The organism is Cryobacterium sp. N22 (assembly GCF_002929555.1).
Taxonomy (GTDB): Bacteria; Actinomycetota; Actinomycetes; order Actinomycetales; family Microbacteriaceae; genus Cryobacterium.
This window is the reverse complement of record NZ_PJJP01000024.1, coordinates 1-83,614: the sequence shown is the minus strand read 5'-3', so window position 1 is coordinate 83,614 and position 83,614 is coordinate 1. Positions and strand designations below refer to the sequence as shown.

The window sequence follows — 83,614 nt, the reverse complement described above, 5'->3', positions numbered from 1 at the left end:
GAGAGTAGGACACCGCCGGACTTAACTTAGAAAAAACAGGAAAGCCACCCCACGGGGTGGCTTTTCTGCGTTTAACCCCCAACCTCGGAACGCGCCCATCCCGTCGGTCGAGCCTGTCGAGACCCCGCACGACCGCCCACCCACCGCGGGGCCGGGGGAGTACCTCACCAGGTCTCGACAGGCTCGACCACCGAGGCGGACGCGTCCACGGGACCGGGTCACGAGTGTCGATCTCAAGAACGCCACCATCCCGTCGGTCGAGCTTGTCGAAATCTCGCACGACCGCCCACGCAACGCAGGGCCGGGGGAGTACCTCACCAGGTCTCGACAGGCTCGACCAGCGAGGCGGGCGCGTCCCCGGGACCGGGTCACCAGGTCTCGACAGGCTCGACCAGCGAGGCGGGCGCGTCCCCGGGACGGGGTCACCAGGTCTCGACAGGCTCGACCAACGAGCGAAGAGGGCGGGCGCGCCGGCAGGCATCCGCGAACCGTGAGAAAAGCACCAGGACGCGCGACTTTTCGGGGCTTAACTCACAGTTCGCGGGGGGAGGAGTCAGCGCTCGGGGAAGTCGTGGGGGCGGCCGGTGAGGACCGGGGAGAGCTTCTCGAGCCGGCCGCGCTCGAGCAGGTGGCCGGCGTACTCGCGGTTGCGCCGCACCTCGGCCACGCCGATGAGCAGGTACTCCGCCGGCACCGCCGGAAGCGGGGACACGAACGGCGCCACCTCGGCGGCGAGGCCCTCCGCCAGCCGCACCCGGGTGTCGGGGGAGAGCTGGTGCGCCTGCCGCAGGAACTGCGCCACCCGGCGGGACAGCCGATCGGGCAGGCGGGCGACATCCACCGTCGCGGCCCAGGATTCCAGGACCGGCGGCAGAACGAACGTCGGCTCGCTGAACCGCGGTACCCGCTCGTGCTGGCTGTACGTTCCGGCCAGGAGGTCACCGAGTCGTTTGGAGCGGGAATTGAGCAGCGCGCAGGTGACCGCGAGGCCGCCGAAGGTGAGGAAGATCTCGATCACGCCCATCAGCGCCCGGATGAAAGAGTGCCGGAGCCCCGTGGCGCCGCCGTCATCGCGCACGATGCGCGCGCCGACGGCCCAGCGGCCCAACGACCGTCCGCGCGAGAGGGTCTCGACCAGCATCGGCACGATCAGCAGCGAGAAGACCAGGCCCGAAATGGCCAGCGCCTGGGCCAGGGCCTCGTCGATGCCGTCGCCGAACAGAACCGACACCACCAGCGCCATGAGCAGGAAGAAGCCGACGTAGGCCACCCAGTCGATCATCGTTCCCGCGCCGCGCAGGATCACGCTCGCCGGGCGAACATCGAGGGCCACGGCCTCACCGGTCACCAGCTCGTGCTCGATCAGGGAATCTTCACCGTGATCGGCTGCTTTCCAGGGCTCCGCCATGTCTACTATTGAACCAGATGGATCTTGACGCGTATTCAGCGGCGCACCGCGCCGAATGGGACCGCCTGGCCGAACTCGGCCACCGGCGGCAGCTCAGCGGTGCCCAGTCGGACGAACTCATCCAGGCCTACCAGGCCGGGGCCACGCAGCTCTCGGTCATCAAGACGGCGGCCGGCTCGACGATGCAGGGCGACAGGCTCTCGGTGCTGCTATCCAGGGCCCGGCTGCGGTTCACCGGCGCGGGCACCAATGTGCTCTCGCAGCTGCCGCGGTTCTTCCTCATCCAACTGCCGGCGGCGCTGTACAGGCTGCGCTGGCTCACCCTGGCGGTGGGCGTGGTGACTTTCGTCGTCGCCGCTCTCTACGCTGTCTGGGCCACGAACAATCCGGACGTTCTGGCCAACTTCGGATCTCCCGCCGAGCTCGAGCAGCTGGCCAACCAGAGCTTTGTGTCGTACTACTCGGAGAACCCCGCGGCGTCGTTCGCCGGGCGGGTGTGGACCAATAACGCGTGGATCGCGGCCCAGTGTGTCGCCTTCGGCATCCTGGGTGTCTACGTGCCGTACATCGTTCTGCAGAACGCCCAGAACCTCGGCGTCACCGCGGCGGTGATGTTCGCCTACGACGAGGGCGACACGTTCTTCCTCTACATCGCCCCGCACGGCCTGCTGGAACTGACCGCGATCTTCGTGGCGGCGGCGGCGGGCCTGCGCATCTTCTGGGCCTGGATCGCGCCGGGTGCCCGCACCCGCGGTCAGGCCCTGGCCGAGGACGCCCGCGCCCTGTTCACCGTGGCGATCGGTCTGGTCTTCGTGCTGCTGGTGTCCGGCATTCTCGAGGGCTTCGTGACGCCCGCACCGTGGCCCTGGCCGGTGAAGATCGGCATCGGGGCCGCGGCGCTGCTCGCCTTTCTTGCCTACATGCTGGTTCTCGGCGGGCGGGCCGTGCGCGCCGGGGAGACCGGTGACCTGGCCGAGTTCGAGGCCGGCAGCGCCCGGGTCTTCGCCGGCTGACCGACGCCCGCGGTGCTGCTCGCTAGAGCCGGCCCGCCGCCTTGAGGGCGATGTAGCGGTCGGCCAGGGCCGGCGGCAACTGGTCGGGGGCACCGGTGACCACGTCGGCGCCGAGCTGCCGAACCGCGGCGGCCACCCGGGTGGCGTCGAGCATCGTACGTTCGGCCGACGCGGCCCTGTACACATCCTCGCGGGTCCCCCGGGTGCGGGTCAGGCCGACGACCGTCGGGTCCGTCACCGACGCCACCAGCACGGTGTGCCGCGCGGTGAGCTGACCGAGTACCGACAGCAGGCCCGTCGACGCCCCGGGGGCATCCATCGGGGTGAGCAGCACCACCAGGGCGTGCTGGCCGGTGATGCCACGGATCTGCCCGGGCAGTGCCGTCCAGTCCATCTCGATGAGCTCGGGTTCGATCAGCGCCATCCCGTCCACCATGCGGCTGAGCAGCTCGGCTCCGGACGCGCCCTGCACCCGGGCCCGCACCCGGCGGTCCCAGGCCAGGAAGTCCACCCTGTCGCCGGCCCTGGACGCCAGTGCGGCCAGAAGCAACGCCGCTTCGAAGGCGGTGTCGAGCCGGGGTTCGTCGGCGACCCGGGCGGCGGAGGTGCGGCCGGTGTCGATGACGATCACGATGCGTCTGTCGCGTTCGGGCCGCCAGGTGCGCACCACGACGTCATTGCGGCGGGCGGTGGCGCGCCAGTCGATGGACCGCACATCGTCGCCGCGCACATACTCGCGCAGGGAGTCGAACTCGGTGCCCTGACCGCGCACGAGCACGCTGGTGCGACCGTCGAGCTCCTTGAGCCGGCTGATCCGCGACGGCAGGTGCTTGCGGGAGTGGAACGGCGGCAGCACCCTGATCTTCGCCGGTGCGATGAGAGTGGCCTGCCGCGCCCAGAGACCCAGGGGACCCATCGAGCGCACCGTCACGTGGGACGCCGTGCGCTCTCCGCGCCGAGTGGGCCGAAGCGTCAGCGCGACCAGGCGTCGTTCCCCCGGCGGCAGCGTCACCGCCGTGCGGTTGTTGCCCGCGCCGGCCGACGGCTGCCAGCCATCGCGGACGATGCCGCGAAGCCGGCGGGGACCATCGTTCTGAAGGTAGAGCTCGCTGGTCACCTCCTCGCCCAGACGCACTCTGGACGGCAGCACGCGGGCAAGGGTCAGCCGACGCGGCGACGCGGCGAGGGCCAGGTCGATGCTCCCCAGCGTCAGGGCGAGCAGCAGCCAGCCGGCCAGGACGGCCAGTGCCCGCGCGGAGGTGTCGCCGAGCAGCACAATGGGCACGACGCCGAGGGCGACGAGGAGGACGAAGCGGCCGGTCAGGGTCATCGGATGGGTGTCATCGGTTAGATCGGAACCTGGACCTGCTGCAGCACGCCGTGCAGGATCGTGTCGACCGTGATGCCTTCGAGCTCCGCCTCTGGGCGCAGCTGGATGCGGTGTCGCCAGACCGGCAGCACCATGGCCTGAACGTGGTCGGGGGTGATCGACTCGTAGCCGCTCAGCCACGCCCAGGCCTTGGCCGCGGCCAGCAGGGCGGTGGTGCCGCGGGGGCTCACGCCCAGCTTGGCCGATGGGCTGTTGCGGGTGGCCCTGGCCAGGTCGACGATGTACGCCAGGACGTCGGGGCTCGCGCCGACCGCGGCGACGGAGGCCTGGGCCGCGGCGAGTTCGGCGGCACCGAGCACCGGGGTGACCCCCGCGGCGGTGAGGTCGCGCGGGCTGAACCCGTTCGCGTGCCGACGCAGCACCTCGAGCTCGACGTCCCGCTCGGGGATGTCGAGCACGAGCTTGAGCAGGAACCTGTCCAGCTGGGCTTCCGGGAGCGTGTAGGTGCCCTCGTATTCGATCGGGTTCATGGTCGCGGCCACGATGAACGGTTCCGGCAGCGGGAGCGAGAGCCCGTCCACGCTGACCTGGCGTTCCTCCATCGCCTCCAGCAGGGCGGACTGGGTCTTCGGCGGTGTGCGGTTGATCTCGTCGGCGAGCAGGATGTTCGTGAAGACGGGACCGTTGCGGAACTCGAACTCGCCGGCCTTCGCGTCGTAGATGAGCGATCCGGTCACGTCGCCCGGCATCAGGTCGGGGGTGAACTGCACCCGCTTGGTCTCCAGACTGAGCGCGTGGCTCAGCGACCTCACGAGCAGGGTCTTGGCCACACCGGGTACGCCCTCCAACAGCACGTGACCGCGGGAGAGCAGCGCGATGATCAGTCCGGTGACGGCGCCGTCCTGCCCGACGACGGCCTTGCCGACCTCGGTGCGCACCTGGGCGAGGGCCCGGCGCAGGCTGTCGGTCGAGGCGTCGGCGGGGCTGGTCTCGGCGGATGTCGAGGCGTGACTGGTCATGGTTCCATTCTTCCGGTTGACGGGGGAGCGGTGGGGGAGGGGCCGGCGCCTGGCGGGCGGGCGGCGAGGGCGGTGGCGCGTTCCAGCTCGTCGATGGCGTCGGACAGCGCCATCATGGCGGCGTCGCCGTCCGGCACCTCGCCGACGAGTACGGCGTACACGCGCTCCGGCGGCCGGCCGGTGAGCGCCGCGACGGTGCGGATCACGTGGTCGAGCGGGGCGGTGCGGGGCAATCCCGCGGTCTGGGCCATCCTCGCCACCGCACCGATGCGGATCGCGTCGACCGCCCGCAGCCGCGCACTGCCGCGGGCGTACAACCGGGCGCGCCCTTCCATGGTCTCGCTGGCCCGCACGACGACAGGCAGGTTCTCGGCGACCAGGGGGCCGAACCGGCGTCCGCGCCACACCATGGCGGTGATGGTGACGCCCACCAGCAGGAGCAGCACCGGGGTCACCCAGCCGGGCGTGAGCGCTCCGAGCGACGGCGGGCCGGTGACGGGCACATCGGCCAGGGTCGGCAGGTACCAGACCAGGGTGTCGGTGGCGCCGAGGAGGTTGAGGGCCAGCGCGGCATTGCCGTACGTGGCGATCTCGTCGTTGGCGAAGACCGCGGTGTCGGCGACCAGGGTGACGGTGCGGTCATCCGTGACCCGTTCGATCACCGAGAAGGTGTCGTTCTCGCCGGGGAAGCAGCCCGTGTAGCCGGCGGTGCCCGCGGGCAGGCCGAGGGTCTTGCCGCCGGTCGAGATCGTCGCGGCGCGCTCGGCGGCCGGAACCGTGCATTCGGCATTGAGGGAGTCCGCCGTCGAGACACCACCGAACCCGACCTCGGGGGCCAGGGTCTGTAGGGCACGGAAGTCGGGGTCCACGACAACGATCCGGGAGGCCAGGTCACCGAGGCGGCCGAGCTGGTCCGTGCTGAGGTATCCGGACTCGTCGGAGACGAACAGGGTGGCGTCCCCGGCCGCGGCCGTCGCGTCGCCGGCCTCATCGAGAGTGTCGACGGGCACGACGGTCACCCCCTGCTGACGGAGCACCTCCACGACGGCCATACCGCCGGCCGGGGCGGGGTTGCCCGCCCCGAGCCGGGGGCCGGCGGCACCCCCGGACCCGGTGACGAGGACGGCGATGACGGCGACGAGCAGAGCGCCGACCCCCGCGACGACCCAGAACACGGACCTCCGCAGCGCGAGGCGAAGCGTGGGGGTGCTCGACACCGGGCTCGCAGTGGTCACGGCGCTCACGGGGCCACCGGCGTGATCGGTGCTGTCGAGCGCGGGCGGGCGGCCCGCAGATCGGCGTCGAGGTCGACGAGGGCGGAGTAGCCCTGCTCGGTTCCCGTGCCGCCGAGGTAGCGCACACTCTCGAACACGCTCGCGCCGCTTCGGAGCCGGGCCCGGTCGTCGGGGAATGCGTCGGCGGCCAGCTCGGCGACGCTGTGCGCCGTCGTTCCCGGTGTCGGCCGCAGGATGGTGCGTTCCGCAAGGCCCTGGGCGATGGCCCGGAACGCCTCCTCGCTGGCGAGGGTCCAGTCGCCGGCCGACGCGGCGGCGGCGGCGGATTTGCGCAGTTGATCCGCGGTGCGGCGATCGTCGGCGGCGAACAGCCCCGTGGCGCTTCGGCGGCGGCGGGCCCGCCGGGGCACCCCGAAGACGAGTATCGCGGCGACCAGCAGGGCGATGCCGATCAGCGTCGCGACGAGCGGGATCCAGCCGTTGCTGCCCTCTCCGATGAAGGACAGGGAGGAGAACCAGTCCAGGATCGCCTGGGAGAGCCTGTCGAACCAGGTGGGCCGGGCCGCCTGGTAGGGAGCCTTGGCGAGCTCATCGCGCAGCCATTGCTGCGCGTCGGGCGCGCTCGGATCCACCGGGATCCCCATCCACGGCAGAACCGGCCCCCACCCCGTGATCATGCCCAGGGCGCCCCCGGGTCGGGGCGGGGAGCGGCGTCAGCGGGGGCGGGCGCGGTGCGGGTGAGGTAAGGATCGATCGCCTTCGTGCCGGGGGCCGATTCGACGAACCGCTGCAGCTCCAGGTCGAGGCCCTCCTTGCGCATCCGCAGGTCGATGTAGATCAGGGCGACGGCGGCCGACTGCACGACGGCGGCCACGGCGCCCAGAACCAGGGCGATCAGGAGCGTGAGGACGTAGAGCACGATGGCGGGGATGTAGGCGTCGAAGGCGGCGTTCGGGTCGATGAGGCTGAGGACCACGCTGAACAACAGCGACAGCGGGGTGGTCACGATCTGGGCGACGACGTTGACGATCACCGAGATCAGCAGCAGCACGCCCAGGGTGCGCCAGAAGAAGCCGCCCGTCAACGACCAGGAACGCCGGATCGCCTGCCGGATGCCCAACCGTTCCAGCACGATCAGGCTCGGCACGACGGCGGTCTTGGTGGTCACCCAGGCTCCGAGCGCGACGAGCCCCAGCCCGCCGAAGACACCGACGATCACGGCCAGCGCGATCCACGCGCCGCCCAGGAGGACGCACACGAAAACCAGGCCGCCGATGAGCAGCACACCGACCAACAGCGCCGCGCTGAGCAGCAGGGTCCAGCCGACCAGGGGCCACACCCGCCGGCCCACCTGGCGCCACAGCGCGCCCAGGCGCAGCTTTTCGCCCAGCGTCGCCCGGGAGACCTCGAGCACGATCACGCCCTGCAGAAGCGCCGACGCGACGATGGCCAGGGCGACAGGAACCAGGGCGGACAGCACGATGGTGAGCATCGCCCCGGCCTCGACGGCATCCTGCTCGTCGACCGGCGCCGACGCGACCCGGCTGAGGGCGAAGAAGCTGACCAGGCCGACGACGGCCAGGGTGACCAGGAGCGTGACGCCCTGCACGATCAGCGCGCTGCCGAAGGTGGCCTTGGGGTTGCGCCGCAGAACCTGGAAGGGAGCGCCCAACAGGGTGCCGAAGCCCAGCGGGCGCAGCGGAATCAGGCCGGGCTTGGGCGGGGGTGTCCAGGCCGGCGGTGCGCTGGGCCCATAGCCGGGCGGGGCCGCCGGAGGGGTACCGGGCACGCCAGCCTGGGCGTATTCGCCGTAGCGGGGTACGTCTGAGGGGGTGGTCGGGGGATGCCAGTCTGGGTCCGTCACGCCTCCATGCTGGCATACCCGGACTCCACTGTGTGGCCTGCACCATATCTCGGAGCCGTGTCGACTATTCTTGTGCCAGAGATTGCCCGCGTCGTGCGCGTTATTGCCCGGTGACCGGGCGGAAAACGGATCAATGAACTCACGCATTTTGGTTGTCGACGATGACCCCGCACTCGCTGAGATGATCGGCATCGTTCTGCAGGGCGAGGGCTTCGAGCCGCACTTCTGCGCGGACGGGGCGCAGGCCCTTGACGCTTTCCACAGCGTCGTGCCCGACCTGGTGCTCCTCGACCTCATGCTGCCCGGCCTGGACGGCATCGAGGTCTGCAGCCTGATCCGGGCCGAGTCCGGCACCCCCATCATCATGCTGACGGCGAAGTCAGATACCACCGATGTGGTCAAGGGGCTGGAGTCCGGCGCGGACGACTACATGGTCAAGCCGTTCAACCCCAAGGAACTCGTCGCCCGGATTCGCACCCGGCTGCGGCCGGTTCCCGTGGAGACGCCCGCCAGCCTGCAGATCGGCGACCTCGTCGTCGATGCCGCCGGCCACGAGGTCAAGCGCGGCGACCAGAGCATCAACCTGACTCCGCTGGAATTCGACCTGCTCCTGGCGCTGGCCTCCAAACCAGCCCAGGTTTTCACCCGCGAGATGCTCCTCGAGCAGGTCTGGGGCTATCACTACAAGGCCGACACCCGGCTGGTCAACGTGCACGTTCAGCGCCTGCGCGCCAAGGTCGAAGACGACCCTGACAACCCGCGCATCGTGATGACAGTGCGCGGAGTCGGCTACCGCGCCGGCGCGGCCAGCTAGGGGCCCGGTGGCTGCGCGGTTGGACATGCTCAGGCTGGACTGGCGATCATGGGGATCGTGGCGTCGCCTGACCCGGCAGCTGCGGCGCAGCTGGCGATCCTCCCTGCAGTTCCGCACCGTCGCCATCACTGTGGTGGCCTCCGGCGCCGCCATCGGACTGGTCGGCGTGTACATGTCGGTCAGTGTGGGCAACGACCTGTTCCAGTCGCGGCTGACCCAGGTCCTGGTGGACTCCAACCGGGCCACCAGCGCCGCCCAGGGCATCCTGGACTCCTCGGATGCCGCCGACAGGGTGCAGGTGCAGACGCTGCTGGAGTCTGCCCGCACGTCGATCTCCGCCGCGTCGTCGAGCCGGCTGGTCGCCGTCTTCAGGGTGCCTGGGCAGGAATCGTCGACCGTCGCCCCCCAGGACTCCTCCACGTTCGGAACATCCACCGCGGTCATCTCGCCCGAGCTTCGGCAGGCCGTGCAGGACGACGCCGACGGGCAGTTCTGGCAATCGGTGACCCTGGCCTCCGACGACGGCTCGTCGGTGCCTGGAATCGTCGTCGGCTCCCAGATCACGGTCCCGGTCGCCGGGCGCTACGAGCTGTACATCGGGTACAGCCTCGCCGACGCCGAATCGACGCTGCTCTTCGTGCAGCGGACCCTGGGCGGCGCCGGCCTGGCCCTGATGGTGCTGATCGGAGCGGTCACCTGGATCGTGGTCCGCTTCGTGGTCGCCCCGATCCAGGTCGCGGCCCAAACCAGCCAGAAACTCGCCTCAGGCGACCTGGGCGTGCGCATCCCGGAAAAGGGCGAGGACGTGATCGCGACGCTGGCCCGTTCGTTCAACGGCATGGCCGACAGCCTGCAGAGCCAGATCAAGGAACTGGCCGATCTGTCCGAGGTGCAACAACGTTTCGTCTCCGACGTCTCGCACGAGCTCCGCACCCCCCTCACCACCATCCGCCTTGCCGGTGACCTCCTCTACGACCAGCGGGCCAGCTTCCCGCCGGCCACCGAACGCACCGCGGAGCTGCTGCACACCCAGGTGGAACGGTTCGAGCTGCTCCTGGCGGACCTGCTCGAGATCAGCCGCTACGACGCCGGGTCCGTCGAGCTCGAGTCCGAGCCCACCAATCTCGTGCATCTGGCGGAGGACGCCATCGACGGCATGCGCTCGCTCGGTGATTCCAAAGGGAGCGAGATCAGGCTGGCCGCGCCCGGCGGGCACCTCGCCGCCGAAATGGACCCACGACGGGTGCGCCGCATCGTCAACAACCTCATCGGAAACGCCATCGAGCACGGCGAAGGCAAACCGATCGTCGTGTCGGTGGACAGCAACGAATCCGCGGTGGCGCTGTCGGTGCGGGACTACGGAATGGGCATGACCCAGGCCGAGATCACCCACGTGTTCGACAGGTTCTGGCGGGCGGACCCATCGCGCAAACGCACGATCGGCGGCACCGGGCTCGGCCTGGCGATCTCCCTCGAGGATGCCGCCGCCCACCGCGGCTGGCTGCAGGTGTGGTCCAGCCCGGGCGCCGGTTCCTGTTTCCGGCTGACCCTGCCCCGCAGAGCCGGCGACACGCTGACGGTGTCGCCCAACCCGTTGCCACCGGCGGATGCCGACACCGCGGGATTCGTGTCGTCCCACGCCGAGCCGAGAAGAGACCACCATGCGTAGCCCGGCCAGACTCGTCGCCGTCGTCACCGTGCTGGCCCTCCTGCTCGGCGGCTGCTCGAGCATTCCGCGCACCGGGGCCGTGCAGACCGGCCAGGACGTGGTGGCCGGGGAGAACCCGGCCCCGGTCTTCCTGCCGGACCGGCCACGGGACGGGGCCTCGATGGAGGAGATCCTGACCGGATTCATCGGCGCCGCCACGAGCCCGGACAACAATTACGAGATCGCCAGGGAGTTCCTGACGGCTGAGTTCAGCGACACCTGGAAGTCCGACACCGGCGTCACCGTCGAGGACGGATCCGGGCGCATCGTCGTGCCTGTCGACGACACCACGATGCTCGTGTCCGTGCGACCGGTGGCCGAGGTCAACTCGATCGGCGAGTACCACGGGGACGGCGCATCGGCGAACGTGCAGCTCCGCTACCAGTTCGCGCAGGTCGACGGCGAGTGGCGGATCAGCGCGGCGCCCAACGGCACCGTGCTCGACCAGAACACCTTCGAGGACGTCTTCAGCGCGCAGTCGCTGTACTTCTTCGACCCGGACTTCCAATTTCTGGTACCTGACGTGCGGTGGTACCCGCGCGGGGCATCCATGCCGACCAAGATCGTCAACGGTGTGCTGAGCGGACCCAGCGAGTGGCTCGCCGGCGCGGTGACGTCGGCGTTCCCCGAGGGCACCGCCCTCACCGCCGACGCCGTCACCGTGGTGGCCAGGGACGCGAAGGTGGACCTGAACCTTGAGGCGTTGAACGCCGACAGGCTGACCCTGCAGCGCATGAAGAGCCAACTGGAGAACAGCCTGCCCAGCGGGCTCACGGTCACGGTCACGATCAACCGGAATTCCCAGGACATCGCCGCTCTCGGCGCCAACGAACCCGAGGTGAACCCCCGGGTGGATGCGCGGGCCCTCGTGCTGCGCGATGGCGAATTCGGGTTCCTCGCCGCGACCGGCAAGACAATCAACCCGCTGCCAGGGCTGTCGGAGTCCGTCGCCGCCCTCGCGCCCAGTGCGGTCACCCTGTCGCCATCACAGACGGCGGCTGCCGCCCTGACCGACACCGGGGTCTACGGGGTCAGGGTGGGCGAGGACGCCAGGCTGCTCGATCCGCGGGAGAACCTCATCGCCCCGTCCATCGACGGCTCCGGCTATGTCTGGTCGGTGCCGGGGGACCGGCCCAACGAGCTCTTCGTGTACAACACACAGGGCGCCGCCCAGGCCATCCCGACGCCCTGGCTGGACTCATCGGCGATCACCGCACTCAAGGTCTCCCGGGACGGCACCCGGGTGATCGCGCTGCTGAGCGCAGCCGGCGAGCTGCGCCTCGTGGTGGCCGGCGTGCTGCGCGAGAACGGCGCGCCGGTCGGCCTGGGCGAGCCCGTGCAGCTGGCCACCGACGCCGGAACCCCGGTGGATGCCACCTGGGTCGACCAGGCCACGGTGGCGTACCTGAGCCGCCAGGCTGACGGCGAAGATCGCATCATCTCCCACGAGATCGGCGGCACGACCGAACATCTCGAGTCGTCGACGGGAATCCGCTCGATCACGGGCAGCAACCTGCTGCGCGACCTGCGGGCGCTGTCCGCGGAGGGGGCACTCCTGGTGCAGCGCGGCATCGGCTGGCAGGAACGCATCGACGCTGTCACGCTCGTGGCCACCCAGCAGGGCACCGGCGGCTGAGCCGGCTCTCCTCCCCAGCCGCCGGAGCTCTCGGCACAGCACAGGTCAGGGCGCCGGGCCGCCGGCGCCCAGCCGCTGCGCGAGTCTGGCGTGATGACCAGCGACCAACGGATGCTGGGCGCGGTGCGCGCGGCGGCCCGCACCGCCGTCCTCGACGCCTGGGCCGTGCTCATGCCCACGCAGTGCAGTGGCTGCGGCACACCGGACCGGGCGCTCTGCGCCGCCTGCGTGAGCGCCCTGCGTGCCGAGCCGAGAGCGGTCTACCGCGAGGACCTCACGATCTGGTCGGCCGTGGAATACTCCGGGGTGGTGAGCCGGGTGCTGGTGGCGTACAAGGACGGCGGTCGAACGGATGCCGCGCCGGCGCTCGCCGCGGCACTTCGCCAGGCCGTGGGGGCAGCGCTGGTCGCCGCCGACCCCGCCCAGACCCCCGGTGGCGTCGTGCTGGTCACCGTGCCGTCCTCCCGCCGGGCCTGGCGGGCGCGGGGGTTCCATCCCGTCGACCTGCTCCTCGGCCGGGCCGGCCTCCGCGGGAGCGCGCTCTTGCGCCCGTGCGCCGGTGTCGCGGACCAGGTCGGCCTGGGCCGGCAGCAGCGCCTGGACAATCGCAGCGGCACACTGGCGGCGACCCGGCCGCTCGCCGGCAGCCGGATCGTGCTCGTCGACGACATCGTGACCACCGGCGCCACCCTGTTGGAAGCCCGGCGCGCCCTCCGGCAGGCCGGCGGTGAGGTCATCGGAGCGGCGACCGTCGCCGAAACCCGGCGGCTCCATCCCGACATTCATCGTTCACGGGAAACTGATTGACAAAAGCTGTGACTTATCCAGCTGGCACGACTACGGTTGTGCCAAAGGCGCGTACCAATCGCCCGGATCAGGGGCGGTTCGCCAGATCTGGAGGTCGTCATGGAAACTAACATCGTTGGACGCAACCTGGGGATCACTGATCGCTTCCGGGAATATGCGACGGAGAAGGCCGAGAAGATCGCCGGCCTCGCCGACAAGGCCCTCGCCCTGGAAGTCAAGGTCAGTCGTCACACCGAGAAGAGCGGCGCCGCCGGTAACGACCGCGTTGAACTCACGCTCATCGGCAAGGGGCCCATTGTCCGGGCCGAAGCCGAGGGCAGCGACAAGTACGCGGCCTTCGATATCGCCCTCGGCCGGCTCCTGGAACGGGTACGCCGGGCCAAGGACCGCAAGAAGGTGCACCGTGGAGGCGCGCACCGGCCCACGTCGCTGCACGACGCGTCGTCGTCAGGCTTCGCGGTCATAGACATCGTCCCTGCCGACGGTGACACCCTGGAGCGCGTGCGCACCGGGGCGATCCAGGTCGTCTCCGACGAGGCCGAAGAGGCCGAAGAAGCCGAGGAGGTCTACAGCCCAGTCGTCATCCGTCGCAAGGTCTTCTCCGCCGCGCCCATGACCGTAGACGACGCCCTGTACTTCATGGAACTGGTCGGACACGACTTCTACCTGTTCCAGGATGCCGAATCCCACCGGCCCAGCGTGGTCTACCGGCGCAAGGGCTGGGACTACGGCGTCATCGAACTGGACCCGAACTCCGACGAAGCAAGGGAGCTGGCGTCAGTGTCCAGCGGGTCCAGCTCCTGACCAACTAGCATTGCTATAGTTGCCGGCTAGGTCGGCGCTACGTGCGTCCGACCGGACGACAGGCGTGTTCGCACGCCGTGACGACTAGTGGAGTGCATTCGTGGCCGGAATACTGGAAAAAGTTCTTCGTGTTGGCGAGGGGCGCATTCTGCGTCGGCTCGAGAGCTATGCAAAGGCCATCAATGCGCTGGAAGACGACTTCAGCACCCTCAGTGATGAGGAACTGAAGAACGAGACCGTGCAGTTGCGTGAGCGTTACTCGGGCGGTGAGTCGCTGGACGACTTGCTGCCCGAGGCGTTCGCCGCCGTGCGTGAGGCCTCGACACGCACCCTGGGCCTGCGGCACTTCGACGTGCAGCTCATGGGCGGCGCGGCCCTGCACCTGGGCAACATCGCCGAGATGAAGACCGGTGAGGGCAAGACCCTGGTCGCCACGACGGCGGCCTACCTCAACGCCATCACCAGCCGTGGCGTGCACGTGATCACGGTCAACGACTACCTGGCCAGCTACCAGAGCGAACTGATGGGCCGGGTCTTCCGCGCCCTGGGCATGACCACCGGCTGCATCGTCTCCGGTCAGACCCCCGCGCAGCGTCGCGAGATGTACGCCTGCGACATCACCTACGGCACGAACAACGAGTTCGGCTTCGACTACCTGCGCGACAACATGGCCTGGCAGGCCAGCGACATGGTGCAGCGCGGCCACTACTTCGCCATCGTCGACGAAGTGGACTCGATCCTCATCGACGAGGCCCGCACCCCGCTGATCATCTCCGGACCCGCGTCGGGGGAGGCGAACCGCTGGTTCACCGAGTTCGCCAGCCTCGCCAAGCGCCTCGTCGTCGACGAGGACTTCGAGGTCGACGAGAAGAAGCGCACCGTCGGTGTGCTCGAACCCGGCATCGAAAAGGTCGAGGACTACCTCGGCATCGACAACCTCTACGAATCCGCGAACACCCCGCTGATCTCGTTCCTGAACAACGCCATCAAGGCCAACGCCCTGTTCAAGAAGGACAAGGACTACGTCGTGATGAACGGCGAGGTGCTCATCGTCGACGAGCACACCGGCCGCATCCTGATGGGCCGCCGCTACAACGAGGGCATCCACCAGGCGATCGAGGCCAAGGAGGGCGTCGCGGTCAAGGCCGAGAACCAGACCCTGGCCACCGTGACCCTGCAGAACTACTTCCGCCTGTACTCGAAGATCTCCGGCATGACCGGAACCGCCGAGACCGAGGCGGCCGAGTTCATGAGCACCTACAAGCTCGGCGTCGTCGCGATCCCCACCAACAAGCCGATGCAGCGCATCGACCAGTCCGACCTGATCTACAAGAACGAAGAGGCCAAGTTCGGCCAGGTCGTCGAGGACATCGTCGAGCGCCACGCCAACGGGCAGCCGGTCCTGGTCGGCACCACGAGCGTCGAGAAGAGCGAATACCTCTCCCGCCTGCTGGCGAAGAAGGGCGTGCGCCACGAGGTCCTCAACGCCAAGAACCACGCCCGAGAGGCCGCGATCGTCGCCCAGGCCGGCCGCCTGGGCTCGGTCACCGTCGCCACCAACATGGCCGGCCGTGGCACCGACGTGATGCTCGGCGGCAACGCCGAATTCCTCGCCGTCGCCGCGATGAACGCCAAGGGCCTGAGCCCGGTCGAGACGCCGGACGAATACGAAACAGCGTGGGACGACGTCTTCGCCGCCGTCAAGGCCGAGGTCTCCGAGGAGGCCGACAAGGTCATCGCCGCCGGCGGACTCTACGTCCTCGGCACCGAACGCCACGAGTCCCGCCGCATCGACAACCAGCTGCGCGGCCGCAGCGGCCGCCAGGGCGACCCCGGCGAGAGCCGGTTCTACCTCTCGCTGACCGACGACCTGATGCGCCTGTTCAACGCGGGCGCCGCCGAAAGCCTGATGGGCCGCCAGGGTGTTCCCGACGACATGGCCATCGAGTCCAAGGTCGTCAGCCGTGCCATCCGCAGCGCCCAGTCGCAGGTCGAGGGCCGTAACGCCGAGATCCGCAAGAACGTCCTCAAGTACGACGACGTGCTCAACCGTCAGCGCGAAGCGATCTACGGCGACCGCCGGCACATCCTCGAGGGTGACGACCTGCACGAACGCACCCAACGGTTCCTCGAAGACGTCATCGACGAGGTGCTCGAGGTTCACACCGGCGAGGGCAACGGCGACGACTGGGACTTCGACGCCCTGTGGACCGAGCTGAAGACTCTCTACCCCGTCGGCCTCACCATCGACGAGGTCATCTCCGAAGCCGGCAACAAGGGCAAGATCAACCGCGACTTCATGCGCCGGGAGATCATCTCCGACGCCAAGGTCGCCTACGCCCGCCGTGAGGAATCGCTCGGCTCGCCCGCGATGCGCGAACTCGAACGCCGCGTGGTGCTCTCGGTCATCGACCGGCGCTGGCGCGAGCACCTCTACGAGATGGACTACCTCAAGGACGGCATCGGCCTGCGCGCGATGGCGCAGCGCGACCCGCTGGTCGAGTACCAGCGTGAGGGCTTCGCCATGTTCCAGCAGATGATGGGCCAGATCCGCGAAGAGACTGTGGGATTCCTGTTCAACCTCGAGGTCGAGGTGTCCCAGCCGACCGGTGCCGTCGACGCGCCGATCGTCGCCGCCAAGGGCCTGACCCCGCCGGCCGAGTCCGGCCAGGAGAAGCTGAGCTTCACCGCCCCGAGCGACTCCGGCGGAGTCGAGGTGCGCAACCAGCGGGGCCAGATCCAGCAGGCCGCGACGGATCGTGCCCGTCGCGCCGCCGCGCCCGCCGTCGCCGACGGGGAACCGGCCGCGCCGGCCGGCCCGCCGCAGCGCGGTGCCTTCGGCCAGCGCGCCGAGTCCGACACCCCGGCGGCCAACAACCGCGCCGAGCGTCGCACCCAGGGCAAGAAGAAGTAGGCAGGACCGCACCAGCAGCACCGGCGGGCCGGCGTCGTTGACCTGCTCTGGACATCCGTTCAGAGCACGTTGATGGCGCTGGCCCGCCATCGGTTGTCCAGCCCTTCCAGGCGCACCGCGACGGCGCGCACGCGCACCTTGCTGTGCACAATCACGACGGCCTCGATGATGCCGTCCCTGGGCTCGTTGATGCTCACCCGGCCGATCGTGATGGCGGGGCGTTGGGCGCGTTGTCCCTTGACCGCGCGGGCCCTGGCCGAGAGCACTACCCGCTTGAGCAGGTGCCTGTAGACATCGTCGCTCACCCAGCGCGCGAGTTGGTCGAGCTCCCTGGCTCCGGCGAGGACCTCGATGACACACCGGGTGAGGTTGATCAGCAGGGGCTCCGGATCGGGCAGTGCGGCGCGGGAACTCGGTTGGTGGTCGAAGAAGTCGTCGGACTGGAATCCCTCGGCGGGCTCCCGCGTCGCGCCGGGGGGAGTGACCTGCGGATTGGGCCCGTTCGCGGACGGCGAAAGGCGGTGGCCGGGCTCGGCAAGTGGATCGCTCATGGGTTGCTCCAGATGCATGGATCCGTGGTGTCGACGAGGAGAGCGGGCTGGTGTGGCTGTCGAACGGGTGGAACACCGGATCGACCCCGAAGGAGGCTGAGGCCTTGGGCGACACTCAACCACCCGAAAACAAGTCTGTCTAGGCTTGTCCGGGCGGCTGTGGATAACGTCAGCGTCGGATTCGGCGGCCGACTACCGTCGGGGTGTGCGCTGGGACAATCTGTTCGACGACCTCGAAGGTCAGCTCGAGAACGAGTTGAACGCCGAGGACCTCGAGCTGCGCGCCGAGGAGGAGCGGTTGCGCCTGGGCCGGCTGGCGTTACGTCAAAGGCTGACCGGCGTGGTCAACGGTCCGGCCCCGTCACGGGTGCTCAGGGTGGTGCTTGTCGACGGCCAGGTGCTCACGGTGCGGCCGACCACATTCGGCAGGGACTGGCTGGCCGCCGACCTCCTCGAGGCCGGTGCCGGCAGCCCGCAGTGCATCCTCCCGTTCGCGGCCATCGGCGCGGTGATCCTGCAGCCGGATCAGGTGCCGGAGTCGCTGGCGGCCGAAACCGGGGCGCCCGCCAGGCTCGTCGACCGTATCGGCCTGCCGTTCGTTCTGCGTGATCTGTGCCGGCGCCGCAAGAGCCTACAGATCCAGACCGGGGTGGGGCCGGTGACCGGGACGATCGACAGGGTGGGACGCGATCATGTCGACCTGGCGGTGCACGCGCCAGGAACCCTCAGACGGGCCGGTGAGGTGCGGCAGTACCGGATCGTGCCGCTGAGCCAGATCCGCCTGGTGCGCCTGGACTGAGCAGGATCAGGACGTGGTGTCGTCGGCCGCCGGGGGATCGGTCAGCTCGTCGGGGCGCAGGATTCGGCCCCCGGACAGCTCGGGGATGTTCGCGAAGTCGGATTGTTCCCAGAGTGACAGCCGGCGGGCCTCCTCGTACTTCGCCTCGATGTAAGACTCCAGAACGACCCGCTCCACCCGCCAGGCGCCGGTGCTGCCGATGCGGATGGCGGGCAGCTCGCCGGTTCGGACCAGATCGCGGGCGGCGGCGAGCGAGAGGTTCAGTATCTGGGCGGTGTCGGCGAGGGTCAGGAATCGGCCCACGGATGCGGAGGAGACTGGATCGCTCATGGACACGATTATCCGTCGTGTTCGACGATCCCGCGGGGCGACCGGACGACCTGTGGATAACTTCAGCGCGCAGGTCCCGGTCCCGTCACGATGGTAGCCAGCCTGAACCCGGGCGAAAGAGGGGACGAGACTGTGGACGAGGTGCGCGGATGAGGACAGGACAGCCAGCCGGTTCCGGCCGACCGACGACGTCGACGAAAACCCGATTCTGGTTCGACCCGCGGTTCGCGCTCGGCCTGGTTCTCGTCGTGGCCTCCATCGTCGGGGTCAGCGTCGTCGTGGCCGGCAGCGACCGCACCGTCGCGGTGTACGCGGCCCGGGTGCCGCTGGCCGTCGGTGATCGTCTCGACGCTGCCGACCTCGTTGAAACCGACGTGCGGATCGGGGCGGCGGTGGAGCTGTACCTCACCCCGGCTCTCGTCCCCGCTGACGGATTGGTCGTGACGCGCACCGTCACCGCCGGTGAACTCGTTCCGGCAGCCGCCGTGGGAACCCGTGCGGGCGAGGCCGTGACGAGCTTGGTCCTCGACCTGCGCGGGAGGCTGTCGACGAGCCTGGCGGCCGGCTCGGTCGTGGACGTGTGGTCAGCCGGCGAAGTCGAGAGCGGTCTGTTCGGCCCTCCGGCCGTTCTCGTCGGTCGTGCGGCCATCGTGCGGATCCTCGAGCCGTCCGGCCTCATCCAGTCCGGCGAGGGCCGAGCGGTGGAGGTACTGGTGCCCAAGGACAAAGTCGCGGCCGTGCTGGAGGCGATTGCCAACGAAGAGGCGCTGTCCCTCGTGGCCGTGAACGCCCCGATCGGAGGGTGACGATGACGCTGCTTGCCCTGGCCCTGGACCGGGAGACCGAGGACCGGCTGCTCGCCGACATCATCGAGCACGGGCACGTGATCGTCGCCCGCCCGGCGAACGTGCGGGAGCTTCTCGCCGCGATCGACAAGCACGACCCCGAGGCACTGATCGTGGGAGCCACGGCCGGCACCCTGAGCGCCGAACTGCTCGCGTCCAGTGACGCGAACGGCATCCGCGTCGTCGCCCTCGCCGCGACGGATGCGGAGCGCCGCTACGCGGCCGAGCTGGGTCTGCACGAGGTCGTCGCCGCCGAGGCCGCCTGGGTCGACATCGAACGTGTGCTGACGCTGGGCGGCGATATTCCGTTGCGCATCGACGACGACCCTCCGCCCGACGCCGGGCCTCCACCCGCGCCCCGTCGGTCCGGTTCTGGACGACGGGCGAAAGAAGACCAGCGAGCCGGTCGGCCAGCGGCGAGCCGGGCCCGCCGCCGGCCCAGGGCCGAGGCGCCCGCCGTCGGCTCGTCGGCCGGCGACGCGTACGCGTCCGCCCCTGACCCGTCCGACCCGTTCCCATCCGATCCGTTCGGGTCCGACCCGTTCGCCTCCGACGACGAGGTCACGGCGGGACTGACCGGATCCGGCACCGTGATCGCGGTCTGGGGTCCGGCCGGGGCTCCCGGCCGCACCACCCTGGCCATCAACATCGCCGCCGAGATCGCGGCGGCCGGGCACACGGTGGTGCTGGCGGACGTCGACACCTACAGCGGCTCGATCGCGCCCAGCCTGGGCCTGCTCGACGAGGCGCCCGGCTTCGCCGCGGCCTGCCGGCTGTCCGGCTCCGACACCCTCACGCCGGTCGAACTGGAACGCATCGCCCACCGCTACAACTCGCCGCGGGGCGCCTTCTGGGTGCTGACCGGGATCGGACGTCCGTCCAGGTGGCCGGAGTTGTCGGCAGAACGGGTCAGCGGCACGATCACGGCGTTGCGACGGTGGGCCGACTACGTGGTGCTCGACACGGGGTTCAGCCTGGAGAGCGACGAGGAGATCTCCAGCGACCTGTTCGCGCCCCGCCGCAACGCGGCGACCCTGGCCGCCCTGGGAATCGCCGACCGAGTGGTGGCCTGTGGCCTGGCCGACCCCGTGGGGATGGCCAGGTTCCTGCGCGCGTGGAGCGATCTCACCGAGGTGATCACCACCCATCGGGTGCATGTCGTGATGAACAGGGTGCGCTCCAGCGCCGTCGGTCCGGCGCCCGCCGCCCAGGTGGGCAGCGCGCTGCGCCGGTTCGGCGGCATCGATGCGGCCGTCCTGGTGCCGCACGACCAGGCCGGGGTGGATGCCGCAGTGTTGTCTGGACGCACCCTGCGCGACGCGGCACCGCGGTCACCGGCCCGGTTGGGCATCCTCGGCCTCGTGCGCAACGAGCTGCTGCCGGTCCCGGACGCCCACGCCGCCCGGCGGCCGTGGCGCCGGGTCTTCGCCTGGCGGCGAACGGCTCAGGCGACCTGAGTCGCCGCCAGCGGGATCACGGTGGGAGCGCCGTCGACGCCGACTATGAGCAGGACCCTGTCGCCGCTGATGCCGTGCAGGGCCTGCTCGACCTGCGCGGGATCCGGCAGCACCGTGGCGGCGCCGGCCCGCTGCCAGTAGGTCACGGGTGCACCGGTGAGCCGGCGCAGATGCTCCACGACGGGCTCCGCGCCGGGGCCCATGACCAGAACCAGCTCGCCGACCACCCGTGCCGGCGGGGCGGCCGGGTCACGGGCAGGCGGAGCCGTGGCTGCGGCTGCGGCGACCGCGGCCCGGTCCTGGCGCCAGACCGTGAAGTGATATCCCGCCACCAGAGCGGTGGCCACGAGCAACCCGAGGGGTGCCCGGATGCGGTCCAGGAGTCCGGGGTCGCCGGCCAGGACCGTGTCGAAGAGCCGGAAGCCGATGACCAGGAGCGTGATCAGGGCGACGATGGCGCTGATGCCGAACACCACCACGAGATAGACGCTGCGGCCGGCGGACCGGCGCGGGTCGGCCGCCGGTTCGGTGGCCGGTCGCCAGGTGACCCACCACAGCGGCCCGCCGACCAGCAGCGAGCTGATGCCGCCGAGCAGCAGGGTGCGGGGGTCCGAGCCGGCCAGCGGCGTGGTCAGGGTGGCCAGGAGGGCGTTCACGATGACCCCGATCCCGGTGGCGGCGGCGATCAGTGAGATTCCGCTGGTCACGAGGGTGCTCGCCTGGCGCACCGCGGGTGTTCGCCGGCGCACCACCCCGCGGTGATAGATCCAGATCAGGCCGCCCACGAGTGCGGCGGCGATCGCCGGGCCCAGCGGCTCCAACAGCACCGGCACCGTGTCGGCGCGGTCGACGGCCAGCCGCAGCAGCACGAACACGACGGTGCCGGTGCCGGCCAGGGCCAACAGGGCGCCGCCCAGGATGCCGACGCCGACCAGGGCCACCCCCGCCAGGGCGGTGCCCGCCGTGCGGCCGCCATCGCGGCGCCAGTGCCACCACCAGACCAGAGCGCCGCCGGCCGCCCAGACGAGGGCCCGCACGGCGCCGGACCACCAGGGCGACCCCACCGACCCTGCAGCACCATCCGTGCCCAGCCCGACCGTGAGGGCCTCGTCGAGGAGGATCGTGAGCGCGGTCATCGCGCCGCCGGCCCCGATCAGCAGCCCGAAGGTGCCGCCGAGCACCGCGGCGGTGCCCGGCAGCCGGGTGGGCCGCCGGTCGGTCCGGCGCAGCACGAACCCGTGCCCGGCCCAGACTCCCGCCCAGACCACACCCGTCGACGCCTCGGCGGTGAATGCCTCAGCGGTCACGGCGGCGGCGCCGGCGCTCAGCAGGGCCGTGGCCGACACAACCAGGGCGAGCGTGCTGATGCCCACCAGGTACAACGCCCAGGCCAGAGAGGCCCGCTCCGGCGGGTCGGCCAGGCGGCGCCAGGCGAACCAGCCCAGAACCGCCGCCAACGGTCCCGCGATCAGGGTGAACGTCAGCGATACCGCGAGACCGACGGTGTCGGTGCCGGCGAGCAGCTCACCGGTGACCACGTCGAACAGCCGGCTGAGCAGGTCGCTGACACCGCTCGCCGTGAGCACCACCAGAACGAAGAGGATCGTGTAGACCACGACCCTGCGCACGATCGGTGCGGCGCCAGGGCGCGGCGGGGTCGTCGCAGGCATCGCCGTCACGGGGTGTCTCCGCGGGGCGGGCACGCGATGAGCCGCCACGGCGCCTCGTCGATGAGCCAGTCACCGTCGACCCGCACCAGCTCGAAGGCCTCCTCGGATTCGTACTCCGACGACCCGAACGGGCCGCTGCCGTACGACGTGACGATCAGCACCTGTACATCGGCGATCGAGCCGCGTTCGGTCGTGTCGACGAGGGTGACCCGGATGTCGTCGGTGGTCGACGAGGCGGCCGATGTCGTGCCGCTGTTGCAGTCCGCCAGGACCGCCGCGCTCAGGTATCGGGCCGCCGTCGTCTCATCGCCGTCCAGCACCGCCGTCGAATAGCGCTGCACCACCCCGCCGGGTGTGTCGGCGTCGAGGAGGGCGGGCGCGCTGCGCGTGAACACCACGACGAGAGCCACCACGACGAGCAGGATGATCAGGCCCAGGACGACCAGCAGCGCCGGGTCGCGCCGGGCGGGTGACGCCGGGGCCGGGCCGGAATCGGGAGGAGGAACAGCAGAGGTCATATCGCGAGCATGGCGTATCCGGCGCCGCGGCACCACATAGGCTTGTCACGTGTCGACGCTCAGTGATCTCGTACTTGCCCAAGGCCGCAACAGCGCGGAGGACGTCGACTGGCTGCACATGCTGGTCTCCGACGGCCAGCTGCTGGCCGACCTCGCCTTCGCCGACATCGTCGTGTGGGTGCCCACCCTCGGCGGCAGCTTCGTCGCCGTCGCCCACGCCAGGCCGTCCAGCGCCGCCACCCTGTTCTACCGGGACTTCGTGGGCCAGGAGATCAAGGCCGAATGGCGCAAGCAGGTGACGGAGGCATTCGACACCGCGAAGATCATCGACACCACAGCGCCGGACTGGTACGAGGAAACCCCCACCAGGGTGCGGGCCATCCCGGTGCGCCGCCGCATCAGCTCGAGCGGCGCCGAGATCACCCCGGAGCCCATCGCCGTACTCACCCGGCACACCAACCTCAGCGAGACGCGCACACCCGGCCGTCAGGAACTGACCTTCAACGATTGCGCGAACGACCTGTTCGCCATGATCGCCTCCGGCGATTTCCCCGACCTGGGTGCCCCGACCGGCCCCCGCCGCGGCGCACCCCGGGCATCGGATGGCCTGATCCGGCTGGATCTGGACGGCGTCACCACCTTCGCGAGCCCCAACGCGCTCTCCGCGTTCAACCGGATGGGGTTCGCCGACGAACTCGAGGGGGAGTCGCTCGCCGAGGTGACGACGAGCCTGCTGTCCGGCAAGGCCGTCGTCGACGAGTCGCTGCCCCTCGTCGTGACCGGCCGGGCGCCCTGGCGCACCGACATCGAGGCCCGCGGGGTGACGGTGTCGTTGCGCGCCATCCCCATTCGCAACCGGGGCGAACGGATCGGCGCCATCGTGCTCTCCCGCGATGTCACCGAACTGCGGCACCAGGAGCGCGAGCTGATCACCAAGGATGCCACCATCCGGGAGATCCACCACCGGGTGAAGAACAACCTGCAGACCGTGGCGTCGCTGCTGCGCATCCAGGCGCGCCGTACCCATTCCGACACCGCCCGCGAGGCCCTCAACCAGGCCATGCGCCGGGTGGCGGCCATCGCCGTGGTGCACGACACCCTGTCCTCGGGCCTGAGCCAGAACGTGGACTTCGATGCCGTGTTCGACAGGGTGCTGCTGCTGATCGCCGAAGTGGCCTCGGCGCACAACACCACGGCGCACCCGAAGTCGTCCGGAAGCTTCGGCATCCTGCCCAGCGCCTACGCCACCCCGCTGGCCCTGGCGTTGACGGAGCTCGTCACGAACGCCGTCGAGCACGGGCTCGCCGGCCGGGAGGGCGAGGTGGCCATCGAGGCCGAGCGCAACGAGGAGACCCTCACCGTGCGCGTCCGCGACAACGGTTCGGGCATGCCGGAGGGCAAGGTCGGGTCTGGGCTCGGCACCCAGATCGTCCGCACGCTCATCCAGGGTGAACTCAGCGGCACCATCGACTGGCACACCATGATGGACAGCGGTACGGAGGTCACCATCGAGATCCCCCTGCGCTTCATGGAATTCGACTGATCGAATCGCCCGGCGGCACGCCGCGGGACACCAAAACGGGCGAGCAGCCGAAGCTGCTCGCCCGTTTCGAAAGCTCGAAGAGGTCTCTAGGAGGCGCGGCGTGCGCGAGCGGCGCGGCGCTTGAGGGCGCGGCGCTCGTCTTCGCTGAGGCCGCCCCAGACTCCGGAGTCCTGCCCGGTCTCGAGAGCGTACTGAAGGCAAACCTCAGTGACGTTGCAGCGGGCACAAACGGATTTGGCCTTCTCGATCTGGTCGACTGCGGGACCAGTGTTACCAACCGGGAAGAAAAGTTCCGGGTCAGCGGTAAGGCAGGCTGCTTTATCGCGCCAATCCATAGGGGTGCTCCTTTATTGCGGGGGGATGCCTGGCCGATCGGCCGAAGATGCGGGGACGCCCAGGTTGCAGGAAGGTCAGATCTGCGAAGAGATCTGCTCACCACCCTGTGAGCGTCAACCGGGCCTTAAATATGGTCCCATAATAGGGATGTCAAATCAATAGTTTTGTATGGGATATCGCTGTGAGACAACCGTTCGACCCCAGCCAGGATGGCCTGGACGAGCCCAAGCCGGCCCGTCGGTCCCGTGCGCTCATCACCCTGGCGCTGCTCCTGGCCGCCGAAGCCGCCCTGCTGTGGACGGCCGTCGTGTGGCTGATCCTTGAGCTGCTCACCGACCAGCCCGCCTCACTGGCCAGCGCCCTGGCGATCCTGGCGCTCACCGTCGTCGCCGCGCTCTGGGTGTCGGCCATCGTCGTCGGCACGCTCCGCGGGCGCAGCTGGATCCGGGCGGCGGCCGTGACCTGGCAGCTGGTGCAGGTCTTCGTCGCCATCGGCTGTTTCCAGGGCCTCTACGCCAGGCCGGACCTCGGCTGGGCGTTGCTCATCCCGTCGGTGCTCGTGATCGTGCTGCTCTTCACCCGCAGTGTGCTCGAGGCCACGAGCCGCCGCGAGCCCTAGCTAGATCCCGAGCTTCTTGCGCAGGCTGGCCACGTGGCCGGTGGCCTTGACGTTGTACAGGGCCAGGGTCACCAGGCCGGCCTCATCGATCACGAAGGTCGAGCGCAGCACACCCGTGACGATCTTGCCGTAGAGGTTCTTCTCCCCCCAGGCGCCGTAGGCGCGGTGCACGGCGAGGTCCTCGTCGCTGAGCAGCGGGAAGGTGAGGTGGTCGTTCTCGGCGAATTCCGTCAGCTTCGCCTGGTTGTCCTTGGACACGCCCAGCACCTGGTAGCCGGCCGCGGCGAGCGAGCCCAGGCTGTCGCGGAAGTCGCAGGCCTGCGTGGTGCAGCCCGGGGTCATGGCGGCCGGGTAGAAGTACACCACGACCTTCCGGCCGCGATAGGAGGCCAGGCTGACCGAGCTGCCGTCCTGGTCGGTGAGGGTGAAGTCTGGGGCCGTGTCGCCGGCTGCGAGCCGCGTGGAATCCGTCATGGCACCCACGCTACCGGTCAGTTCTCACCCGGGCGGTGCGCCGGAGCGGCCGCGAACGTCGCCAGGAGGCGCTGGAGCGAGTCCAGGCGGGCCTTCCCGGTGTCGCCCAGGGTTCCGGCCGCCACGGCCTCGTTGATGGCGCAGTCCGGCGAGCTGGGCAGGTGCGTGCACCCGCGCGGGCACTTCTCGGCGATGGTGGCCAGGTCGGTGAAGGCGCGCAGGATGTTGTCGGTGTTGATGTGGCCCAGGCCGAAGGAGCGCACGCCGGGGGTGTCGATAACCCAGCCTCGGCCGGCATCCGTTTCGAGGCGCAGCGAGATCGTCGACGAGGAGGTGTGCCGGCCGCGGCCGGTGACGGTGTTGACCACGCCGACGGCGCGGTGCGCGTCGGGCACGAGCGCGTTCACCAGGGTGGACTTGCCCACACCGGAGTGGCCCACGAAGACGGTGTCGTGGCCGACCAGCGCCGCGGAGATGGCCTCGAGCGGCATGGCGTCGTCGCGGCTCTGGAAAACGGGCAGGTCCAGGCCGGCGAAGTTGTTCAGGAACTCGGCGGGGTCGGCGAGGTCGGTCTTGGTGATGCAGAGGATGGGGGAGACGCCGGCGTCGTACGCGGCGACGAGGTAACGGTCGACAAGACGGATGCGCGGTTCCGGGTTGGCCGCGGCCACCACGATGAGCATCTGGTCGGCGTTGGCGACGATCACCCGCTCCACGGCGTCGGTGTCGTCGGCGCTGCGGCGCAGCAGGGTTTCGCGCGCCACGATGCGCACAATACGGGACAGGCTGCCCTCGGCGCCGGTGGTGTCGCCGACGATGTCGACGCGGTCGCCGGTGACGACGGCGTGCTTGCGCAGCTCGCTGGCGCGCGCGGCGGTGACCCGGCGTTCGGTGGGTTCGTTCTCGTCGAGCATCACCGTGTACCGGCCCCGGTCCACCGAGAGGATCCGCCCGGTCAGGGCATCGCCGTGCTCCGGCCGGGTCTTGGTGCGCGGTTTGGTGCCCTTACGGCCCGGGCGAATCCGCACGCTGGATTCGTCGAACTCCGGCTCATCGTCATCCGGGCTCGACCACCAGGTCATTCTGTGCCCGTCACGAAGCGACCGGCCCGGAGACCAGGCCGTGCCACAGCTCGGCGAACTGGGGGAGGGTCTTCGCCGTGGTGCCGATGTTCTCCACCTCGACGCCCGCGACGACCAGCCCGAGCAGCGCTCCGGTGGTGGCCATCCGGTGGTCGTCGTAGCTGTGCCAGGTGCCGCCGTGCAGCGGCCGTGGCTCGATGGCCAGCCCGTCCGGCAGCTCCGTGACCTGGCCGCCGAGGTTGTTGATCTCCGTCGCCAGGGCGGCGAGCCTGTCGGTCTCGTGGTGGCGGATGTGGCCGATGCCGGTGATGGTGCTCGGGGAGTCGGCCAGGGCCGCCAGGCCCACCAGGGTGGGGGCCAGTTCGCCGCCGGTGGACAGGTCGAGGTCCACTCCGGTGATCCGGCCGGTGCCGGTGACCGTGAGCCTGTCGCCGTCGATGGTGACGGTGGCGCCGAACAACGGCAGCAGCTCGGCCAGATGGGCGCCCACCTGGGTGGTCGTAGCCGGCCAGCCCGTGATGGTGACGCTGCCGCCGGCGACCAGCGCCGCGGCGAGGAACGGTGCGGCGTTGGAGAGGTCCGGTTCGATGTCGACCTCGGCGCCGCGGATCGGACCCGGTTCGACACACCAGACGCCGACCTCGGGGCTGGTGACGGTGACGCCGCGCTGAGCAAGAGTGTGAATGGTCATCTCGATGTGCGGCAGGCTCGGCAGGCGCTCGCCGGAGTGACGCAGCCGCAGGCCGTTGGTGAAGCGGGGGGCCGCGAGCAGGAGGCCGGACACGAACTGGCTGGAGGAGGACGCGTCGATGGTCACCTCGCCGCCATCCAGGCCGCCGGTGCCGTGCACGGTGAACGGCAGGGCTCCGCGGCCGTCGTCGTTGATGTCGGCGCCCAGCGCCCGCAGCGAACTGATCGTGGTTTTCATGGGCCGGCGTTTGGCGCCGGCGTCACCGTCGAAGGTGGTCGGGCCCAGCGCGAGCGCGGCGACCGGCGGCAGGAACCGCATCACGGTGCCGGCCAGGCCGCAGTCGATGGTGGTGGAACCGAACAGTTCGCCGGGCGTGATGCGCAGGTCGGAGCCGTATTCGCCGTCACCTTCGACGGACTCGATGGTCGTGCCGAGCTGGCGGAGCGCGGCAACCATGAGGTCGCTGTCGCGCGAGTGCAGGGGCGCGCGCAGCACCGACGGGGTGTCGGCGAGGGCGGACAGCACGAGTTCACGGTTGGTCAGTGACTTGGAGCCGGGCAGCGACAGGGTGGCCGTCAGCGCGCGCGGCGCGACGGGGGCCGCCCACAGGGCATCCGTCTCTTCGGGCGAACTGTCGCCGTATGGATCGAACTCCGGCTTGGAATATCTCGAGATCAACATCGGTTATCAGAATAGTCGGGAATACCGATACACAGTGAGGCACAGGAGGTCATGTGAGCGCATCCACGCTTTTGGAACGCACGGCCGCGACGCCCAGCGGCGTCGACGGCTTAGAATTGCCCGTGATGACAACAGATACAACTGCCACGCGGGACCTGTTCGAAGCACAGGCCATGCCGTTCATCGACCAGCTCTACGCAGCGGCGATGCGCATGACACGGAACCCCTCTGACGCCCAGGACCTGGTTCAGGAAACCTTCGTCAAGGCGTTCGCGTCGTTCGCGCAGTTCGAGCAGGGCACCAACCTCAAGGCGTGGCTGTACAGGATCCTCACCAACACCTTCATCAACACCTATCGCAAGAAGCAGCGCGAGCCCTACCAGGGCACCATCGACGACCTCGAGGACTGGCAGCTGGGCGGCGCGGAATCCACGACGGCGACGTCGAGCCGCTCCGCGGAAGCCGAAGCCATCGACCACCTGCCGGACAGCGCCGTCAAGGACGCCCTCCAGTCGATCCCGGAGGACTTCCGCCTGGCGGTGTACTTCGCCGACGTCGAAGGCTTCTCCTATCAGGAGATCGCCGAAATCATGAAGACACCCATCGGAACGGTGATGAGCCGCCTGCACCGTGGCCGCCGCCTGCTGCGCGAGCTCCTGGCCGGCTACGCCCTCGAGCGCGGACTCGGCACCGGCCAGGGCGCACCGATCAAGAAGACATCCGGGAGTACAAAAAAATGACCGATTGCGGTTGCGAGAAGGCCAAGGCCGAACTCGAAGAGTATTTGCACAACGAACTCCGCAAGGAGGACGCCATCGACATTCGTGAGCACCTCGAGCACTGCCCGGACTGCCGGGGCGAACACCACGTGGGGCGCACCCTCACCGAGGTGATGCAGCGCGCCTGCAAGGAGACCGCCCCCGAAGACCTGCGCGACCAGGTTCTGCTTCGGCTGCGCGCCATCCAGTCAGCGCACTGACTGCCGGCGTCCTAGCCGATCCGCGCCACTTTCACTTCGATCGCCGTCACGGCAGGGTCGCCTGACTCGACGAAGTACTCCTCGATGGTGTCGTAGACCCTGCGGCAGACCTCGGTCGCCGCGTCAGCGTCCGCGACGCCGATGGCGACGGATGCGGTGACGCCCTCGTCGGTCTCGGTCAGCGTGACGAGTTGCGGAGCCGTCGGCTTCGCCGTGAGCGCCCCGACGACCTGGTGCACGACCGTGGTCAGGACGGGCGCTGCCGGATAGAGTTCGTCGACGCCCGGAACCTGGCCGACGGCTGCGGCGAGCTCCTCGGCGGGCTTCGGGGATGTGCTCAAGACGTCTCCAGTCTCGGGGAACGGGTGGGACCAGATCAGTGTAGATCTTCGGAGCCCAAAAAACTTTCCTGCGAATCCGTGACGAATCGACAGTGGGCTGCGTCGTAACTTAGACGATGCAGTTTCTGCCCTCGGCACGGTTTACCAAGGAGACCCCCAGATGTTCAGCAGCACCCCCGACCAGCCGACCTCGGCGACCACCCTGCCGGCCAACGCCGGCGAGGTGACCGACGGCGCTGTCGACAGGGTGGGGGAGGGCGTCACCACCATCAAGGACAGCGTCATCGCCAAGGTGGCGGGACTCGCCGTGCGTGAGGTGGCGGGCGTGCATTCCGTGGGCAGCGTGCCGACCAGGGCGCTCGGGGCGATCCTCGACGCCATCGTCAGCGCTGACGTCAACCCCGGCATCTCCGTGAAGCTCGGCGACGACGATGTCGCCGTCGAGATCACGATCGTCGCCGGTTATCCGGTGCCCCTGACGGCCCTCGCCGATCAGGTCCGCGCCGCGACGACCCGCGCCATCGAAGGCTTGGTGGGAATCACGGTGTCAACCGTGAACGTGACCATCACAGACATTTACGTGGCCAAGGAACCTGACGACAACGACGTCGCCTAGGTTCCAGGCCACGTAATCAAGCCGGCTCGTCAGAGCCCGGTCGGACGTGCACAGCGCGTTCGAAACACCAGCAGTACACACCAAACAGAAATGAGACACTCCATGGGGTTTTTCGGATTCCTTCTTCTCGGCCTCCTCGCGGGCGCCATCGCCAAGCTGATCCTCCCGGGCAACCAGGGCGGCGGATGGTTCATCACGCTTCTGCTCGGCGTTGTCGGCGCACTGCTCGGCGGATTCCTCGGTAGCGCCCTCTTCGGCGCACCGCTCGAAGACTTCTTCTCCATCCAGACGTGGCTCCTCGCCATCGGTGGATCCATCATCGTTCTGCTCATCTACGGCTTCGCCGTGGGCCGTCGCAAGGCGTAGCAGCAGCCGGGTTTCCCCGGAGTGAAGGCGGCACTCGCACCCACAGGGTGCGAGTGCCGCCTTTTTCGTTTCCCGGACGCGATCTTCCAACTTTCGAACGACGCACCCGGTCGCCCGCCCGAATACGCTCAGGACTGTGATGAAGACGACTGACCCCGCACCGCACTCAGACCAGGAGCGCCGGACCCGACGGACCGGCTCCGGCAGCCGCGTGCCGCTCTGGCTGCGCATCCTGATCCCCACCATCCTGATCTTGGTCTGGTTCGTGATGTTCGGTGCCGGAGGGGCGTCGTTCGGCCGGATCAGCGACGTGTCGACCAACGACCAGGTGCAGCAGCTGCCGGCCAGCGCCGACGCCACCAAGGTGCAGGCGCTGCAGGCCGAATTCCGCGGCGACGACGTGCTGCCCGGTGTTCTCGTTTACGAGCGCACCGGCGGGCTCACCGAGGCCGACCAGGCCGCGATCAGCGCGCAGATCACCGAGCTGGCGCAACTGGACGGGGTCGTCACCGACAGCGTGTCGCCGGCCATCTTCTCCGAGGACGGCGAGGCCGCCGAGGCCATCCTCACCCTGGACACCCAGATCAAACCCGCGGACACCGTCGAGTCGATCCGCGCGTATCTCGCGGACAACCCCATCGACGGCGTCGACACCTACGTGACCGGCCCGGCCGGGCTGATCGCCGACCTGACGGGCGCGTTCGCCGGCATCGACGGCATCCTGCTGCTCACGGCTCTCGCGGCCGTCCTGGTGATCCTGGTGATCGTCTACCGGTCGCCGCTGCTGCCCCTCATCGTGCTGTTCACCAGCCTGTCCGCCCTCTGCGCCTCCGTGCTCGTGGTGGTCGCCCTGGCCAGCGCCGACGTGCTGATCCTGACCGGGCAAACCCAGGGCATCCTGTTCATCCTGGTGATCGGGGCGGCGACGGACTACTCGCTGCTCTACGTCGCCAGGTTCCGCGAGGCGCTGCGCGACACCGAGAAGAAATGGGATGCGACCCTGGTCGCCCTACGCGGTTCGTTCGAGCCGATCCTCGCCGCCGGCGGCACCGTGATCGTGGGGCTGCTGTGCCTGCTGTTCAGCGACCTCAACTCGAACAAGGCGCTCGGACCCGTGGCGGCCATCGGGATCGGCTTCGCGCTCCTGGCCGCGCTGACCCTGCTGCCGGCGCTGATGCTCTGGGCCGGCCGTGCCGCGTTCTGGCCGGTGCGTCCGAAACTCGGTTCCGCCCACCCCGGCCTGGACGGTGCGAACGCCAAGGGCGTCTGGCCGTGGCTGGCGCGGCTGGTGAGCCGGCGGGCCAGGCTCATCTGGATCACCTGCACGGTGTTGCTGGCGATCGCCTCGATCGGGGCGTTCCAGTTCAAGGCGGATGGCGTCTCGCAGAGCGAATTCGTGCTCGGCACCTCGGAGGCCAGGGACGGCCAGGCCGTGGTCGGCGAGCACTTCCCCGGCGGCTCCGGCACCCCGGCCGTCGTGATCGGGCCGGAGTCCGAGCTGCAGGCGATGACCGACGTGCTGCTGGCCAATGACGGGGTCGACTCGGTCACCGTGCTCTCCGAGGACTCCGTCAGCGGCTCGCTTCCGGTGACGGCGGACGGCGTGCAGGCGTTCGGCCCTCCCGGAACGCCGGCGGGCGCGCCGACCGTGATCGACGGTGACGTCATGCTGCAGGCGACGCTGACCGACGTGGGCGATTCCGCGCCGGCCGAGGCGACGGTGCGCGAGCTCCGGGTCTCCCTCGAGGATGTGGCGGGGACCGTGCTGGTCGGCGGTACAACGGCGATCGCCGTGGACACCACCGATACCGCGATCCACGACCGCAACCTGATCATCCCGATCATCCTCGGGGTGATCCTGGTGATCCTGATGTTGCTGCTGCGGTCGATCCTGGCCCCGGTGCTGCTGGTGGCCACCGTCGTGCTGTCCTTCGCCGCCGCCCTGGGAGTGTCCTCCTGGGTCTTCGACGGGGTGCTGGGCTTCCCGGGCGCCGACCCGGTGGTCCCGCTCTACGGGTTCGTCTTCCTGGTGGCGCTGGGCATCGACTACAACATCTTCCTGATGACCCGGGTGCGGGAGGAGTCCATCCGGTTCGGCACCCGCACCGGGATCCTGCGCGGGCTCGTCGCCACGGGTGGCGTGATCACCTCGGCCGGTCTGGTGCTCGCCGCGACGTTCGCCGCGTTGGGTGTGCTGCCGATCCTGTTCCTCGCGCAGCTGGCGTTCATCGTGGCCTTCGGTGTGCTGCTGGACACCTTCGTGGTGCGCTCGCTGCTGGTGCCCGCCCTGGCCCATGACATCGGCCCGAAGATCTGGTGGCCGAGCAAGCTCGGCAAGCTCTGACACCCTCGCGAACTGTGAGAAAAGCACCAGGATGCGCGACTTCTTGGGGCTTTGCTCACGGTTCGCGAGGCCGGTAGCACGAAGAAGGGCCGCACCCCCAGGGGTGCGGCCCTTCTTCGTGTCGCTTTACAGGGTGAGCGCGTTTTTGAGCAACTCGGTCTGCTCCGCGGCGTGACGCTTGGCGGAACCGGCGGCAGGTGACGCCGACGCGGCCCGCGAGAACAGGCGGATCGGCCGGGTGCCGAGCTTGTTGGTCTGCAGGTAGAAGAACGGCCAGGCGCCCTGGTTCTCCGGCTCGTCCTGCACCCAGGCCAGCTCGGCATTCGGGTACTGCTCGGCGACCTGCTTCAATTCGGCGCCGGGCAGCGGATAGAACTGCTCCAGCCGCACCAGGGCGATCTCGGGGTTCGGGTTCTTCTCGAGGTCGGCTAACAGGTCGTAGTAGAGCTTGCCGGCCATGAACAGCACCCGCTTGACGGCGGCCTTGTCCTGGATCCGCGCATCGTCAATCACCGGTTCGAACTTGCCGCTGGTGAAGTCGGCGACCGGGCTGGTCGCTCCGCGCAGGCGCAGCATCGACTTCGGTGTGAAGACGATCAGCGGGCGACGCGGACGCATGTACGCCTGGCGGCGCAGCAGGTGGAAGTACGACGCCGGCGTCGACGGGCGCGCGACGGTCATGTTGTTCTCCGCGCACATCTGCAGGTACCGCTCGATCCGGGCGGACGAGTGGTCGGGGCCCTGGCCCTCGTAGCCGTGCGGCAGCAGGAGCACGACGCTGGAACGCTGGCCCCACTTCTGCTCGGCCGAGGAGATGAACTCATCGATGATGGTCTGGGCGCCGTTGGCGAAGTCACCGAACTGGGCCTCCCAGAGCACGAGGGCGTCGGCCCGCTCCACGGAGTAGCCGTACTCGAAGCCCATGGCCGCGTATTCGCTGAGCAGGGTGTCGTAGATCCAGAACCGGGCCTGGTTCTCGCTGAGGTTCGCCAGCGGCAGCCACTCCTGGCCGTTGACCCTGTCGTGCAGCACGGCATGGCGCTGCACGAAGGTGCCGCGGCGGGCATCCTGGCCGGCGAAGCGCACCGGGGTGCCCTCGAGCAGCACGGAGCCGAGCGCGAGCAGCTCGCCGAAGCTCCAGTCGATGTTGCCGTTGCGGCTCATGTCGAGGCGTTTCTGCAGCAGCTGCTGCAGCTTGTTGTGCACGGTGAACCCGGCCGGCTTGTTGTTGAACGTGTCGCCGATGAGGTGCACGACGCTTTCGGGCACCCCGGTGGTCTCGGGTTCGCCGACGGCGTCGTCGGGCGCGCCGTTGCCGGAGAGCCCCCGCGCCGCCGCGGCCGCTTCGCCGGGCGTGATGATCGGGATCGACGAGGTCTGGGCGGCGTGCGTTTCCAGGAACGCTCGTTCCAGGCGGTCCTGGAAGTCGGCGTGGGCCGCTTCGAACTCCGCCTGGGTGATGTCGCCGCGTCCGACCAGCGCCTCGGTGTAGAGCTTCCGTACGGAGCGCTTGGCCTCGATCAGGTTGTACATCAGCGGCTGCGTCATCGAGGGGTCGTCGCCCTCGTTGTGGCCGCGTCGGCGGTAGCAGACGAGGTCGATGACGACATCGCGCTTGAATTCCTGTCGGTACGCGAATGCCAGTTCGGCGACCCGTACGACGGCCTCGGGGTCGTCACCGTTCACGTGGAAGATCGGCGCCTGGATGGTCTTGGCCACGTCGGTGGAGTACACCGAGGTGCGGCCCTCGCCGGGAGGCGTCGTGAAGCCGACCTGGTTGTTGACGACGAGGTGGATGGTGCCGCCGGTGCGGTAGCCGCGCAGCTGGGACATCTGCAGGGTCTCCAGCACCACGCCCTGGCCGGCCATGGCCGCGTCGCCGTGCACCAGCACGGGCAGGGTGGAGAAGGTGCCGATGGGCTTGCGGTCCTGCTTGGCGCGCACGATGCCCTCGAGCACACCGTCGACGGCCTCGAGGTGGGAGGGGTTGGCGGCCAGGTACACGGCCACCTCCTCGCCGTTGGTGCCGCGGAAGGTGCCCTCGGTGCCGAGGTGGTACTTCACGTCGCCGGAGCCCTGCACGCTGCGGGGGTCCTGGGTGCCCTCGAACTCGCGGAAGATCTGGCCGTAGGTCTTGCCGGCGATGTTGGTGAGCACGTTCAACCGGCCGCGGTGGGCCATGCCGATGCAGACCTCGTCGAGGCCGGCATCCGCGGAGCCCTGCAGGATCGCGTCGAGCAGCGCGATGGTGGACTCGCCGCCCTCGAGGCTGAAGCGCTTCTGGCCGACGTACTTGGTCTGCAGGAACGTCTCGAACGCCTCGGCCTCGTTGAGCTTGCCGAGAATGCGCATCTGCTCGTCGTGGGTGGGCTTGACGTAGGTCTTCTCCATCTTCTCCTGCACCCACTTGCGCTGGGCCGGGTCCTGGATGTGCATGTACTCGATGCCCGTGGTGCGGCAGTACGAGTCCCGCAGCACACCGAGGATGTCGCGCAGCAGCATCGAGCGCTTGGTGCCGAAACCGCCGGTGATGAACTCGCGGTCCAGGTCCCAGAAGGTGAGGCCGTGGCTGGCGATGTCCAGGTCCGGGTGGGTGCGCTGCTGGTACTCGAGAGGGTCGATGTCGGCCATCAGGTGGCCGCGCACGCGGTAGGCGTTGATCAGCTCCTGCACCCGGGCGGTCTTGTCGACGGCGCTGGCCAGGTCGACGCTGATGTCGGGGGCCCAGTGGATCGGGTCGTACGGGATGCGGATCGCGGCGAAGATGTCTTCGTAGAAGTTGTGCTGGCCGATGAGCAGCTCGTGCACGATCTTGAGGAACTCACCCGACCCGGCACCCTGGATGACCCGGTGGTCGTAGGTGCTGGTGAGAGTGATGGTCTTGGAGATGGCCAGGCTGGTGAGCGTCTTGACGCTCGCGCCCATGAACTCGGCCGGGTAGTCCAGCGCGCCGGCGCCGATGATGCAGCCCTGGCCCTTCATGAGCCGAGGCACCGAGTGCACGGTGCCGATGCCGCCGGGGTTGGTCAGTGACACCGTGGCGCCGGAGAAGTCGTCGGCGGTGAGCTTGCCCTTGCGGGCGCGGCCGACGAGGTCTTCGTAGCTGGTCAGGTACTCGCCGAAGGTCATGGTGTCGGCCCGCTTGATGGCCGGAACCATCAGGGAGCGGGTGCCGTCGGGCTTGGGCAGGTCGATCGCGATGCCCAGGCCCACGTGGGCGGGGGCGATCACGGAGGGCTTGCCGCCCTGCTCGTCGTAGTAGACGTTCTGGCTGGGGAACATCTTGAGCGCGCGGATCAGCGCCCAGCCGATCAGGTGGGTGAACGAGACCTTGCCGCCGCGGGCCCGCTTCATATGGTTGTTGATCACGATGCGGTTGTCGATGAGCAGCTTCGCCGGGATGGTGCGCACGCTCGTGGCCGTGGGCACGGTGAGACTGGTGGCCATGTTGGCGGCGAGGCTCTTGGCCATGCCGCGGAGCGGGGTGACGACATCCTGCGGGGGAGTGGGCGCCACGGCGGAGACCACGGGCTGCGGGGTGGTGATCGGGGCGTCGGCGGGAACCGGCTCCGGCTTGGGGGCGATCGACGTGGTGCGGGCCGTGCGCGGTCCGCCGAGAACGGGGATCGGCGCGGTGACCGGGTGCGCTTCGGCCGTCGGCGTCGCGGGTTCCTCGGCCAGCGGAGGCACCTCTGCGGCGGCGGGGGCGATGCTCGACGCGGCGCCCTCGGACGCCGGGGCGTCGTCTTCAGCCTGCTTCTCGGCCGTCGCACTCTGGTGGTAGCTGTCCAGAATCGGCCACCACGACTGATCCACCGAGTTCTTGTCGATGAGGTAACGTTCGTAAAATTCGTCTACGAGCCATTCGTTGGCTCCGAATTCAGCAGAGGCCGTTTCTTCGGACCCACCGCCGGTCAACTGGTTCGACACAGCTGATCGCCCACTCTCTTCGTTGATTCTGATTGTCCATGGCGATCACAACCGCCGGGTCAGTGTGTTGATATCAAGACTAATCCCATCGAGGTGCTGCACCGGCACGGCTCGGGAGGACTAGCGTTAAAAACATGCAGTTCTATGGAGCGGTACCTCGCCACGATTTGACCTATTCCGACGTCTTCCTGGTGCCCAGCCAGTCGGCGATCAACAGTCGGCTCGACGTGTCACTCGCGCCGGGGGACGGCACCGCGGCCACGATCCCGATCGTCTCGGCGAACATGAACTCGGTGACCGGACCCCGCCTGGCGGCGTCTCTCGCCCGGCGTGGCGGCCTCGGCGTGTTGCCGCAGGATATGCACCTGCAGGACCTGGACGCGGCCATCCGCTGGGTGAAGTCCCAGCCCGTGCAGTACGACACCCCGTTCGTTTTCGCCCCCGACGCCACCGTGGCCGACGCGCTGCGCCAAGTGCCGCCGGTCACCGGCCAGGGCCTGGTCATCCACAACGGTGACGACACCTACCTGGGCTGCATCGACGCGGCCAGGCTCGCCTCGGCGCTGCCGGACGCCCGCCTGGGCGACCTGCTGCACGGCCCGCTCACGTCACTCGACGCCGAGGACATCGACACACCGCGCAACGCGTTCGACGTGATGAGCGCCGCCGACCTCGACTTCGCCCCCGTGCTGCTGCGCGGCAAGCTGATCGGCACGCTCAGCCGCAAGAGCGCCCTGCGCTCCACCCTGTATCAGCCCGCCGTCGACAGCTCCGGCCGGCTGCTCGTGGCCGCCGCCGTCGGGATCAACGGCGACGTCGCCGCCAAGGCCCGCGCGCTCGCCGCCGCCGGCGTCGACGTGCTCGTGCTCGACACCGCGCACGGCCACCAGGCCGGCATGATCCGCGCGCTGCGCACCGTCTCTGAGCTCAAGCTCGGCATCCCCATCGTCGCCGGCAACGTGGTCACCGCCGACGCCGTCGAGCACCTCGTCGGCGCCGGAGCGAACATCATCAAGGTGGGCGTCGGGCCCGGCGCCATGTGCACCACCCGGATGATGACGGCCGTCGGCCGCCCGCAGTTCTCCGCCGTGATCGAGACCGCCGAGGCCGCCGGCAAGCTCGGCGCGCATGTCTGGGCGGATGGCGGGGTGCGCTACCCGCGCGACGTGGCGCTCGCACTCGCCGCCGGGGCCGCCTCCGTGATGATCGGTTCCTGGTTCGCGGGCACCATCGAAGCGCCGGGCACCCTGGACACCGACGCATCCGGCGCCCTCTACAAGGAGAGCTGGGGCATGGCCTCGACCAAGGCCGTGCAGCAGCGTTTCGACAGGCTCGACGCGTACGAACTGGCCCGCAAGACCCTGTTCGCCGAGGGCATCTCCTCGTCGAAGATCTACCTGGACCCGCTGCGTCCTTCGCTCGAAGACCTGCTCGACATGATCACCTCCGGCGTGCGCAGCTCGTTCACCTACGCGGGGGCGGCCAGCGTGGCCGAATTCCACGATCGGGCGAAGGTCGGAATCCAGTCGGCAGCGGGCTACGAGGAGGGCAAGGCGCTCGTGGTTTCCTGGTAGCTCGCACGTGGAACCGTGCAGGCAGTCCCGGTATAGTTGGCCCTCTAATGGACGACCCCCCTTCTGCGAATTCACCCGACCATAAACCCTCGCCTGTGACCCGCGGCGGTGCTGCCCGTGTATGAGTGGATCATGCTCGGGATCGGCCTGATCCTGACCCTGGGCACGGGCCTGTTCGTGGCCAGCGAATTCGCGCTGGTCAACCTCGACCGCTCCGACCTCGAGGCGCGCCGCGACCGCGGCGAGACCCGCCTGGCGCTGACCATCGCCGCGCTCAAGATCACCTCAACGCACCTCTCCAGCGCCCAGCTGGGCATCACCCTGACGACGCTGCTCACCGGGTACGCGATGGAGCCCGCAATCAGTTCCTTGCTCGCGGCGCCGCTGAGCCTCGTGGGCATCCCCGAGGCCGTTGTGCCCGTCGTGGGATCGGCTGTCGCCATCGTGCTCGCGACCCTGGTCTCGATGATCGTCGGCGAGCTGGTGCCCAAGAACTTCGCCCTGGCGCTGCCGATCCAGACCGCCAAGGTCGTCATCCCGTTCCAGACGGTGTTCACCACGGTGTTCAAGCCCGCGGTGACGGTCCTGAACGAGAGCGCCAACGGCCTCCTGCGGATGGTCGGCATCGAGCCCAAGGAGGAGATATCCGGGGCCCGCACCGCCGAGGAACTCTCCTCCCTGGTGCGCCGGTCGGCCAGCGCCGGCCTGCTCGAGGCGGACACGGCGACACTGCTGCACCGCACCCTGCTGTTCTCCGGACACACGGCATCCGACGTGATGACCCCCCGCCCCCGGCTGGCCAGCATCCAGCGCAACGCCAGCGCGCAGGCGGTCATCGACCTCACCAGGCAGACCGGCTACTCCCGCTTCCCCGTCATCGACGAGAGCGCCGACGACGTGGTGGGCATCGTCCACGTCAAGCAGGCCGTGGCCGTGCCGCGCAGCCGACGCTCGGATGTGCCGGTGTCTGCCCTGCAGTCCGAGGCGCTGCGGGTGCCGGAGACCATGAAGCTCGACGGGCTGCTCGGCGAGCTGCGCGGCCGCGGCTTCCAAATGGCCGTCGTTGTCGACGAATACGGCGGAACCGCCGGCGTCGTCACCCTCGAGGACCTCGTGGAGGAACTCGTCGGCGAGGTCGCCGACGAGCACGACCGCACCAGGGCCGGCATTGTGCGTTCGCAGGGCTCCCTGACCTTCCCCGGCATGCTGCGGCCGGACGAACTGCACGAGCGGGCCGGCCTGACCGTGCCCGAGGACGGTCCATACGAGACCGTCGCCGGCTACGTGATGAGCGAACTCGGCCGGCTGCCCGTCGTCGGCGACATCGTGCGCATCCCCACCGGCGAACTGCGGGTGGAACGGCTCGACGGCCGTCGCATCGACCGGCTGCGCTACACCCCCGACCCCGTCGAACCCGGCCCTCCCGCGACCGGCGCCGTGCGCACCATCCAGAAGGAACCCGTGACCACTTCATCGCAGACCAAGCGGGTGAGCGGCCGATGAACGACTGGGCCGGACTCGGCTGGCTGTTCGTGCTGCTGCTCGGCAACGCGTTCTTCGTCGCCGCCGAATTCGCCGTGATCTCCGCACGCCGCTCCCAGATCGAACCTCTCGCGGAGGCCGGCAAGCGCAGCGCCAAGACCGCGCTGTGGGCCATGGAGCACGCCACCCTGATGCTCGCGACCTCCCAGCTGGGCATCACCGTGTGCTCGCTGCTGATCCTGAACGTGTCGGAACCCGCGATCCACCACCTGCTCGAGATCCCGCTGAACCTCACCGGGCTGCCCGAGGAGGCCATCGGCACCATCGCGTTCATCATGGCGCTGCTCATCGTGTCCTACCTGCACGTCGTCTTCGGCGAGATGGTACCCAAGAACCTCTCGTTCTCGATCCCCGACCAGGCCGTGCTGATCCTGGCCCCGCCGCTGGTCTTCTTCGGCCGTCTGGTCAAGCCCGTCATCGTGGCCCTGAACGCCACGGCCAACGGCGTGCTGCGCCTGTTCGGCGTGGCACCCAAGAACGAGGCGACGAGCACCTACACCCTCGACGAGGTGGCGACCATCGTCACCCAGTCCACCAAGGAGGGCGTGCTCAGCGACGACTCCGGCGCCCTGTCGGCGGCGTTCGAATTCACGGCCAAGAAGGCCAAGGACATCGCCGTGCCGCTGGACCAGCTGGTCACTCTGCCCGAATCGGCCACCCCCGCCGACGTGGAGAAGGCCGTCACCCGGCACGGCTTCTCGCGCTACGTGCTCGACTACGAATCCGGCGAACCCAGCGGCTACATCCACCTCAAGGACGTGCTCGGCCTGGACGTCGACCCCATCGACCCCGTCGACACCGGCCGGACCGGCTACACCGACCCGATCCCGGCCAAGCTGATCCGCCAGCTGGTGTCGATCTTCGAGGACACCGACCTCGAGGATGCCCTGGCCACCATGCGCCGCTCCGGCGCACACCTGGCCCGCACCTTCACCGTCACGGGCGACGCCACCGGGGTGCTGTTCCTGGAGGACATCATCGAGGAACTCGTCGGCGAAGTGCAGGACGCCACCCGGCGGCTCTAGACGCCCACCCACCGGCGTCCTCGCGCGCTCTCACGCACGTGCGGCTGCACAACTCCTGCACGGGGCGCGGGCGACCCGGCGTGAGTTCGGCCGGCGGCCGTCGCCACAACAGGCTCGGCGGGAAGATCGCCTAGGCCGGTGCCAGCGCCGGCAGCGCCGCGAGAATGCTCGTGATGACGCCTTCATCCAGGTTCGACGGGGCCTGGTGCCTGGCGCGTGCACGGATGCTCGGGTGGGCGTTGGCGACGGCGTATGAATGCCCGGCGGCGTCGAGCATTTCGGCGTCGTTCAGGAAGTCGCCGAAGGCCATGGTCTGCTCCCGGCTGATGCCCAGGTGCTGCTGCAGACGGATGAGCGCCGTGCCCTTGTTCACCCCGGGGCGCATGACATCCACCCAGTTCTCGCCGGAGATGACGACGTCGGCGGGGAGGCCGAGCGCGAGGATCGCCGGCCCTGTGCGGGTTTCCGCCTGGCCGGAATCGAAGATGGCGAGCTTGAGCACGTCGTCCCCGCCCGCGGCCGCCGTGACATCCTCGACGACCTCGAGGGCGGCGTAGTACGGGCGCACGCTGTTGATGAACGCCTCGTCTGCGCGTTCGATGTACGCGCTCCTGGCCCCGCACACGACGATGCCCAGGTCGGCTCCGGAGTCCGACATCATCCGCACCCAGTCGACGATGGGAGCGATGATGTCCGGTTCGACGGGTTCGAGAGCGATGGTCTCGCCGCCGCGAACGATATTGGTGCCGTTCTCCGCGATGTAGACCAGCCCGTCCCGGTCACCGAAGGTCGCGAGCAGCGTTTGGTACTGCCGGCCGCTCGCCGGAGAGAACAGCACGCCGGCGGCGAGGAGGCCCTCGAGCAGCGGCCAGAACCTGTCGGGAACCCGCCCATCGGCGTCGAGCAGCGTTCCATCCATGTCAGAGGCAATGAGGCGGATGTCGACGGGTTCGTTCTGAGCGGAGGTCATCCATTCAGAGTAGCTGCCGCGGTTCTGGGTGGCCTCGCCGTGCGGTACCGCCCGGCGTACCCTGTTCGGCAGAAAGGAAACGAGGTGTCTTATGTTGAGTCAATTGGAAGCCGCCGCGGTGCTACCGGCTAAGGATCTGCGCCGGGCCAAGTCGTTCTATAAGGACAAGCTGGGGATGGAACCGGCCGAGGAACGTGAGGGCGAGTTGCGCTACCGCACCCCCGCGGGCGCCGCGGTGCTGATGTACGAGACCGAGAACGCCGGAACGGCCAAGAACACCGCACTGCTCTGGGTGACCCCAGACGTGCAGGCCGAGGTCGCCAAGCTGAGGGAGGCCGGCGTCGTGTTCGAGGAGTACGACATGCCCGGTTTGAAGACCGAGAACGGCATCGCCACGACCGGCGGGGAAAAGGCGGCGTGGTTCAAGGACTCAGAGGGCAACATCCTCTGCGTCGCGCAGGACGGCTGAGGCCGCGGGCGCCGGCCGGAGGCGACTCAGGCTTCCGGCCAGGTGGCCCGCAGGTACGGGCCGGGCCAGTAGTCCAGCTGCACGCCCAGTTCGGCGGCGGCGCGGAGGGCGAAGTGCGGGTCGCGCAGGAACTCGCGGCCGAGCATGACGGCATCCGCCGCGCCGGAGGCCACGATCTCGTTCGCGTGTGCGGCGGTCGTGATCAGCCCGACGGCGTTGACAGGCACGGCGGCGGTGTCCTTGACGTGTCGCGCCAATGGGACCTGATACCCGGGGGAGAGGGGAATCTGCACCCCGGTGACGTTGCCGCCCGAGGACACGTCGAAGAAGTCGGCCCCGGCCTGTGCGGCCCAACCGGCGACGACGGCGGTCTCGTCCACGGTCCAGCCGTCGACGGCGTAGTCGGTGGCGGAGAACCGCACCAGCAGCGGAACACCCTCGCCGACCTCGGCCCGCACCGCTTCGACGACGCGTAGGAGCAGGCGGGCGCGGTTCTCCAGTGAGCCGCCGAACTCATCGGTGCGCTGGTTGCTCAGCGGGGAGAGGAACTGATGCAACAGGTAGCCGTGGGCGGCGTGCAGTTCCAGGACGTCGAAGCCGGCGCCGATGGCGCGTCGAGCGGCCGCAACGAAGTCGGCCACGACGGTGTCGATACCGGCGCGGTCCAGCGCCACCGGCGCCGTGTAGCCGGGGAAGGCGATGGCGGACGGCCCGAGCGTCGGCCAGCCGCCCCGGTCGGCGGGCACGCTGCCGTGCAGGCTGGTGCCCCAGGCCGGCCAGGTGGACGCCTTCCGGCCGGCGTGGGCGAGCTGGATGCCGACGGTGGCGCCGTGCCCGTGCAGGTAGTCGACGATGCGCGCCCAGGCGGACGCCTGGGTGTCGTTCCAGATCCCGGTGTCCAGGTCGCTGATGCGGCCCTCCGGGCTCACGGCGGTGGCCTCGGTGACGATCAGCCCGGCGCCGCCCGCGGCCATCGAGCCCAGGTGCACCAGATGCCAGTCGGTCGGCACGCCGTTCTGCTCGCTGACGGCGTACTGGCACATCGGCGCGACCCAGAGCCGGTTGCGGATGACAACCTCGCGCAGGCTGATCGGGTCGAACAGAGCGACCGTCGTGGTGGAATCGGCGGTTGCGGGGGCGAGGGCGGTGCTGATATCGGACACCGAAACAACCTATCGTGAGTGCATGGCGAAACCTCGACGATGGCTGGAATGGGAGGCCGCCCAGGCCCGTGACTGGATCGCGGTGCCGCAGGCGACCGATGACAAGTACAGCCGCGGTGTGCTGGGTGTGCGCACGGGTTCCACCGAGTATCCGGGAGCGGCGGTGCTCGGCGTTGAGGCCGCGAGCCGCACCGGGGTGGGCATGCTGCGCTACCTCGGTCCGCGTCGGGTCGAGACCCTGGTGATGCAGCGCCGCCCCGAGGTGGTGACGGTCGACGGCCGGGTTCAGGCCTGGCTGCTCGGCTCAGGCATGGATGCCGGCAGTCGCAGCCCGGAGACGACGAAACAGCTGCAGAAGGCGCTCCGGCAGGGCCTGCCCACGGTGCTCGACGCGGGCGCACTCGACCTGGTCGGCGTCGGCGCCGGCCCCCGGCTGATCACCCCGCACTACCGGGAACTGGCCGCTCTGCTGGGCCGGTCCGGCGAGAGCGTCACCGTCGATGATATCGCCGCTGAGCCCGGGGAGTGGGCGATCCGGGCCGCCGTGCTGCTCGATGTCACGGTGCTGGTGAAGGGCAGCGTGACCCACCTGGCGTCACCGTCGGGTATCCGCCTGACGGTGTCCGGCGCCCCCGCCTGGCTGGCGACGGCCGGATCCGGCGATGTCCTGGCCGGCATCCTCGGTGCGCTGCTGGCCACGAACAGCGCCCGGATCGAGGCGGATGCCGACGCGCTCGCCGCGCTCGCCGCCACGGCCGCGTTCGTGCACGGGGCAGCGGCGCACCGGGCGTCCGGCGGCGGCCCGATCGTCGCGCTTGACGTGGCCCAGGCCGTTCCGGCTTCGATCGCGGCGCTACTGGCCTGAGCCGTCGCCGCCGGGGGAGTGTGCCACAGTGGAGCGTGCCCGAATTCCTGCGCCGCCCCGCCCTGCTGTGGTGCGGCTTCGCGATCGTGCACGCGGTGCTCATCACCCTGAACCTCAGCGGAATCGGCTGGCCGCTCGGCGACGTGGAGCGGGTCTACCTGGGCTGGGCCGAGGCCACGGCATCCGGCGCCGTCAGACTGGGCATCGACACCGACTTCGTCTACCCGATCCTGGCACTCGCCCCGATCCTCGCGTCGCTGGTCTTCGGCGCCGGGCTGTACGCGCTCAGCTGGCTGGGCCTGGTCACCGTGCTCAACGCGGTCGCCTTCGCCGCGCTGATCGGCCGTCGGCCGGGCCAGGCGGCGGCCCTGGCCGCCTGGTGGTGGCTGCTGTTCCTGCTGCTGCTGGGCCCCATCGCGCTGGCCAGGATCGACTCCGTGACGGTGCCGCTGACGATTCTGGGGCTGCTCTGGCTGCGTAGCCGCCCGTTCTGGGGAGCGGTGCTCCTCACTGTCGCCACCTGGGTCAAGGTGTGGCCGGTCGCGGCGATCATCGCGCTGGTGGTGGCCTCGAAGCGGCGCTGGCAGGTGCTGGCCGCCTTCGCCGGCACCTCCGGTCTGATCATCGGAGCGGCCCTGCTCGCCGGCAGCGGGGCCACCATCCTCAGCTTCGTGACCGAGCAGACCAACCGGGGAATCCAGATCGAGGCGCCAGTGGCGTCCTGGTGGTTGTGGCAATCGGCCCTGGGCATCCCCGGCTCCCTCGTCTACTACGACCAGCAGATCCTGACCTACCAGGTGATCGGTGCGGGCACCGGCATCGCGAGCGCGGTGCTGACCCCGCTGCTGGCGCTCTGCGTCGGCGCGGTGCTGCTGCTCGGCTGGCGCGCCCAACGCGCCGGCGCGGCGGCTGACCTGCTGTTCCCGCCGCTGCTGCTCGCCCTGGTGCTCACCCTGATCGCGGTCAACAAGGTGGGCTCGCCGCAGTTCATGACCTGGCTGGCCGCCCCGCTGATCCTCGGACTGGTCTCCTCCTGGCGAGCCTGGCGGGGCCCGGCGCTCATGGCCCTGTCGATGGCGGCGCTCACCCAGATCGTCTACCCGTACTTTTACAACGACCTGCTGGCCACCACCCGGCTCATGGTGCTGATCCTGTCGGTGCGCAACCTCCTGGAGCTGGTGCTGCTGGGGTGGATGCTCGTTCGCATCTGGCGGCTCGGCGGTTCCTCCGCAACACTGTCAGGTAGTAGCGCCGCCAGTCCCGGTGCCGCCTCGTCCCGCCCGATCCTCAAGGAGTAATCATGCTTGTCGCGTTCTCGGTCGCCCCCTCCGGCGGCCCATCCGATTCGGTGCACGACGCCGTCGCCGCCGCCGTGCGCGTGGTGCGGGAGTCCGGACTGCCCAACCACACCGACTCGATGTTCACCACCATCGAGGGCGACTGGGATGAGGTCTTCGCCGTCGTCAAGGCGGCGACGGATGCCGTCGGCGCCTTCGGCTCCAGGGTGTCGCTGGTGCTCAAGGCCGACATTCGGCCCGGCTATTCCGGCGAACTCACCGCCAAACTGGACCGCCTCGAGGCGGCCATGGACGAGTCAGGCGGAGCGCATCCGACACCCCGGCCGGCCGCCGGCGCGTAACACTGCTGACACGACCGCCCCGTAGTCTGGATTGATGCCCTCACTTTCCGACGGATCGACGCGCCTGTCGCCGACCCGTGTTCGCCTCGCCCTGCTGGCGCTCGCCCTCGGCGGCTTCGCGATCGGTGCCACCGAATTCGTGGCCATGGGGCTGCTACCCAACCTGGCCGCCGACCTGTTGCCCGGCCTCTACGCGTCGTCGCCGGATGCCGCCAACGCCCAGGTCGGCTGGCTCATCTCCGCTTACGCCCTCGGTGTCGTCGTCGGGGCGCCCACGATCGCCGCGGCCGCGGCCCGGTGGCCGCGCAAGCAGCTGCTTCTCGTGCTGCTGGCCTGCTTCACCCTGGCCACCATCGCCTCCGCGCTGCTGCCGACCTTCGGGCTGGTGCTCGTGGCCAGGTTCGTCGCTGCCCTGCCGCACGGGGCCTATTTCGGTATCGCGTCGCTGGTCGCCGCTGAGCTGATGGGCCCCGGCAAGCGGGCCCGTGGTGTCGCGATCGTGCTGTCGGGCCTCACCATCGCCAACGTCATCGGTGTGCCGTCGATCACCTGGCTCGGCCAGGTCGCGGGCTGGCGGGTCGCCTACATCGCCGTGGCCGCCCTCTTCGCGGTGACCTTCGTCGCCGTCATCGTGGCCGTGCCGTTCCAGGCCGGGGACCCCGGCGCCACCATGCGCAACGAACTGCGCGCCTTCGGGCGCCTGCAGGTCTGGTTCGCGCTCCTGATCGGCGCCGTCGGGTTCGGCGGGTTGTTCGCCGTGTACACCTACGTGGCCCCGCTGGTGATCGAGGTCACCGGGCTGCCCGCTCTCGCCGTGCCGCTCGTGCTCGTCGTGGTGGGCCTGGGTATGACCGTGGGTAACTTCGCCGGCGGCGTGTTCGCCGACCGCAGTGTGCGGCGCAGCATGTACACGTTCTTCGCCATCATGCTCGCGGCCCTGCTGTTGCTGGCCTTCTCCGCGCAGCACCTGGCCGGGCTGCTGACCGGGGTGTTCCTGGTCGGCGCGTCGGCGGCGGCGCTGTCACCGACCATCCAGACCCGGCTGATGGATGTCGCGCACGACAGCCAGTCGATCGCCGCGGCCCTCAATCACTCGGCGCTCAACCTCGGCAACGCGCTCGGCGCGTTCCTGGGCGGCATCGTCATCGCGGGCGGCCTGGGGTACCTCGCCCCGATCTGGGTCGGTTTCGGCCTGAGCGTGGTGGGGCTGGCGTTGGCCGTACTCACCTTCGCGATCGACGGTGCACGCCGGAAGCGGGGTCAGCACGTGCCGTACGGCACAGCACTGATCACGGTGGTCGGCACGGACTGAGACCCGCGCCGACCCGGCCGGTGGTGTTTTAGTCGGACTGCAGCAGGATGCCGTCGTGGATGGCACGCTTGCGCAGTGCGACCTTGGTTCCCACGTCGAAACCCGCGAGACGGTACTTTTCGCGGATCCGCTTGAGGTACGACTTCGCCGTCTCCTCGGAGATGCCGAGCTGGTGGGCGACGGCCTTGACCGGCTCACCGGCCCCGTACAGCGCCATCACCCGGCGTTCCTGGGCGCTCAGCCGCGGCGAGCTGCCGGCGGACCCGGCGTGCAGGGCGAGGTCGAGCTCGGCGGAGATGTAGGACTCTCCCACGTTCGCGGCGTGGATGGCTTCGACGATGGTGCTGGCCTCCTCGGTCTTGACGAGGTAACCGAGAGCACCGGCCGCGAGGGCCTCCCGCACCAGGGCCGGCTCGGAGTAGGTGCTCATCAGCACGGTCTTGACCCCAGCTGTCTTGAGGGTGGAGATCTTGAGCGAGACCGGGATGTTGTCCTTGAGGTCCAGGTCGAGCAACACCACGTCGACCGGGAACTCCGGGTGGGTGAGAAGCTCGGGCCAGGTGGTCACGGCGGCCACCATGTTGATGTCGTCCGCGGCGCCTCTGATCCACTCGGTCAGCGCTCCCAGGAGCATCCGGTGGTCGTCGACCAGGGCCAACCGGATGGGATTGTCGATGAGCGTCACTGCTGTGTTCGTCACTACTGCCTCCTGTTGCATTTTCCCTGTCGGGGCGCCCCCGGGCCGACTGGCCCGCTCACGCGTCCGCAGGATTGTCAATACTGCATTCGATGTCGACGTGGAGATGCCCACTTCGCACCGAATCGATGTGAGGGCCCACTACTCGGATAGCTTGCCATGTCTCCGGGTCCACCCGACGACGAGGCACCCCTTCCACGATCATTTTGATCGGAAACCGCAGCATTTCACCGATGATGTGCCCATTGGTACGCCCGAACGGCCCGAACACCAGCGAAATCGTCGGTTCGGCACCATCGGTGTCACTGATCAGGAGCCAGATGGCCAGCAGCAGCGCATCACGCTGGGCCGGCGAGAGCTGGCCGGCCAGTCCGGCCGGGTCTTCGAGGTTGACGGCGGGGCCGAGGAATTCGGACTCGGTGAGGGCATGGTGCAGCCAGGTCTCCCGGCGGCCCTCGATGAGGTGCAGGCGCAACTGGGTGGCGAGCGTCGCCGCCGCCGCCGATTTCGCCGTACTGAGCGGCAGGGCGGTACGTCCGGTGGCGACGTCGTCAAGCAGGGTTTCGGCGTCCAGGTCGATCCGGGCCAACTCCTCGGATGCGAGCATGCCCACGGCGGATGACGGTTGGCTGATGGTGCTCTGCACGAGCACCAGGTCCAGCTCACGCTGCACGATGCGACGGAAGCCGCGCACGACCGACGCCCCGATCAGCGGGGGGCACACGCACAGGCCGATGGTCAGGATGGCCGGGGCCACGAGTTCGGGATCGTAGCGTGCCGCGGTGACCGAGCCCGCCGCGATCACGGCGCCCAGGACCAGGGTGGCGGCGACGATCTCGCGGCCGCGCCGCACCGAGACGAGCACGGCGAAGAGGGCGCCGACGGCGGCGGCGGCGGTGGGGTAGGTGCCCGCGGCGGTGCCGTGACCGTATCCGGCCAGGTCGAGCCCGACGACGACCTCGCCCATGGCGAGCACGGCGAGGAACAGCCAGGTCGGCATCCGGTCGGGCAGCCTGTTGACCAGGACCAGGGTCGCGACGGCGGCGAGTATCAGGACGATCCAGGCCGCCAGGGTCGGCAACGGGTTCGGGTACCGGTCCCACTGGCTCGCGAACCGCCAGAGCAGGAACAGGGCGAAGAACCCGCCGCTCAGGGAGATCCCGAAGCCGAGGTGACGGCTGCCGAGCCCGGTGCGGTTGGCCAGGGTGGTTTGCACGGTGCGCTGCGGCCGGCGAAAGGTGCGGCGACGTTCGTCGCGTTGGTCGTCGAGTAGTTGCTTGTGCCCTCTGGCCGACGAACTGCCGGTGTGCGGCGGGGCCGGGGTCGCCGCCCCCGACGTCACTTGGGTACCTCGAGGACGACGGTGGTGCCGGAGCCGGGGGAGGAGAACAGGCGCGCGCTGCCGCCGACGTCGCGAAGCCGGGCCACGACGGACTCGGCGAACCCGAGACTTTCGGTGTCGACGGCGCTGAGGTCGAACCCCCGGCCGGCATCCGTCACCATGGCGCGCACCGTCGTGTCGTCGTCAGAGATCGTGACGTCGGCCCGGGTGACGCCGGAGTGCCTGCGCACGTTTTCGAGGCACTCGCCGAGGGCGAGGAGAAACGAGTCGAGAACATCGCTGGGCAGAAGCACCTGGCCGCTGCCATGCCAGTCGACCTCGAGTCCCATCCTGCCGAAACGCTGCTTCACCGACTCGAGGGTGCTGCCGAGCATCGACGTGTTGGACGGTTCCAGGGTGTACACCCCGGAACGGCTGGGGGTGGGCAGCGCACCCAGGCGCAATTGGCGCAGCAGGCGGGCGTCATCGCCGGATTGCAGCCGCAGGGCGGCGGGGCTGACACCCACGCCCGAATGCGCGAGGAGGGTGAGGGTGGCCAGCACGGTGTCGTGCAGCAGCCTGGCACCCTGCCGGCGTTGCGCCTCGAGCTCGCTGGCATGACGTTCGGCCTGGTGCGCCCGCCCGATCGCGGCGACCCGTTGCAGCACCCGGGGCACGCTCTGCGCAATCCACCAGCCGCCCAGGGACAATGCTGCCCAGCCGCACACGGTCAGGGCCAGGGGCAACGCAGACCCGCCCGCCGAGATGGTGACGAACGCCACACCGGCCACGGTCACACCGAAGGACCCGAACAGGATGAGCTGGCGACCGGCTCCGACGACAAGCACCGGGGCGACGCTGCTGGCCGCGCCGGCAGCCAGGGTGCCGATCAGGGCCTCCTCGACGGGGTTGAGACCGACATCACCACTGGTGGCCAACCCGACGGCGAGGATAACGGCGTTGCTCAGCAGCACTGTGCACAACACCCACCGGAGGGCGCCGCTCTGGCCGAGGACGTACTGGCAGCCGACCATCAACAGGATCAGGGACCCGGAGAACAGGGTCACGGGCGCATCGATCCCGCCCGGCACGGCCAGGTAGACCAGCGACGTCACCGAAGCGGTCAGCCCGGTTACCCGTGCGGTCCGGCGAAGGACCCGATCGCGCTCTCTGGCAATACGTGGCATGGATGCAGTACTCCTCATGAGTGCTCTACCCGTCACCTTATCGGCCCGGGTGACGGATTTACGGCTGTTGAGGAGGTCTTTCCCTTTGACGCAGAAGCAGGTGCAGAACCACGCCGCTCACCAGGGCCATGGACACCGCCATGAACACCCCGGCGAGGACCCCGATGAGCAGGATGAGGGCGACGGACTGGCCCGGCGCCCACAGCGGTGTGGCGACGGCGAAGAACACGGCCAGGCCGGCGCCCCAGGCGGCGGCGCTGCCGAGGATCCACCAGCCGGCGCCCCGGAGGTGCCGACGGAGCTCGAACCACTGGGCGAACCCCAGGGCGCACAGCAGGACCGTGGCGAGGAGGATTCCGGCGGCGAATTGGGCTGACGCCGGCCAGCGCTGCCAGACCTCGGCCCACTCGGCGGGCAACAACCCGATGAACCAGGCCCCGGCGCCGGCGATGGCTGTGGCGCCGACCCAGCGGCGGCGGTTCAGCGCCGTCACTCGGCTGCGGAGCACCGTCGCCTGGGTCCAGCCGAGAACGGTTCCTTCGACGGCGCCGGCGAGGATCAACGCCGGCGCCACCACGGGTGAGCCGGCGAAGGTCAGTTGGGCCAGGACCGGAACGAGGAACCCCACGCTTTCGCCGAGACTGACCCAGAGCAGCCAGTTGCGCAGGAACCTGTCGGCACGGTCGGGGCCGTTGTCGGGCCGGGGGCCGGGGAGCGGCCGATCAACCGTCATGGGGAGCGACGGTGGCGCCCGGAGCGGGTGTTGCCAGAGCGACGGAGCCCGGATCGATCGGACCCTGGTCGAGCCGGAACGGCGGGTACTCGTCGCGCATCAGCGCGACGTAGACGATCACCCTGTACAGCCAGCGGTTGAGGCCGAGGACCAGGTCGAAGATGCCGCGCCGGTACCGTCCGCTGAAGAGCAGGATCACGGCGCCGATGAGCACCAGGATGCCCAAGAGCGAGAACCCGGTGCTGGTGGCGGTGGTCCAGCCGTTGGTGCCGGCGGACCAGCCCCAGCTGCCGCCGGCGATGATCGCCACGATGAACAGGTGCGGGATCACCAGCAGCCACCACTTGACCAGGACCAGGCCGTGCGACAGGCGCTCGGGATAGTCCACCTCGAGGTCGGCCGGATAGTCGGTGGCCGCGAGGGTGAAGGGCGGATACCTGTCGGTGCCGAGCGCCGAGTACGAGTAGAAACTCACCCGCCAGTTCCAGCGCAGCACGCCGACGCTGTAGTTGAAGATCGACCGCGGGTAGCGCCCGGTGAACAGGATGGCGAAGCCCGCCACGATGGTGCCGAGCCAGAGCCCGAACCACAGGAAGAACAGCACGATGACGTGCGGGACGATCAGGATCCACTTGACCAGCCAGAGCGCCCGCGAGACTCCGGGGTCGAGCCAGCCGTTCAGCCGGGCCGGATAGTCGGCGCCGGGCCGGTCGGGATCGGCGCCGGGCTGGCCGGGTGCTCCCGCCCCTGCGGGTGTGGGACCGCTGCGGCTGGACGGTGCCGGTCCGTTGCGGCCGAGGCCGATCACGCCGAGGATCACCAGGACCAGGCCGATCACCAGGGTCACGATGCCGATCAGCAGCAGGGTGATCGCCGCGGGCACCAGGAGCCCAGAGCGCACGCCGGCACTGACCTGCACGGCGACCGGTCTGCTGCCGTCCGCGTTCATCACCACGACGGCCCAGGAACCCGGTTGCACCGGCCAGGTGATCTCCTGGCTGCCGGGCCCGGCTGCGCTGACGGTCCAGAAGTCCTGGTCGGCGGGCGGTTCGGGGCGGTCGGTGCCGGCGATGTCTGCGTACCGCGCCCGGAACGGCATCGATTCGATGCCGCGCACCTCGCTGTGCGCCACGTTCGCCAGGTAGCTGTCGACGTCGGCCTGCGGCGCGATCCCGACAAACACGGGGTCGTCGTTGACTGCCGTCGCCACCAACCGGATCCTCGCCACATCCATGTTGAGGGGCGGGGTCGTTCCCGTGGTCGTGACGGGACCGAGCGGGGGACTGGTCAGGGCGTAGGAGTTTGTGACGAGGGGCACGGTGCGGGAGGAGAAGTAGCCGTTCTCACCCTGTACGCCGGCGGCGACGGCGGCGACAATGCCCGTGGCCGTGAGCCCGAAGCCGATCAGGGCCACGATAGTGCCGATCAGCAGCATGATGAGCGGGCCGGGTTTCATGGCAGTCAGAGTTCTCCCGAACGCTCCGCCTGTCAACCCTTCCCGCGTTCAGCCGATTCAGCCCGTTCAGCCGAGCAGCCACCGCAGTCGGTCGCCGATGGCCTGATCCTCGATGAGGAATGCGTCGTGGCCGTAGCCGGACTCGATCACGGCGGGTTCGCCGCTGCCGAGGCCCGCCGCGATGACGCGCTGGCCGTCCAGCGGGAACAGCCTGTCGCTGTCGATGCCGACGACGAGGGTGCGGGCCGTGATGCGGGCCAGTGCGGCGTCGATGCCGCCCCGGCCCCGGCCGATGTCGTGGGAGTTCATGGCCTCGACCAGGGTGATGTAGCTGTTCGCGTCGAACCGCCGGGTGAATTTGTTGCCGTGGAAGTCGAGATAGGACTCCACGGCGAACCGGCCGTGCGCGCCCAGCGGGGTGATGTCGCTCTGCCAGCTGCGCTCGAACCGGGAGTTGAGTTCCGACGGGCTGCGGTAGTTGAGCAGCGCCATCCGCCTGGCCAGGGCGAGGCCCCGGCTCGGACCGTCGCCGGCCTCGGCGTCGTAGTAGTCGCCCGCACGAAAGAGGGGGTCGGTACGGATCGCCTCGATCTGCACCGAATTGAGTGCGATCTGGTCGGCGGTGGTGACCGGCGGGGCGGCCAGGATGCCCAGCCGGGCCACCCGGCCGGGGTGGTCGATGCCCCACTCCAGCACGTGCATGCCGCCCATGGAACCGCCGACGATCCCGGCCCAGCGTTCGACGCCGATCCGGTCGCTGAGGAGCACCTGCGCCGCAACCTGGTCGCGGATGGTCAAATAGGGGAACCGGGGCCCCCATTCGGAGCCGTCCGGCGCGAGGGACGCCGGACCGGTGCTGCCCTGGCAGCCGCCGAGCATGTTCGGCGCCACCACGAACCACCGGTCGGTGTCGATCGCCAGGCCGGGGCCGACAATGCCGCTCCACCAACCGGCGGTCGGATGCCCGGGCGCCGGCGGGCCGACGACATGGCTGTCCCCGGTGAGCGCGTGCAGCACCAGCACGGCGTTGTCGCCGGCCGGGTTCAGTTCGCCCCAGCTCTCGTAGGCGATCCGCACCGCGGCCAGGTGCCCGCCGGCCTCGAGGTCCAGGGCGCCGATGTCGACGAACCGGCGGCCGCCCACCGGGTCGCCGTCACGCCAGGCACCCGTGACGGGCGGCTTGCCCAGCAGCGAGCGCGCCTGTGCGTCGGTGACGAGGCTGGTGGGGACGGTGTCCGCGGAGTATTGCCATTCCATACGGCTCCATTGTGGCCATGTTCGGCCGTGGCCGCCGATTGTTACGTCGTGCGGGCGGGTAAACGGCCGCGAGCCGTTAGAAAAGCCCCATCCCGGGCTCCGGGATGGGGCTTAGCTCACGGCTCGCGAGGTGTGGACGGGTTCTAGGCGTTCGCGCGGGACGCCGCGACCACGGCTCGGGCGGCGGCCAGGCCGGCCTCGAGGTCGGCCTGCAGGTCGACGACGTTCTCGATGCCCAGGGACAGGCGCACCAGGCCGGGCGTGACGCCCGCGGTGAGCTGCTGCTCCGGGGTGAGCTGGGCGTGCGTGGTCGACGCGGGGTGGATGACGAGCGAGCGCACGTCGCCGATGTTGGCCAGGTGGCTGAACAGGCTCAGGTTGTCCACCAGCGCGCGGCCGGCATCCACCCCGCCCTTGAGCTCGAACGAGAGCACGGCGCCGACACCCAGCGGGGCGTACTTGTTGGCGGCTGCGTACCAGGGGCTGGACGGCAGGCCGGCGTAGTTGACCGAGGCGATGTCGGGGTGGTTCTCGAGGAACTCCGCGATGGTCTGCGCGTTGGACACGTGCCGCTCGATGCGGAGGCTCAGCGTCTCGATGCCCTGGATGAGCTGCCAGGCGCTCGCCGGGGCGATGGCGCTGCCGAGGTCGCGCAGCAACTGCACGCGGGCCTTGATGATGAACGCGAGGGCGTCGCCGACCGCGGCGGTGTAGCTGGCGCCGTGGTACGACGGGTCGGGCTCGGTGAGGCCGGGGAACTTCTCGACGTTGGCCGACCACTCGAACAGGCCGCCGTCGACGACGACGCCGCCGATGATGGTGCCGTGGCCGCCGAGGAACTTGGTGGCCGAGTGCACGATGATGTCGGCACCGTGTTCGAACGGACGGATCAGGTACGGCGTCGCGATGGTGTTGTCGACGATGAGCGGCACCCCGTTGGTGTGCGCCACCTCGGCGACCAGAGCGATGTCGAGCACGTTGATCTTGGGGTTGCCGATGGTCTCGGCGAAGAACAGCTTGGTGTTCGGCCGCACCGCCCGGGCCCACTCGGCGGCGTCATCCTGGTCTTCGACGAAGGTGGTCTCGATGCCGAGCTTGGCGAGGGTGTACTTGAAGAGGTTGTAGGTACCCCCGTAGATGGAGCTGGACGACACGATGTGGTCGCCGGCCTGGGCGATGTTGAGCACCGCGAAGGTCGACGCGGCCTGGCCCGAGGCCACCAGTAGGGCGCCGGTGCCGCCTTCGAGCGCGGCGACGCGCTCCTCGACCACGGCCTGGGTCGGGTTCTGGATGCGCGTGTAGATGTTGCCGAATTCGGCCAGCGCGAACAGGTTCTGGGCGTGTTCGGCGTTGTTGAAGACGTACGAGGTGGTCTGGTAGATCGGCGTGGCACGCGCGTTGGTCACGGGGTCGGGGCGGGCCCCGGAGTGGACCTGCTTGGTTTCGAACTTCCAGTCTGCGGAATCGCTCATGGGTCGGTCTCCCTGTTCGTGGTCGGGGCGTCTCCCCGAGGTGTCTACGGCAGCGGAACCTGCGGGCTCCGCTTCTCTGCTGCAACCATAGGCAGAGGTGTACCGGGCGACAACGGACCGCGAAACACTACGTCATCTGCCGAGCCTGCTGCCGCGGGGCTACCGGCCGGGCCCGTGCGGCAGCACGATGGTGCCCGTGTGGGTGGACGGCTCCTGCCTGAACAGCCAGCGCAGTCTCGGTTCCACCAGGGGCCGGAAGATGCGCTTCACGACGGGCAGCGAGAGCACCACGGAGATCAGGATGGCCAGCAGGATCACGGCCGGCAGCACCCACGGCGGCTGCGGCCCGTCGAGGACCCCGGTCTCCCGCAACGGGTAGAGCAGGAAGCTGTGCAGCAGGTAGATGTACATGGTGGCGGCGCCCAACGGCGTGAACCAGGTGGCCCGGCGCGGCATCAGCATCAGGAAAGCCAGGATGAACCCGAATGACGCCATCATCAGGCCCAGCCTGATGACACCGGCCCAGAACTGGTCGTAGCCGAACTGCCAGTACGCCTCGTCGTACAGGGTGAAGCTGCGCAGCCGCAGGTCCCGCACCCCGACGATGTTGATGCTGACGGCGAGGGCGAGGGCGCCGAAGAGAGCGATCGCGCCGGACCGCCAGCGCCAGACCGCGGCCGGGTGCAGGTGCATCCACCTGGCCGTGAGCGGCCACTGGCGTAGTTTCCAGCCGAACACGAAGAACGGCAGCAGCCCCAGCGTGCGCGACAACGAGAAGGTGCTGTCGATGTCGCCGACGTAGCCGGCGCCCACCGAGATGGCGATGCTGATCAGCAGCGGGTACCGCATCAGCACCAGGTAGGGCAGCGCCACCCGCCAGATGGCGAGGGCGATCAGGAACCAGAGCGTCCAGGACGGGGTCGAGTAGTCCACCGTGAGGGTGCCGCTGAGCGCCCAGTCCACCAGCGTCCAGATGGTCTCGAAGATCAGGTACGGGAAGACGACGTCGGTGATCAGCCGGTGCATCTGACGGGGACCCGGCGGCCCCGACTTGGCGAAGTAGCCGCTGACCGCGACGAACACCGGCACGTGGAACGCGTAGATGAACAGGTAGACACCGTAGGCGGTGTCGGATTCGCCGATCAATTTGAGGATCGCGTGACCGATCACCATCAGGGTGATGGCGATCCAGCGGGCGTTGTCCCACAGAGGTACGCGGCGCTTCGGCTTGTGCGGGCCGGCGTGGTGGTGCGGGGTCTCTGTCGGCGAACTCATTGGGTCTATTCTCCGGGCAGAATGGGGCAATGGGCAAAAAAAGAGTCGTGGTCACTGGTGCGAGTTCGGGAATCGGAGCGGCGACGGTTCGCCTGTTCCGGGAACACGGCTGGGATGTGGTGGGCGTGGCCCGCCGGGCCGACAGACTCGAGACGCTGGCCAGGGAGACCGGCGCGGCGGTGTTCGCCGCCGACCTCACCGTGCAGGCCGACGTGGACGCGTTGCGGGAGTACCTCGCCGCCTCCGGCCCGGTGAACGCCCTGGTCAACAACGCCGGCGGCGCCAAAGGGCTCGACTCCGTCGAGGCCGGTTCGATCGACGACTGGGCCTGGATGTACGAGATCAACGTGCTCGCGCTCAAGCGGGTCACGAGCGCCCTGCTGCCGCTGCTGCGCGCCTCGATCGCCGCCGAACCGGATGCCACGGCCGCTGCTAGAAACGTGGCTGCCGTATCCGCCGACATCGTCAACATCACCTCCATCGCCGGGCACACGGCGTACGCCGGCGGCGGCGGGTACAACGCCGCGAAGTTCGCCGCGCACGCGCTGACCGAGGTGCTGCGCCTCGAGCTCAGCGGCGAACCGATCCGGGTGATCGAGATCGCCCCCGGCATGGTGCAGACCGACGAATTCGGTCTGGTCCGCTTCGGCGGCGACGCCGAGAAGGCGAAGGCCGCCTATACGAACGTGCCGCATCCGCTGGTGGCCGAGGACATCGCCGCCACCATCGTGGCCGCCGTGGAAATGCCTGCCCACGTGAACGTTGACCTGCTTGTGGTCAAGCCGGTCGCGCAGGCCGCCCCGCACCTGGTCGCCCGCGGCCCGCTCACCCCACGCGCCTGACCCAACCGCGCAACTGTTCCCCGCACGGACAAATGGTCCCGGCACACCGGGTGCACTTGTCCGTTCGGGGAACAGTTGGTGGTGGTTAGTGCTCGCTCGCCTTCTCGGCGCCGAAGCCGGTGAGGGAGCGCACCGCCATCTCGGCGGCCAGCTTCGGGTCCTCCCGGCGGGTGCTGGTGACCGAGCCGAGCCAGCCGAGGAAGAAGCCCAGCGGGATCGAGATGATGCCCGGGTTGTTCAGCGGGTAGATCGCGAAGTCCACGCCCTCACCGAACATCGAGGTGGGCGTGCCGGAGAACACCGGCGAGAACACGATCAGCAGAATCGCCGAACCCAGCCCGCCGTACATGCTCCACAGCGCACCCCGGGTCGTGAAACCGCGCCAGAACAGCGAGTACAGGATGGTGGGCAGGTTGGCGCTCGCCGCGACGGCGAAGGCCAGCGCCACCAGGAACGCGATGTTCTGCCCCTGCACGCCGATGCCGCCGGCGATGGCGAGGATGCCGATCACCACGACGGTGCGCCGGGCGATCTTGACCTCGCCGTCGGGGTTGCCCTTGCCCTTCTTGATCACGCTCGCGTAGATGTCGTGCGCGAAGGAGGTGGCCGCGGTGATGGTGAGGCCGGCCACGACGGCGAGGATCGTGGCGAACGCGATCGCCGAGATGAAGCCCAGCAGCAGCGGGCCGCCGAGCGCCAGCGACAGGAGCGGCGCCGCCGAGTTCACCCCGCCGGGGGAGGCGAGGATGGCGTCTGCACCCACGAGGGCCGCGGCGCCGAATCCGAGCACCAGGGTGAACAGGTAGAACGCCCCGATCAGGAAGATCGCCCAGACCACCGAGCGTCGGGCCTCCTTGGCGCTGGGCACCGTGTAGAAGCGCATCAGCACGTGCGGCAGCCCGGCGGTGCCGAGCACCAGGGCGATGGCCAGGGAAATGAAGTCCAGCGGGTTGCCGCCGTACTGCAGGCCGGGCGCCAGGATCGACTCCCCGGGGGTGACCGTGGCGTTCGCGACGGCGGAATCCAGCAGGGTGGACAGGTTGAACCCGTTGATCACCAGCACCCACACCGTCATGGCTCCCGCGCCGATGATGAGCAGGAACGCCTTGACGATCTGCACCCAGGTGGTGCCCTTCATGCCGCCGATCAGCACGTAGAGGATCATCAGGCCGCCGACCACCGTGACGACGACGGACTGGCCGAGCTTGTCGTTGATGCCCAGCAGCAGCGACACCAGGCCGCCGGCGCCGGCCATCTGGGCGAGCAGGTAGAAGAAACACACCGCCAGGGTGGTGGTGGCCGCCGCGACGCGCACCGGCCGTTGGGCCAGACGGAAGGAGAGCACATCCGCCATGGTGAACTTGCCGGTGTTGCGCATCAGCTCGGCCACCAGCAGCAGGGCAACGAGCCAGGCCACCAGGAAACCGATCGAGTAGAGGAACCCGTCGTAGCCGTTCACGGCGATGGCGCCGACGATGCCGAGGAATGACGCCGCCGAGAGGTAGTCGCCGGCGATCGCGAAGCCGTTCTGCGGCCCGGTGAAGGAACGGCCGCCGGTGTAGTAATCGGCCGCGGTGCGGTTGTTGCGCCCGGCCCGGATCACGATCACCAGGGTGACGGCCACGAAGGCCAGGAAGATCGAGATGTTCAGGACCGGGTTGGTCTCTGCCTGTTCGACCGCGGCCGCGATGCCGGCCACTGTCATGCCCAGGGCGCTCATGCGGCGGCCTTCTGCTCAAGCTCGGCGCGCAGCTCGGCGCCGAGCGGGTCGAGCACCCGGTTGGAGAATGCGACGTACCAGATGGTGATGGCGAACGTCGTGACGAACTGGCCCAGGCCCAGCACCAGGCCCAGGTTGACGCTGCCGAAGACCTTGATCGCCATCACGTCGGGCAGGTAGGCGGCCACCAGCACGAACGCGAAGTACCAGACCAGGAAGAACACGGCCAGCGGCACCACGAACCGGCGGCGCCGGCGTTGCAGGTTGACGAAGCGGTCGGTGGTCTCGAAGGCGACATAGTCGATCGCACCTCCCGGTCTGGTGTCTTTCAGTGATTCCTTCATGGGGCTCCTTTGCTCCGGTGAAATGGGATAGCTGATGAAACGACGGCAAATGTTAGACGGTGAACCTCGTCAGTGAGGACCTCATGTATACACAGGGTGCGGTTGGGGTGCGGGTAGTCTGGCACAAACGGTGCCATAGGGGAATAGAATGCGCTTGTGTATACAGAGACCGTGAAGTCCGCACCGGAGCGGGCGAGCGACCGGGCCTACAGGGTGCTGCGCGACGAGATCCTCGACGGAGTCCTGCCGGCCGGGACGGTGCTGCTTGAGGTGGAACAGGCCGCGCGGCTCGGCGTCTCCCGCACCCCGCTGCGCTCCGCCGTGGCGCGGCTCGTGGCCGACGGCCTCGTCGCCGGCCGCAGCGGCCGGGGCTTTTCGGTCACCGAGATGTCGGTCGAGTCGATCAACGACCTCTACGAGCTGCGCGAGGCCCTCGAGGAGCGGGCCGCGACCCTGGCCGCGCGCCGCGACGACCGCACGGCGTTCGGGATGCTGCGCGAGCGATTCGTCGTCGCCCCGACCCTGCTCGAGACGGGCGAGGACGGCATCCACGAGTACTACGCGCTCATCGACGAGTTCGACGCCGCCATCGACGCCGCCGTCGACAACTCCTTCCTGGTGGGCGCCCTCGACACCGTGCGCACTCACCTGGCCCGCATCCGCCGGGTGGCCAGGGGCAACCCAGTGCGGCTGCGGGCCGCCGCGGCCGAACACCTGCTGATCCTGGACGCGATCATCGACGGTGACGCGGCGCTCGCCGCGCACGCCACCCACGTGCACCTGCACCTGAGCCTCGCGAGCGTGCTCGCGGTGCTCGGGGCGACCCAGCCGACCTCCTGACCTCCCCGATTCGAAAGGATTACCTTCGTGCAGACAACCCACGTGCGCGTGCACCCCAGCGAGACCAGCCCCGCCCGCACCGAGCAGCTGGCCTGGAAGATCGCCGCCTGCGCGGCAGACCCGGTCCCGGTCGACGAGGACGTCACCGAGATGATCATCAACCGGGTGATCGACAATGCCGCCGTCGCCGCCGCCTCGCTCACCCGCGACGCCGTGGTAGCCGCCCGGCAGCAAGCGCTGGCCCATCCGCGGTCCGCGAACGGCGCCGGCGCCACGGTCTTCGGCCACGACGCACAGACGCGGGTCTCACCCGAGTGGGCGGCCTGGGCCAACGGCGTGGCCGTGCGGGAACTGGACTACCACGACACCTTCCTCGCCGCCGAGTACTCACACCCCGGCGACAACATCCCGCCGCTCGTCGCCGTCGCCCAGCACCTCGCCGCGGCCCGGGGCCTCACCGGCCGGGACCTGGTGCGCGGCATCGCGACGGGCTACGAGGTGCAGATCGACCTGGCCCGCTCGATCAGCCTGCACAAGCACAAGATCGACCACGTCGCCCACCTGGGCCCGTCGGCCGCGGCCGGCATCGGTACCCTGCTGGGCCTGGACGCCGACACGATCTTCCAGGCCGTCGGCCAGGCGCTGCACACGACCACGGCCACCCGGCAGTCCCGCAAGGGCGAAATCTCCTCCTGGAAGGCCTACGCGCCCGCGTTCGCCGGCAAGATGGCCGTCGAGGCCGTCGACCGGGCCATGCGCGGCCAGACCAGCCCCACCCCGATCTACGAGGGCGAAGACGGCGTGATCGCCTGGCTGCTCGACGGCCCGGATGCCGCCTACGACGTGTCGCTGCCGGCCGCGGGCGAACCCAAACGCGCGATCCTGGACAGCTTCACCAAGGAGCACTCCGCGGAGTACCAGGCCCAGGCTCTCATCGACCTGGCCCGGAAACTGCACCGTGAGCACCCCGAGATCCTGCAGCCGGGTGCCATCGCGAGCGTCGTCATCCACACCTCGCACCACACCCACAACGTGATCGGCTCCGGTGCCAACGACCCGCAGAAGTACGACCCGCGGGCCAGCCGGGAGACCCTGGACCACTCGGTGCCGTACATCTTCACCGTCGCGCTGCAGGACGGCTCCTGGCACCACGAGGACTCCTACCTGCCGGAGCGGGCCGGCCGGGCCGACACCGTGGCCCTGTGGAACACCGTCAGCACGAGCGAGGACGCCGAGTGGACCCGCCGGTACCACTCCAGCGACCCCGCCGAGAAGGCGTTCGGCGGTCGGGTGGAGATCCTCCTGGCCGACGGAAGCCGACTGGTCGACGAGCTGGCCGTCGCGGATGCGCATCCGCTCGGCGCCCGCCCGTTCGTGCGGGCCGACTACGTGGCCAAGTTCCGGCTGCTCGCCGCGGACGCCCTGGACCCGGCCGAGATCGAGCGGTTCCTGGACCTCGCCCAGCGACTGCCCGAGCTGACTGCCGCGGAACTCGGCAGCCTCACCCTGGTGGCCCGACCCGGCTTCTTTGACCCGCTGCCCAGCCTGAACGGAATCTTCTGATGCTCTACTCCGGACTCACCCCCGCCGCCAAGCGCGCGCAACTCCGCACCGACCTGGCCGGCGGCGGCCTGCTGCGGTTCCCCGGCGCGTTCAACCCACTGAGCGCCAAGCTGATCCAGGCCAAGGGGTTCGAGGGGGTCTACATCTCCGGCGCCGTGCTCGCCGCCGACCTCGGCCTGCCCGACATCGGCCTGACCACCCTCACCGAGGTCGCCGGCCGCAGCCAGCAGATCTCCCGGATGACCGACCTGCCCACCCTCGTCGACGCCGACACCGGCTTCGGCGAGCCGATGAACGTGGCCCGCACCGTGCAGACCCTCGAGGACGCCGGCGTGGCCGGCCTGCACATCGAGGATCAGGTCAACCCCAAGCGGTGCGGGCACCTCGACGGCAAACAGGTCGTCGACACCGACACCGCGCTCAAACGCATCCGCGCGGCGGTCGACGCCCGGCGGGATCCGAACCTGCTCGTGATGGCGCGCACCGACATCCGCGCCGGCGACGGGCTGGCCGCCGCGATCGACCGGGCCAAGGCGCTGGTGGATGCCGGCGCCGACGCGATCTTCCCCGAGGCCATGGGCACCCTGGCCGAATTCGAGGCGATCCGGGCTGCGGTCGACGTGCCGATCCTGGCCAACATGACGGAGTTCGGCAAGAGTGAACTCTTCCGGGTCGACCAGCTGGCCGACGTGGGCATCAACCTGGTCATCTTCCCGGTGTCGCTCTTGCGGCTGGCGATGGGCGCGGCCGAGCAGGGCCTGGACACCATCCTCGCCGAGGGCTCGCTGACAAGCCGGCTGCCGGCGATGCAAACCCGCGCCGAGCTCTACCGGTTGCTGGACTACGAGGCTTACAATCGCTTCGATTCGGGGATTTTCAATTTCACTCTGAGCGGTCACGACGGCTAGCCCAGCACCACAACAGCGGTACCAGCACGGCTAAGTACATCAGGACGCAAAGGAGCGAAATGACCATCAACCAGCCCATCCACACGCCCCCGGTGCAGCCGCCGGTCGCGCCGGAGATCCACCGCGGCCTGGCCGGGGTCGTGGCCGATACGACGGCGGTGTCCAGGGTCAACCCCGACTCCAACTCGCTGCTCTACCGCGGCTACCCGGTGCAGGAACTGGCCGCGCAGAAGAGCTTCGAAGAGGTCGCCTACCTGCTCTGGAACGGCGAGCTGCCCGACGACGTGCAGCTGGCCGCATTCGAGGTCGCCGAGCGGTCGTTCCGGCGCCTGGACCACTCGGTGCGCCGGGTGATCGACGAGATCCCCACCTCCGCCGATCCGATGGACGTGGTGCGCACCGCCGTGAGCGTGATCGGCGCCAACGACCTGAGCACCCCGGACTCGTCGGTGGAGGCCAACCTGGCCAAGTCGCTGCGCCTGTTCGCGCAGCTGCCCGCGATCGTGTCGTACGACCAGCGCCGCCGGCACGGCCTCGAGCTCGTCGAACCGCGCGACGACCTCGGCTACTCGGCGAACTTCCTCTACATGACCTTCGGCGAGGTGCAGGAGGTCGAGGTCGTCGAGGCCTTCGACGTGTCGATGATCATGTACGCCGAACACTCCTTCAACGCGTCCACATTCACGGCCCGGGTGATCACCTCCACCCTCTCCGACCTCTACTCGGCCGTGACCGGGGCGATCGGGGCGCTCAAGGGCCCGCTGCACGGCGGCGCGAACGAGGCCGTGATGCATATCTTCAGTGAGATCGGCCTGGGCGACGGGTCGGCCGAGCGCGCCGAACTCTGGCTCGACGACACCCTCGCGCACAAGCGCAAGGTGATGGGCTTCGGCCACCGGGTGTACAAACACGGCGACTCCAGGGTGCCCACCATGCACGCGGCGTTGCTCACCCTGATCGACCACTTCGACCGGCCCGACCTGCTCGACCTCTACGAATCGCTCGCGGCCGGCATGAACACGCGCACCGGCATCCTGCCCAACCTGGATTACCCGGCCGGCCCGGCGTACCACCTGATGGGTTTCGACACCGGCACCTTCACGCCGATCTTCGTCGCGGCCCGGGTGACCGGCTGGACCGCGCACATCATGGAGCAACTGGCCGCGAACGCGCTGATCCGGCCGCTGTCGTTCTACAACGGCACGCCGGAGCGCCACGTTCCGCCGGCGGCCGCCGGCGACGTGCTCTGACACGGCCGGGGCGCTCCATACTGGGAGGCATGACTGTACTGATAGCCGGATGCGGCGACCTCGGCACCGAGGTGGGCCTGCGCCTGGCGGCGCTCGGCCAGCACGTGGTGGGCCTCCGCCGCCAGGCCGGGGTGCTCCCGGCCGCCCTGAACGGGCAGTCCGTCGACCTGAGCCGGCAGCAGCCCGAGGTGCCGCCGGACACCGAGATCGTCATCGTGGCCATCGCCGCGGGCAACCCCGACCCCGACGTCTACCGGGCCGCCTATGTGACCGGCCTGGCCAACCTGCTCGACGCGCTCGACGCCGCCAGGGTCACCCCGCGCCGGTTCCTGATGGTCTCCTCCACCGCGGTCTATGACGTGAACGACGGCAGCACCGTGGACGAGACCACCCCCGCGTCCCCGGGACCGGGCACCGACTCGATCCTGCTCGAGGCGGAGCAGCTGCTGCAGAGCCGGATTCCGTCCGCCGTCGTGCTGCGCCTGGGCGGTATCTACGGCCCCGGCCGGGACCGCCTGATCAGGCAGGTGCGCGAGGGGCGGGCGACCGTTGCCGCGCGGGGCCGCCTGAGCAACCGGATCCACCGCGACGACGCCGCGGCCATGATCGTGCACCTGGTGCTTCGGGCCACGGCGCCCGACCCGCTCTACCTCGGCGTCGACTCGACGCCGGTGCCCGCCACCGAGGTGCTGGACTTCCTCGCCGGCGAGCTCGGCCTGCCCGACCCTGAGATCGTCGAGACCGGCGGCCGACGCGGCGGCGACAAACGTCTGAGCAACCAGCGCATCCTCGAGACCGGGTTCACCTTCAGCTACCCGAGCTACCGGGAGGGCTACCGGGCCGTGCTGGCCGGCCGGGCGGTTCGGCACCCGTAACCACGACCGGGATGCTGCTGAGCAGCCGGGCGGGCCCGAGCCGCAGCAACCCGTCGGTCAGCGGTTCGCAGCGCATGCCTCCGCGACCCCGCAGGGCCCGGTGGGCGCCCGGAGCCAGCACCACGTCCATCCAGGCGCACGGGTTGGCGGGCCGGTTCGCCAGGAATTCCACGGGGCCGTCGCCGCTGTCCAGCGAGAATGCGGCGCCGCGCATGGAGTCGATGTCCACCCCGCGCAGCAGGATGTTGCGCCGGGTGGCGGACGGGTCCAGGGTGCCCGGCAGCCCGAGCTCAGCCGCGACCCTGTCGAGAACGTCGGCGTTCATCACGGTGACCGACGCGTGAACGTGCGCGGGTTTGGCGAAGTGACGGTCGCCCACGATGCCCAGGCCCGCCCGCAGCCGAATGCTGGGGTGGCTCTCCGTGCCGACCACTGGCCGGGGACCGTCGGCCGGACGCCCCTCGTACCGGTGCACCGGGGAGGCCAGGAGCAACACGATCTCGACGTCGGCGCTGTACGGCAGGCGGCTCACGACAGCGGGAGGGCTAGGGGGCCATCCCGGACTCGACGGGCACGAATTCCACGTTGTTGGTGGGGTGCACGGTCTTCGCCGGCGCGCGGGAGAAGCCCTTGGCGTCCAGGCGGTTCTCGGCACGGAAGGTGGCCAGGGCCGCGTCGTACAGGTCGTTCAGCCGGGCGCCGGTGTACTCGCCGGTCGTGCCGTCGGTGAAGCGAATCGCGATGGCGGTCTTGCTGGGAAAGTGCCGGTTCATGCGGACGAAACCGTGGGCATCCTGGTGCAGTGTGATCATGTAGCCAGTCTTCCGTATCCGCTCCGGTCACAACACCGGGTCCTTCGTCCGCGCGCTGCGGGCGCCCGAGGTTCTACCATTGACAAATGCAACCCGACCAGCAGCAAACCGCGCCCCCCGCCACCATCGACCCGCCGCGCGAGGTGCTGGAGTGGACCGACTTCGCCGACGCCTCCAGGTCGCTGGCCTCGACGGTTCTGGCCAGCGGCTTCCAGCCCGATGTCGTGATCGCCATCGCCCGCGGCGGACTGCTGCTCGCCGGAGCCATCTCCTACGCCCTCGGCACCAAGAACTGCGGCTCCATCAACGTGGAGTTCTACACCGGCATCGACGAGCGCCTGCCCGAGCCCGTGCTGTCCGGCCCGATGCTCGACGCCCCGGCCCTCGCCGGCCTGCGGGTGCTGCTGGTCGACGACGTCTCGGACTCCGGCCACACCCTCGCCCTCGTTGTCGGCATCCTCAAGGAATCGGCCGGTGAGGTGCGCTCCGCCACCCTGTACACCAAGCCGCGCACCGTGCACGTGCCCGACTTCACCTGGCGGGAGACCGACGGCTGGATCGTCTTCCCCTGGTCGGCGCTGCCGCCCGTCACGGCCACCCCGCTGACCCAGGCGGTCGACGCATGAGCATCCACCTCGTCGGCGGCGGTTGGGCCCCCGAAAACGACACCGAGAACGACTCCGCGGTCTTCGGGCCGTTCCTGGCCGAGGCCGCCCTGCGCGCCGGCGCCGCCGGCCGCACCGAACCCCGCATCGCGATCATCGTGGTGCGGGACGGGGACGGCGACGACCACGCCGCCAAGCTCGTCGCCGCGCTCGAAGCCGCCGGCCCGCTGGAACCCGTCATCACGTCGCTGGCCCTCGACGGCCTCGCGACCCTGCTCGCGGTAGCGGATGCCGACGGCATCGTCATCGGCGGCGGCCTCACCCCCGCCTACCTCACGGCCGTGGCGCCCATCGCCGGCGAGATCCGCCGCCAGGTGGCCGCCGGCATCCCGTACCTGGGCTACTCGGCCGGCGCGATGATCGCGGCCGAACGGGCGCTGCTCGGCGGCTGGCGCATCGGCGGCGTGCCAGTGAGCCCGCAGGAGGCCTCGGAGGAGCTCGACGAGATCACCATCGAGAACGGCATCGGCCTGCTCGACGTGACCGTGGACGTACACGTCGCCCAGTGGGGCACCCTGAGCCGCATGGTCGCCGCCACCGAAGCCGGACTCATCCGCGGCGGCCTCGCCGTGGACGAGGGCACCGTGCTGATCGTGGGCCAGGGCACCCTCGGCGTGGCCGGCGCCGGCAGCGTCTGGACCGTCAGCGAATCCGAGGGCGGGGTGCTGGTCAGCACCTTCGGCGCCTGAGCGGATGGCCGGACCCGCGCCGATCGCGGCGCCGATCGAAGCCGGCTGGGCGCGAGCGTTCGGCCTCCCCGGCGCTGACGGGGCCACAGTCGACGTCAGCACCCTCGCCCCGTTCGCGGCCCCGCTGGCCTTCGCGCGGGCGGAGGCCGCGGCCGGCGAGCAGGTGCTGCCCGCGCCGGAGCAAATCTTGCGCGCCTTCCGGCAGCCGTTCGACGACGTGCGGGTGCTCATCGTGGGCCAGGACCCGTACCCGACCCCCGGGCATCCGGTTGGCCTGGCCTTCTCCGCCGGCCCGGAGGTGCGCCCGGTGCCGCGCAGCCTCGGCAACATCTTCACCGAGCTGCGCGACGACTTACGGCTGCCGACCCCGGCCACCGGCGACCTCACCCCCTGGACCCGGCACGGCGTGCTGCTGCTCAACCGGGTGCTCACGGTACGGGCCGGCGCCGCGGGCTCGCACCGGCGGCACGGCTGGGAGGCCGTGACCGAGCAGGCCATCCGGGCGCTGGCCGCCCGGGGCACGCCGCTGGTTGCGATCCTCTGGGGCAAGGACGCCGAGAGCCTCGTCCCGCTGCTGGGGGACACCCCCACGATAGTTTCGGCGCATCCGAGCCCGCTGTCGGCCCGGCGCGGATTCACCGGATCGCGCCCGTTCAGCCGGGCGAACACGCTGCTGGGCGCGCAGGGTGCGGCACCCATTGACTGGTCGCTGACGGTAATCTGAAGACCATGTGGAGAGGACCCGTCCGGTGTTAGAAGAGGAATACCAGCCGCGCCGACGGCTGCCGCGTCACCTGTCGCCGGCACCGGCGCCCGAGGCGCCGTTCGAGTACGCGCTGCGCGACGCCGTGGAGACCGACCTGCCCGACATCCAGGAGATCTACAACTACTACGTCGCGAACAGCACCGTCACCTTCGACGAGGATGCGATGACGCTCGTCGAGTGGCGCGACAAGTTCCACTACCTCGCCAAGCTCGGCATGCCGTTCATCGTCGCCGAGTCCCCGGCCGGCCAACTGCTCGGCTACGCGCTGGTGAGCCCGTGGAAGCAGAAGAAGGCCTACCGGTTCACCGTCGAGAACTCGATCTACCTGGGCGCCGCGTCCACCGGCAAGGGCCTGGGCCGGGTGCTGCTGGCCGAACTCATCGAGCGGTCCAGGGCCGCCGGCCTCAAGGAGATCATCGCCGTCATCGCCGATCAGGGTGCCGACGCCTCGATCAAGCTGCACCAGGACTTCGGTTTCGAGGAGATCGGCCGGATGGGCAAGGTCGGCTTCAAGTTCGAGCGCTGGCTGGGCACCGTGTTGCTGCAGAAGAGCCTGAAGTAACAGCCCAGCCGTTCAGCAACTCAGCAGTTCAGCAACTCAGCGGCGCGACAACCGCCCGGTCACCGTCACCACGGCGCGCCGGGGCGCCGTGCCCGCCAGCCAGGCGACGACCCGGTTCTGCGTGCCGACGACGGTGTGCGGGGGCGTTGTGGTCGCGTCGAGCGCGGCGAAGGCCGTGTGCATCACCTCGTCGACGCTCATCAGGCGTCGCGGACCGTCCGGTGACCGCCGGGCGACGGCGTAGAACTCGGTCTCGGCGGGGCCGGGGCACACCGCGGTGACCTTGAGGCCGGTGGCCCGGGTCTCGTACCAGAGCGCCTCGGTGAGGCTGAGCACATAGGCTTTGGCGGCCGCGTAGACGGCCAGCCGCGGCACCGGCTGGAACGCCGCTGTGCTGGCCAGGTTCACCAGGGCCGCCCCGTGCGGATGGGCGAGGGCCGCGGCCTGCAGTCCGGGCAGCAGGGCGTGGGTGAGATCGGTCAGCGCCGCCACGTTCACGGCGACCTGGTCGTGCACCCGGTCGGCCGGCGCATCCACCAGGGCGCCGAAAAGGCCGAAGCCGGCGTTGTTGACCAGGGTGGCCACCCGGATGTCGCGCTCGGCCAGGTTCCGCACCAGCTCGGGAACGGCGCCGGGCTCGGCGAGGTCGAGCGGGATCACCGTCGACACGGTGCCGTACTTCTCGGCCAGGTCAACCGCGAGGGCCTCGAGCCTGTCGAGCCGCCGGGCCGTGAGCACCAGGTCGGCTCCGCGGCGGGCGAGTTCGTGTGCGAAGCCCACACCGAGGCCGCTCGAGGCACCGGTGACCAGGGCGGTCGTGCCCATCGGGTTGTACAGCGCGGCAGCTCGGGTGCGGGTCATTCTTCGAGGCTACCCGCGCCGGGGTTTTCACCGCCAGCGATCACATCACCAGCGACAGGTCGACCCTGCCGAGGCTGAGCACCAGCAGCGTCGACCCGGCCCCGCCCACCAACAGCAGCCCGGGATGCGCGAGCCCGATCGCCACGGCGCGGAGCTCCGGCCGGTCGCGCAGGAATTCAGCCGGCACGGCCCGCTGGTCCGGTGTTCGGGCAGGCAGCTGCCGCCAGCCGCGCAACCGGCGCAGGAACCACGCGCAGCGCACAATCAGGGCCAGCCAGAGCACGCCGATCACCACCGGCACCAGCGCGAGGAGAATCGTGAAGCCCAACCCCGTGACGGTTGCCTCGTCGTGGTCGCCGGCCTCCTGGATCCCGGCCTCGATCGAGGCGCTGATCGCCAGCGTCGCGCCCCACACGATGAAGGCCGCGATCAGCGCCAGGAACCGTACGAAGAAATGCGCCAGCACGCTTTCCCGCACCGGCTGCAGGTGACTGCGCGGCGTGGCGGCCAACACGAACAGGGTGGCGGTGAGGGTGGGCAGGGCGGCGAGCAGAATGGCCGGGTACCTGGCCCCGGTGGGCGCCCCGGCCAGTTCCTGCACCAGGATCACGGCGAACCAGAAGAGCACCCAGAGCCAGCCGGCGGTGAGGGGATGCCGCACCAGCCACGGGGTCATGGCGACACTGTAGCCAGAACTAGGCTCGGGGGATGGCCGACCTCTTCGAACTGACCGCCCTCGAGCAGTGGCGGTCGCTGCAGCGGGGCGACATCAGCCCCACCGACCTCACCGAGCACTACCTGGCCCGCATCGACCGGCTCAACCCCGGGCTCGGCGCGTTCGTCACCGTGACCGCGGACGCCGCCCTGGCCCGGGCCCGGTACGTGGAGACCGAGGTGCCCCGCACCGCACCGCTGTGGGGTCTGCCCTTCGGTGACAAGGACCTGCAGCTGCGCGCCGGCGTGCCGGCGCGGTTGGGCTCCCGGCTGATGCGGGACAACGTGCCGGAGACCAGCGACCTGCTCGTGCAGGCCCTCGACACCGCCGGCGGTATCAGCCTGGGCAAGACCAACACGCCCGAGTTCGGCCTGCCCTCGTACACCGAGAGCCTGGCCGCCCCGCCGGCCCGCAACCCCTGGAACCCCGAGTTGGGCGCCGGCGGTTCCAGCGGCGGCGCGGCCGTGGCGGTGGCCGCCCGGATGCTGCCCTTCGCGCCCGGCAGTGACGGCGGCGGGTCCGTGCGGATCCCCGCCGCCGCCTGCGGGCTGGTCGGCGTCAAGCCGTCCCGCGGCCGGATCCCCGCGGCGAGCGGCCTCGACGTGCCCGGCGGCCTGCCGGTGGCCGGCCCGTTGGCCCGCACCGTTGCGGATGCGNGAGCGGCCTCGACGTGCCCGGCGGCCTGCCGGTGGCCGGCCCGTTGGCCCGCACCGTTGCGGATGCGGCCCTGCTGCTGGACGCCATGATCGCGCCGGCCGGCGGCCGGCCCGAGCATCCGTTCGCGGTGCGCGCGCCAGGGGGAGACGAGCAGCTGCTCGGCGCCGCCATCCGCGGTGAAGGCCGCTACCAGCTGGGCGTGATGACCACCTCGGCCTGGGACGACGCCTACGAGATCAACCTGGCCCCCGAGGCGCTCGCCGCACTCACCGAGGCCGTGGACGGCTTCGCCGCGATGGGGCACGGCATCGAACAGACCGCCCTGGTGGCAGACCCGAGCTACGCGCCGGCGTTCCGGGCGCTGTGGCAGCTCAGCGCGGCCCGGATCCCCGCCGAGACTCCGGAGCAGGAGGCCCTGCTCGAACCCCTCACCCGGTGGCTGCTGCACCGCGGCCGCGAGCTGACCGGGCGGGCGGTGGCCGAGGCGCTGAGCGCGCTGGCCGCGTACGAGCGGTCGTTCATCGGCCAGTTGGCCCGCTTCGACGCCGTGCTCACGCCCGCGCTGGCGCTGACGCCACGGCCGGTGGGCTGGTACGACGCCGCCGACGGCGAACGCAACTTCGCCCAGCAGGTGCAGTACACGCCGTTCACCTCGATGGTCAACGTCTGCGGGCTGCCGGCGATCACGCTGCCCGTCTCGGTCACCGCCGAGGGCCTGCCGATGGGTGTGCAGCTGATCGGCCGGCCGGGCGGCGAAGCCACCCTGCTGGCCCTTGGGGCGCAGCTGGAACGCACGCTCCGCTGGCAGGACCGGATGCCGCATTTGTTTTGAGTAATTCAAAACAACTGCTACCGTTGAGGAATGCAGACACACGGAATGGACGACCAGGCGGCGCACGCCGCCCTCGACCACGCCGCTGACCATGCCGCCGAGATCCGCGCCGCGGGGCTCAAGGTCACCGTACCCCGGCTCGCCGTGCTGAGCGGGCTCGCCGAGTCTCCGCACGCCACCGCCGACCAGCTCTTCGAGACCGTCAGCAGGCAGCTGCCCGGCACCTCGCTGCAGGCGGTCTACGGTGTGCTCGGCGCCTTCAACACGGCCGGCCTGGTGCGCCGCATCGAACCGGCCGGCTCCGCCGCGCTGTTCGAGCGCCGGGTGGGCGACAACCACCACCACATCGTCTGCACCAACTGCCACAGCGTGCGCGACGTGGAGTGCGTGACCGGCGAAGCCCCCTGCCTGACCCCGTCGGACACCGCCGGCTTCATCGTGCAGACCGCCGAGGTCACCTTCTGGGGCCTCTGCCCGGACTGCCAGGCCGGCACGACCGGCATCCACTGACTTCGAACACTGACTTCTCACGACGCGAACGACCTGCACATGACACGAAGGAGCACCATGACAACACTGCCCCCCACCACCACCCAGACCGGAACCCCGGTTCCCAGCGACGAGCACTCCCTCACCGCCGGCGCCGACGGCGTCACCGCCCTGCACGACCGCTACCTGGTGGAGAAGCTCGCCCAGTTCAACCGCGAGCGCATCCCGGAGCGCATCGTGCACGCCAAGGGCGGCGGAGCACACGGTGTCTTCGAGGTCACCGGCGACGTCTCCGCGTACACCCGCGCGAGCCTGTTCCAGCCCGGCGCCCGCACCGACACCCTGCAGCGCTTCTCCAGCGTCGCCGGTGAGATGGGCAGCCCCGACACCTGGCGCGACGTGCGCGGCTTCTCGGTGAAGTTCTACACCCAGGAGGGCAACTACGACATCGTCGGGAACAACACCCCGGTGTTCTTCATCCGCGACGGCATCAAGTTCCCCGACTTCATCCACTCGCAGAAGCGCCTGCCCGGCTCGGGCCTCCGCGACGCCAACATGCAGTGGGACTTCTGGACCCTCTCGCCCGAGTCCGCACACCAGGTCACCTACCTGATGGGCGACCGCGGCCTGCCGCGCTCCTGGCGCACCATGCCCGGCTTCGGCTCGCACACCTACCAGTGGATCAACGCCGCCGGTGAACGCTTCTGGGTGAAGTACCACTTCACCTCCAACCAGGGCAACATCGAAATGGAAGGAGCGGAGGCCGAGCTCATCGCCGGCGCCGACGCCGACTACTACCGCCGCGACCTCTACGAGGCCATCGACGCCGGCGACTTCCCGTCCTGGGACGTGCACGTGCAGGTCATGCCCTACGAAGAGGGCAAGACCTACCGGTTCAACCCGTTCGACCTCACCAAGGTCTGGCCGCACGCGGACTTCCCGCTGATCAAGGTGGGCACGCACACGCTCAACCGCAACCCGGGCAACTTCTTCGCCGAGATCGAACAGGCCGCGTTCTCGCCGGCCAACTTCGTGCCCGGCATCGCGGCCAGCCCCGACAAAATGCTGATGGCCCGCATCTTCTCCTACCCGGACGCGCAGCGGTACCGCGTGGGCACCAACTACAACCAGCTGCCGGTGAACGCGCCCATCTCGCCGGTGAACAACTACTCGCAGGATGGCGCCGCCCGCTACTCCTTCAACGACGCCAGCGTGCCGGTCTACGCGCCGAACTCGTTCGGCGGCCCCGTCGCCGATGAGGCCCTCGCCGGCGACGGCAGCTGGGAGTTCGACGGTGCGTTGGTGCGCAGCGCCGCCACCCTCCGCGCCGAGGACGACGACTTCGGCCAGGCCGGCACCCTGTACCGCGAGGTCTACGACGACGCGGCCAAGGCCCGGTTCCTCGAGACGATCACCGGCGCTGTCGGTGGCGTCACCCACCCCGAGATCCGGGAACGCGCCATCCAGTACTGGACGAACGTGGACTCCACCCTCGGCGCGAGCCTGCGACTGAACCTGGCCGGCGACCGAGCGGATGGCTCCGCCAACGTTGCCGCCGAGTTCGTCGGCGTCGGGGAGTAACACCCGCATCACTCGCGCGGCCGGCTTCGGCCGGCCGCGCGGTCTTTTTTCACACACCACCACCAGCACGCGTCCAATGAAGCTCTGCGTCGACCAGCACCACCCGACAGGAGCATCATGAATTCCTACATCAGCATCGCCGGCCCCCGCACCGATCGCACCGGCGAACCGGCCGGCTACGTCAGCAGCGGACGTCCCGCCGCGATCCCCACCGGCTATGTGACCCCGGTCACACGACGCGGCACCGGCAGCTACATCCACAGCGAATGGGTCACCGCCGCGTAACACTCGGCCTCGTGCACCCGCCAGGGAAAAACCCGGCGGGTGCACGTTAGGTTAGGCATGCCATACTAAGGGCATGCTTACGTCGACAGTCGCTTCCGAGCAGGCACCCGCACGCGTGCGGGCGCCGCGCCCCAGCTACCGCCCGTTCTCCGTCTCGGTGGCCCGCGTGCAACGCCTGTCGACCAATTTCACCCGGGTCACCTTCACGGGCCCCGACCTGCATGAATTCGGCACCGCCGGCCTCGACCAGCGCATCAAGATCGTCCTGCCGCTGCCCGGGGTCGGCGTCTCTGCGTTCCCGCGGAACGACTCCTGGTACGACACCTGGCGCGACCTGCCGGACGAACGCCGCAATCCCATCCGCACCTACACGGTGCGGCACGCCCGCCCCGAGCACCGCGAGGTCGACATCGACTTCGTCACCCACGGTGACGCCGGCCCCGCCTCGCGCTGGGTGCGCGCCGCCAACGTCGGTGACGAGGTCGCCATCGTCGGACCGGTCGCAGCCGGGGACAATCCCACTGTCGGCATCGAATGGGCCCCCGGCAACGCCAACACTGTGCTGCTCGCGGGCGACGAGACCGCCGCCCCGGCGATCTGCGCCATCCTCTCCGCCCTGCCCCGCACGGCACGGGGCTGCGCCTACATCGAGGTGCCCGAAGCCGGCGACGCCCACGAGACGAACGCGCCGGATGGCGTCACCGTCACCTGGCTGCCCCGCAACGGCGCCGGCCACGGCTCGGCGCTCGAATCCGCCGTTCGGGGCTGGACGGCCCGGTTCATCACCGCGCACCACAGCGGTACCGACCTGCCCGACATCGACATCGACGAGTCGATCCTCTGGGAGGTGTCGGACGGTTCGGCTCTCGACGGGGAGCTCTACGCTTGGCTGGCCGGTGAAGCCGGCGTGATCAAGCGCCTGCGCCGCTTCCTCGTCTCCGAGGTCGGCATCAACCGCCGCCAGGTGGCGTTCATGGGGTACTGGCGCGACGGTCGCGCTGAGCACGCGTAGCCGCACGCTTCGGGCGCAGGTAGCCGCCCTTCTCCAGCCCCGCCTCGATCTCGAACCGGTTCTTCAGCGGGTCCCGCCCGGCGAGCAGGTACAGCAGCGGGAAGAGCATGCCGTAGCGCTGCCACTGCACCTTGTGCACGGCCTCGTGCTCGAGCACATCCGCCGTCACGTTCTGGTTGGTCAGGTAGACGGCGCCCACGCAGGATCCGCCGCGGCCGAACGACCAGGCGGGCAGACCGCGAAACACGAACAAGCCGTTCCGGCGTTCGACGCGGCCGGTGCTCCAGATCGCGCCCCAGACCAGGCCCACGGCGGTGGCGTACAGGTAGCCGGCCCGGCTCAGCGGAGAATCGAACAGGATCCGCCGCATCACAGGCTCCGGTCGGTGGTGGCCGGCGGTCGGCCGTAGGTCTCGAGCAGCCGCAGCCAGACCTCGCTGAGGGTCGGGTAACTGGGCACCGCGTGCCAGAGCCGGCTGATCGGCACCTCGCCGACCACGGCGATGGTGGCCGCGTGCAGCAGCTCGCCGACGCCGGCGCCCACGAAGGTGACACCCAGGAGCACCTCGGTGTCGAGGTCGACGATGGCGCGGGCCCGCCCGGTGTAGTCGTCCGCCAGCACGCTCGCACCGGCCACCCCGGCGAGGTCGTAGTCGAGCACCCGGATGCGGTAGCCGGCGAGCTCGGCCGCCGCGGCGGTCAGCCCGACCGAGGCCACCTCGGGGTCGGTGAAGGTGACCTGCGGCACCGCGGCATGATCGGCCGTGGCCACGTGGGTGCCCCACGGGGCGTCGTCGACGATCCCGCCTGTCGCGCGGGCGGCGATGACGTCGCCGGCGGCCCGCGCCTGGTACTTGCCCTGGTGGGTGAGCAGGGCCCGGTGGTTGACGTCGCCGGTGGCGTAGAGCCAGTCCCCGGCCAGCGCGGCGGAGTCGCCCGTGACCAGCAGGGTGTCGTCCACGTCGACCCAGTCGCCGGGGGTGAGGCCCACAGTCTCCAGGCCGAGGTCCAGGCTGCGCGGCACCCGGCCGGTGGCCACGAGCACCTCGTCGGCCGTGACCGTGCGGCCGTCCGCGAGCACCAGGGCCACCTGGCCGGAGTCGATGCGGCGGGCGGCGGTGGGGCTGGCGCCGGTGAGCACCTCAACGCCCGCGTCGGAGAGGGCGGCGGCCACCAGCTCGCCGGCGAACGGCTCCTGGTCGCGCAGCAGGGAGCTGCGCACGAGCAGGGTCACCTCGGCGCCCAGCGACCGGTAGGCGGCGGCCATCTCCACGGCGACGACCCCGCCGCCGATGATGGCGAGGTGGTCGGGAATCCCGGTCGCCGAGGTGGCGTCCCGGCTGGTCCACGGGTGCACGTCGGCCAGGCCGTCGATGTCGGGCAGCAGGGCGCTGGAGCCGGTGCTGAGCACCACGGCGTGCGCGGCAGTGACGACCACCGGGCCATCCGGCGTCTGCACGGTGACCTCGCGCACGCCGCTGAGCCTGGCGTGGCCGCGCAGCAGGTCGATGCCCGCGGAGGCCAGCCAGTCGGCCTGGCTGTCGTCGTTCCAGTCGTGGGTGAAGGTGGTGCGGCGCCCCAGCACGGCCGCCACATCGAGCTGCCCGGTGACCGCTTCGGCCGCGCCGGCCACGCGGCGGGCCGCGGCGAGGGCGGCGCCGCTGCGCAGCAGCACCTTGGAGGGCATGCAGGCCCAGTAGGAGCACTCGCCGCCGACGAGTTCGGCCTCAACGATGAGTGTGCGGAGGCCCCCCTGCACGGTGCGGTCGGCCACGTTCTCGCCCACGGCGCCGGCGCCGATCACGATGACGTCGTAGCTGCGGCGGGCATTGTTGCCGGTGGGTTTGGCGGCGGATGTCGAGGTCTGGGTGGAGGACGTCGCTGCAGAGTCGGTCATCGTCGCAGCCTACCGACCGTTCCCGGGAGGAATCCAGAGTTGAGGAGACTGGAGGCCTGCCGCACCGCCGAGGCGGGCCGCGAGATGACACCTGAGGCCCCCTGGAGCATCCATAACGGGCCTCAACTGCCCTCTCGCCCGAAGCCACTCCCGCGAGAAGACAGTTCAGGCCGCTTGGGGCGCTCGTGCCAGGCCCCAACTGCCCTCTCGGCGTCGGCAGCTATCTCAGCGACCCTGGAACGCGGCGGGCTGGCGGGAGAGGAACGCCTCCATGCCGATGCGGGCATCCGTGGAGGCGGCCAGCCGGGCCAGGGCGGGCTGCAGCTCGGCCTCGGCCGCCGCGGGCCCGTCGCGGAGCGCCGTGCGGGCGCTGGCGAGGGTGGCCTGCACGGCCAGCGGCGCCTGGGCGGCGATGCGCTCGGCGAGTTCGATGGCCCTGTGCAGCTCGCGACCGTTCGGCACGATCTCCTGCACCAGGCCCATCCGGTGCGCCTCCCTGGCGTCGAACATGTCACCGGTGAGCAGCCAGCGCATGGCGTTGCCCCAGCCGGCGGCGCGGGGAAACCGGATCGTGGCGCCGCCGAACGGCAGGATGCCGCGGCTCACCTCGATCTGGCCGAACCGGGTGGACTCCGCGGCGACGACGATGTCGCTGGCCAGCATCAGCTCGATGCCCAGCGTGAGGCAGGTGCCCTGCACGGCGATCACGACGGGTTTGCTCAGCGCGGTGCCCTCGACCTGCCACGGGTTGATGCCGCCCTCCGGCACGATGTCCAAGCCGTCCGGCCCGAGCCTGGGGCCCACGTCGGCCAGGTCCAGCCCGGCGGTGAAATGCTCGCCGAGAGCGTGCACCACACCCACGCGCAGCTCGGGGTCCCGCTCCAGCTCCCCGTAGGCCAGCGCGAGCTGCTGCAGCATCGCGAAGTCCGCCGCGTTGCGCTTCGAGGCGCGGTCCAGCCCGATGAGCAGCAGGTGCCCCCGCCGCTCGGTCACGACTCTCAAGTCATCCGTGGTCATGGTTGATCTCCTTCGATCAGGCAAGCCCGCGAACCGTGAGAAAAGCACCGAAAACCTCGAGTTTTGGGGGCTTAGCTCACAGTTCGCGAGGGGGTCGTTAGCGGGTGAGGGCGCTGATGATGCGCAGGATGCTGGGCAGGTCGTCGTTGGCGGCCTCGGGGGAGGAGGGCGCGAAGCCGGCGATGGTGGCGCCGGCCAGCGCGAATTCGGCGCGGAGGGCCGTGATCGCGGCGGTGAGGCCGTCCACGGCCAGGCCGAACGGGTAGATGTTCGACAGGCCCACGATCGTGGCCGGATCGAGCACGTCGAGGTCGATGTGCAGGTACACGTGCGCGGCGCCCGTGCGCTTGACCGCGGCCACGACGGCCGCCGGGGTGCCGAAATCCTCCACCGGCACCAGGGGGATGCCCTGCTCGGTGATGTAGACGTCCTCGGCCGGGTCGATGTCGCGCACGCCGGCCAGCACCACCCGGTCTGGTGTGAGCCGGGTCTCGGCGTCGAGGGCGAGGCCGTCGACACCGTCGCCGAGGATGGCGCGCAGCACCATGCCGCCGAAGCCGCCGGACTGCGACGACTCGCTGGTGTGCAGATCGGGGTGGGCGTCGAACCAGACCAGCGCGACGTCACCGGGGTGCCGGCGGGAGGCGTGCTCGACGGCGCCGAAGGACACCCCGCAGTCGCCGCCGATGGTGAGCACCGACTCCGAGCTGGCCCGCAGCACGGCCAGCTGGCGGTCACGCACCGTCAGCAGCGACGAGAACCGGTGGATGCCGGTGTCCAGAGCGTCGCCCGCTTCGGCGGGCACGTCCACGGGATAGGTGACCGAGGAGGGCAGGTCGCCCTGGATCGCCTCGGCCCCGTCGACCAGGCGCATCGCGCGCGGAGAAACCGAACCTTGCCACTGCGGCACGACCACGTAGTTGGGGGACACCACCCCAGTATGCCCCTCGGCCCGGGCCCGGCGCATCTGCCAGTTCGGGGGCGCGCGCCTAGACCGCCTGCGGCATGTCCCGGTAGCGGATGGCCGTACTCACCGCCTCGCGCAACTCGAATTCGTCCATTCGCGGGCCGTAGCCCGGGGTGTCGCGCTGGATCCGCCAGCCCTCGTTCAGCGGGCCGAGGTCGACGGTGTCGAAGCCGAAGTCGTCCAGCAGCGCCGTGACGGCCGCGCGGGCCTCGGGGTCGTTGCCGGCGATGACGAGAGCGCGGCGATCGGCCGAGCCGGCCGGCTGGCCGTCGGTGGTGAGGTCTGCGGCATAGATGTGGTTGAACGCCTTCACGACCCGGGCGTCCGGCAGCAGGTCCTGCAACAGTTCGGCGGTCGTGGAGGTCTCCTCGTCGAGGGCCACGATGTTGCCGTCGCGCTGGGGATAGTAGTTGTTGGTGTCGATCACGGTCTTGCCGGCCAGTTCGGGCAGCGGCAACGTGTCGATCTGGTGCAACGGAATCGTGACGATCACCAGGTCCCCGGCCGCGGCGGCCTCCGCGGGCAGGGCGGCGCGGGCCCGCGGGCCCAGTTCGGCCACCAGGCCGTCGAGGGTGGCCGGGCCGCGGGAGTTGCTCACCACGACGTCGTATCCGTTGGCCACACCGAGGCGGGCGAGCTGGCTGCCGATATGACCGGCACCGATGATTCCGAGAGTAGTCATGGGGGTGACAATACAGAACGGCCCCGGGGTATTCCCGTGGCCGTTCCGGATTCACGCTGTGTGACGCGGTGCGCTACTGCTCGATCGAGGAGGGCGAGCCGGACTTGAGCGCGGCGAGGCGGGCATCCACCTCGGTGAGCTCACCGAGGTCGTCGAGGCTCTCGAACTGGGCGTCGAGGCTGGATGCGGCGAGCTCGCTGGCGCCACGTACCTTGGCCTCTTCGCGGCGGATCTTCTCCTCGAACCGGCTGACCTCGCTGGTGGGGTCCATCATGTCGATGCTCTTCACGGCATCCATCACCTGCGACTGGGCGGCCGCCGTCTTGGACCGGGCAATGAGTTCGCTGCGCTTGGCGGTGAGCTGGCCCAGCTTGGTCTTCATGGTGTTCAGGCCGGTCTTGAGCTGCTCCACGACGGCGGTCTGGCTGGCAATCTGCGGTTCGGCGTCCTTCGCCTCCTTCTCGGACTGCAGCTGGCGGCCGAGGGCCACCTTGGCCAGGTTGTCGAACTTGTCGGCGTCGACCGCGTTGCCCGCGGTGCGCAGTTCGTCGGCCTTGCGGCTGGCGGCGAGGGCTTTGCGGCCCCACTCGCCGGCGGCCTGAACGTCTTCGCGGTGGTCGTCTTCGAGCATGCGCAGGTTGCCGATGGTCTCTGCGATCGCGCTCTCGGCGTCGGCGATGCTGTTGGTGAAGTCCCGCACCATCTGGTCGAGCATCTTCTGGGGGTCTTCCGCGGAGTCCAGCAGTGCGTTGATGTTCGCCCGGGTGAGCTGGGCGATGCGGCCGAAGATCGACTGCTTGGTCATGTGAGTGTCCTTTCGAAGGGTGTCAACGCTTAGAAGCTACCGCGTTCCCCTCCAGATGTGCCTGTGTGACCAGCCGTCCGGCGGAGAACAATGATCAGTGGATAGTGTGTGTTGCATGCCGACCCCTCTGAGCCTGACGATCGTGCCGGGCATCAACGACTCCAATGCGAAGCACTGGCAGTCCCGCTGGCAGGCCACCCAGACGGATGCCGTGCGCATCCGCCCGGCCTCGTGGGACGAACCGGACCTGGAGAACTGGATCGCCGCCGTGGACGCCGCCGTCGGCACACCGGACACGATTCTCGTGGCGCACAGCCTGGGTTGCCTGGCCGCCGCGGCCTGGCTGGCGCGGAACCCCGGCCGGGTGCGCGGCGCCCTGCTGGTGGCCCCGCCGGATCGGTTCGGACCCCAGTTCCCGCAGGCGGCCCCGAGCTTCCGTTTAGCCGAACCGGTCCTGCTCGGCGTCCCCGCTCTGGTGATCGCCAGCGCCAACGACCCGTATTGCGCCCTCGGCACCGCGCGTACCCTGGCGGCCGCGTGGGGCGCCGGCTTCGTCGAGGTGGGCAGTGTCGGGCACATCAACAGCGCCAGCAACCTCGGCGCCTGGCCGGCCGGCCGCGCGCTGCTGGACGAGTTCGCCGAGAGCCTGGCGGGGGCGGTGCGCTGATGACCGACCCGGATGTGCTGACCCGCCAGACCGTCGACCTGCTGCGCGATCTCATCCGCAACGCCTGCGTGAACGACGGCACCGCCGACTCCGGCGGCGAGATCCGCAGCGTGCGCACCCTGGAGGGTTTCTTCGCCGGCTCCGGACTCGAGCTCGAGGTGGTGGAACCGCACCCCGGCCGGGCGTCGCTGATCGCCCGCCTCCGGGGCACCGACACGACCGCCCCGTCGCTCGCGCTGGTCGGTCACACCGACGTCGTGCCGGTGGACCGGGACGGCTGGAGCCGCGACCCGTTCGCCGCGGAGCTCATCGACGGCGAAATCTGGGGCCGCGGCGCCCTCGACATGCTCTACCTCACCGCCAGCTACGCCGTCGTGATCCGTGACCTCGCCATGGGGCCGTTCCGGCCGCGCGGGGACCTGATCTTCGCGGCCGTCGCCGACGAGGAGAGCGGCAGCCGGCACGGGGTGGGCTGGCTGACCGAGCACCGGCTCGACCTCATCGACGCCTCCTGTGTGCTCACCGAATCCGGCGGCGCGCCCGTGGGTGTGCGGCCGTCGATCACTACCACGGTGGGGGAGAAGGGCATCGCCGGCCGCCGCCTGGTGGTGCACGGCACCCCCGGCCACGGCTCCGCGCCCTGGGGCGCCCGCAACGCCGCCGTGATCGCCGCCGAGGCCGTGACCCGGTTGGCCCGGTTCGAGGCGCCCGTTCAGATCACCGCGGACTGGCGGCACTATGTCGAGGTGCTGGGGCTGCCCGCCGAGCTGGCCGAGCGGCTCACCGACCCGGCCCGCATCGACGACGCCGTGCACGAGCTGGGCACCCTGGCCGGCTTCGCGCACGCCTCCAGCCACACCACCATCTCGCCCAACATCCTGCGCGCCGGCACTAAGGAAAACGTCATCCCGTCGCTGGCCACGGTCGACCTCGATATCCGGGTGCTGCCCGGCACCGACGCCGGCCAGGTGGACGCCTACCTGCGCCATGCCCTCGGCGAGCTGATGGTCGACATCGAGATCGTCGGCGACAGGTTCGAGGCCGCCACCCGCTCGCCCGTTGACACCCCGCTGTTCGCCGCGCTCAGCTCCGCGGTCGCCCGCGCCTACCCGAACGCCGACCTGCTGCCGGTGCTCAGCGTCGGCGGCTCTGACGCCCGCTTCTACCGGCGCCGCGGTGTCCCCGCCTACGGCTTCGGCCTGCTCAGCCCGCGCTGGGACTACGGCACCTTCCGGATGCTGTTCCACGGCAACGACGAACGCATCGACGTGGCCTCGATCGCCCTCACCGTCGCCGCCCTCGACTTCACAGTGCGCGAGGTTCTCGGATGACCACCCGGGTCGACACCCTGGTGCTCGGCGGCGGGGCCATGGGCTCCGCGGCCGCCTGGGAGCTGGCCCGCCGCGGCCGCGAGGTGACCCTGTTGGAACGCTTCGACCGGGGGCACACCACCGGCGCCTCGCACGGCGCCTCCCGCAACTTCAACCTCAGCTACTCCGACCCCACCTATGTGGCCATGCTCGTGGAGGCGCTGCGGCTGTGGCGCGAGCTCGAGGACGACACCGACACCCGGCTGCTCGAGCAGGTGGGCCTGGTCAACCACGGTCAGGGCCAGCCTTTCGCCGCGGTGCAGGCGGCCCTGTCGGCCGTGGGGTTCGATCCCGAGATGCTGGCCGTCGACGCCGCGCGGGAACGCTGGCCGGGCATCCGTTTCGACACCGAGGTGCTCTACACGCCGGAGGCCGGCCGGCTGAACGCGGATGCGTCGGTCGACGCGCTGCAGGCCGCGGCGGCCGCCCACGGGGCGCGCATCGAGCACGGAATGCCCGCCACCCGCCTCACCGTTCTCGGCGACGACAGGGTGCTCGTGGCCACCGACTCCGAGCAGTTCGAGGCCAAACGGGTCATTGTCACCCTCGGCGCCTGGACCGACACCCTGCTCGCCGGGCTGCTGCCGTTGCCGCGCCTGGTGGTCACCCAGGAGCAGCCGGCGCACTTCGCCGTGCTCGACACCAGCTTCGCCTGGCCGGGCTTCAACCACGGCTACCGGCCCGGCACCCCCGGCTACGAGTACTGGCGGTCGCCGGTCTACGGCATGCACACTCCCGGCGAGGGCATCAAGGCCGGCTGGCACGGCGTCGGCCCTGTCGTCGACCCCGACCACCGTAACTTCGCCGCCGAGCCGGAGCAGCTGCTGGCCCTGCGCCGGTACGCCCGCGAATGGCTGCCCGGCGCCGACCCCGACAGCTTCGCCGAGATCAGCTGCACCTACACGACCACGCCGGATTCGAACTTCGTGCTCGACCGGCGCGGCCCCGTCATCGTGGGCGCCGGCTTCTCCGGCCACGGCTTCAAGTTCACCCCCACCGTCGGTCGCATCCTCGCCGACCTCACGGTCGACATCCCGGCCCCGGCGCTGTTCGCCCTCGGTCGCTAGCCCGCAACGGGGCAGCGAGATGACACTTCGGGCCCCCTGAGGCGCTCGCAATGGACGTCAACTGTCATCTCGCGGAGAGGCGCGCGTGCGGCCTAGAAGCGGCCGCCGCCGCCGCGCCGGCCACGGGTGCCGCTGCCGCCGAAGCTGCCGGGGCGTCCGCCGCCGCCGAAGCCGCCGCCACTGCTGCGCCGGCC

The 83,614-nt window shown here is 69.8% G+C and carries 82 protein-coding genes; 44 read left to right on the top strand and 38 right to left on the bottom strand.

The annotated features are described in order from the left end of the window. Nucleotides 1-553: 553 nt before the first annotated feature. On the bottom strand, nt 554-1,408 hold the full coding sequence (locus tag CXY76_RS03810; RefSeq protein ID WP_104162927.1) for an RDD family protein: 855 nt from the start codon (nt 1,406-1,408) through the stop codon (nt 554-556). 17 nt (nt 1,409-1,425) lie between these two features. Here CXY76_RS03810 and CXY76_RS03805 point away from each other — a divergent pair, with 17 nt between their 5' ends. Beyond that, entirely contained in the window at nt 1,426-2,421 is a 996-nt protein-coding gene (locus CXY76_RS03805; RefSeq protein WP_104162926.1) for a stage II sporulation protein M, read from the top strand. Between the two features lie 22 nt (nt 2,422-2,443). Here CXY76_RS03805 and CXY76_RS03800 read toward each other — a convergent pair whose 3' ends face one another. The 5 genes from CXY76_RS03800 to CXY76_RS03780 are packed head-to-tail and all read right to left on the bottom strand — an operon-like array spanning nt 2,444 to nt 7,869. Then, a complete protein-coding gene (locus tag CXY76_RS03800) occupies nt 2,444-3,751 on the bottom strand; it encodes a DUF58 domain-containing protein (RefSeq protein ID WP_104162925.1) in 1,308 nt (435 codons plus the stop codon). A gap of 17 nt (nt 3,752-3,768) precedes the next feature. Next, a complete protein-coding gene (locus tag CXY76_RS03795; protein WP_104162924.1) occupies nt 3,769-4,770 on the bottom strand; it encodes a MoxR family ATPase in 1,002 nt (333 codons plus the stop codon). Further along, complete coding sequence (locus CXY76_RS03790) at nt 4,767-6,005, bottom strand: DUF4350 domain-containing protein (RefSeq protein WP_233199547.1); 1,239 nt, start codon at nt 6,003-6,005, stop codon at nt 4,767-4,769. Before CXY76_RS03790 ends, CXY76_RS03795 begins: the two co-directional genes overlap by 4 nt. 5 nt (nt 6,006-6,010) lie before the next feature. Beyond that, on the bottom strand, nt 6,011-6,682 hold the full coding sequence (locus CXY76_RS03785; RefSeq protein WP_104162922.1) for a DUF4129 domain-containing protein: 672 nt from the start codon (nt 6,680-6,682) through the stop codon (nt 6,011-6,013). Continuing rightward, nucleotides 6,679-7,869 (bottom strand): hypothetical protein, encoded by a 1,191-nt coding sequence (locus CXY76_RS03780; protein ID WP_158253832.1) that lies wholly within the window; start codon nt 7,867-7,869, stop codon nt 6,679-6,681. The genes CXY76_RS03785 and CXY76_RS03780 overlap by 4 nt, the downstream gene beginning before the upstream one ends. Before the next feature lie 133 nt (nt 7,870-8,002). Here CXY76_RS03780 and mtrA point away from each other — a divergent pair, with 133 nt between their 5' ends. From mtrA to secA, 6 genes are all read left to right on the top strand, one after another. Then, nucleotides 8,003-8,683: an MtrAB system response regulator MtrA gene (gene mtrA / locus CXY76_RS03775; protein ID WP_103460891.1), complete on the top strand. Its 681-nt coding sequence runs from the start codon at nt 8,003-8,005 to the stop codon at nt 8,681-8,683. A gap of 25 nt (nt 8,684-8,708) precedes the next feature. Then, a complete protein-coding gene (mtrB, locus tag CXY76_RS03770; RefSeq protein WP_104162920.1) occupies nt 8,709-10,352 on the top strand; it encodes an MtrAB system histidine kinase MtrB in 1,644 nt (547 codons plus the stop codon). After that, nucleotides 10,345-12,027 carry an LpqB family beta-propeller domain-containing protein gene (locus tag CXY76_RS03765; protein WP_104162919.1) on the top strand — a complete coding sequence of 561 codons (1,683 nt, stop codon included), beginning with the start codon at nt 10,345-10,347 and terminating at the stop codon, nt 12,025-12,027. The genes mtrB and CXY76_RS03765 overlap by 8 nt, the downstream gene beginning before the upstream one ends. Before the next feature lie 93 nt (nt 12,028-12,120). Next, the gene (locus CXY76_RS03760) at nt 12,121-12,834 is read left to right on the top strand and encodes a ComF family protein (RefSeq protein WP_233199545.1); all 714 of its coding nucleotides are present in this window, start codon (nt 12,121-12,123) and stop codon (nt 12,832-12,834) included. A 99-nt stretch (nt 12,835-12,933) separates the two neighbouring features. Continuing rightward, nucleotides 12,934-13,638, top strand: coding sequence for a ribosome hibernation-promoting factor, HPF/YfiA family (gene hpf / locus CXY76_RS03755; protein ID WP_104162918.1), 705 nt, complete (start codon nt 12,934-12,936; stop codon nt 13,636-13,638). A 100-nt stretch (nt 13,639-13,738) separates the two neighbouring features. Continuing rightward, the gene (gene secA, locus CXY76_RS03750) at nt 13,739-16,552 is read left to right on the top strand and encodes a preprotein translocase subunit SecA (protein WP_104162917.1); all 2,814 of its coding nucleotides are present in this window, start codon (nt 13,739-13,741) and stop codon (nt 16,550-16,552) included. Nucleotides 16,553-16,611: 59 nt separating this feature from the next. On the opposite strand, the gene CXY76_RS03745 is transcribed toward secA, so the two are convergent. Then, nucleotides 16,612-17,103, bottom strand: a complete 492-nt coding sequence (locus CXY76_RS03745; RefSeq protein WP_104162916.1) for an Rv3235 family protein — start codon at nt 17,101-17,103, stop codon at nt 16,612-16,614. A gap of 205 nt (nt 17,104-17,308) precedes the next feature. On the opposite strand from CXY76_RS03745, the gene CXY76_RS03740 reads away from it, so the two are divergent. Continuing rightward, complete coding sequence (locus tag CXY76_RS03740; RefSeq protein ID WP_104162915.1) at nt 17,309-17,902, top strand: hypothetical protein; 594 nt, start codon at nt 17,309-17,311, stop codon at nt 17,900-17,902. A 6-nt stretch (nt 17,903-17,908) separates the two neighbouring features. Here the strand turns inward: CXY76_RS03740 and CXY76_RS03735 are convergent, their stop codons facing one another. After that, nucleotides 17,909-18,232, bottom strand: a complete 324-nt coding sequence (locus CXY76_RS03735) for a helix-turn-helix domain-containing protein (RefSeq protein WP_104162914.1) — start codon at nt 18,230-18,232, stop codon at nt 17,909-17,911. Nucleotides 18,233-18,381: 149 nt separating this feature from the next. Between CXY76_RS03735 and CXY76_RS03730 the strand changes: the two genes are divergently transcribed. Beyond that, entirely contained in the window at nt 18,382-19,038 is a 657-nt protein-coding gene (locus CXY76_RS03730) for an SAF domain-containing protein (protein ID WP_104162913.1), read from the top strand. A gap of 2 nt (nt 19,039-19,040) precedes the next feature. After that, entirely contained in the window at nt 19,041-20,534 is a 1,494-nt protein-coding gene (locus CXY76_RS03725) for a septum formation inhibitor-activating ATPase (protein ID WP_104162912.1), read from the top strand. Here the strand turns inward: CXY76_RS03725 and CXY76_RS03720 are convergent. Further along, nucleotides 20,522-22,204 carry a DUF5671 domain-containing protein gene (locus CXY76_RS03720; protein WP_146073360.1) on the bottom strand — a complete coding sequence of 561 codons (1,683 nt, stop codon included), beginning with the start codon at nt 22,202-22,204 and terminating at the stop codon, nt 20,522-20,524. The genes CXY76_RS03725 and CXY76_RS03720 overlap by 13 nt on opposite strands. Nucleotides 22,205-22,209: 5 nt before the next feature. After that, nucleotides 22,210-22,722, bottom strand: coding sequence for a hypothetical protein (locus CXY76_RS03715; RefSeq protein ID WP_233199544.1), 513 nt, complete (start codon nt 22,720-22,722; stop codon nt 22,210-22,212). A gap of 49 nt (nt 22,723-22,771) precedes the next feature. Between CXY76_RS03715 and CXY76_RS03710 the strand changes: the two genes are divergently transcribed. Further along, entirely contained in the window at nt 22,772-24,265 is a 1,494-nt protein-coding gene (locus CXY76_RS03710) for a sensor histidine kinase (RefSeq protein ID WP_088455328.1), read from the top strand. An 86-nt stretch (nt 24,266-24,351) separates the two neighbouring features. On the opposite strand, the gene CXY76_RS03705 is transcribed toward CXY76_RS03710, so the two are convergent. Continuing rightward, entirely contained in the window at nt 24,352-24,600 is a 249-nt protein-coding gene (locus CXY76_RS03705; RefSeq protein ID WP_035837005.1) for a WhiB family transcriptional regulator, read from the bottom strand. Between the two features lie 182 nt (nt 24,601-24,782). Here CXY76_RS03705 and CXY76_RS03700 point away from each other — a divergent pair, with 182 nt between their 5' ends. Next, nucleotides 24,783-25,220 carry a hypothetical protein gene (locus tag CXY76_RS03700; RefSeq protein ID WP_233199543.1) on the top strand — a complete coding sequence of 146 codons (438 nt, stop codon included), beginning with the start codon at nt 24,783-24,785 and terminating at the stop codon, nt 25,218-25,220. Here CXY76_RS03700 and bcp read toward each other — a convergent pair whose 3' ends face one another. The 3 genes from bcp to aroA are packed head-to-tail and all read right to left on the bottom strand — an operon-like array spanning nt 25,221 to nt 28,148. Beyond that, nucleotides 25,221-25,694, bottom strand: a complete 474-nt coding sequence (bcp, locus tag CXY76_RS03695; RefSeq protein WP_104162910.1) for a thioredoxin-dependent thiol peroxidase — start codon at nt 25,692-25,694, stop codon at nt 25,221-25,223. 17 nt (nt 25,695-25,711) lie between these two features. Beyond that, on the bottom strand, nt 25,712-26,776 hold the full coding sequence (gene rsgA, locus CXY76_RS03690) for a ribosome small subunit-dependent GTPase A (RefSeq protein WP_104162909.1): 1,065 nt from the start codon (nt 26,774-26,776) through the stop codon (nt 25,712-25,714). A 10-nt stretch (nt 26,777-26,786) separates the two neighbouring features. Next, nucleotides 26,787-28,148 carry a 3-phosphoshikimate 1-carboxyvinyltransferase gene (gene aroA, locus CXY76_RS03685; RefSeq protein WP_104162908.1) on the bottom strand — a complete coding sequence of 454 codons (1,362 nt, stop codon included), beginning with the start codon at nt 28,146-28,148 and terminating at the stop codon, nt 26,787-26,789. Between the two features lie 125 nt (nt 28,149-28,273). Between aroA and CXY76_RS03680 the strand changes: the two genes are divergently transcribed. Continuing rightward, complete coding sequence (locus CXY76_RS03680; protein ID WP_104162907.1) at nt 28,274-28,888, top strand: sigma-70 family RNA polymerase sigma factor; 615 nt, start codon at nt 28,274-28,276, stop codon at nt 28,886-28,888. Continuing rightward, nucleotides 28,885-29,127, top strand: coding sequence for a zf-HC2 domain-containing protein (locus CXY76_RS03675; protein WP_104162906.1), 243 nt, complete (start codon nt 28,885-28,887; stop codon nt 29,125-29,127). The genes CXY76_RS03680 and CXY76_RS03675 overlap by 4 nt, the downstream gene beginning before the upstream one ends. Nucleotides 29,128-29,138: 11 nt before the next feature. On the opposite strand, the gene CXY76_RS03670 is transcribed toward CXY76_RS03675, so the two are convergent. Then, nucleotides 29,139-29,468, bottom strand: coding sequence for a hypothetical protein (locus tag CXY76_RS03670; protein ID WP_104162905.1), 330 nt, complete (start codon nt 29,466-29,468; stop codon nt 29,139-29,141). A 160-nt stretch (nt 29,469-29,628) separates the two neighbouring features. Between CXY76_RS03670 and CXY76_RS03665 the strand changes: the two genes are divergently transcribed. The 3 genes from CXY76_RS03665 (at nt 29,629) to CXY76_RS03655 (ending at nt 32,794) form a co-directional block, all read left to right on the top strand. Further along, nucleotides 29,629-30,084 carry an Asp23/Gls24 family envelope stress response protein gene (locus CXY76_RS03665; RefSeq protein ID WP_104162904.1) on the top strand — a complete coding sequence of 152 codons (456 nt, stop codon included), beginning with the start codon at nt 29,629-29,631 and terminating at the stop codon, nt 30,082-30,084. Between the two features lie 102 nt (nt 30,085-30,186). Next, nucleotides 30,187-30,450 (top strand): GlsB/YeaQ/YmgE family stress response membrane protein, encoded by a 264-nt coding sequence (locus CXY76_RS03660; protein ID WP_088455336.1) that lies wholly within the window; start codon nt 30,187-30,189, stop codon nt 30,448-30,450. A 139-nt stretch (nt 30,451-30,589) separates the two neighbouring features. Then, on the top strand, nt 30,590-32,794 hold the full coding sequence (locus tag CXY76_RS03655; RefSeq protein ID WP_104162903.1) for an MMPL family transporter: 2,205 nt from the start codon (nt 30,590-30,592) through the stop codon (nt 32,792-32,794). A gap of 126 nt (nt 32,795-32,920) precedes the next feature. Here the strand turns inward: CXY76_RS03655 and CXY76_RS03650 are convergent, their stop codons facing one another. Further along, nucleotides 32,921-36,724, bottom strand: a complete 3,804-nt coding sequence (locus CXY76_RS03650; protein WP_104162902.1) for a multifunctional oxoglutarate decarboxylase/oxoglutarate dehydrogenase thiamine pyrophosphate-binding subunit/dihydrolipoyllysine-residue succinyltransferase subunit — start codon at nt 36,722-36,724, stop codon at nt 32,921-32,923. Between the two features lie 134 nt (nt 36,725-36,858). Between CXY76_RS03650 and CXY76_RS03645 the strand changes: the two genes are divergently transcribed. From CXY76_RS03645 to CXY76_RS03635, 3 genes are all read left to right on the top strand, one after another. Continuing rightward, on the top strand, nt 36,859-38,298 hold the full coding sequence (locus CXY76_RS03645; protein ID WP_104162901.1) for a GuaB1 family IMP dehydrogenase-related protein: 1,440 nt from the start codon (nt 36,859-36,861) through the stop codon (nt 38,296-38,298). A gap of 132 nt (nt 38,299-38,430) precedes the next feature. Further along, nucleotides 38,431-39,801 carry a hemolysin family protein gene (locus CXY76_RS03640; RefSeq protein ID WP_104162900.1) on the top strand — a complete coding sequence of 457 codons (1,371 nt, stop codon included), beginning with the start codon at nt 38,431-38,433 and terminating at the stop codon, nt 39,799-39,801. Then, entirely contained in the window at nt 39,798-40,865 is a 1,068-nt protein-coding gene (locus CXY76_RS03635; RefSeq protein ID WP_104162899.1) for a hemolysin family protein, read from the top strand. Before CXY76_RS03640 ends, CXY76_RS03635 begins: the two co-directional genes overlap by 4 nt. 130 nt (nt 40,866-40,995) lie before the next feature. Here the strand turns inward: CXY76_RS03635 and CXY76_RS03630 are convergent, their stop codons facing one another. After that, nucleotides 40,996-41,835 (bottom strand): Cof-type HAD-IIB family hydrolase, encoded by an 840-nt coding sequence (locus CXY76_RS03630; protein WP_104162898.1) that lies wholly within the window; start codon nt 41,833-41,835, stop codon nt 40,996-40,998. A 91-nt stretch (nt 41,836-41,926) separates the two neighbouring features. Between CXY76_RS03630 and CXY76_RS03625 the strand changes: the two genes are divergently transcribed. Continuing rightward, the gene (locus CXY76_RS03625; RefSeq protein WP_104162897.1) at nt 41,927-42,304 is read left to right on the top strand and encodes a VOC family protein; all 378 of its coding nucleotides are present in this window, start codon (nt 41,927-41,929) and stop codon (nt 42,302-42,304) included. Nucleotides 42,305-42,330: 26 nt separating this feature from the next. Here the strand turns inward: CXY76_RS03625 and CXY76_RS03620 are convergent, their stop codons facing one another. Beyond that, nucleotides 42,331-43,467 (bottom strand): NADH:flavin oxidoreductase/NADH oxidase, encoded by a 1,137-nt coding sequence (locus tag CXY76_RS03620; RefSeq protein WP_233199542.1) that lies wholly within the window; start codon nt 43,465-43,467, stop codon nt 42,331-42,333. Between the two features lie 22 nt (nt 43,468-43,489). Here CXY76_RS03620 and CXY76_RS03615 point away from each other — a divergent pair, with 22 nt between their 5' ends. The 4 genes from CXY76_RS03615 to CXY76_RS03600 are packed head-to-tail and all read left to right on the top strand — an operon-like array spanning nt 43,490 to nt 47,283. Continuing rightward, nucleotides 43,490-44,332, top strand: coding sequence for an ADP/ATP-dependent (S)-NAD(P)H-hydrate dehydratase (locus CXY76_RS03615; protein WP_104162896.1), 843 nt, complete (start codon nt 43,490-43,492; stop codon nt 44,330-44,332). Between the two features lie 35 nt (nt 44,333-44,367). Further along, nucleotides 44,368-45,630 (top strand): glycosyltransferase 87 family protein, encoded by a 1,263-nt coding sequence (locus CXY76_RS03610; RefSeq protein WP_104162895.1) that lies wholly within the window; start codon nt 44,368-44,370, stop codon nt 45,628-45,630. Nucleotides 45,631-45,632: 2 nt separating this feature from the next. Beyond that, entirely contained in the window at nt 45,633-45,971 is a 339-nt protein-coding gene (locus tag CXY76_RS03605; RefSeq protein WP_104162894.1) for a thiamine-binding protein, read from the top strand. Nucleotides 45,972-46,005: 34 nt separating this feature from the next. Next, a complete protein-coding gene (locus CXY76_RS03600; protein WP_104162893.1) occupies nt 46,006-47,283 on the top strand; it encodes an MFS transporter in 1,278 nt (425 codons plus the stop codon). Nucleotides 47,284-47,311: 28 nt separating this feature from the next. On the opposite strand, the gene CXY76_RS03595 is transcribed toward CXY76_RS03600, so the two are convergent. The 8 genes from CXY76_RS03595 to CXY76_RS03560 all read right to left on the bottom strand — a co-directional run bounded on the left by CXY76_RS03595 (nt 47,312) and on the right by CXY76_RS03560 (nt 56,681). Next, nucleotides 47,312-47,983: a response regulator gene (locus CXY76_RS03595; protein ID WP_369826061.1), complete on the bottom strand. Its 672-nt coding sequence runs from the start codon at nt 47,981-47,983 to the stop codon at nt 47,312-47,314. Between the two features lie 55 nt (nt 47,984-48,038). After that, on the bottom strand, nt 48,039-49,322 hold the full coding sequence (locus CXY76_RS03590; RefSeq protein WP_104162891.1) for a hypothetical protein: 1,284 nt from the start codon (nt 49,320-49,322) through the stop codon (nt 48,039-48,041). Beyond that, nucleotides 49,319-50,488, bottom strand: coding sequence for an ATP-binding protein (locus tag CXY76_RS03585; RefSeq protein ID WP_104162890.1), 1,170 nt, complete (start codon nt 50,486-50,488; stop codon nt 49,319-49,321). The genes CXY76_RS03590 and CXY76_RS03585 overlap by 4 nt, the downstream gene beginning before the upstream one ends. A 58-nt stretch (nt 50,489-50,546) precedes the next feature. After that, a complete protein-coding gene (locus tag CXY76_RS03580) occupies nt 50,547-51,221 on the bottom strand; it encodes a hypothetical protein (RefSeq protein WP_104162889.1) in 675 nt (224 codons plus the stop codon). Continuing rightward, on the bottom strand, nt 51,211-52,677 hold the full coding sequence (locus CXY76_RS03575) for a DUF4389 domain-containing protein (protein WP_104162888.1): 1,467 nt from the start codon (nt 52,675-52,677) through the stop codon (nt 51,211-51,213). The genes CXY76_RS03580 and CXY76_RS03575 overlap by 11 nt, the downstream gene beginning before the upstream one ends. 66 nt (nt 52,678-52,743) lie before the next feature. After that, complete coding sequence (locus tag CXY76_RS03570; protein WP_104162887.1) at nt 52,744-53,934, bottom strand: homoserine O-acetyltransferase; 1,191 nt, start codon at nt 53,932-53,934, stop codon at nt 52,744-52,746. A 143-nt stretch (nt 53,935-54,077) separates the two neighbouring features. Then, a complete protein-coding gene (locus CXY76_RS03565; protein ID WP_104162886.1) occupies nt 54,078-55,406 on the bottom strand; it encodes a bifunctional o-acetylhomoserine/o-acetylserine sulfhydrylase in 1,329 nt (442 codons plus the stop codon). Nucleotides 55,407-55,565: 159 nt separating this feature from the next. After that, nucleotides 55,566-56,681 (bottom strand): acyltransferase family protein, encoded by a 1,116-nt coding sequence (locus tag CXY76_RS03560; protein WP_104162885.1) that lies wholly within the window; start codon nt 56,679-56,681, stop codon nt 55,566-55,568. A gap of 29 nt (nt 56,682-56,710) precedes the next feature. Here CXY76_RS03560 and CXY76_RS03555 point away from each other — a divergent pair, with 29 nt between their 5' ends. Further along, entirely contained in the window at nt 56,711-57,523 is an 813-nt protein-coding gene (locus CXY76_RS03555; protein ID WP_104162884.1) for an SDR family NAD(P)-dependent oxidoreductase, read from the top strand. Nucleotides 57,524-57,608: 85 nt separating this feature from the next. On the opposite strand, the gene CXY76_RS03550 is transcribed toward CXY76_RS03555, so the two are convergent. Together CXY76_RS03550 and CXY76_RS03545 are read right to left on the bottom strand one after the other, a co-directional pair. Then, entirely contained in the window at nt 57,609-59,228 is a 1,620-nt protein-coding gene (locus tag CXY76_RS03550; RefSeq protein WP_104162931.1) for a cation/acetate symporter ActP, read from the bottom strand. A gap of 11 nt (nt 59,229-59,239) precedes the next feature. Continuing rightward, entirely contained in the window at nt 59,240-59,587 is a 348-nt protein-coding gene (locus tag CXY76_RS03545; RefSeq protein WP_104162883.1) for a DUF485 domain-containing protein, read from the bottom strand. 156 nt (nt 59,588-59,743) lie between these two features. On the opposite strand from CXY76_RS03545, the gene CXY76_RS03540 reads away from it, so the two are divergent. The 5 genes from CXY76_RS03540 to CXY76_RS03520 are packed head-to-tail and all read left to right on the top strand — an operon-like array spanning nt 59,744 to nt 65,023. After that, nucleotides 59,744-60,427, top strand: a complete 684-nt coding sequence (locus CXY76_RS03540) for a GntR family transcriptional regulator (protein WP_233199540.1) — start codon at nt 59,744-59,746, stop codon at nt 60,425-60,427. A gap of 27 nt (nt 60,428-60,454) precedes the next feature. After that, nucleotides 60,455-61,990, top strand: coding sequence for an MmgE/PrpD family protein (locus CXY76_RS03535; protein WP_104162882.1), 1,536 nt, complete (start codon nt 60,455-60,457; stop codon nt 61,988-61,990). After that, nucleotides 61,990-62,898: a methylisocitrate lyase gene (prpB, locus tag CXY76_RS03530; protein WP_104162881.1), complete on the top strand. Its 909-nt coding sequence runs from the start codon at nt 61,990-61,992 to the stop codon at nt 62,896-62,898. The genes CXY76_RS03535 and prpB overlap by 1 nt, the downstream gene beginning before the upstream one ends. 59 nt (nt 62,899-62,957) lie before the next feature. Next, nucleotides 62,958-64,148: a bifunctional 2-methylcitrate synthase/citrate synthase gene (locus tag CXY76_RS03525; protein WP_104162880.1), complete on the top strand. Its 1,191-nt coding sequence runs from the start codon at nt 62,958-62,960 to the stop codon at nt 64,146-64,148. Between the two features lie 29 nt (nt 64,149-64,177). Continuing rightward, the gene (locus CXY76_RS03520) at nt 64,178-65,023 is read left to right on the top strand and encodes an NAD-dependent epimerase/dehydratase family protein (protein WP_104162879.1); all 846 of its coding nucleotides are present in this window, start codon (nt 64,178-64,180) and stop codon (nt 65,021-65,023) included. On the opposite strand, the gene CXY76_RS03515 is transcribed toward CXY76_RS03520, so the two are convergent. After that, complete coding sequence (locus CXY76_RS03515) at nt 64,956-65,555, bottom strand: MOSC domain-containing protein (RefSeq protein WP_199190189.1); 600 nt, start codon at nt 65,553-65,555, stop codon at nt 64,956-64,958. The two genes, CXY76_RS03520 and CXY76_RS03515, sit on opposite strands and share 68 nt — an antisense overlap. A gap of 13 nt (nt 65,556-65,568) precedes the next feature. After that, a complete protein-coding gene (locus CXY76_RS03510) occupies nt 65,569-65,835 on the bottom strand; it encodes a hypothetical protein (protein WP_104162878.1) in 267 nt (88 codons plus the stop codon). An 86-nt stretch (nt 65,836-65,921) separates the two neighbouring features. On the opposite strand from CXY76_RS03510, the gene CXY76_RS03505 reads away from it, so the two are divergent. The 4 genes from CXY76_RS03505 to CXY76_RS03490 are packed head-to-tail and all read left to right on the top strand — an operon-like array spanning nt 65,922 to nt 68,517. After that, nucleotides 65,922-66,461 carry a phosphoribosyltransferase gene (locus CXY76_RS03505; protein ID WP_104162877.1) on the top strand — a complete coding sequence of 180 codons (540 nt, stop codon included), beginning with the start codon at nt 65,922-65,924 and terminating at the stop codon, nt 66,459-66,461. After that, the gene (locus CXY76_RS03500) at nt 66,458-67,189 is read left to right on the top strand and encodes a Type 1 glutamine amidotransferase-like domain-containing protein (protein WP_104162876.1); all 732 of its coding nucleotides are present in this window, start codon (nt 66,458-66,460) and stop codon (nt 67,187-67,189) included. Before CXY76_RS03505 ends, CXY76_RS03500 begins: the two co-directional genes overlap by 4 nt. Nucleotides 67,190-67,193: 4 nt before the next feature. Then, nucleotides 67,194-67,913 (top strand): uracil-DNA glycosylase, encoded by a 720-nt coding sequence (locus CXY76_RS03495; RefSeq protein WP_104162875.1) that lies wholly within the window; start codon nt 67,194-67,196, stop codon nt 67,911-67,913. 25 nt (nt 67,914-67,938) lie between these two features. After that, nucleotides 67,939-68,517: a GNAT family N-acetyltransferase gene (locus CXY76_RS03490; protein WP_104162874.1), complete on the top strand. Its 579-nt coding sequence runs from the start codon at nt 67,939-67,941 to the stop codon at nt 68,515-68,517. Nucleotides 68,518-68,553: 36 nt separating this feature from the next. Here the strand turns inward: CXY76_RS03490 and CXY76_RS03485 are convergent, their stop codons facing one another. After that, nucleotides 68,554-69,378 (bottom strand): SDR family oxidoreductase, encoded by an 825-nt coding sequence (locus CXY76_RS03485; RefSeq protein WP_233199539.1) that lies wholly within the window; start codon nt 69,376-69,378, stop codon nt 68,554-68,556. A gap of 40 nt (nt 69,379-69,418) precedes the next feature. Next, nucleotides 69,419-70,054 (bottom strand): hypothetical protein, encoded by a 636-nt coding sequence (locus tag CXY76_RS03480; protein ID WP_104162873.1) that lies wholly within the window; start codon nt 70,052-70,054, stop codon nt 69,419-69,421. Between the two features lie 32 nt (nt 70,055-70,086). Here CXY76_RS03480 and CXY76_RS19810 point away from each other — a divergent pair, with 32 nt between their 5' ends. The 6 genes from CXY76_RS19810 (at nt 70,087) to CXY76_RS03460 (ending at nt 74,949) form a co-directional block, all read left to right on the top strand. Further along, nucleotides 70,087-70,839, top strand: a complete 753-nt coding sequence (locus tag CXY76_RS19810) for an amidase (RefSeq protein WP_199190188.1) — start codon at nt 70,087-70,089, stop codon at nt 70,837-70,839. Beyond that, nucleotides 70,764-71,582, top strand: coding sequence for an amidase family protein (locus CXY76_RS19805; RefSeq protein ID WP_199190187.1), 819 nt, complete (start codon nt 70,764-70,766; stop codon nt 71,580-71,582). Before CXY76_RS19810 ends, CXY76_RS19805 begins: the two co-directional genes overlap by 76 nt. Before the next feature lie 45 nt (nt 71,583-71,627). Then, nucleotides 71,628-72,092 carry a Fur family transcriptional regulator gene (locus CXY76_RS03470; RefSeq protein WP_104162872.1) on the top strand — a complete coding sequence of 155 codons (465 nt, stop codon included), beginning with the start codon at nt 71,628-71,630 and terminating at the stop codon, nt 72,090-72,092. 57 nt (nt 72,093-72,149) lie between these two features. After that, nucleotides 72,150-73,652, top strand: coding sequence for a catalase (locus CXY76_RS03465; protein ID WP_104162871.1), 1,503 nt, complete (start codon nt 72,150-72,152; stop codon nt 73,650-73,652). A 117-nt stretch (nt 73,653-73,769) separates the two neighbouring features. After that, a complete protein-coding gene (locus CXY76_RS19350; RefSeq protein ID WP_158253831.1) occupies nt 73,770-73,937 on the top strand; it encodes a hypothetical protein in 168 nt (55 codons plus the stop codon). A 73-nt stretch (nt 73,938-74,010) separates the two neighbouring features. Further along, nucleotides 74,011-74,949, top strand: coding sequence for a siderophore-interacting protein (locus CXY76_RS03460; RefSeq protein WP_104162870.1), 939 nt, complete (start codon nt 74,011-74,013; stop codon nt 74,947-74,949). Here the strand turns inward: CXY76_RS03460 and CXY76_RS03455 are convergent. From CXY76_RS03455 to CXY76_RS03430, 6 genes are all read right to left on the bottom strand, one after another. Next, nucleotides 74,909-75,319 carry a Fe-S oxidoreductase gene (locus CXY76_RS03455; protein ID WP_104162869.1) on the bottom strand — a complete coding sequence of 137 codons (411 nt, stop codon included), beginning with the start codon at nt 75,317-75,319 and terminating at the stop codon, nt 74,909-74,911. The genes CXY76_RS03460 and CXY76_RS03455 overlap by 41 nt on opposite strands. Next, nucleotides 75,319-76,845, bottom strand: a complete 1,527-nt coding sequence (locus CXY76_RS03450; protein WP_104162868.1) for an NAD(P)/FAD-dependent oxidoreductase — start codon at nt 76,843-76,845, stop codon at nt 75,319-75,321. Before CXY76_RS03450 ends, CXY76_RS03455 begins: the two co-directional genes overlap by 1 nt. A gap of 225 nt (nt 76,846-77,070) precedes the next feature. Then, nucleotides 77,071-77,862 (bottom strand): crotonase/enoyl-CoA hydratase family protein, encoded by a 792-nt coding sequence (locus CXY76_RS03445; protein WP_104162867.1) that lies wholly within the window; start codon nt 77,860-77,862, stop codon nt 77,071-77,073. Between the two features lie 97 nt (nt 77,863-77,959). Further along, nucleotides 77,960-78,793, bottom strand: coding sequence for an arginase family protein (locus tag CXY76_RS03440; protein WP_104162928.1), 834 nt, complete (start codon nt 78,791-78,793; stop codon nt 77,960-77,962). Nucleotides 78,794-78,851: 58 nt separating this feature from the next. Beyond that, the gene (locus tag CXY76_RS03435; RefSeq protein ID WP_104162866.1) at nt 78,852-79,511 is read right to left on the bottom strand and encodes an NADPH-dependent F420 reductase; all 660 of its coding nucleotides are present in this window, start codon (nt 79,509-79,511) and stop codon (nt 78,852-78,854) included. 73 nt (nt 79,512-79,584) lie between these two features. Continuing rightward, nucleotides 79,585-80,316, bottom strand: a complete 732-nt coding sequence (locus CXY76_RS03430) for a PspA/IM30 family protein (protein WP_104162865.1) — start codon at nt 80,314-80,316, stop codon at nt 79,585-79,587. Between the two features lie 115 nt (nt 80,317-80,431). Between CXY76_RS03430 and CXY76_RS03425 the strand changes: the two genes are divergently transcribed. The 3 genes from CXY76_RS03425 to CXY76_RS03415 are packed head-to-tail and all read left to right on the top strand — an operon-like array spanning nt 80,432 to nt 83,420. Then, nucleotides 80,432-80,983, top strand: coding sequence for an alpha/beta hydrolase (locus tag CXY76_RS03425; RefSeq protein ID WP_104162864.1), 552 nt, complete (start codon nt 80,432-80,434; stop codon nt 80,981-80,983). Further along, on the top strand, nt 80,983-82,314 hold the full coding sequence (locus tag CXY76_RS03420) for a M20/M25/M40 family metallo-hydrolase (RefSeq protein ID WP_104162863.1): 1,332 nt from the start codon (nt 80,983-80,985) through the stop codon (nt 82,312-82,314). The genes CXY76_RS03425 and CXY76_RS03420 overlap by 1 nt, the downstream gene beginning before the upstream one ends. Then, nucleotides 82,311-83,420: an FAD-dependent oxidoreductase gene (locus CXY76_RS03415; RefSeq protein ID WP_104162862.1), complete on the top strand. Its 1,110-nt coding sequence runs from the start codon at nt 82,311-82,313 to the stop codon at nt 83,418-83,420. Before CXY76_RS03420 ends, CXY76_RS03415 begins: the two co-directional genes overlap by 4 nt. Nucleotides 83,421-83,614: the final 194 nt, after the last annotated feature.

Excerpts from the sequence above, each read along its gene's own strand:
- CXY76_RS03810 (WP_104162927.1), bottom strand. The coding sequence starts at position 1,408 with ATGGCGGAGCCCTGGAAAGCAGCCGATCACGGTGAAGATTCCCTGATC.
- CXY76_RS03805 (WP_104162926.1), top strand. The coding sequence starts at position 1,426 with ATGGATCTTGACGCGTATTCAGCGGCGCACCGCGCCGAATGGGACCGC.
- CXY76_RS03800 (WP_104162925.1), bottom strand. The coding sequence starts at position 3,751 with ATGACCCTGACCGGCCGCTTCGTCCTCCTCGTCGCCCTCGGCGTCGTG.
- CXY76_RS03795 (WP_104162924.1), bottom strand. The coding sequence starts at position 4,770 with ATGACCAGTCACGCCTCGACATCCGCCGAGACCAGCCCCGCCGACGCC.
- CXY76_RS03785 (WP_104162922.1), bottom strand. The coding sequence starts at position 6,682 with ATGATCACGGGGTGGGGGCCGGTTCTGCCGTGGATGGGGATCCCGGTG.
- mtrA (WP_103460891.1), top strand. The coding sequence starts at position 8,003 with ATGAACTCACGCATTTTGGTTGTCGACGATGACCCCGCACTCGCTGAG.
- mtrB (WP_104162920.1), top strand. The coding sequence starts at position 8,709 with ATGCTCAGGCTGGACTGGCGATCATGGGGATCGTGGCGTCGCCTGACC.
- CXY76_RS03765 (WP_104162919.1), top strand. The coding sequence starts at position 10,345 with ATGCGTAGCCCGGCCAGACTCGTCGCCGTCGTCACCGTGCTGGCCCTC.
- CXY76_RS03760 (WP_233199545.1), top strand. The coding sequence starts at position 12,121 with ATGACCAGCGACCAACGGATGCTGGGCGCGGTGCGCGCGGCGGCCCGC.
- hpf (WP_104162918.1), top strand. The coding sequence starts at position 12,934 with ATGGAAACTAACATCGTTGGACGCAACCTGGGGATCACTGATCGCTTC.
- CXY76_RS03745 (WP_104162916.1), bottom strand. The coding sequence starts at position 17,103 with ATGAGCGATCCACTTGCCGAGCCCGGCCACCGCCTTTCGCCGTCCGCG.
- CXY76_RS03735 (WP_104162914.1), bottom strand. The coding sequence starts at position 18,232 with ATGAGCGATCCAGTCTCCTCCGCATCCGTGGGCCGATTCCTGACCCTC.
- CXY76_RS03730 (WP_104162913.1), top strand. The coding sequence starts at position 18,382 with ATGAGGACAGGACAGCCAGCCGGTTCCGGCCGACCGACGACGTCGACG.
- CXY76_RS03725 (WP_104162912.1), top strand. The coding sequence starts at position 19,041 with ATGACGCTGCTTGCCCTGGCCCTGGACCGGGAGACCGAGGACCGGCTG.
- CXY76_RS03720 (WP_146073360.1), bottom strand. The coding sequence starts at position 22,204 with ATGCCTGCGACGACCCCGCCGCGCCCTGGCGCCGCACCGATCGTGCGC.
- CXY76_RS03715 (WP_233199544.1), bottom strand. The coding sequence starts at position 22,722 with ATGACCTCTGCTGTTCCTCCTCCCGATTCCGGCCCGGCCCCGGCGTCA.
- CXY76_RS03705 (WP_035837005.1), bottom strand. The coding sequence starts at position 24,600 with ATGGATTGGCGCGATAAAGCAGCCTGCCTTACCGCTGACCCGGAACTT.
- bcp (WP_104162910.1), bottom strand. The coding sequence starts at position 25,694 with ATGACGGATTCCACGCGGCTCGCAGCCGGCGACACGGCCCCAGACTTC.
- rsgA (WP_104162909.1), bottom strand. The coding sequence starts at position 26,776 with ATGACCTGGTGGTCGAGCCCGGATGACGATGAGCCGGAGTTCGACGAA.
- aroA (WP_104162908.1), bottom strand. The coding sequence starts at position 28,148 with ATGTTGATCTCGAGATATTCCAAGCCGGAGTTCGATCCATACGGCGAC.
- CXY76_RS03680 (WP_104162907.1), top strand. The coding sequence starts at position 28,274 with ATGACAACAGATACAACTGCCACGCGGGACCTGTTCGAAGCACAGGCC.
- CXY76_RS03675 (WP_104162906.1), top strand. The coding sequence starts at position 28,885 with ATGACCGATTGCGGTTGCGAGAAGGCCAAGGCCGAACTCGAAGAGTAT.
- CXY76_RS03665 (WP_104162904.1), top strand. The coding sequence starts at position 29,629 with ATGTTCAGCAGCACCCCCGACCAGCCGACCTCGGCGACCACCCTGCCG.
- CXY76_RS03660 (WP_088455336.1), top strand. The coding sequence starts at position 30,187 with ATGGGGTTTTTCGGATTCCTTCTTCTCGGCCTCCTCGCGGGCGCCATC.
- CXY76_RS03655 (WP_104162903.1), top strand. The coding sequence starts at position 30,590 with ATGAAGACGACTGACCCCGCACCGCACTCAGACCAGGAGCGCCGGACC.
- CXY76_RS03645 (WP_104162901.1), top strand. The coding sequence starts at position 36,859 with ATGCAGTTCTATGGAGCGGTACCTCGCCACGATTTGACCTATTCCGAC.
- CXY76_RS03640 (WP_104162900.1), top strand. The coding sequence starts at position 38,431 with ATGCTCGGGATCGGCCTGATCCTGACCCTGGGCACGGGCCTGTTCGTG.
- CXY76_RS03635 (WP_104162899.1), top strand. The coding sequence starts at position 39,798 with ATGAACGACTGGGCCGGACTCGGCTGGCTGTTCGTGCTGCTGCTCGGC.
- CXY76_RS03630 (WP_104162898.1), bottom strand. The coding sequence starts at position 41,835 with ATGACCTCCGCTCAGAACGAACCCGTCGACATCCGCCTCATTGCCTCT.
- CXY76_RS03625 (WP_104162897.1), top strand. The coding sequence starts at position 41,927 with ATGTTGAGTCAATTGGAAGCCGCCGCGGTGCTACCGGCTAAGGATCTG.
- CXY76_RS03615 (WP_104162896.1), top strand. The coding sequence starts at position 43,490 with ATGGCGAAACCTCGACGATGGCTGGAATGGGAGGCCGCCCAGGCCCGT.
- CXY76_RS03605 (WP_104162894.1), top strand. The coding sequence starts at position 45,633 with ATGCTTGTCGCGTTCTCGGTCGCCCCCTCCGGCGGCCCATCCGATTCG.
- CXY76_RS03600 (WP_104162893.1), top strand. The coding sequence starts at position 46,006 with ATGCCCTCACTTTCCGACGGATCGACGCGCCTGTCGCCGACCCGTGTT.
- CXY76_RS03585 (WP_104162890.1), bottom strand. The coding sequence starts at position 50,488 with ATGCCACGTATTGCCAGAGAGCGCGATCGGGTCCTTCGCCGGACCGCA.
- CXY76_RS03580 (WP_104162889.1), bottom strand. The coding sequence starts at position 51,221 with ATGACGGTTGATCGGCCGCTCCCCGGCCCCCGGCCCGACAACGGCCCC.
- CXY76_RS03575 (WP_104162888.1), bottom strand. The coding sequence starts at position 52,677 with ATGAAACCCGGCCCGCTCATCATGCTGCTGATCGGCACTATCGTGGCC.
- CXY76_RS03570 (WP_104162887.1), bottom strand. The coding sequence starts at position 53,934 with ATGGAATGGCAATACTCCGCGGACACCGTCCCCACCAGCCTCGTCACC.
- CXY76_RS03565 (WP_104162886.1), bottom strand. The coding sequence starts at position 55,406 with ATGAGCGATTCCGCAGACTGGAAGTTCGAAACCAAGCAGGTCCACTCC.
- CXY76_RS03560 (WP_104162885.1), bottom strand. The coding sequence starts at position 56,681 with ATGAGTTCGCCGACAGAGACCCCGCACCACCACGCCGGCCCGCACAAG.
- CXY76_RS03555 (WP_104162884.1), top strand. The coding sequence starts at position 56,711 with ATGGGCAAAAAAAGAGTCGTGGTCACTGGTGCGAGTTCGGGAATCGGA.
- CXY76_RS03550 (WP_104162931.1), bottom strand. The coding sequence starts at position 59,228 with ATGACAGTGGCCGGCATCGCGGCCGCGGTCGAACAGGCAGAGACCAAC.
- CXY76_RS03545 (WP_104162883.1), bottom strand. The coding sequence starts at position 59,587 with ATGAAGGAATCACTGAAAGACACCAGACCGGGAGGTGCGATCGACTAT.
- prpB (WP_104162881.1), top strand. The coding sequence starts at position 61,990 with ATGCTCTACTCCGGACTCACCCCCGCCGCCAAGCGCGCGCAACTCCGC.
- CXY76_RS03525 (WP_104162880.1), top strand. The coding sequence starts at position 62,958 with ATGACCATCAACCAGCCCATCCACACGCCCCCGGTGCAGCCGCCGGTC.
- CXY76_RS03520 (WP_104162879.1), top strand. The coding sequence starts at position 64,178 with ATGACTGTACTGATAGCCGGATGCGGCGACCTCGGCACCGAGGTGGGC.
- CXY76_RS03510 (WP_104162878.1), bottom strand. The coding sequence starts at position 65,835 with ATGATCACACTGCACCAGGATGCCCACGGTTTCGTCCGCATGAACCGG.
- CXY76_RS03505 (WP_104162877.1), top strand. The coding sequence starts at position 65,922 with ATGCAACCCGACCAGCAGCAAACCGCGCCCCCCGCCACCATCGACCCG.
- CXY76_RS03500 (WP_104162876.1), top strand. The coding sequence starts at position 66,458 with ATGAGCATCCACCTCGTCGGCGGCGGTTGGGCCCCCGAAAACGACACC.
- CXY76_RS03495 (WP_104162875.1), top strand. The coding sequence starts at position 67,194 with ATGGCCGGACCCGCGCCGATCGCGGCGCCGATCGAAGCCGGCTGGGCG.
- CXY76_RS03485 (WP_233199539.1), bottom strand. The coding sequence starts at position 69,378 with ATGACCCGCACCCGAGCTGCCGCGCTGTACAACCCGATGGGCACGACC.
- CXY76_RS03480 (WP_104162873.1), bottom strand. The coding sequence starts at position 70,054 with ATGACCCCGTGGCTGGTGCGGCATCCCCTCACCGCCGGCTGGCTCTGG.
- CXY76_RS03470 (WP_104162872.1), top strand. The coding sequence starts at position 71,628 with ATGGACGACCAGGCGGCGCACGCCGCCCTCGACCACGCCGCTGACCAT.
- CXY76_RS03465 (WP_104162871.1), top strand. The coding sequence starts at position 72,150 with ATGACAACACTGCCCCCCACCACCACCCAGACCGGAACCCCGGTTCCC.
- CXY76_RS19350 (WP_158253831.1), top strand. The coding sequence starts at position 73,770 with ATGAATTCCTACATCAGCATCGCCGGCCCCCGCACCGATCGCACCGGC.
- CXY76_RS03460 (WP_104162870.1), top strand. The coding sequence starts at position 74,011 with ATGCTTACGTCGACAGTCGCTTCCGAGCAGGCACCCGCACGCGTGCGG.
- CXY76_RS03455 (WP_104162869.1), bottom strand. The coding sequence starts at position 75,319 with ATGCGGCGGATCCTGTTCGATTCTCCGCTGAGCCGGGCCGGCTACCTG.
- CXY76_RS03450 (WP_104162868.1), bottom strand. The coding sequence starts at position 76,845 with ATGACCGACTCTGCAGCGACGTCCTCCACCCAGACCTCGACATCCGCC.
- CXY76_RS03445 (WP_104162867.1), bottom strand. The coding sequence starts at position 77,862 with ATGACCACGGATGACTTGAGAGTCGTGACCGAGCGGCGGGGGCACCTG.
- CXY76_RS03435 (WP_104162866.1), bottom strand. The coding sequence starts at position 79,511 with ATGACTACTCTCGGAATCATCGGTGCCGGTCATATCGGCAGCCAGCTC.
- CXY76_RS03430 (WP_104162865.1), bottom strand. The coding sequence starts at position 80,316 with ATGACCAAGCAGTCGATCTTCGGCCGCATCGCCCAGCTCACCCGGGCG.
- CXY76_RS03425 (WP_104162864.1), top strand. The coding sequence starts at position 80,432 with ATGCCGACCCCTCTGAGCCTGACGATCGTGCCGGGCATCAACGACTCC.
- CXY76_RS03420 (WP_104162863.1), top strand. The coding sequence starts at position 80,983 with ATGACCGACCCGGATGTGCTGACCCGCCAGACCGTCGACCTGCTGCGC.
- CXY76_RS03415 (WP_104162862.1), top strand. The coding sequence starts at position 82,311 with ATGACCACCCGGGTCGACACCCTGGTGCTCGGCGGCGGGGCCATGGGC.